At 66.1% G+C, this 84,495-nt stretch carries 87 protein-coding genes, 3 tRNA genes, 2 pseudogenes and 1 riboswitch (1 of these 93 running past the window's edge); of the genes and pseudogenes, 38 read left to right on the top strand and 54 right to left on the bottom strand.

The features are described from left to right. The 5 genes and pseudogenes from Q7V45_RS10180 to Q7V45_RS10160 form a co-directional block, all read right to left on the bottom strand. A pseudogene (locus tag Q7V45_RS10180) lies at window positions 1-504 on the bottom strand (hypothetical protein); the annotation flags it as partial. A 23-nt stretch (window positions 505-527) separates the two neighbouring features. Then, window positions 528-689, bottom strand: a complete 162-nt coding sequence (locus Q7V45_RS10175) for a hypothetical protein (protein ID WP_304851036.1) — start codon at window positions 687-689, stop codon at window positions 528-530. A gap of 70 nt (window positions 690-759) precedes the next feature. Continuing rightward, window positions 760-835 (bottom strand) — tRNA-Arg (locus tag Q7V45_RS10170). A gap of 33 nt (window positions 836-868) precedes the next feature. Continuing rightward, window positions 869-1,171 (bottom strand): ETC complex I subunit, encoded by a 303-nt coding sequence (locus Q7V45_RS10165; protein WP_230548892.1) that lies wholly within the window; start codon window positions 1,169-1,171, stop codon window positions 869-871. Between the two features lie 27 nt (window positions 1,172-1,198). After that, a tRNA-Pro gene (locus Q7V45_RS10160) sits at window positions 1,199-1,275 on the bottom strand. Between the two features lie 83 nt (window positions 1,276-1,358). Here Q7V45_RS10160 and Q7V45_RS10155 point away from each other — a divergent pair. Then, a complete protein-coding gene (locus Q7V45_RS10155) occupies window positions 1,359-1,769 on the top strand; it encodes a DUF2237 family protein (RefSeq protein WP_304851031.1) in 411 nt (136 codons plus the stop codon). Between the two features lies 1 nt (window position 1,770). Here Q7V45_RS10155 and Q7V45_RS10150 read toward each other — a convergent pair whose 3' ends face one another. The 3 genes from Q7V45_RS10150 to Q7V45_RS10140 form a co-directional block, all read right to left on the bottom strand. After that, window positions 1,771-2,661 (bottom strand): PhzF family phenazine biosynthesis protein, encoded by an 891-nt coding sequence (locus tag Q7V45_RS10150; RefSeq protein WP_304851028.1) that lies wholly within the window; start codon window positions 2,659-2,661, stop codon window positions 1,771-1,773. Window positions 2,662-2,664: 3 nt separating this feature from the next. Beyond that, window positions 2,665-4,332: a formate--tetrahydrofolate ligase gene (locus Q7V45_RS10145; RefSeq protein ID WP_304851025.1), complete on the bottom strand. Its 1,668-nt coding sequence runs from the start codon at window positions 4,330-4,332 to the stop codon at window positions 2,665-2,667. Between the two features lie 169 nt (window positions 4,333-4,501). Next, window positions 4,502-4,996 carry a DUF192 domain-containing protein gene (locus Q7V45_RS10140; protein ID WP_304851022.1) on the bottom strand — a complete coding sequence of 165 codons (495 nt, stop codon included), beginning with the start codon at window positions 4,994-4,996 and terminating at the stop codon, window positions 4,502-4,504. An 81-nt stretch (window positions 4,997-5,077) separates the two neighbouring features. Beyond that, window positions 5,078-5,179: riboswitch (TPP riboswitch) on the top strand. Window positions 5,180-5,196: 17 nt separating this feature from the next. Here Q7V45_RS10140 and Q7V45_RS10135 point away from each other — a divergent pair. Genes Q7V45_RS10135 through Q7V45_RS10125 form a run of 3 tightly spaced genes read left to right on the top strand, consistent with a single transcriptional unit; the run spans window position 5,197 to window position 7,561 of the window. Continuing rightward, complete coding sequence (locus Q7V45_RS10135; protein ID WP_304851019.1) at window positions 5,197-5,883, top strand: ABC transporter ATP-binding protein; 687 nt, start codon at window positions 5,197-5,199, stop codon at window positions 5,881-5,883. After that, the gene (locus Q7V45_RS10130; RefSeq protein ID WP_304851016.1) at window positions 5,880-6,617 is read left to right on the top strand and encodes an ABC transporter permease; all 738 of its coding nucleotides are present in this window, start codon (window positions 5,880-5,882) and stop codon (window positions 6,615-6,617) included. The genes Q7V45_RS10135 and Q7V45_RS10130 overlap by 4 nt, the downstream gene beginning before the upstream one ends. Before the next feature lie 2 nt (window positions 6,618-6,619). Beyond that, window positions 6,620-7,561, top strand: a complete 942-nt coding sequence (locus Q7V45_RS10125) for an ABC transporter substrate-binding protein (RefSeq protein WP_370692586.1) — start codon at window positions 6,620-6,622, stop codon at window positions 7,559-7,561. Window positions 7,562-7,568: 7 nt separating this feature from the next. Here the strand turns inward: Q7V45_RS10125 and Q7V45_RS10120 are convergent, their stop codons facing one another. Next, window positions 7,569-8,087, bottom strand: a complete 519-nt coding sequence (locus tag Q7V45_RS10120; RefSeq protein ID WP_304851013.1) for a cold-shock protein — start codon at window positions 8,085-8,087, stop codon at window positions 7,569-7,571. Window positions 8,088-8,211: 124 nt separating this feature from the next. On the opposite strand from Q7V45_RS10120, the gene Q7V45_RS10115 reads away from it, so the two are divergent. Then, window positions 8,212-9,090, top strand: coding sequence for an SDR family oxidoreductase (locus tag Q7V45_RS10115; RefSeq protein WP_304851009.1), 879 nt, complete (start codon window positions 8,212-8,214; stop codon window positions 9,088-9,090). A gap of 267 nt (window positions 9,091-9,357) precedes the next feature. After that, window positions 9,358-9,900 carry a hypothetical protein gene (locus tag Q7V45_RS10110; protein ID WP_304851005.1) on the top strand — a complete coding sequence of 181 codons (543 nt, stop codon included), beginning with the start codon at window positions 9,358-9,360 and terminating at the stop codon, window positions 9,898-9,900. 9 nt (window positions 9,901-9,909) lie between these two features. Here Q7V45_RS10110 and Q7V45_RS10105 read toward each other — a convergent pair whose 3' ends face one another. Further along, window positions 9,910-11,709, bottom strand: coding sequence for an IlvD/Edd family dehydratase (locus Q7V45_RS10105; protein WP_304851001.1), 1,800 nt, complete (start codon window positions 11,707-11,709; stop codon window positions 9,910-9,912). A 100-nt stretch (window positions 11,710-11,809) separates the two neighbouring features. Between Q7V45_RS10105 and Q7V45_RS10100 the strand changes: the two genes are divergently transcribed. Further along, window positions 11,810-12,742, top strand: a complete 933-nt coding sequence (locus tag Q7V45_RS10100; RefSeq protein WP_304850998.1) for a sugar kinase — start codon at window positions 11,810-11,812, stop codon at window positions 12,740-12,742. On the opposite strand, the gene Q7V45_RS10095 is transcribed toward Q7V45_RS10100, so the two are convergent. The 6 genes from Q7V45_RS10095 to Q7V45_RS10070 all read right to left on the bottom strand — a co-directional run bounded on the left by Q7V45_RS10095 (window position 12,717) and on the right by Q7V45_RS10070 (window position 18,009). Continuing rightward, complete coding sequence (locus Q7V45_RS10095) at window positions 12,717-13,694, bottom strand: sterol desaturase family protein (RefSeq protein ID WP_304850995.1); 978 nt, start codon at window positions 13,692-13,694, stop codon at window positions 12,717-12,719. The genes Q7V45_RS10100 and Q7V45_RS10095 overlap by 26 nt on opposite strands. A 7-nt stretch (window positions 13,695-13,701) precedes the next feature. Further along, entirely contained in the window at window positions 13,702-14,715 is a 1,014-nt protein-coding gene (locus Q7V45_RS10090) for a PQQ-binding-like beta-propeller repeat protein (protein WP_304850992.1), read from the bottom strand. A 55-nt stretch (window positions 14,716-14,770) separates the two neighbouring features. Further along, on the bottom strand, window positions 14,771-15,391 hold the full coding sequence (gene eda, locus Q7V45_RS10085) for a bifunctional 4-hydroxy-2-oxoglutarate aldolase/2-dehydro-3-deoxy-phosphogluconate aldolase (protein WP_304850989.1): 621 nt from the start codon (window positions 15,389-15,391) through the stop codon (window positions 14,771-14,773). Between the two features lie 44 nt (window positions 15,392-15,435). Further along, window positions 15,436-16,170, bottom strand: coding sequence for an SDR family oxidoreductase (locus tag Q7V45_RS10080; RefSeq protein WP_304850986.1), 735 nt, complete (start codon window positions 16,168-16,170; stop codon window positions 15,436-15,438). 22 nt (window positions 16,171-16,192) lie between these two features. Then, a complete protein-coding gene (locus tag Q7V45_RS10075) occupies window positions 16,193-17,200 on the bottom strand; it encodes a TAXI family TRAP transporter solute-binding subunit (RefSeq protein ID WP_304850983.1) in 1,008 nt (335 codons plus the stop codon). Window positions 17,201-17,262: 62 nt separating this feature from the next. Continuing rightward, window positions 17,263-18,009, bottom strand: a complete 747-nt coding sequence (locus tag Q7V45_RS10070; protein WP_304850980.1) for a Sir2 family NAD-dependent protein deacetylase — start codon at window positions 18,007-18,009, stop codon at window positions 17,263-17,265. Window positions 18,010-18,116: 107 nt separating this feature from the next. Between Q7V45_RS10070 and Q7V45_RS10065 the strand changes: the two genes are divergently transcribed. Next, window positions 18,117-18,974, top strand: coding sequence for a polysaccharide deacetylase (locus Q7V45_RS10065; RefSeq protein ID WP_304850977.1), 858 nt, complete (start codon window positions 18,117-18,119; stop codon window positions 18,972-18,974). Window positions 18,975-19,144: 170 nt separating this feature from the next. Here the strand turns inward: Q7V45_RS10065 and Q7V45_RS10060 are convergent, their stop codons facing one another. Genes Q7V45_RS10060 through Q7V45_RS10030 form a run of 7 tightly spaced genes read right to left on the bottom strand, consistent with a single transcriptional unit; the run spans window position 19,145 to window position 26,651 of the window. Beyond that, window positions 19,145-19,936, bottom strand: coding sequence for a hypothetical protein (locus tag Q7V45_RS10060; RefSeq protein ID WP_304850973.1), 792 nt, complete (start codon window positions 19,934-19,936; stop codon window positions 19,145-19,147). After that, window positions 19,933-20,814 (bottom strand): phytanoyl-CoA dioxygenase family protein, encoded by an 882-nt coding sequence (locus tag Q7V45_RS10055; protein ID WP_304850970.1) that lies wholly within the window; start codon window positions 20,812-20,814, stop codon window positions 19,933-19,935. The genes Q7V45_RS10060 and Q7V45_RS10055 overlap by 4 nt, the downstream gene beginning before the upstream one ends. An 11-nt stretch (window positions 20,815-20,825) precedes the next feature. Next, entirely contained in the window at window positions 20,826-21,620 is a 795-nt protein-coding gene (locus Q7V45_RS10050) for an enoyl-CoA hydratase (RefSeq protein ID WP_304850968.1), read from the bottom strand. Between the two features lie 2 nt (window positions 21,621-21,622). Beyond that, window positions 21,623-22,801 (bottom strand): CaiB/BaiF CoA-transferase family protein, encoded by a 1,179-nt coding sequence (locus Q7V45_RS10045; protein ID WP_304850965.1) that lies wholly within the window; start codon window positions 22,799-22,801, stop codon window positions 21,623-21,625. Window positions 22,802-22,823: 22 nt separating this feature from the next. Beyond that, a complete protein-coding gene (locus tag Q7V45_RS10040; protein ID WP_304850962.1) occupies window positions 22,824-23,885 on the bottom strand; it encodes an ABC transporter ATP-binding protein in 1,062 nt (353 codons plus the stop codon). Beyond that, a complete protein-coding gene (locus Q7V45_RS10035) occupies window positions 23,882-25,615 on the bottom strand; it encodes an iron ABC transporter permease (RefSeq protein ID WP_304850958.1) in 1,734 nt (577 codons plus the stop codon). The genes Q7V45_RS10040 and Q7V45_RS10035 overlap by 4 nt, the downstream gene beginning before the upstream one ends. A gap of 16 nt (window positions 25,616-25,631) precedes the next feature. Beyond that, window positions 25,632-26,651, bottom strand: coding sequence for an ABC transporter substrate-binding protein (locus Q7V45_RS10030; RefSeq protein ID WP_304850954.1), 1,020 nt, complete (start codon window positions 26,649-26,651; stop codon window positions 25,632-25,634). A 94-nt stretch (window positions 26,652-26,745) separates the two neighbouring features. Between Q7V45_RS10030 and Q7V45_RS10025 the strand changes: the two genes are divergently transcribed. From Q7V45_RS10025 to Q7V45_RS09990, 8 genes are all read left to right on the top strand, one after another. After that, window positions 26,746-27,351, top strand: coding sequence for a class I SAM-dependent methyltransferase (locus Q7V45_RS10025; protein ID WP_304850951.1), 606 nt, complete (start codon window positions 26,746-26,748; stop codon window positions 27,349-27,351). A gap of 284 nt (window positions 27,352-27,635) precedes the next feature. Then, window positions 27,636-28,988 (top strand): MmgE/PrpD family protein, encoded by a 1,353-nt coding sequence (locus Q7V45_RS10020; RefSeq protein ID WP_304850948.1) that lies wholly within the window; start codon window positions 27,636-27,638, stop codon window positions 28,986-28,988. Window positions 28,989-29,108: 120 nt separating this feature from the next. Beyond that, on the top strand, window positions 29,109-29,597 hold the full coding sequence (locus Q7V45_RS10015) for a MaoC family dehydratase (protein WP_304850945.1): 489 nt from the start codon (window positions 29,109-29,111) through the stop codon (window positions 29,595-29,597). Next, window positions 29,597-30,757: an acyl-CoA dehydrogenase family protein gene (locus Q7V45_RS10010; RefSeq protein WP_304850942.1), complete on the top strand. Its 1,161-nt coding sequence runs from the start codon at window positions 29,597-29,599 to the stop codon at window positions 30,755-30,757. The genes Q7V45_RS10015 and Q7V45_RS10010 overlap by 1 nt, the downstream gene beginning before the upstream one ends. Beyond that, a complete protein-coding gene (locus tag Q7V45_RS10005; protein WP_304850939.1) occupies window positions 30,757-31,236 on the top strand; it encodes a MaoC family dehydratase in 480 nt (159 codons plus the stop codon). Before Q7V45_RS10010 ends, Q7V45_RS10005 begins: the two co-directional genes overlap by 1 nt. After that, a complete protein-coding gene (locus Q7V45_RS10000; protein ID WP_304850936.1) occupies window positions 31,233-32,459 on the top strand; it encodes a CaiB/BaiF CoA-transferase family protein in 1,227 nt (408 codons plus the stop codon). The genes Q7V45_RS10005 and Q7V45_RS10000 overlap by 4 nt, the downstream gene beginning before the upstream one ends. Before the next feature lie 11 nt (window positions 32,460-32,470). Beyond that, window positions 32,471-33,385 carry a CoA ester lyase gene (locus Q7V45_RS09995; RefSeq protein WP_304850933.1) on the top strand — a complete coding sequence of 305 codons (915 nt, stop codon included), beginning with the start codon at window positions 32,471-32,473 and terminating at the stop codon, window positions 33,383-33,385. A gap of 1 nt (window position 33,386) precedes the next feature. After that, complete coding sequence (locus Q7V45_RS09990; RefSeq protein ID WP_304850930.1) at window positions 33,387-34,619, top strand: MFS transporter; 1,233 nt, start codon at window positions 33,387-33,389, stop codon at window positions 34,617-34,619. Window positions 34,620-34,626: 7 nt separating this feature from the next. On the opposite strand, the gene Q7V45_RS09985 is transcribed toward Q7V45_RS09990, so the two are convergent. Beyond that, window positions 34,627-35,577 carry a tripartite tricarboxylate transporter substrate binding protein gene (locus Q7V45_RS09985; RefSeq protein WP_304850927.1) on the bottom strand — a complete coding sequence of 317 codons (951 nt, stop codon included), beginning with the start codon at window positions 35,575-35,577 and terminating at the stop codon, window positions 34,627-34,629. Window positions 35,578-35,639: 62 nt separating this feature from the next. On the opposite strand from Q7V45_RS09985, the gene Q7V45_RS09980 reads away from it, so the two are divergent. Both Q7V45_RS09980 and Q7V45_RS09975 read left to right on the top strand, forming a co-directional pair. Then, entirely contained in the window at window positions 35,640-37,226 is a 1,587-nt protein-coding gene (locus Q7V45_RS09980) for an ABC transporter substrate-binding protein (protein WP_304850923.1), read from the top strand. 41 nt (window positions 37,227-37,267) lie between these two features. Next, window positions 37,268-37,771, top strand: coding sequence for a VOC family protein (locus Q7V45_RS09975; protein ID WP_304850920.1), 504 nt, complete (start codon window positions 37,268-37,270; stop codon window positions 37,769-37,771). Window positions 37,772-37,910: 139 nt separating this feature from the next. On the opposite strand, the gene Q7V45_RS09970 is transcribed toward Q7V45_RS09975, so the two are convergent. Both Q7V45_RS09970 and Q7V45_RS09965 read right to left on the bottom strand, forming a co-directional pair. Beyond that, the gene (locus Q7V45_RS09970) at window positions 37,911-38,798 is read right to left on the bottom strand and encodes a dienelactone hydrolase family protein (RefSeq protein ID WP_304850917.1); all 888 of its coding nucleotides are present in this window, start codon (window positions 38,796-38,798) and stop codon (window positions 37,911-37,913) included. Window positions 38,799-38,818: 20 nt separating this feature from the next. Continuing rightward, window positions 38,819-39,559, bottom strand: coding sequence for a dienelactone hydrolase family protein (locus tag Q7V45_RS09965; protein WP_304850914.1), 741 nt, complete (start codon window positions 39,557-39,559; stop codon window positions 38,819-38,821). A 77-nt stretch (window positions 39,560-39,636) separates the two neighbouring features. Between Q7V45_RS09965 and Q7V45_RS09960 the strand changes: the two genes are divergently transcribed. From Q7V45_RS09960 to Q7V45_RS09950, 3 genes are all read left to right on the top strand, one after another. Then, the gene (locus tag Q7V45_RS09960; RefSeq protein ID WP_304850911.1) at window positions 39,637-40,851 is read left to right on the top strand and encodes an ABC transporter substrate-binding protein; all 1,215 of its coding nucleotides are present in this window, start codon (window positions 39,637-39,639) and stop codon (window positions 40,849-40,851) included. A 72-nt stretch (window positions 40,852-40,923) separates the two neighbouring features. Continuing rightward, entirely contained in the window at window positions 40,924-41,712 is a 789-nt protein-coding gene (locus Q7V45_RS09955; protein ID WP_304850908.1) for a cobalamin-binding protein, read from the top strand. A 19-nt stretch (window positions 41,713-41,731) separates the two neighbouring features. Then, complete coding sequence (locus Q7V45_RS09950) at window positions 41,732-42,793, top strand: hypothetical protein (RefSeq protein WP_304850905.1); 1,062 nt, start codon at window positions 41,732-41,734, stop codon at window positions 42,791-42,793. Between the two features lie 173 nt (window positions 42,794-42,966). On the opposite strand, the gene Q7V45_RS09945 is transcribed toward Q7V45_RS09950, so the two are convergent. Both Q7V45_RS09945 and Q7V45_RS09940 read right to left on the bottom strand, forming a co-directional pair. Beyond that, complete coding sequence (locus Q7V45_RS09945; RefSeq protein ID WP_304850901.1) at window positions 42,967-44,067, bottom strand: HlyD family secretion protein; 1,101 nt, start codon at window positions 44,065-44,067, stop codon at window positions 42,967-42,969. After that, the gene (locus tag Q7V45_RS09940; RefSeq protein ID WP_304850898.1) at window positions 44,064-44,513 is read right to left on the bottom strand and encodes a MarR family winged helix-turn-helix transcriptional regulator; all 450 of its coding nucleotides are present in this window, start codon (window positions 44,511-44,513) and stop codon (window positions 44,064-44,066) included. The genes Q7V45_RS09945 and Q7V45_RS09940 overlap by 4 nt, the downstream gene beginning before the upstream one ends. 45 nt (window positions 44,514-44,558) lie before the next feature. On the opposite strand from Q7V45_RS09940, the gene Q7V45_RS09935 reads away from it, so the two are divergent. Further along, window positions 44,559-46,100, top strand: a complete 1,542-nt coding sequence (locus tag Q7V45_RS09935; protein ID WP_304850895.1) for a DHA2 family efflux MFS transporter permease subunit — start codon at window positions 44,559-44,561, stop codon at window positions 46,098-46,100. A 15-nt stretch (window positions 46,101-46,115) separates the two neighbouring features. After that, window positions 46,116-46,553, top strand: a complete 438-nt coding sequence (locus Q7V45_RS09930) for a VOC family protein (protein ID WP_304850892.1) — start codon at window positions 46,116-46,118, stop codon at window positions 46,551-46,553. Here Q7V45_RS09930 and Q7V45_RS09925 read toward each other — a convergent pair. Continuing rightward, window positions 46,550-46,879 carry a hypothetical protein gene (locus tag Q7V45_RS09925; RefSeq protein WP_304850889.1) on the bottom strand — a complete coding sequence of 110 codons (330 nt, stop codon included), beginning with the start codon at window positions 46,877-46,879 and terminating at the stop codon, window positions 46,550-46,552. The two genes, Q7V45_RS09930 and Q7V45_RS09925, sit on opposite strands and share 4 nt — an antisense overlap. Then, entirely contained in the window at window positions 46,869-48,146 is a 1,278-nt protein-coding gene (locus Q7V45_RS09920; protein ID WP_304850886.1) for an NAD(P)-binding protein, read from the bottom strand. Before Q7V45_RS09920 ends, Q7V45_RS09925 begins: the two co-directional genes overlap by 11 nt. Before the next feature lie 36 nt (window positions 48,147-48,182). On the opposite strand from Q7V45_RS09920, the gene Q7V45_RS09915 reads away from it, so the two are divergent. Further along, window positions 48,183-49,160: a tripartite tricarboxylate transporter substrate binding protein gene (locus Q7V45_RS09915; protein ID WP_304850883.1), complete on the top strand. Its 978-nt coding sequence runs from the start codon at window positions 48,183-48,185 to the stop codon at window positions 49,158-49,160. A gap of 3 nt (window positions 49,161-49,163) precedes the next feature. Here the strand turns inward: Q7V45_RS09915 and oxlT are convergent, their stop codons facing one another. Further along, on the bottom strand, window positions 49,164-50,399 hold the full coding sequence (gene oxlT, locus Q7V45_RS09910) for an oxalate/formate MFS antiporter (RefSeq protein ID WP_304850879.1): 1,236 nt from the start codon (window positions 50,397-50,399) through the stop codon (window positions 49,164-49,166). A 128-nt stretch (window positions 50,400-50,527) separates the two neighbouring features. On the opposite strand from oxlT, the gene Q7V45_RS09905 reads away from it, so the two are divergent. Continuing rightward, entirely contained in the window at window positions 50,528-50,938 is a 411-nt protein-coding gene (locus Q7V45_RS09905) for an avidin/streptavidin family protein (RefSeq protein ID WP_304850874.1), read from the top strand. Window positions 50,939-50,964: 26 nt separating this feature from the next. Here the strand turns inward: Q7V45_RS09905 and Q7V45_RS09900 are convergent, their stop codons facing one another. The 9 genes from Q7V45_RS09900 to Q7V45_RS09860 form a co-directional block, all read right to left on the bottom strand. Then, entirely contained in the window at window positions 50,965-51,297 is a 333-nt protein-coding gene (locus Q7V45_RS09900) for a hypothetical protein (protein ID WP_304850871.1), read from the bottom strand. 39 nt (window positions 51,298-51,336) lie between these two features. Continuing rightward, a complete protein-coding gene (locus Q7V45_RS09895) occupies window positions 51,337-51,774 on the bottom strand; it encodes a hypothetical protein (protein ID WP_304850868.1) in 438 nt (145 codons plus the stop codon). 36 nt (window positions 51,775-51,810) lie between these two features. After that, on the bottom strand, window positions 51,811-52,623 hold the full coding sequence (ppk2, locus tag Q7V45_RS09890) for a polyphosphate kinase 2 (RefSeq protein ID WP_304850865.1): 813 nt from the start codon (window positions 52,621-52,623) through the stop codon (window positions 51,811-51,813). A 169-nt stretch (window positions 52,624-52,792) separates the two neighbouring features. Continuing rightward, window positions 52,793-53,428, bottom strand: a complete 636-nt coding sequence (locus tag Q7V45_RS09885; protein WP_304850862.1) for a hypothetical protein — start codon at window positions 53,426-53,428, stop codon at window positions 52,793-52,795. A gap of 166 nt (window positions 53,429-53,594) precedes the next feature. Further along, window positions 53,595-54,206: a Crp/Fnr family transcriptional regulator gene (locus tag Q7V45_RS09880; RefSeq protein ID WP_304850859.1), complete on the bottom strand. Its 612-nt coding sequence runs from the start codon at window positions 54,204-54,206 to the stop codon at window positions 53,595-53,597. Between the two features lie 231 nt (window positions 54,207-54,437). Continuing rightward, window positions 54,438-54,887: a potassium channel family protein gene (locus Q7V45_RS09875; RefSeq protein WP_304850856.1), complete on the bottom strand. Its 450-nt coding sequence runs from the start codon at window positions 54,885-54,887 to the stop codon at window positions 54,438-54,440. A 7-nt stretch (window positions 54,888-54,894) separates the two neighbouring features. Then, a complete protein-coding gene (gene cax / locus Q7V45_RS09870) occupies window positions 54,895-55,989 on the bottom strand; it encodes a calcium/proton exchanger (protein ID WP_304850853.1) in 1,095 nt (364 codons plus the stop codon). Window positions 55,990-56,010: 21 nt separating this feature from the next. Further along, a complete protein-coding gene (locus Q7V45_RS09865; RefSeq protein WP_304850850.1) occupies window positions 56,011-56,349 on the bottom strand; it encodes a hypothetical protein in 339 nt (112 codons plus the stop codon). A gap of 16 nt (window positions 56,350-56,365) precedes the next feature. Then, window positions 56,366-56,587 (bottom strand): hypothetical protein, encoded by a 222-nt coding sequence (locus Q7V45_RS09860; RefSeq protein WP_304850847.1) that lies wholly within the window; start codon window positions 56,585-56,587, stop codon window positions 56,366-56,368. A gap of 202 nt (window positions 56,588-56,789) precedes the next feature. On the opposite strand from Q7V45_RS09860, the gene Q7V45_RS09855 reads away from it, so the two are divergent. The 4 genes and pseudogenes from Q7V45_RS09855 to Q7V45_RS09840 form a co-directional block, all read left to right on the top strand. Then, window positions 56,790-58,931, top strand: coding sequence for a DUF3141 domain-containing protein (locus tag Q7V45_RS09855; protein WP_304850844.1), 2,142 nt, complete (start codon window positions 56,790-56,792; stop codon window positions 58,929-58,931). Between the two features lie 25 nt (window positions 58,932-58,956). Then, window positions 58,957-59,910 carry a phosphate acetyltransferase gene (locus Q7V45_RS09850; protein ID WP_304850841.1) on the top strand — a complete coding sequence of 318 codons (954 nt, stop codon included), beginning with the start codon at window positions 58,957-58,959 and terminating at the stop codon, window positions 59,908-59,910. 6 nt (window positions 59,911-59,916) lie between these two features. Beyond that, complete coding sequence (gene fabI / locus Q7V45_RS09845) at window positions 59,917-60,696, top strand: enoyl-ACP reductase FabI (protein WP_304850838.1); 780 nt, start codon at window positions 59,917-59,919, stop codon at window positions 60,694-60,696. Then, a pseudogene (locus tag Q7V45_RS09840) lies at window positions 60,665-61,807 on the top strand (acetate/propionate family kinase); the annotation flags it as partial. The gene fabI and the pseudogene Q7V45_RS09840, both read left to right, overlap by 32 nt. 96 nt (window positions 61,808-61,903) lie before the next feature. Here the strand turns inward: Q7V45_RS09840 and Q7V45_RS09835 are convergent. The 6 genes from Q7V45_RS09835 to Q7V45_RS09810 form a co-directional block, all read right to left on the bottom strand. Then, window positions 61,904-61,979, bottom strand: a tRNA-Glu gene (locus Q7V45_RS09835). Between the two features lie 42 nt (window positions 61,980-62,021). Then, window positions 62,022-63,842 carry a single-stranded-DNA-specific exonuclease RecJ gene (gene recJ / locus Q7V45_RS09830; RefSeq protein ID WP_304850835.1) on the bottom strand — a complete coding sequence of 607 codons (1,821 nt, stop codon included), beginning with the start codon at window positions 63,840-63,842 and terminating at the stop codon, window positions 62,022-62,024. Between the two features lie 61 nt (window positions 63,843-63,903). Beyond that, complete coding sequence (gene glpX / locus Q7V45_RS09825) at window positions 63,904-64,902, bottom strand: class II fructose-bisphosphatase (protein WP_370692585.1); 999 nt, start codon at window positions 64,900-64,902, stop codon at window positions 63,904-63,906. A 27-nt stretch (window positions 64,903-64,929) separates the two neighbouring features. Next, entirely contained in the window at window positions 64,930-66,222 is a 1,293-nt protein-coding gene (locus tag Q7V45_RS09820; RefSeq protein WP_304850828.1) for a homoserine dehydrogenase, read from the bottom strand. A gap of 25 nt (window positions 66,223-66,247) precedes the next feature. Beyond that, window positions 66,248-67,504 (bottom strand): LL-diaminopimelate aminotransferase, encoded by a 1,257-nt coding sequence (locus tag Q7V45_RS09815; protein ID WP_304850825.1) that lies wholly within the window; start codon window positions 67,502-67,504, stop codon window positions 66,248-66,250. A 19-nt stretch (window positions 67,505-67,523) separates the two neighbouring features. Then, window positions 67,524-68,783, bottom strand: coding sequence for an OmpA family protein (locus tag Q7V45_RS09810; RefSeq protein ID WP_304850822.1), 1,260 nt, complete (start codon window positions 68,781-68,783; stop codon window positions 67,524-67,526). A 197-nt stretch (window positions 68,784-68,980) separates the two neighbouring features. Between Q7V45_RS09810 and Q7V45_RS09805 the strand changes: the two genes are divergently transcribed. Further along, on the top strand, window positions 68,981-70,795 hold the full coding sequence (locus Q7V45_RS09805) for an alpha/beta hydrolase (protein ID WP_304850820.1): 1,815 nt from the start codon (window positions 68,981-68,983) through the stop codon (window positions 70,793-70,795). Here the strand turns inward: Q7V45_RS09805 and Q7V45_RS09800 are convergent. From Q7V45_RS09800 to Q7V45_RS09780, 5 genes are all read right to left on the bottom strand, one after another. Beyond that, window positions 70,792-71,082, bottom strand: a complete 291-nt coding sequence (locus Q7V45_RS09800; protein ID WP_304850817.1) for a hypothetical protein — start codon at window positions 71,080-71,082, stop codon at window positions 70,792-70,794. The genes Q7V45_RS09805 and Q7V45_RS09800 overlap by 4 nt on opposite strands. A 56-nt stretch (window positions 71,083-71,138) precedes the next feature. Continuing rightward, on the bottom strand, window positions 71,139-71,675 hold the full coding sequence (locus tag Q7V45_RS09795; protein ID WP_304850814.1) for a gamma carbonic anhydrase family protein: 537 nt from the start codon (window positions 71,673-71,675) through the stop codon (window positions 71,139-71,141). 90 nt (window positions 71,676-71,765) lie between these two features. Continuing rightward, complete coding sequence (rpsI, locus tag Q7V45_RS09790) at window positions 71,766-72,248, bottom strand: 30S ribosomal protein S9 (RefSeq protein ID WP_304850811.1); 483 nt, start codon at window positions 72,246-72,248, stop codon at window positions 71,766-71,768. A gap of 1 nt (window position 72,249) precedes the next feature. Further along, window positions 72,250-72,729: a 50S ribosomal protein L13 gene (gene rplM, locus Q7V45_RS09785; protein WP_304850808.1), complete on the bottom strand. Its 480-nt coding sequence runs from the start codon at window positions 72,727-72,729 to the stop codon at window positions 72,250-72,252. Window positions 72,730-72,845: 116 nt separating this feature from the next. Then, the gene (locus Q7V45_RS09780) at window positions 72,846-73,265 is read right to left on the bottom strand and encodes a PaaI family thioesterase (protein ID WP_304850805.1); all 420 of its coding nucleotides are present in this window, start codon (window positions 73,263-73,265) and stop codon (window positions 72,846-72,848) included. 33 nt (window positions 73,266-73,298) lie between these two features. Between Q7V45_RS09780 and Q7V45_RS09775 the strand changes: the two genes are divergently transcribed. Together Q7V45_RS09775 and Q7V45_RS09770 are read left to right on the top strand one after the other, a co-directional pair. Next, on the top strand, window positions 73,299-74,096 hold the full coding sequence (locus Q7V45_RS09775) for an enoyl-CoA hydratase (RefSeq protein WP_304850802.1): 798 nt from the start codon (window positions 73,299-73,301) through the stop codon (window positions 74,094-74,096). Window positions 74,097-74,170: 74 nt separating this feature from the next. Then, window positions 74,171-75,148, top strand: a complete 978-nt coding sequence (locus Q7V45_RS09770; RefSeq protein ID WP_304850799.1) for a tripartite tricarboxylate transporter substrate binding protein — start codon at window positions 74,171-74,173, stop codon at window positions 75,146-75,148. 78 nt (window positions 75,149-75,226) lie between these two features. On the opposite strand, the gene Q7V45_RS09765 is transcribed toward Q7V45_RS09770, so the two are convergent. Further along, window positions 75,227-75,988, bottom strand: a complete 762-nt coding sequence (locus Q7V45_RS09765) for a class II aldolase/adducin family protein (RefSeq protein WP_304850796.1) — start codon at window positions 75,986-75,988, stop codon at window positions 75,227-75,229. Window positions 75,989-76,154: 166 nt separating this feature from the next. On the opposite strand from Q7V45_RS09765, the gene Q7V45_RS09760 reads away from it, so the two are divergent. The 5 genes from Q7V45_RS09760 to Q7V45_RS09740 are packed head-to-tail and all read left to right on the top strand — an operon-like array spanning window position 76,155 to window position 81,450. Beyond that, on the top strand, window positions 76,155-77,471 hold the full coding sequence (locus Q7V45_RS09760; RefSeq protein ID WP_304850792.1) for an NtaA/DmoA family FMN-dependent monooxygenase: 1,317 nt from the start codon (window positions 76,155-76,157) through the stop codon (window positions 77,469-77,471). A gap of 26 nt (window positions 77,472-77,497) precedes the next feature. Continuing rightward, window positions 77,498-78,601, top strand: a complete 1,104-nt coding sequence (locus tag Q7V45_RS09755) for an ABC transporter substrate-binding protein (RefSeq protein ID WP_304850789.1) — start codon at window positions 77,498-77,500, stop codon at window positions 78,599-78,601. A gap of 4 nt (window positions 78,602-78,605) precedes the next feature. Beyond that, complete coding sequence (locus Q7V45_RS09750; protein ID WP_370692584.1) at window positions 78,606-79,739, top strand: ABC transporter ATP-binding protein; 1,134 nt, start codon at window positions 78,606-78,608, stop codon at window positions 79,737-79,739. A gap of 17 nt (window positions 79,740-79,756) precedes the next feature. Beyond that, a complete protein-coding gene (locus Q7V45_RS09745) occupies window positions 79,757-80,644 on the top strand; it encodes an ABC transporter permease (protein WP_304851052.1) in 888 nt (295 codons plus the stop codon). Beyond that, window positions 80,641-81,450 (top strand): ABC transporter permease, encoded by an 810-nt coding sequence (locus tag Q7V45_RS09740; protein ID WP_304850784.1) that lies wholly within the window; start codon window positions 80,641-80,643, stop codon window positions 81,448-81,450. Before Q7V45_RS09745 ends, Q7V45_RS09740 begins: the two co-directional genes overlap by 4 nt. 63 nt (window positions 81,451-81,513) lie before the next feature. On the opposite strand, the gene Q7V45_RS09735 is transcribed toward Q7V45_RS09740, so the two are convergent. Beyond that, window positions 81,514-82,674, bottom strand: a complete 1,161-nt coding sequence (locus Q7V45_RS09735) for an NADH:flavin oxidoreductase/NADH oxidase (RefSeq protein WP_304850781.1) — start codon at window positions 82,672-82,674, stop codon at window positions 81,514-81,516. A 13-nt stretch (window positions 82,675-82,687) separates the two neighbouring features. Between Q7V45_RS09735 and Q7V45_RS09730 the strand changes: the two genes are divergently transcribed. Next, complete coding sequence (locus Q7V45_RS09730; RefSeq protein ID WP_304850778.1) at window positions 82,688-83,176, top strand: CoA-binding protein; 489 nt, start codon at window positions 82,688-82,690, stop codon at window positions 83,174-83,176. 357 nt (window positions 83,177-83,533) lie between these two features. On the opposite strand, the gene Q7V45_RS09725 is transcribed toward Q7V45_RS09730, so the two are convergent. Further along, on the bottom strand, window positions 83,534-84,495 hold the 3' portion of the coding sequence (locus Q7V45_RS09725; protein WP_304850776.1) for a Do family serine endopeptidase. It continues 553 nt past the right edge of the window; the window shows 962 of its 1,515 coding nt (coding positions 554-1,515); its start codon lies beyond the right edge, outside the window; its stop codon occupies window positions 83,534-83,536.

Genomic DNA, 84,495 nt, shown 5'->3' with positions numbered 1-84,495 from the left:
CTGCACCAGCCAGCCGAGTTGCGAGGCCTGCACCGTGCGCGGGGCCGCCGGGGCCGCCGGCGCGGCCTGTTGCGGCCCCGCCTCGACCGGTGCGGCCGGCCGTGCCGGCTGCGGCTTGCGCTGCACCGGCTTCGGCTCCGGCGGCCGGGGCTTGGGCTCGACCTTCTTCTCCGGCGGCGGAATCTCCGGCGGCGGCGGTACGTCCGGCGGCGGCAGCTCGATCTTGGCCAGCGGGAACTCCGGCGGCGGCAGGTCGGGCGGCGGCGGCGGTTCGGCGTTCTCGATCTCCGGCTGGCCCGGCTCCTCCGGCGCCACCATCCGCACCTCCATCGGCGCGATGTCGCCCACCACCAGCTTCACCGGCTCGACCTGCGTCAGTGCCCAGCCTCCGCCCACGTGGAAGAAGATCACCAGCGCCAGGATCCCCCGGCGCGCCGCGGTCGATAGCGGCTCGCGCGACGGTCCGGGCGGGCCTGGCTCGACGAAGGGCGGACTCGAGGACAAGGGTTCTACCACTGACATCGCGCCTATAACTGGAGCGGGCTGACGGCGAATGCCACCGTGGTGGCCACGGAGACGGCTGGACTCCTGATGCCGACCGCACGCGTGCGATGACGCTCCCACCACAGGATGACGTCGCTGATCGACGGGAAGATCATGCTGCCGGCCAGCCTGTCGATCAACAGCATCAGCGGAGCGGCAATCGCCAGATCCGGTTCACGTGCCGCTAGACCAACCTGAGGACCGTGGCCAGGAAATTGGCGCGCCCGGCTGGATTTGAACCAGCGGCCTACCGCTTAGAAGGCGGTTGCTCTATCCACTGAGCTACGGGCGCGTCGTTCCAATCCCCTGCATCAGACAGGGACGTTCAGTGCGTCCAGCGGCCGACGCGGTTATAGGCGAAGTTATCGGCGTAGGCCTTGGCCCTCACTGGACGGCTGTGCGGCTGTTCGACCGTATACTGCCAGCCGTTTTTCTCGGCATGGGCCTTGGCTTCCTCGAGCGTCGGGAAGAACAGGCGGACCTGCTGCATCGTGTTGCGCGAACTCGTCCAACCCATCAGCGGGTCGATCTCCTTGCGCGACGGCTCCGGCTCCAGCACCCACTCGTGGGTATTGCCCGTTCCCGACTGCATGGCCGTCTTGGCCGGCTTGAAGATGCGAACCTGCATGGCTTCCGCTAACTCCGTTTTCGGGCGTGGTCGGGGCGGCCGGATTCGAACCGACGACCTTCTGCGCCCAAGGCAGACGCGCTACCAGACTGCGCTACGCCCCGCCGATACACCTCTTTGACGCGAGGGTTTCTACCAGCGGCCCCGCCGCCTCGAAAGCTCAATTTCCAGATGCTACGATAGGTCCATGTTCGATCAGACGCCCGAGCAGGGCCGCCCCGACCGCCGCGCCCCATCCATAAACGTGCTGGGAGGCGTATTGGAGCCCTGCTCCACCCGCCCCGTGACCGGATTTTATCGCGACGGCTGCTGCAACACCGGCGCCGATGATATCGGCCTGCACACGGTTTGCGTCGTCCTGACCGCCGAATTCCTCCTGTTTTCGAAGTCTCGGGGTAACGATCTCAGCACGCCGATGCCGCAATACGGCTTCCCCGGCCTGAATCCCGGCGACCGCTGGTGTCTGTGCGCCAGCCGCTGGAAGGAAGCCTTCGACGCGAATGTCGCGCCCCAGGTCGTGCTGGAGGCCACCCACGCCGTCACCCTGCACGTCGTGCCGCTGGCCAACCTGAAGCAGCACGCCTTCCGGCCTCACTAGATCAGAGCTCGGCCTCGCCGCGCAGCACCGGCACGCACTGCCCGGCAATCGTGGCCCGAATGCCGTCGGCGCCACGCCGCGCCACCACGCGCAGCAGGCTCGGCCTTCCCATGGCGACACCCTGATGGATGTCGAGACGGAGCTCCGGGGCATCCGTCAGAGATAGGAGCAGCGCGCCGAGCGGGCCGGCGGCGCTGCCGGTCGCGGGGTCTTCGATCGTGCCGCCCAGGGGCGCGAACATGCGGGCCTGCACATTCCCCTGCCCGGCATGGGCATAGAGATACAATCCGAGCCGGCCGTTCAGCGCCGGCGTGTGTTCCACGGCCTGGCGGAAGGACGGGAAATCCGGTGTCGCGCGCGTCAGAGCCGACGGCTCGACTTCGGCGATGACGAACGGATTGCCGAGCGACGCGCCCACGGGCTTGTGCGCGCTCACGCGAATGTCCGCGGGCGCCAGCGACGCGCAGGCGGCAATGCTCTCGGCCGGCAACTCCGGTCCCAGCGAGAGAGGCTGCGGTGCGGCAATGGTCGCTCCGATCGGCGCCCCCGATCCATCACGCTCCACGTCGATTTCGACCAGGCCGGCCAGTTCCTCGAACAGGAGCTTTCCGTTCCTGTCCCTGCCCTGTTGCGCCAGCACATAGGCCGTGCCGACATTGGGATGACCCGCGAACGGCATCTCGCGCGTGCGCGTGAAGATGCGGACCCGCGCCGTATGCGCCGGATCCTCCGGCGGCAGCACGAAGGTCGTTTCGCTCAGGTTGAACTCGGCGGCGAGCGACTGCATCTCCGCATCGCTCATGCCTGTCGCGTCGGGGAAGACCGCAAGCGGATTGCCGCCGAACCGCGTGTTCGTGAACACGTCGACCGTGACGAAGGAATAGGTGCGCATGTCTCAGAAGATCCCGTCCACCTGACCATCCGCCGTCAGCCGGATGTTTTCCGCCGCCGGCACGCGCGGCAGGCCCGGCATGCTCATGATCTCCCCCGCCATCGCGACGACGAACCCGGCACCGGCCGACAGGCGAACCTCGCGGATTGGCAGCGTGTGGCCCGTCGGCGCGCCGCGCAGCTCGGGATCGGCGGCGAAGCTGTACTGCGTCTTGGCGATACAGACCGGCAGCTTGCCGTAGCCCGCCGCTTCCAGCGCCTTGAGGCGCCGCAGGGCCGGCCCGGCGATCGCCACGCCCGAGGCGCGGTAGATCTCGCGGGCGATGGTCTCGATCTTCTGCGCCAGCGGCAGGTCGTCGGGATAGAGCGGCTTGAAGGCTGCCTTGCCTTCGTCGAGCGTGGCGACGACGGCGCCCGCGAGGTCTTCCGCGCCGGCGCCGCCCTTGGCCCAATGCTCGCAGAGATAGGCCTTGGCGCCCGCAACGGCGCACTGCGCCTCGATCATTTCCAGTTCGGCGGCGGTATCGGTCAGGAAGCGGTTGATGCCGACCAAAACCGGCAGGCCGAACTTGCGCAGGTTCTCGACATGGCGCAGCAGGTTGGGCAGGCCCCGCTGCACGGCGGCGACGTCCTCCTTCTCCAGCGCCTTCTCGTCGGCCCCGCCGTGCAGCTTGAGGGCCCGCACGGTGGCGACGACCACGGCGAGACCCGGCTTCAGCCCGGCCTGCCGGCACTTGATGTCGAGGAATTTCTCGGCACCCAGGTCGGCCCCGAAGCCCGCTTCCGTGACGACATAGTCGCCGAGCGCCAGGGCCGCGCGCGTGGCGATCACCGAGTTGCAGCCATGCGCGATGTTAGCGAACGGGCCGCCGTGGATCAGCACCGGATTGTTCTCCAGCGTCTGCACGAGGTTCGGCTTGGCGGCGTCCTTCAGCACAGCGGCCATCGCGCCGGCCGCCTTGAGGTCGCCGGCCGTGATCGCCTTGCCCTCGCGTGTCTCGGCCACGACGATCCGTGCCAGCCGCCGCTCCAGATCCTCGAGATCGTCGGCCAGGCACAGGATCGCCATGACCTCCGATGCGGTGGTGATGTCGAAGCGCGTCTGCCGCGGAAAGCCGTTGGCGACGCCGCCCAGGCTGACGACCGCGTCGCGCAGCGCGCGGTCGTTCATGTCGAGCACGCGGGGCCAGAAGACCCGGCGGCTGTCGATGCCCAGTGCGTTGCCCCAGTAGATGTGATTGTCGAGCATCGCAGCGAGCAGGTTGTGCGCCGTCGTGATGGCGTGGAAGTCGCCGGTGAAATGCAGGTTGATGTCGGCCATCGGTACGATCTGTGCCTGGCCGCCGCCGGTGGCGCCGCCCTTCTGACCGAAGCAGGGTCCGAGGCTCGGCTCCCGGAGCGCGATGGCGGTCTTCTTGCCGAGGCGGCAGAGTGCATCGCCCAGGCCGATCGTCGTGGTGGTCTTGCCCTCGCCCGCCTTGGTGGGATTGATCGCAGTCACGAGGATCAGGTGGCCCGACTTGCGGCCAGTGAGCGACTTCACATAGTCGCCATCGAGCTTCGCCTTGTCGCGACCATAGGGCTCCAGCGCATCTTCCGGGATGCCGAGGCGGCCTGCGACTTCCTTCATTGGCTTCTTGATTGCGCGCCGCGCGATCTCGATATCCGACATACCCACTCCCAAACCCGCCATTTCAGGGTCGCGACCCTAGCGAGCCGGACGTACCGAGCCAACAGGAGAGAGGATGTAGAGCTGGCACAGGATCGACAGCGATGTCGGCACGCGATGCGCCGTCGGCGACGGGATGACCTGCGCGCTGAAACGCCAGGCCCTGATATCGCTAGGCGTTGCCGAAGATCGGGTGCAGGACCTTGTCTCCCGGCTTGATGCCGAGCAGCTTGGCGCTGCCACCGTTGATCTCGAGGACGGCGCGCACCGGGAATTGGCTGGGAATGGTCTCCGTCGAATGCGGCACGGCATTGGCATGGATGGACTTGATCGTGCCGTCGGCCGCAATGAACACCATGTCGAGCGGGATCAGCGTGTTCTTCATCCAGAAACTGACCGGCGCTTCCTTGTAGAAATCGAACAGCATGCCCTCGTAGGGGCCGAGCTTCTCGCGGAACATCAGGCCACGCGCGCGCTGAATGTCGTCCAGCGCCAGGTCGACGTCGAACTTGATCTCACGGCCGCCGGACACCACCACCAGCGACGAACGCTTGAATTGGACATCGTTGGGGCCCTGCTGCGCACAGGCGGCCCCGCCGGCCAACACGAGAGGCGCGGCGAGAAAGAGGCGCCGGCTGAGCGGCGATCTGGAAACTTCTTGAGCCATTGCCATGGCATAGAGCGTGGACGGCGATTTCGTCAAACCGATGACGCTTGCATGACGAGAGGCTCCTACCCATAGTGATGGCCGCTCATCGGGGGGAGCCGCCTGGCGGCTGAGAGGTCCGGAAGGACGACCCCGAACCTGATCCGGTTAATGCCGGCGTAGGGACTGGTGGCTCGTTGACGTCTTCGCCTGCTCTTTCGGTGCGTTCGGCACATATCGTCCTCGACGGCCATGTCGTGGCAGAGGACCTGTCCCTCGATTTTGCCGGTGGCCGCACGACCTGCCTGCTGGGCCGCAGCGGCGTCGGCAAGACTTCCCTCCTGCGCCACCTCGCGGGCCTTCTTCCGGGCACCGAATCCGCCGGACCCGTCGCCTACATGGCGCAGCGCGACCTGCTGCTGCCGTGGCTCAGCGTGCTGGACAATGTGCTGCTGGGGTACCGGCTGCGCCGCAACCGGGCGGAACACCGGGCCGCCGAGCCTCGTGCACGCGCCCTGCTGGCGGAAGTGGGACTGGGCGACCGGCTGCAGGACCTGCCACACACCCTGTCCGGTGGCATGCGCCAGCGGGCGGCCCTCGCGCGCACGCTTTGCGAGGATCGCCGGATCGTCCTGATGGACGAGCCGTTCGGGCATCTCGACGCGGTGACGCGCCTCGACCTTCAGGATCTGGCGGCGCACCTTCTCGAGGGCCGGACGGTCGTGATGGTCACCCACGATCCGCTGGAGGCATTGCGCCTTGGCCACGAAATCCGCGTCCTGTCGGGCAGGCCCTTCACCGTCGGCCCGGTCATCGCCCCGCCCGGCGCCGTACCCCGCGATCCCGGCGATGCCGCTCTTCTCGCGCTGCAGGCGCGGCTGATCGGCGAACTGCGGAGGCAAGCGTGAGGCCGCTCGCTACCGCGCTGGGCCTGGTCGCGGCCTGGGAGGCGCTGGTGTGGTTCACCGGACTGCCGCCCTACATCCTGCCGCCCCCTTCGCGCGTCGCCGTCGTGCTTGCGGAGCGGTTTGACCTCCTGCTCGAACAGGCCGTGTGGACCGCCAGCGAAATGCTCCTGGGTCTTGCGCTCGGACTCGTACTCGGCGCGACGCTTGCGGTGATCTTCGCCGCGTCGGCCGCCTGGCGCCGCTGGGCCTTGCCGCTGGTGATCGTCTCGCAGGCGATCCCGGTGATCGCGATCGCGCCCCTTCTCGTGCTCTGGCTCGGCTATGGCATGGCGTCCAAGGTCGCGATGGCGGCGCTGATCATCTTCTTCCCCGTCGTGAGCAGCCTCTACGACGGGCTCCGCCGGACCGACCCGGGGTGGCTCGAGCTTGCCCACACCATGAATGCCCCGCCGCGCGCCGTGCTGCTGCAGATCAGGCTGCCGGCGGCCCTGCCAGCCTTTGCCTCGGGCGTCCGCATCGCCGCAGCCGTCGCACCGATCGGCGCGGTAATCGGCGAATGGGTCGGCGCCAGTGCCGGGCTCGGCTTCCTGATGACCCAGTCGCTGGCCCGCGGCCAGACGCCCCTCGCCTTCGCGGCCCTCACCATCCTCTGCCTGCTCGGGCTCGCGCTCTATACCGCGGCGGACCGGCTCGCACGGCGCCTCGTGCCGTGGCAATCCCATCAAGGAGACTGACAATGCAAGTAATGACCCGGTTGATCGCCATTCTGGCACTCTGTTGCCTGGCCCTTCCCGCGGCTGCCCAAGACAAGATCCGCATCCTGCTCGACTGGTTCGTGAACCCCGACCATGCCGCGCTGGTGATCGCCAAGCAGCGCGGCCTGTTCGAAAAGCAGGGCCTCGACGTCGAGCTGATTGCGCCCGCCGATCCCAACGCCCCGCCCAAGCTGGTGGCGGCCGGACAGGCCGACTACGCAGTCTCCTACCAGCCGACCCTGCAGTTGCTGGTCGCCGAAGGCCTGCCGCTGGTGCGGGTCGGCGTGCTGGTGGCGCAGCCGCTCAATTCTCTGGTGGCGCTGGAAGACTCGCCCGTGAAGACCCTTGCCGACTTCAAGGGCCGCAAGATCGGCTTCTCCGTCTCGGGCTTCGAGGAAGCGGTGCTTGGCGCCATGTTGGAGAGCGCCGGCCTCACCCTGAAGGACGTGACGCTGGTAAACGTCAACTTCGCGCTGACGACCGCGCTGATGAGCAAGCAGGTCGACGGTGTGATCGGAGCCTTCCGCAACTTCGAGCTGAACGACCTCGAACTGAACAAGGCGAAGGGGCGGATCTGGCTGGTCGAGAAGCACGGCGTGCCGACCTACGACGAACTCATCATCCTGGCCAAGCGTGAGAGCGTAGACGCCGCGCGCACGAAGAAGCTGCTCTCCGCCCTCGCCGAGGCCACTGCATGGCTGAAGGCCAATCCGGCCGAGGCGTGGGCGAGCTTCTCCCGGTACGGCAAGGATCTCGACAACGAACTCAACCGGCTGGCCTGGAAAGACACCTTGCCTCTCCTCGCGTCCGATCCCTCGGCGCTCGACCGCGCGCGCTACACGACGTTTGCGGATTTCCTCGTGAGGCGCGGCCTGATCAAGCAGGCGCCGCCGCTCGACAGCTACGTGCGCGAGATCAAATAGAGGGGAATCACGCGCCGCGGATCTCGACGACCTGCAGGCCCTTCTGTCCTTCGGCGATCCGGATCATCACCTTCTGTCCCGGGGCGAGCGAATCCATGCCGTGCCGCCGCAGCACTGCGGCGTGCACGAAGATGTCGCCCTCGGCCGTCTCGCGCGTGACGAAGCCGTAGCCGCGTTCGTTATTGTACCATTTCACCAGTGCGGCGATGTACTCGCCCATGGCGATGCCTTCGGGAATCGGCGGAGGCTTCGCCGTCGTGGCAACGACCGTCGATTGATCGACGTCGATCACCCTCATGACCTGCCACCCTTTCGGGCCGCGGACACCTGCGCATACTACGGTCGCACCGGGCTTGAGATCCTCATGCCCGGCCTGTCGCAGTGTCGTCACATGCAGGAACGCGTCGCTATTGTCGCTGTCCAGAGCCAAGAACCCATAGCCTTTGACAGCGTTGAACCACTTGACTTTACCACGCAGCTCAATCGTACCGACGTCCCCGCTCGTCTCTCCCAGATGGGTCGTCATTCAACGATCCCGTGTTGTTATGCAGAAATCGTAATCATGCTTTGTTGAAGAAGCAACAGTCCTTGTACGGGGTTGCGGCTTCACGCTAGACGAATCACCCAGTTGTTCGCGGGAGGACCCACAAATGTTCAAGACCGACCTGTTCAAGGGCAAGCGCTTCCTCGTCACCGGCGGTGGCACCGGCCTCGGCCGCATGATGATGGAGAAGTTCGTCGAACTGGGGGCAGACTGTGTGATATGCGGCAGGCGCGGCGGCGTCCTCGAGGAGACCGCCAAGCAGGTCATGGAGAAGTACCCCGGCCGCCGCGTCGACTTCCATACCGTCGACATCCGCGTCGCTACGGCCGTCGAGGAGATGATCGAGCAGATCTGGGCCACCGGCCCGCTCGATGGGCTCGTGAACAACGCGGCCGGCAACTTCATCTCGCAGACCAAGGACCTGAGCCCCCGGGCCTTCGACGCGATCGCCAACATCGTGTTGCACGGCACGTTCTACATGACCAACGCCTGCGGCAAGCGCTGGATCGCCGAAAAGCGCAAGGCCAGCGTCCTGAGCATCCTCACGACCTGGGTGTGGACCGGCAGCCCCTTCGTCGTACCCTCGGCCATGTCGAAGGCCGGCGTCGCCGTGATGACCCAGAGCCTCGCCGTCGAATGGGCACGCCACGGCATCCGCCTCAATGCGATCGCGCCCGGTCCCTTCCCGACGGAGGGCGCCTGGGCCCGCCTCAACCCGCTGCAGGAAGGCGACGACAGGCGCTACAACACGCGGAACCCGATGGGACGCGTCGGCCGCCCCAGCGAACTTGCCAACATGGCGGCGTTCCTGATGAGCGAAGAGGTCGAGTACATCAACGGCGAGGTCATCGCGATCGACGGGGCCATGGGCATCATGGGCAACGGGACCTTCTCCAACATGATGTCCTACAGCGAGGAGGACTGGGCGCGCATCCGGGAGCAGATCCGGTCGACCAATGCCGCAGACAAGGCCAAGCGCAGCTAGCGGGAAAATGCGCGCGCCCCGCGGACCTGTGGCTTTCGTGCAACATGCCGGGACGATTGAGACGGAGCATACCGTGGAAGTGCTAGAGTGGCACTGGCCACGAGACTCCGGCCTCAATTGAGCCAAAGTGTCATGGTGTTTTGAGGCTTCCAAAAACAAGCAATCATCGGGTCCCCGAGAGATCCAATCGTGCAGTCCAGTAACAAGCCGGTCGCCCCTTTCGTGCAGCATTTGCCGCGTCGGCAAATGCTGTTCCTGGGTACAGTCATGACGGGCATGTTGATGGTCCCTGCCGTCTTCGCGCAAAGCGTGGATGCACGTCATTGGCAGGGCTCGACCGCCGCTACACGTCAGCCCGAGCACGTGGTCGCGACGACGATCGCCGAGTGGCGAAGCCTCTGGAGCCGTGTCGGCTCCCCGGCCCCCGACATGTTCGAGCCCGGCCGGATGAACGCCGTCGGCATCTTCCTTGGACGGCGCAGCGGTGAAGGCTATGCCGTCAACATCCTGTCGACGGCGCGCCGGCGTGATCGCATCGTCGTCGTCTTCGAGGAGCGCATGCCGGCTGAGATGATGATGGCCCAGCGCGGCGCGGGCCCGCGTCCGGTCGCTGGGGGAGGCATCGTCAACGCGCCCTCGGCCCTGCCTCCGGGTGCATCGGGCTTTGCCGCGCCCGGCGCTACCGCCTCGCTGGCCCCGCCTCCACCGCCCGCTGCCCGCCCCGTCGGCCCGCCGACCTCGCCCTGGGCGATCATCCTCATCAGCCGGGCCGACCTTCCCGTCTCGGTCGAGCAGCGCCTCTTCCGCTGATCGCGGATGTCAGTGCGAGTGCCTGGGCACTCCCTTGGTCTTGGCGATCTTCTGGTAGTTCACAGCGAAGTCGAGGCAGGCACCGCTGGCCAACTGGCCGACGAACTTGCGCTGAAGCTCCTGCCAAGGCGTCTGGCTGGGGATCACGTCGGGCTTCCAGGCCTTCTGGCGCCTCGCCAGCTCCTTCGCCGTGATCATGATGTTGGCGGTGCGCCTGCCGATATCGACCCGGACCCTGTCGCCGGTCTTGAGCAGCGCGAGGCCGCCGCCTACGGCTGCTTCCGGCGAGGCATTCAGGATCGACGGACTGGCCGAGGTGCCGCTCTGACGGCCGTCGCCGATGCAGGGCAGCAATAGCACGCCGCCCTTCACCAGCCGGTCCGGCGGCAGCATGTTCACCACCTCGGCGGCGCCGGGATAGCCGACCGGGCCTGCATTGCGGATCACCAGGATGCTGTTCTCGTCGATCGGCAGTTCGGGATCGTTGATCCGGTGGTGATAGTCCTCCGGCCCCTCGAAGACGATGGCCGTGCCTTCGAAGGCGTCTCGGTCGTCCTTACGTTCCAGATACTTCTCGCGGAACTCCGGCGAGATTACCGAAGTCTTCATGATTGCCGAGTCGAACAGGTTTCCGCCGAGCACGGCGAAGCCCGCCTGGTTCAGCATCGGCTTGTCGTAGGTCTTGATCACCTCATCATCGGCCTTAATCGCGTGGCGCAGGTTCTGGGCCATGGTCTTGCCCGAGACGGTCAGAGCATCGCCGTGGATCTTCTTCTTGTTCAGGAGCTCCTTCATCACGGTCGGCACGCCGCCGGCGCGATGGAAGGCTTCGCCCAGATACTTGCCGGCGGGCATGCAGTTCACCAGCAGCGGGATGTCGTAGCCGATCTCGTCCCAGTCCTTGTTCTCGAGTTTCACCCCGATATGACGTGCGATGGCGTTGACGTGCGGCGGGCAGTTCGTCGAGGCCCCCAGCGCACTCGCCGCCACGATGGCATTCTCGAAGGCCTTGCGCGTGAGGATGTCGGAGGGCTTCAGGTCCTCCCACACCATGTCGACGATTCGCCTGCCGGTCTCGTAGGCCATCTGGCCCCGTTCCTTGTAGGGACCGGGAATGGCTGCACAGCCGGGCAGCGACATGCCGAGCGCCTCGGCCATGCTGTTCATGGAGAGCGCCGTTCCCATCGTGTTGCAGTGGCCGACGCTGGGCGCGCTCGACGCCACCATCTCGATGAACTTTTCCATATCGATGCGGCCCGCCGCCAGCTCCTGCCGCGCGTACCACACGATGGTACCCGAGCCCGCGAGGCCGCCGGCGAAATGCCCGTCCAGCATCGGCCCGCCCGAGAGGACGATCGCGGGAATGTCGACGGTGGCCGCCCCCATGATCATCGCAGGGGTGGTCTTGTCGCAGCCCGTCGTCAGTACCACGCCGTCGAAGAAGTAGCCGTACAGGCATTCGACGAGACTGAGATAGGTCAGGTTGCGATCGAGCGCCGCTGTCGGACGCTTGCCGGTTTCCTGGATCGGATGGACCGGGAACTCGATCGGTATGCCGCCGGCGTCGCGGATGCCGTCGCGAACGCGGGTTGCGAGGTCGAGGTGATGGCGGTTGCAGGGCGACAGGTCGCTGCCGGTCTGGGCGATGCCGATGATCGGCCGGCCGCTCCTCAGCTCGGCCAGAGTCAGGCCGAAGTTCATGTAGCGCTCGAGGTAGAGGGCGGCCATCGTCGGGTCGCCCTTGGCGTCGAACCATTCGCGGCTGCGCAAGGGACGCCCGGTCCCCTTCCCGTTCTTCCTGCTCGCCATCCGTTCCCTCCAGATTTGTTGGCTCAACCCTGAGAGAAGGCATGGGGGAAGTCCAGCGCATCGCTTGAGGTCCGGGCGGGCTCGTGACAATTCTCACTGCATGACAAGTTCTCCCGACATCGTCTGCCTCGGCGAACCCCTGATCGAATTCAACCGGCCCAGGGGCGGCGACGGTCGCACATGGCTACAGGGCTTCGGCGGCGATTCCCAGAACGTGGCCATCGCAGCGGCCCGTCAGGGCGCCTCGACCGGCTACCTCACGAGCGTGGGCCAGGACTGGATGGGCGATGCCTTCCTCGACCTCTGGAAGAGCGAGGGCGTCGATGCGTCGAGGGTCACGCGGCATCCCATGGCACCGACCGGCGTCAGCTTCGTCACCCACTCCGCCGCGGGCCACAAGTTCGACTATCTGCGCAAGAACTCCGCGGCTTCCCTGATGACGCCCAAGACGCTCGCCGCGGACTACATCGCGAGCGCAAGGGTCTTCCACCTCTCGGCGATCGGCCAGGCGATCAGCGACAGTGCCCGCGAGACCTGCGACGCAGCCATCGACGCCGCCCACAAGGCCGGCGTGAAGGTCTCCTACGACACCAATCTGCGCCTGCGGCTCTGGGAACTCGACGTGGCGCGCGAGGTCATCGACGCCACCATCGCGCGCTGCGACATCGCCCTGCCCAGCCTCGACGATTCCCGTCAGCTCACCGGGCTGACGGAGCCCGAAGCGATCGCCACCTACTATCTCGGGCTCGGCGTGCCTCTGGTAGCCCTCAAGATGGGAGCCGAAGGATCTTTGATCGCGACGCGCGAACGCCAGACCCGCATCGCCCCGCACGAGATCGAGGCCGTCGACGCGACGGGCGCCGGCGATACCTTCGACGGCGCGTTCCTGACCCGCCTGCTGGCCGGCGACGCCCCGGAAACGGCGGCGCGCTATGCCAACGTGGCGGCGGCGCTCTCGACCACCGGCTACGGCGCCGTGACTCCCATGCCGCGCGCGGCGGACGTTCTCAGCGTGCTGGAGCGCGACGCCTGAGTCTCGGCATCACGGCCCGCGCGAAGCGGCCGAACACGGTCGCCTGCTGGACGATCCAGCCGCGTCCATTGTCGGCATCCGCGACGGCATCGTCGACGCCGGTCGGTCGGGTCTTGCCGTCGTAGATTGCCGTGCCGAAGAGGATGTCCCAGATCGGGAAAACCGGCGCGAAGTTATGGTCCTGGATATGGCGTTCGGCTGGCGTCGAAAGCGCGTGATGCAGGCGATGGAAGCGCGGGCCGACCAACAGCCGCTCGCCCAGCCAGCCGAAGGACATGTCGACGTTCGCGTGCGACCAGCTCTCGATCAGCCGTCCAACCATCAGGATGACGACATACTCGCCGGGCTGGACGCCGACGAACTGGGAGAACAGGACCAGCGCCAGGGTGACGATCAGGTCGTCGATCACGTGATTGCGGTCGTCCGTCCACACCGTCATGCGGCGCTGGCTGTGATGCAGGCTGTGCAGCGCCCACCACCATCCGAAGGCATGCTGTCCCCGATGCAGCCAGTAGGCGGCGAAGTCGTAGAGCACGAAGTAGACGAGGAACGAGGCGAGCGCATTGTCGCCGATCCACGGAAGCAGTCGCTCCAGCCGCGGCGGCGCGTATCCCCAGCTTCGCACCGCCAGCTCGATCTCCTGCACCAGCGGATAGGTCAGGATGAAGATGGCGAGCGGGATCACCCCGAGCTTGTTCAGCAAGGTATAGACGCGGTCGACCATGATCAGCCCGTCGTCCCTGCCCGCCTTCTCGAGCGGCCAGCGGCGCTCGAAGTAGCGCATGCCGATCGCGATCACCGCGATCTGGACGACGCCCAGCATGACGAATTCGACGGCGCTGTAGCCCGGCTCGTACCAGGCCATCAGCCCGAAATGGAACAGGACGGGGCTGACCAGGGTCTCGAACAGCCAAGCCTGGGCGCCGACCCAGATATCGAGCAGGTCGCGCATCGCGCGCCTACTTGCGGTCGCTCGCCGTCGACGCCGCGCGCACCGGCATGCCGGTGCCGGCGGTGACGGTCGCCGTGGACTTCATCATGAAGACGCCATGCGGGGACTTGCCCACCGGGACGCCTCCGACGACCTTCATCGTATCGATGTCGACGATGGCAACACGGCGCAGGAAACGCTGCGTCACCCAAAGCTCCCGTCCGTCGGGCGTGATGTCCATGCAGTCGGGCCCGCCCGGAACGCGGACACTGGCGACGACCTTGGGTTCGTCCCTGGTGTCGATCAGGGAGACCGTGCCCTCGACGCGATTGCTGAGGAAGTAATGACGGCCATCGCCTTTCGGCCAGAAATTGTGCGCCCCCTTGCCCGTCTGGAGGGTGCCCTGCACCGAACCGTCCTTCGGATCGACCGTCACGATCCGGTCCTCGCCGGTCAGCGCGACCAGCAGGCGCTTGTCGTCCGGCAGCATCACGATACCCGCCGGCGCATTGCCGACCGGCATGTTCCACTTGACCGTCTGCGTCGCCAGATCGAAGGCGGCGACCCGCCCGCTCTGCTGCAGGGTGACGAAGACCGTCTTGGACTCGGCATCGAAGGCCATGTGGCTCGGCAGCCCGTCGATGAAGATGCGGCCGGCGAGACGGAATCCGTCGGCATGATAGATGTCGACATGGTCGAGCCGGTAGGCCGCCGTGACGAACCACTTGCCGTCGGGGCTGAAGGCCAGATGGTAGGGATCGAGGATGTCCTTCACGACCCGCTTGCGTTCGCCGGTCTTGAAGTCGAGAACGAGGAGTTCGTTGGTCGCCGTCGATCCGATGAGCACATCCTTGCCGTCGGGCGACAGCACGAGGTGATGGGGTTCCCGCCCCACCGGCAGGCGGACCACCTCGGTGCGCGTACTACGGCTCAGAATGCTGTAGGACGCTTCGTCGGAATTGAGGATGATGACGGAATCGGCTCGTGCTGCCCCGCCCACCACAAGCGAAAACGCCAGCGCCGCGATCGACAACCTATTCATTTGGGTAGCCGGTGCTCCTTGAAGCCTTGCTTGAAGCACCTTTCCCGAGGTTCCGCTAGCGGCGTTTGAGGGCCGAGGCCGTGGCGGCCAGCCTTTCGACACTTTGCCAGTCACCTGTTGCCACGGCGACACGCGGGGCGACCCAGGAGCCGCCAACACAGGCCACATTCGGCAGCGCCAGATAAGCCGGCGCCGTCTCTGCCGTGATCCCGCCGGTGGGGCAGAATCGAACACCCGACAGCGGCGCCCCGACCGCCTTGATCCATGTCAAACCGCCCGCCGCATCGGCCGGAAAGAACTTGAGAATCTCGAAGCCAAGCCCCCCGAGCGCCATCGCCTCGGAGACCGTCTGGACGCCTGGCAGGAACGGCATGCCGGATGACCGTGCGGCCCTGGCGAGCGCCTCGGTGCACCCTGGGCTGACGGCAAAGCACGCACCCGCACGCTGTACTTGGTCGAGTTGGGCCGGATCGAGCACGGTCCCTGCGCCGACGAGTGCCTCGGGCACCTCGGCGGCAACCGCCCGAATGGCCTCGAGCGCCGCCGCCGTGCGCAATGTGATCTCGAGCACCGGGAGGCCGCCCCTCACGAGGGCCCGGGCGAGCGGAACGGCCGTCTCGAGCCTCTCGATGGTCAGGACCGGAATGACAGGCGCGCGCGCGGCGATGGCCGCCATATCCACAGCCCCGTCCCCTGGCCTGTCCCCCGGCCTGTCCATCGTCAAACGCTCCAGCCGCCGTCGATCACGTTCACCGTGCCGGTGGTGAACGCCGACTCATCGCTGGCGAGGTAGGTCGCGAGCGCCGCGATCTCCTCGGCCGCCCCGAACCGCCCGGTCGGCTGGCGCTGGAGGAAGAACTGCCGGGCGTCGGCGCCGCCGCCCAGCGCGGAAATGCGCTCATCGAGGGACGGCGTCTGGACCGTCCCCGGACAGATCGCGTTGCAACGGATGCCCTTGGAGACGTAGTCGACGGCGACCGACTTGGTGAGGCCGATGACGGCGGCTTTGGTCGTGCCATAGATGAATCGTTGTGCCGCACCCTTCACCGACGAGGCGGCAGACGACATATTGACGATCGAACCCGAGCCCTTGCCCAGCATGCCCGGCAGGAAGGCCTGGATCGTCCAGAACATGCTGCGGACGTTGAGGTCGAAGGCGAATCGCCACTGCTCGTCGGTGGCATCCAGAACCGTGCCGTGATGGACGAAGCCGGCGCAGTTGAACAGGACGTCGACGCCGCCGGTCTCCGCGGCGAGCCGGCCGATCGCTTCCTTGTCGAGCACGTCGAGCGTGCGCGCGGTGACGCCCTCAACACCGGCCAGTGCCTCGAGCTTGCCCGCATCGATGTCGGTAGCCCAGACCCTGGCCCCTTCGCGCGCGAATGCCCGCGCCGTGGCCGCACCGATCCCTTGCCCGGCCGCCGTGACGACGCAGGTCTTGCCCTTCAATCGCATTTCCGCTCTCCCCTGGCAGGCCTTACTTGATCAGGCCCTTTTCCCTGTAGAACTTCTCCGCACCCGGATGCAGCGGAATGCCCAGGGCGCGCTGCGACGTCTCGAGCCTGATCACCTTGCCCTTCGCGTGGCCCGAATCGAGCAGCTTGCGGGTGTTGGGATTCCATAGCGCCGCGGTAATCGCGTAGATCAGCGCCTCAGGCTGCTTGATCGAGGTCACCCAGATCGCGTTGACGCTCACCGTCTTCACACCGGTAACGTTCTTGTAGGCATCGTCCGGAATTTCGTCGATCGCGAAGAAGTTGTGCGTCTTCACCAGTCCCTCCGCTTCCGGACCGGCGATCGGGACCAGATCGATGCCCGAGGTCACCGCCAATTCGGAGATGGCGCCGTTCGGCCAGCCACTCACGCTGAAGAACGCGTCGAGTTGCCCGTCCTTGAGCTTGTCGGCAGCCTGTTGCGTCTTCAGGTACTCGGCCTTCAGGTCTTTTTCGGTGAGCCCGTAAGCGGACAGGATCAGCCGGGCATCGACCAGCGTTCCCGATCCTGGCTCGTCCAACGACAGCCGCTTGCCCTTGAGATCCGTCACCGACTTGATCCCGGAGCCCTTGCGGGCGACCAGCTGGAAGCTCTCGGGATAAAGGCTCGCGATGGCCCGCAGGCCCTCCGCCTTGGGACGCCCCTCGTAGATGCCGGTTCCGTTATAGGCCCAGTACGCCACATCCGACTGGACGAAGCCCGACTGCATGGTTCCGGCGGCGATCCCGTTGGCGTTGGCAACCGAGCCGTTCGAGGCGACCGAGGTGGCGACCAGTCCGGGCACGCCGCATGAGCCGCCGTCGGCGCAGGAGCGAGATCCCGGCGGGTTGGAGATGGCGTTGGCGATCAGGCCGCCGATCGGGAAATAGGTGCCGGCGGTGGCACCGGTGCCGATGCGGAAGAAGGTGATGTCCTGCGCCGCGGCAGGCATCGCACCCCATGCGGCGGTGCCGAGGCCGCCCAGCAGCGCTGTCCTGCGATTGATCCGCATTGGAGTCTCCTTGCTCTTCGGCGATTAAATCGCGTCCGACGTTGCGCCGCAACGACCGCCGTTCAGTTCACACCGATGGCGCGGCTCAATGTCGGCCCGATCTCCTTGTGAATGACCAGATCGGCATCGGCGTCCTGATCAGTGGGCTCGCGATTGACGATCACGAAGCTGGCACCATTGCGGCGGGCAAGCTGCGGAAATCCGGCCGCGGGATAGACGACCAGCGAGCTGCCCAGGACGATGAACAGGTCGCAGGCCAGCGTCTCCTCCTGGGCGCGCAACATCGGCACTTCGGGCATCGCCTGACCGAAGGAGATCGTCGCCGTCTTCACGATGCCTTCGCATTTTTCACACATCGGCAGCGTACCCCCTTCGAGGAAGGCCCTCCGGATCGGGGCAAGCTCGTGACGGTGTCCGCAGTCCAGGCAGGTGGCGTAGGTCGTGTTGCCGTGCAGCTCGATGAACTTCGAATCCGGGACGCCCGAGCGTTGATGGAGCCCGTCGACGTTCTGGGTGATGATGGCGCTCATGCGCCCCTGCTCGACCAGCTTGGCGAGCGCGCGATGGCCGGCATTCGGCTCGGCCTTCAGCATGGTCTCGTCGGTGGCGAACTTGCGATGCCAGGACTCGCGCCGCATCTCCTCGGAGGCCATGAAGTCGTCGAAGTAGATCGGCTTGTAGCGGGTCCAGATCCCGCCGGGCGACCGGAAATCCGGGATGCCGGACTCGGTCGAGATCCCCGCCCCCGTGAAGGCCACGATCCGCTGGGCCGCATCGACCATCTCGCGCAGGCGTTCGGCTTCATCCATCAGTCTCCTCCCTGGGCCGTCAGGATAGCATCCGGCGATGGGCGCGCACGACAATCCGGCCTAAGCTGACCCGAAACCCTCAGGGAACTCTCGCCGGAGCCGCCGCCATGCCGCGCCACATCGTCTGCCTCACCTTCGACCATGACCATCTCTCGGGCTTCATCGCCCGCGGCATGACCTCGCCGACGGCGATCTCGCGCGGCGAGTACGACATCGTCGTCATTCCGCGGCTGGTCGCCCTGCTGGAGCGCTATGGCATCAAGGGGACCTTCTTCACGCCCGGCCACACGATCGACAGCACGCCGCAGGCCGTGGCGCCCTATGTCGAGGCGGGCCACGAGCTCGCCCATCACGGCTGGACGCACCGTCTGCCCGTCACCCTCTCGCGCGAGGAGGAAGAGGAGGAGATCGTCCGCGGCAACGAATCGATCAAGCGCATCAGCGGCCGGCTGGCGCGCGGCTACCGTTCGCCCGCCTGGGATCTCTCGCCCCACTCGATCGAGCTGCTGCTGAAGCACGGCATCCAGTACGACAGCTCGATGATGGGCCACGACTACGACTGCTACTTCGCCCGCCAGGGCGACGTCGCCGAGCTGCTGAAGCCGTTCGTGCGCGGCCGCGAGACGCCGCTGCTGGAGATGCCGATCAGCTGGTCGCTCGACGACTTCCCGCACTTCGAATACATGCGCCTGCCCAACGGGTCGGTTCAGCAGGGGCTGATGAACGCCACGAACGTCCTCGACAACTTCGTCGACGACTTCACCTACATGACCCGCGTCCAGCCCGACTTCGGCATCCTCACCTACACCTTCCACCCGCACGTCATCGGCCGTGGACACCGCATGATGATGCTGGAACGGCTGATCCAGCGCCTGATCGAAGGCGGTGCGGTGTTCATGACGATGGAACAGGCGATGGGCGAATGGGTCATGCGCCACCAACCGTCGCGCAAGGCAGCGGAGTAGCTCATACAAATCTCCGTCGTCTCGACCGGAGCGCCGAAGGCGCGTAACGGAGAGACCTTCTATCGACCAGTAACCGGCTATTCGTGGAGATAAGGTCTCTCCGCTCCGCCTCGCTGCGCGAGGCTCCGGTCGAGACGACGGGAATCTTGAACAGATCCGAGCTAAGCGATCTACCGCAGCCCACCACGTGCCACGCGGATTGCGCGGCAGATCGTGACCATCTTGCCGATTGCATGGTCGACGAACAAGCCGACGGCCTTCTCGATCTCGACGGCCTGTGCGGGCCGCGCGGCCGAGATTGCCCGCGCGAGGTCGGACGAGAGAGCGGCGGCTGTCCTGCGATTGTCCACGATCGCCTTGCGCAGCGAGCCGTCGGCAGCGACCGGGGCCAGTGCCGTCTCGACACGCTGAAGGAACGACGGCGCATGCGCCAGGTGCCGGTACATGCTGGCCAGGATCAGGGGCTGCGGCTCGTCGCCGAACTTGTTGAGGCGCAGGACCAGCGCCCACGTCTCTGGGGCGACGTCTTCCTCGGAGGCCAGCTTGGGCAGAGCCAGATCGGGCGCCGCCTTGCGCGGGCCCGGCGCGATCGTCCCATCGCGACCCACTTCGCCGTTCAGCCAGGCGCGCAGGGCGCCCAGGGCAAACAGGTTGATCGTGTTGGAATGGTCGTAGCTCGCCAGCACCGCATCGACGCTGGCAGGCTCCTCGCCTTCCAGCGAGGTGAGCTTCGGGACTTCCATCGTCCGATGAAAGACCGCCATGGCGGCATCGGGCAGTCCGGCGAGATAGAGCGGCTTCACCGCCGCCCAGGCCCAGGGCAGCGCGCCGTCCATGGTGGCGAGATGGCGCCACACGAGATTGACCACACGCACGCCGACGGTCGTGCGGATGTCGGCAAAGAGGTCGGCGATCTCGCCGGTGGCCGCGGCCTCCGTGATCGCCGGCAGCGGATCGCTCACTCGGCCGCCTGCTTGGAATCCTGTCCCAGCACGGTGAAGAACGAGGCGGTCTTGGGTTGCTTGGGCAGTTCCACCAGCCCCTCCTTGAGCCGGGCGAAGCGGGCTTCCTGGCCGCGCACGATGCGGCCCTCGTTCAGGCTCGGCATCGGGTTGCGCGCGATCGGCACCGCGTCGGCGGCGGTGTAGACGCAGATGTAGAGGCCGCGCGACTTGTCGGCCCCGTTGGCCGCCGAGCCGTGGAGCAGCCGCGTGTGCATCAGGCAGACGCTGCCCGCCTTTCCGAGGCAGGGGATCGACTGGCCGAGCGCCTTCTTTTCCTCGTCGGGCGCGACCGCGCCGGTGAAGCGCTCGCCCTCGAACAGCGACAGGACCGGCCCCTTGTGCGAGCCCGGCACCACGGTGAGGCAGCCGTTGCTCTCGTCGACGTCGTCGAGGAACAGGAGCGCCGTCACGATGTCGTCGTTGGTATGCGGCGTATAGGCGAAATCCTGGTGGTAGTTGACCTCGGTCCGCGCGCCCGGAAGCTTGAGGTTGATCTTGCAGTGGTGGAACTTCACGTCCGGCCCGATCAGCTCGGCCACCATGTCGACCATGCGGGCGTCGAGCATGACCTCGCGATAGGCGTCGGAAATGTCGGACGGGTTGTTGATGCGCCGCAGCGCGGGCTTTTCCGCGCTGTGCTCGGCGCCCATGTCGAAACGCGGGCGGCCGTCGACGGTCGGCGGCCCGAAGGGCGTGGCGTGCGCCCTGCTCTGCTCGACCCACCCCGCGATCTCGCCCCTCAGGGCGGCGAGCTGCGCCGGCGTGACGGCGTCCTCCACCATGAGATACCCGTCGCGCCAGAATGCGTCGCGTTGCTCCTGAGTCAGCGCCGCCATGACCGTCTCCCTCAGCGTCCCTTGAATACCGGCTTACGCTTCTCCATGAAGGCCGTGCGGCCTTCGATGTAATCTTCTGAATCGAAGCACTGCTTGACCAGCCCGTTGAGGCGGGCGAAGTCCGGCTCGCCGTCGAGGCGCGTCAGCTCCTCGATCGTGCGCTTGGCGGCGTGCATGGTGAGAGGCGCATTCTCGCCGATCATCCGGCAGTAGTCGTCGACGTAGGAATCGAGCTCGGCATCGGGCACGACGCGCGTGACCAGCCCCATGCCGAAGGCCTCCTGCGCATTGAAGTGCCGGGCGGTGAAGAAGATCTCCTTGGCGTGGGACGGGCCCACGAGATCGGTCAGGATCTTCAGGCCGCTGGCGCGATAGCCCAGCCCGAGCCTCGCCGCCGGCACGCCGAACCGGCTGTTCTCCGAGGCGATGCGGATGTCGCACAGCAGCGACACCGCGAGCCCGCCGCCGATGCAGTAGCCGCGGATGCGCGCAATCGTCGGCTTGGAGCACTTGTTCAGCCGCCGGTTGGCCTCCTCGCCGATCTTGTCGTAGTAGGCAACCTGCTCCGGCGTATTGCGCGCCTTCTCGAACTCCGAGATGTCGGCGCCCGAGACAAAGGCCTTGTCGCCCGCGCCGGTGACGACCACGACGCGGATCGCCGGGTCCTTCTCGAAATCGTCGAGGATAACCGGGATCGCCTCCCACATGTCGGTCGAGGTGGCGTTGTGCTTCTGCGGCTTGTTGAAGACGAGCCGGCCGACCGGTCCCACCTTCTCCGCGATCATGTTCGGCGTCGGGCTGATCATGCTCAGATCACGCCCCGCTTGCGGAAGTCAGCGATCGCTGCCTCGTCGAAGCCGGCTTCCTTGAGCACGTCATCTGTATGCTCGCCCTGCTCCGGCGTCGCCGTCTTCATCTCGAAGGGCGTGCGGCTCATGTTGATGGCCTGGCCGATCAGCTCGATGTCGCCCAGCTTGGGCGAGTGCACGGGATGGGCCATCTTGAGGTGCTTGACCTGCGGATCGGCGAACATCTCGTCCATCTTGTAGATCGGCCCGGCGGGCACGCCGGCCTTGTTCAGCTTCTCGACCAGATCGGCGCTGCCGTACTTCACGACGCGCTTGTTGATCTCGTCGTTCAGGGCATCGCGGTTCTTGGCGCGTCCCTTGTCGGTGCTGAAGCGCTCGTCGGTCATCAGTTCGGGCGAAGCGATGGCCTCGCAGAACCGCTTGTAGATGTGCCCGCCCGACGCCGCGATGTTGATGTAACCGTCGCTGGTCTTGAAGACGCCGGTCGGAATCGAGGTGGGATGATTGTTGCCCGCCTGGCCGGGCACATCCTTGGCCAGGGTCCAGCGCGCGGCTTGGAAATCGCACATCGAAATCATGGCCTGCAGCAGCGAGCTGGACACCCACTGGCCCTGCCCCGAGGTCTCTCGCTCCAGAAGCGCGATCAGGATGCCGATGGCGCAGTGCAGGCCCGCGCCCACGTCGGCAACGGCAATGCCGGCGCGCATCGGGCCCTCGCCCGGATTGCCGGTCACCATCATCAGGCCACCCATGCCCTGGGCGATCTGGTCGAAGCCGGCGCGCTCGGCATAGGGCCCGTCCTGGCCGAAGCCGGAGATCGATCCGAGGACGATCCGCGGGTTCACCTTCTTCAGGCTCTCATAGTCGATGCCGAGGCGGAACTTCACGTCGGCGCGATAGTTCTCGACCACCACGTCGGCCTGCTCGACCAGCTTCATGAAGACGGCCTTGCCGTCCGGCTCCTTGAGATTGAGCGTGATCGACCGCTTGTTGCGATGCAGGTTCTGGAAGTCCGGCCCGTGCCGCGGGCCGCCCATGTCCATTTCGCCGGCCGACGGTGGCATCTCGACCTTGATGCAGTCGGCGCCCCAGTCGGCGAGGTAGCGGACGGCCGTGGGACCGGCGCGCACGCGCGTCAGGTCGAGGACTTTGAATCGGGCTAGCGGTCCTGCGGTCATGATCTCACTCTACGTTGGGAGGCTACTCTACCCGTACCATGGCGGACGGCGCGATCTCCAGCCAGACGCGGCTGCCGACCTCGAAAACGGCGGTCGGCGCGGTCGAGACGCGCAGCGGCTTGGACCCGCCCAGAGGACGGACCTGATAATCCCAGTATTCGCCGAGATAGGACCGGTCGACGATCTCGGCCTCGAACGACAGTCCGGCGCCCCCGGGCTTCTGGGCAGACAAGGCGACCGCCTGAGGGCGCAGCGAATAGAGGAGCTTGCCGCCGCCGGTCGCTCCCTCCACCGCGGCTGCAGACGCGCTGAAGCCGTCGAAGCGCACCTCGTTTCCCTGGAGCGTGCCCTCGATGAAGTTCGTTCGGCCGATGAAGCCGGCCACGAAGCGGCTCTTCGGGCGTCCGTACAGGACGTGCGGGGCATCGATCTGCTCGATCTTGCCCTTGTTCATCACGACGATCCGATCGGACGTCACCATCGCCTCGGACTGGTCGTGGGTGACGTAGACCGTCGTGATCTTGAATTCATCGTGCAGGCGGCGGATCTCGAACCGCATCTCCTCGCGCAGGTTGGCGTCGAGATTGGAGAGCGGCTCGTCGAGCAGCAGCACTTCGGGCTCCACGACGATGGCGCGGGCCAGGGCGACGCGCTGCTGCTGGCCGCCCGACAGCTCGGCAGGGTAGCGACCCTTGAGGTTGCGCATCTGGACGACGTCCAGGATCTTGTCGACCCGCCGGTCGATCTCGGCACGGGGCAGCTTCCGGACCTGCAGGCCGAAGCCGACATTCTCGCCCACCGTCATGTTGGGCCAGATCGCGTAGCTCTGGAAGATCATCGACATGCGGCGATGCTCGGGCGGCACGACGCCGGACGCCGAGGAGATCTGCTTGCCATCCATCTCAATGCTGCCGTCAGTCGGCGGCATGAAGCCCGCGATCATGCGCAAGGTCGTGGTCTTGCCGCAGCCCGAGGGGCCCAGCAGCGACACGAACTCGCCCTTGGCGAGCTCCAGCGAGAAATTGGCCACCGCCTCGAACGCGCCGTAGCGCTTGGCGACGTTCTTCAATACCAGCTTGCTCATGTCGCGGTACGCCTCAGCATGAAATCGCGGCCCAGGGCCTTCTGGCCCAGCCACAGGAGTGGCAGGGTCAGCACCTGCAAGACCAGCGCCAGCGCGGCAAGGCGTTCGAAGTTCCCCTCCTCGCTCATGTCGAAGATCATGACGGACGCCACCTTGGTATTGGGGCCATAGAGGAAGATCGCGGCCGACAGCTCGCGCGTCGCCGGAATGAAGATCAGCAGCCACGCCCCCAGCAGGTTGCGCTTGAGCAGCGGGGCCACCACGCGCCGCAGCGCCGTGAGCCGGCTGCCGCCCAGCACGCGGACCGCCTCCTCCATCTCGGGATTGAGGCTGTTGATGGCGGCGCTTGCGTTGACGTAGCCCACCGGCAGGAAGCGCGTGGTGAAGGCCAGGATCAGGATCAGCGCGGTGCCGTAGAGCGCGAGCGGCGGCGGCGCATAGGCGGCATAGAAGCCGATCGCCAGCACGACGCCCGGGATCACGAACGGCGCCACGCAGAGAAAGCCCAGCACGCCTCCGAATGGGATGAGCTTCCGTGCCACGATGTAGGCAACTCCCAAGGTCAGGAAGACCGCGATCGTGGCGCTGATTCCGGCATAGACGAAGCTGTTGATCACCGACTGCGCGGCCGTCGCGTGCTCGAACAGGATGAAGCGGAAGTTGGCGATGGTGATGTTGTCCAGCAGGAAGCCGCGCCCCCAGGCCTTGGCGAAGGCCGAGTGGATCAGGAAGATGTACGGCAGGAAGACCGCGAGGGCCGACACGAACATCGCGTAGCCGAACACCACCCAGCGCCAGTGGCCCAGCAGGATCGGCCGCCGCTCGCCCCCCTTGCCGGTCAGCGCCACGAAACCCTTGCGGCGCACGATCAGGCGCTGGACCAGTACCAGCAGCACGGTGACGCCGAGCAGCGGCATGGCATAGGCCGCCGCCACCTCGACCCGCACGGGATTGCCGAAGAACTGGAAGAGCTGCGTCGTCACGACGTTGAAGCGCGCCGGTATGGCGATCATGGCGGGCGAGCCGAACAGGGCGATCGCCTCGAGGAAGCAGATGATCAGGCCGCCCAGGATCGCCGGCAGCGCCAGCGGCAGGGTCACCTTGCGCATGGTCCGCCACGGTCCCGCGCCCAGGATGTTGGCGGCGTCCTCCATCTCCGACGACACCAGCTCGAGCGCCGCCGTGGTGAAGATGAAGATATAGGGGAAGGAATAGAGCGCGATGACGACCGCGAGGCCGGTGAAGCTGTAGATGTTGAACGGCCCGGCTTCTGCCCCCGTAACCATCATGAAGAAGCGGTTGAGCCAGCCGGCGTTGGGACCGGCCAGCAGGATCCAGGCCACGGCGCCGGTGTAGGGCGGCGTGATGAAGGTCGCCAGCACCAGCATGCGGGTGAGGCCGCGCCCGGGCATGTTCGTGCGTGCCACGGCCCAGGCCAGCGGCACCGCGAAAACGCCGGCCAGAGCTGCAGACGCGGCGCCGAGCTTCAACGAATTGAACAACGCGTCGATGTAGCGGGCCCGGCCGTAGGCCGTCGCGTAGTTCGAGAAGGTGAACTCGCCCGTACCCTCGGTCTGGAAGCTGGTGATGACCAGATAGACGAACGGGCTCACCACCAGGAACAGGAGGACCGCGATGATCGCGATCCACAGAAGCCAGGTCGAATCGAACCGGCTGGCGCGCACGGGGCGCACCGGCATCGTGTCGATCGCCGGAGCCGTTGCCGACATGTTCAGGCGTCGACGCTCAGTTGCCGAACGTGTCGCGCCACTGCTCGATCACCTCCGGAATGCCCTTTTCGACTTCCGCCACGGTCGGACGAATGACCTTGATCTCGCTGATCGGCTTGGCGCCCGGAGGCGACGGCACTTCCGGACGCAACGGGATGCCGAAGTGCTTGGCGTTGATCTTCGAGGCCTCGATTGTATAGAGGTACTCCATGAAGAGCTTCGCGGCGTTCGGATGCTTGGTGCCCTTCATGATCGCCGACGGCGCGATGATCAGCACCGAGCCGTCGCTGGGATAGGATACCGCCAGCGGATTGCCGCGCGCCGCGCTGAACAGCGTCGAGCCGTCCGCTCCCGCCGCCACCTGACGCTCGCCGGCGTTCAGCGCCGTGACCGTGTCGTTGATCGAACGACCGATCTGCGGCTTGTTCTTCTCCAGCCTGTCGAAATACTGCCAGCCGTAGAGCTTCTTCATCGACAGGACCCAGGTGCCGACATAGCCAGAAAAGCCCGGATGTCCGGTCGAGACCTTGCCCTTCCACTTGATGTCGAGCAGGTCCTCCCACTTCTTGGGCGCATCCTCGGGCTTCACCTTCGCGGTGTTGTAGGTGATCACGACCAGACCGGCGGAAGTCGGATGGAAGTAGCCGTCGGGATCGAAGTTCCGGAAGGCTTCCGAGATCTTGGCCGTGTTCTCCGGAACGTACTTCTCGAGGCGGCCTTGCGCCTTGAGGCGGGCGTAGTGGCCGAGGTCGGTCGACGAGAAGACGTCGCAGATCGTCTGGTTGTTCTTGAGATCCTGCAGCAGGCGCTGATAGGCGACCTGCGCCGTCGTACGCACGACGTTGACCTTGATGCCGTACATCTCGGTGAAGCCGCGCCCCAGATCCTCCGCCCCTTCGGACGTGTAGTGGGCGACGTACCAGGTGAGCTCGCCTTCCTTCTTGGCGGCTTCAGCCAGGGATTTCAGGTCGGCCCGCGCCGCGAGCGGCAAAAAAGCAAGAGCCAAGGCCAACGCAAGGCTTCCCAACCTCTTCATCAGTTCCTCCCGGATCGTTGATTCGTTACTTATTGGTTGCGATACGATCACACGACGCGCGCCACCACAAGCGCGGGAGAGCCAGAGAACGCGCATGACGGAAAGCGATCGATCGGCCGGCTGGGCCGCCTATTATCAGCAGCTTCGCGACCGCCCTCCCCGCAAGACGCTGCTCGCGGCGCTCGATGCGTTCGGCGAGGCACCGCCTGACGCACACGTCATCGATCTCGGGTGTGGCGACGGCCGCGACGTGATCGAGATGCTGCGTCGCGGCTGGAAGGTCGTCGCCGTCGATGCGGAGCCCGAAGCGCTGCGGCAATTGCAGGCGCGGCCCCTGCCCGAGGGCAGCGACGTCACCCCTGTCGTTGCGCAACTCGAGGAGGTGCCGATCCCGCTCGGCGTGCATCTCGTGAACTCGAGCTTCGCCATGCCCCTTTGCGAACCCGCGGCCTTTCATCGAACCTGGGAGCGCATCCGCGAGGCCCTCCCCCCGGGCGGTCGCTTCTCGGGCCAGTGGTACGGCCCGCGCGACAGCTGGTTCGGTCGTCCCGGCATGACCTTCGTCTCGCGCGAGGAAGCCCTGGCGCTGCTCGAGGGACTCGACGTGGAGATGTTCGACGAGGAGGAAGCCGACGGCGTCACGCCGCGCGGCAACGCCAAGCACTGGCACATCTTCCATATCGTCGCGAAGAAATCCTAGGCAGCCCGCTCTCGCCATGCGAGGCTCCACCTCCCATCAACATCGAAAGGAGGTGATCCTGTGAACTACACCATCACGACGCCGGCGATCTCTGCAGTTGCCGCCACCAGGATCGTTCCTGCAATGGCTTGGTGCTGCCGGTAACGGGGTCACCGATAGTCGGCACAAAGCCGCCTCCGGGCGGCTTTGTTGTGTCTGGGACGGTATCGATGCGCGAAAGCCCGAACGGTGGACAAGACGGCGGCTGGTGGCCGACACTTGCACCATAAATTCAGGAGGAAAACATGGCTGCCGTCGTTCCGGTCACGGCCGAAATCGCCAAGCGCGCCGCCGCCCTCGCCTGGCAGGATCTGCCGGACGATCTGGTCGAGCGTACCAAACAGTGCCTGCTCGACTGGTTCGCCGTCACCATAGCCGGTGCGCAGGAGGAGCTGACCAGCATCCTGGTCAGCGAGGCGCTGGAGGATGGCGCCCGCGGGCCGGCCACGCTGGTCGGGCGTTCCGAGACCGTGCTGCCGTCGACGGCCGCCCTGATCAATGGCGCCGCCAGCCATGCGCTGGACTATGACGACGTGAACTTCTCGATGGGCGGCCATCCCACGGTGACGGTCGTCCCGGCACTGCTGGCACTCGGCGAGCAGATGAAGGCTTCCGGCCGCCTGTTCATCGAAAGCTTCGTCGCGGGCTACGAGACGTCGGGCCGCGTCGGTCGGCTCGTGTCGCCCAGCCACTACCAGAAGGGCTTCCACGTCACCGGCACGGTCGGCTCCTTCTCGGCCGCGGCCGCCGCGGGTCGCATGCTGGGCCTCGACGACCGCCAGCTCGCCGTGGCCTTTGGCATCGCCGCCACGCAGGCCGCCGGCCTGAAATCCAACTTCGGCACCATGTGCAAGCCGCTGCACGCCGGCACCGCTTCCGAGCACGGCCTGCGGGCCGCACGGCTTGCCGCCAGGGGCTTCACGGCGCGCGGCGATTCCCTCGAGTGCGACCAGGGCTTCGCTTCGTCGCAGAGCGACCACCTGAACGCCGAGGCAGCGCTCGGCGAGCCGCCGTCGGGCTGGCACCTGCGCAACAACCTCTTCAAGTACCACGCGGCCTGCTACCTGACGCACGCGCCCATCGAGTGCGCCAAGGAGATCAGGCTGAAGAACAACTTCCCGCCGGAGCGCGTGCAGAAGATCCTGCTGCGCATCGACTCCGGCGCCGACAAGGTCTGCAACATCCCCAACCCGACGACCGGCCTCGAAGCCAAGTTCTCGCTGCGCCAGACCGTGGCGATGGCGCTGACCGGCGTCGATACCGCCAACCTCGAGTCCTACAACGAGGCGGTGACGCAGGAGCCGCGCATCCGGGGCCTGCGCGACAAGATGGCGATCGAGTTTCAGCCGCACTGGTCGCATTCTCTGGCCGAAATGGCGATCCAGCTCGACGACGGCACCACCATCGAGGTCACACATGACTCGGGCATCCCCTGGGCCGACCTCGAAAAGCAGCGCCACGCGATCGAGACCAAGTTCGACAGCCTGGTGACGCCGTTGCTTGGCGCCGCCGGCGCCCGTCGCCTGCACGATGCCATCGAACGTATCGACAGCCTCACCGACGTGGGCGAACTCGTCCGCGCCTCAGCCAGGAATTGATCAAGTTCCTCTCCCCCGCTAGGGGGGAGAGGTAAGGTGAGGGGGTTGCAGGAGGCGTGCGTTACCCCCTCACCCAGCCACTCCCCCTATCGGGGAAGAGGAGCAAGAGTAGGAGTAGGAATGACAGAGGATTTCAGGGCCCGCGCCCGGCTGGTGCCCAAGGGTAACCGCTATGAGGATTTCGAGGTCGGCCGCGTGTTCAGGCACCATTGGGGCCGCACGATCACCGAGTCGGAGAGCACGCTCTTCACGACGCTGACCTTGCACTTCAATCCTCACTACTACAACGCCGCCTACGCCCAGGCCCACGGCCATCCCGGCATCGTGGCCAATCCCCTGCTCGTCTTCACGACGGTCTTCGGCCTCACCGTCGAGGATCTGAGCGAGGGCGGCGGGCCGTTTCTCGGCGTCAACGAACTCACCTATCACCAGCCCGTCTATCCCAGCGATTCGCTTCGCGCGGAATCGGTCGTGCTCGACCGGCGCGTCTCCGACTCCCACAAGGGGTTCGGAATCGTCACGTGGCACAGCAAGGGCTTCAACCAGCGCGAAGAACTCGTCATCGACTTCAAGCGCACCAACCTCGTCCGTCTCAGGAATACCCAGTAATGCCTTTCCTTACCGAAGAACGCCGCATGATCCAGGAGCAGGCGCGCGAGTTCACGCTGAACGAAGTGCTGCCGGTCGCCAACAAGCTCGACCCCGAAAAGGGCGACATTCCGATGGACCTGCGCGACAAGATGGCCGAGCTCGGCTATTTCGGCATCCTGATCCCCGAGGAATATGGCGGCCTGGGCCTCGGCTGCTCGGAATACTGCCTGGTGACGGAAGAGCTGTCGCGCGGCTGGATGAGCGTCGCCTCGATCATTGCCCGTGGCAACCTGCTGATCGGCTCTCACAAGATGAGCGAGGAGCAGCGCCGGCGTTACCTGCCGCGCATGGCCAAGGGTGAATTCCTCGGCGCCTTCTCGATGTCGGAGCCGAACGCGGGGTCGGACATCTCCAACATCTCCTGCCGCGCCAAGAAGGATGGCGACAGCTATCTGATCAACGGCAACAAGTACTGGTGCACCTTCGCCGACGGCGCCGACTTCATGATCATCATCGCGCGCACGTCCGAAGCACCTCCGGGCAAGCGTCATCTCGGCCTGTCGATGTTCTTCGTCGAGAAGAAGCGGGGTGAACTGATGCCGGGCTGCAGCGGCTCGCCGATTCCCAAGATCGGCTATTTCGGCTGGAAGACCTGGGAGCTCGCGTTCGACAATTGCCGGGTCAAGGCCGAGGACATGATCGGCGACGAAGGCCAGGCCTTCTACTATGCGACGGCCGGGCTCGAGACCGCCCGTGCCCACACCGCGGCCCGCGCGATCGGCCTGGCCCAGGGTGCCCTCGACGATTCGATCCGCTACGCCGGCGAGCGACGCCAGTTCGGCCAATCGATCTCGGAGTTCCAGGCGATCCGCTTCAAGATCGCCGACATGGCGACGCAGATCGAGGCGGCCCGCCAGCTCAACTACTTCGTCTGCGAGCAGATCGACACCGGCCAGCGCTGCGACAAGGAAGCGTCGATGGCCAAGCTGTTCGCGTCGGAGATGGCCGAGCGGGTCTGCAGCGAGGGCCTCCAGATCCACGGCGGCGCCGGCTACACCACGCTCCATGCGGTCGAGCGCCACTGGCGCGACGCCCGCCTCACCAAGATCTTCGAGGGCACCTCGGAGATCCAGAAGCGCATCATCTCCGATCGCCTCCTCGGCCGCGGGAGGAACTGATGAAAGTCTCCGCGCTCACCGGCACCCACAACTACTTCGAGGACTTCACCGTCGGCGACGTGATGAAACACGCGCGCGGCAAGACGGTGGAGCCGATGGAGCAGGTCTGGATCACCAACGTGACCATGAACACGGCCGAGGCCCACTTCAACGAGCACCTCACCCATTCGACGCCCTACGGCAAGCGGCTGGGCTTCGGCGGCGTCACCATCTCCATGTGCATCGGCCTCGCCGCCGAGGACACGGCCGAGAACGCGCTGATGGAACTGGGCATGGACAAGATCCGGCTCAAGGGCCCGCTCCATCACGGCGACACGCTCTATTGCTACACCGAGGTGCTGGATAAGAAGGACGCGCAGCAGGAAGACGCCGGCATCGTCCGCTTCAAGCATTACGGCGTGAACCAGGACGACAAGCACATCTTCGAGGGCGAGCGCACGGTCCTGATCAAGCGGCGCAGTCATTGGGGAGACAAGTGAGCGACACCGAGGTCCTCGGCGCTCTCGACGGTGTCCGCATCGTCGACCTCACACAGATGCTGGCCGGCCCTTATTGCACGATGCTGCTGGCCGACCAGGGCGCGGAGGTCATCAAGGTCGAGCCGCTCGACGGCGATCACACCCGCATCATCGGGCCCTATCATGCCGACGACAGGCTGAAGGCGTTCGGCGGCTACTTCGCGTCGGTGAACCGCAACAAGAAGTCGATCGCCATCGACCTGAAGACAGAAGCCGGTCGCGATCTGGTCCTGAAGCTCTGCGACAATGCCGATGCGGTGGTCGAGAACTACCGCGGTGGCGTCATGGATCGCCTGGGTCTCAGTTACGAGACCCTGCACGCCCGCAACCCCAGGCTGGTCTATGCCACCATCCGCGGCTTCGGCGACGTGCGCACCGGCAAGAGCCCCTATTCGGATTTCCCGGCCTACGACGTCATCAGCCAGGCGATGGGCGGGATCATGGCCATCACCGGCCCCGACAAGGACACGCCGATGAAGGTCGGGCCGGGCGTCGGCGACATCGTGCCGGCCATCACCTGTGCCTTCGGCATCGTCTCGGCGATCCTGCGTGCCTACAAGACCGGCCGGGGCCAGTTCGTCGATGTCGGCATGGTCGACGCGATCCTCGCGGTCTGCGAGCGCATCATGCACCAGCACTCCTATGCGCAGACGCTGCCGCATCCCGAGGGCAACCATCATCCCCTGCTCTGCCCGTTCGGCATGTTCCCGGCGAAGGACGGCTTCGTGACAATCGCCGCGCATGCCGACGCGCATTTCCCGATCCTGTGCCGGCTGATCGACAGGCCCGAGTTCGCAACCGACCCGCGCTTCATCACCGTGCAGGATCGCCGCGCCAACCAGGACGTGCTCATTGCCACCGTCTCGGACTTCACCCGCCAGCGCACCAAGCAGGAGCTGCTGAAGCACTTCGGCGGCAAGGTGCCCTTCTCGCCCGTCTACAACGTGCGCGACATCGTGGCCGATCCGCACTTCAAGGCGCGGGACATGCTGCCCTGGGTCCCCCATCCCGGCCTCGACCATGAGGTCCAGATCGCGGGCGTCGCCGTGAAGATGACCGAGACGCCCGGCAAGGTGCGCCATCGCGCGCCGTTGCTGGGCGAACATACCGACGAGTATCTGAAGACCATCGGCCTCGGCGCGGGCGAGATCGCCCGCCTGCGCGCCGACAAGATCGTAGCTTAAGGAGAAGATTGATGACCGACCGTCCCAGGCGCGCCCGCCGCGTCCAGCTCTCGACCCCGGGGTCGAGCGAGAAGATGATCCAGAAGGCGTCGGAGTCGAAGGCCGATCACGTCTTCCTCGACCTTGAGGACGCCGTCGCCCCCAGCCAGAAGCGCGACGCCCGCAAGAAGATCATCGAGGGCCTGAAGACGCTCAACTGGAAGGGCAAGACGCGCTGCGTGCGCATCAACGACCTCACGACCGAATACGCCTACGAGGACATCATCGAGATCGTCGAGGGCGCGGGCGAGCATCTCGACACGATCATGATGACCAAGGTGCAGACCGCCGCCGACGTGCTGTTCGCCGACAAGCTGCTTCATCAGATCGAGAAGAAGCTGAAGATGAAGCGCAGGATCGGCCTCGAGGCGCTGATCGAGGAAGTCGAGGGCATGCAGAACGTCGATGCGATCGCCGCCTGCACGCCGCGCCTCGAATGCCTGGTGTTCGGCATGGGAGACTTCTCGGCCTCGATGGGCGTCACCAACAAGAATGTCGGCGAGACCGACGGCTACCCTGGTGACATCTGGCACTATGCCCGCTTCCGGCTGATCATGGCCTGCCGCGCTGCCGGCATCGATCCGGTCGACGGCCCGTTCGCCGACTTCAAGAACCCGGACGCCTATCGCGAGGAGTGCAAGCGCTCGATGATCCTGGGCTGTGTCGGCAAGTGGGCGATCCATCCGTCACAGATCGACATCGCGCTCGACGTCTATTCGCCCAAGGTCGAGGACATCGCCCGCGCCCGCAAGCTCGAGAAGGCCTATGCCGAAGCCGAGGCGGCGGGTCTGGGTGCGATCAACGTCGACGGCATCATGGTCGACGTCGCCTCGATCCGCATCCTGCGCAATACCATCCTGAACAAGGCCGACCTTTACGGTCTGTAGGATGCAACCGGGCGCGGCGCCGAACACGGAAGGCCCGCGCCCCGGTCTGCGGCCGGCACTCGTCCCCATAGGGGCGATGCTGGGCACGCAGATGCTCATCTCGCTGGCCGTCCTGTCGCTCAGCGTGCTGATGCCGGCCGTGGCCCGCGATCTCGGGATCGCACCGAAACTGGTCGGTGCCTTCACCGCCGTCACCTACGCCATCGCCTCGGGAGTTGCCCTGTGGAGCGCGGGGCCCATCTCCCGGCTGGGCGCCGTCCGTGTCTGCCAGTTCGCCATGCTGGCGGCCGCCATCGGCCTTGCCCTGAATGCCACGGCCTACGTTGCCGCGACCATCGTCGCGGTCGCCTTCATCGGTTTCGCCCAGGGCCCGATCAATCCCGCTTCGGCGCATATCCTGAGCCAGCGGGTGCCGCGCGCCTGGTTCAGTCTCGTGTTCTCGGTCAAGCAGACCGGCGTCCCCCTGGGTTTCGCCGCCGCCGGCATTTTCCTGCCCCTGCTGCTGCCGGCCCTCGGATGGCGCGGCGCCTCGCTCTGCGCCGCGGCCCTGATGGTGGCGGGCGCCGGCGTCCTCGAACTGCTGCGCGCCCGTATCGACGCGTCGGTCGCTCCGTCCGCGCCCTCGGACGGGATCTGGTCGTCGATCGTCCATGTGATGCGACACCCGGAGATGCGCGTCCTCGGCTGGTCGGCGCTGCTCTACGTCGTGGCGCAGCACACCTTCACCTTCTTCCTGGTGACCTATCTCTACGAGCATTGTCGCCTCAGCATCGCCGAGGCGGGCTTCCTGCTCTTCCTGGCGCAGATCGGCGGCACGGTGCAGCGCCTGATCCTGGGGGCGCTGGGCGACCGGTTTCCGCGCATGATGCTGCTGGGCTGGACCGGCATCGGAATCGCGCTCGGCGCCGTCGCCACCAGCCTGATCTCGGCCGAGACGCCCTATTGGCTGATCGGCCTGATCGTCTTCGCCTACGGCACGGTCGTCATCAGCTGGAACGGAGTTTCGATCGCAGAGTTCGCCGCACTCGCCCCGCCGGGTCAAGTCGCCGCCGTCGCGGCGGTGCAGACCGCCCTCGCCTTCTCGGGCGCCGTCATCGGCCCGCCGCTCTTCGGCCTGATCGCCGCGGTCGCCGACTATCGAAGCGCCTTCCTGCTGGTTGCCGCCTGCGTCCTCGCCGCCGCCGTCTGGCAGATCGTGACGTCGGCCCGGCTGCGCGGCCTGCGTCCCTCTTGAGGCTCCCTCAGGGCTCCTTCATGCCGGCCGTCGACACGATCTCCGCCCACTTCCTGGTCTCGGCGGCCTGGAAGGACGCCAGTTCCTCGGGCGATCCCACGAACGAAACGCCATGGCTCGTCTTCAGCAGGTTCAGATAGGCGGGCGACTTCGCCGCCTGCCGCACGAGAGCGTTGAGCTTGTCGATGATCGGCTTCGGCGTGCCGGCCGGCGCATACATCGCCGTCCAGGCCCACATCTCGAACCCGGGCACCCCGCTCTCATCGACCGTCGGGAATTGCTCGAGGCCGGAAATGCGCTGCTTGCTGGTGACGGCCAGACCGCGCGCACGTCCGTCGAGCACGGGCGGCAGGCCGACCGTAAAGTCCGAGAAGACGATGTCGATGCGGCCGCCCAACAGGTCGGCGATCGCCTGCGGTTGGGTCTTGTAGGGCACACCCAGGAGATCGATCCCGGTCCTGATGCGGAACAACTCCGCGCCGCCGCGGCTCGACCCGTTGCCACTGCCGAAGCTCAGTTTGCCGGGTTGTGCCTTCGCAAGTGCAACAAACTCCTGGATGGTCTTGGCCGGCAGGTCGTTGCGCACCATCACGATCTGCGCGCCCAGCGTGATGCCGGCAATCGGCGCAAAGCTCTTCACCGGATCATAGGCCAGCGACTTATAGACGTGCGGGTTGATCGCCTGCGTCGTCTGCGTGGTGAAGAACAGCGTGTAGCCGTCGGGTGCCGCCGCCGCCGCGGACTGTGCCGCGATCTGCCCTTCCGCACCCGGCTTGTTCTCGATGATTACCGTCTGCCCGGTCTGGGCGGCAATGTCCTGCCCGACCGCACGCGCCGCGATGTCGGTGGCCGTCCCGGGCCCGAAGGCCGTGATGATCCGGATGGGCTTGCTCGGATAGTCCTGGGCGACAGCCGGCATCGCGAGCAGCATTCCGACTAGCAAACTGAGGAGTTTCATGGACCGACTCTAGTCCGAGCGAAGTGCTAGCGTCATCCCAAGCAACAGGAGGAAACGAAAGGATGAAAAATCCATCGCTGCCGCTCGCCGCGGCACTCATGATCCTGGCCGTAGCTCCGGCCGCGTGGGCACAGAAATCCGGCGGCACGCTCAAGATCGCCCACATGGACAATCCGCCGAGCGCGTCGATCCACGAGGAAGCGACGATCTCGACCGTCATGCCGTTCATGTCGGTCTACAACAATCTGGTGATGTTCGATCCCAAGACGAAGCAGAACAAGCCGGACAGCATCATTCCCGACCTCGCCACCGAGTGGAAATGGAGCGATGACGGCAAGCAGCTCACCTTCAAGCTGCGCGACGGCGTGAAGTGGCACGACGGCAAGCCCTTCACCAGCGCCGACGTGAAGTGCACCTGGGACATGGTGATCTCCGACGAATCGAAGCTGCGCAAGAACCCTCGCAAGACCTGGTACTTCAATCTCGAGAAGGTGACGGTCAACGGCGACCGCGAAGCGACCTTCCATCTCAAGCGGCCGCAACCGTCCCTGCTGACCATGCTCGCCGCGGCCTTCTCGCCGGTCTATCCCTGCCACATCTCGACGGCGCAGATGCGGCAGAAGCCGATCGGCACCGGCCCGTTCAAGTTCGTCGAGATGAAGCAGAACGAGTCGGTCAAGCTCGCCCGCAACCCGGACTACTGGAAGCCGGGCCGCCCTTACCTCGACGCGATCGAATTCTCGATCATCCCCAACCGTGCGACCTCACTGCTGACCTTCGTCGCCGGCAAGCTCGACATGACCTTCACGTCCGTCGTCACGCCGTCCATGGTCAACGATCTCAAGGTCCAGGCGCCGACGGCGATCTGCGAGGCGCAGCCGACGAACACCCAGGCCAACCTGCTGGTCAACCGGGAGAGGCCACCGTTCGACGACGCAAAGATCCGCCGCGCCATGGCCTTGTCGCTCGACCGCAACGCCTTCAACGAGATCCTGGGCCAGGGCAACTACCGTATCGGCGGCGCGTTGCTGCCGCCGCCGGAAGGCCTCTGGGGCATGCCGACCGAGTTCCTGTCGACCGTGGCGGGTTACGGCCCCGACGTGGCCAAGGCGCGCGAGGAAGGCCGCAAGATCATGGCCGAGCTCGGCTATACGGCTGACAAGCCGCTGAAGATCAAGGTCTCGACCCGCAACATCCCGAGTTATAGGGACCCTGCGGTCATCCTGATCGACCATCTGAAGCAGGTGAACATCCAGGCCGAGCTGGAGCCGCTCGAAACCGCGGTCTGGTACAATCGGATGATGCGCCGCGACTTCGCCATCGGCATGAACGTCCAGGGTGTCGGCGTCGACGATCCGGACGTCGTCTTCTACGAGACCTTCCGCTGCGGCTCGGAGCGCAACTACACCAACTACTGCAATCCGGAGGTCGAGAAGCTGTTCGACCAACAATCGGTCTTGAGCGACGTCGAGGCGCGTCGGAAGATCGTGTGGGAGATCGACAAGAAGCTGCAGGAAGACGGCGCACGCCCGGTCATCCAGCACGGCTGGGGCGGCACCTGCTGGCGCCCCGAGGTCAAGGCCGTGAACCTGGCGGTCAACACCATCTACAACCACTGGCGCTTCGAGGATGTCTGGCTCGACCGCTAGGACGGCGTTAGGCTCGGGCGGGTGAATGATCGGAGGCTTCGATGATCAAGGGTCTGCACCACAACGCCTACCGCTGCCGCGACTCCGAGGAGACGAGGAAGTTCTACGAGGACTTCCTCGGCCTCCCCCTCGCCCATACGCTCAAGATCGAACAGACCAAGACGGGTCGCACGACCGGCGCCGGCGTGCTGCACACCTTCTTCCAGCTCGACGACGGCTCCTGCCTGGCCTTCTTCGAGGCGCCGGACATGCCGTTCGATTTCAAGGATCAGCACGACTTCGACCTCCACATCGCCCTGGAGGTCGAACCCGAGCATCTCGACCGGATGTTCGCCAGGGGCAAGGCGGAAGGCCGCGAGGTCCGCGGCGTGTCCGACCATCATTTCATCCGGTCGATCTATTTTCGCGATCCCAACGGCTACGTGATCGAACTCGCCGCCAAGGTCCCGGGACAGGACTCGGCACTCGACCCGACCAGGAACGGGGCACGCGCCAAGCTCGACGACTGGCAGGCCGGCAAGCCCAATGCTGCAACCGCGGCCTGATGATACCCGTCGTCCTGAGCGGAGCCGCCCGAAGGGCGGCGCAGTCGAAGGACCTCTTTTCCAGCGCACGATGTGTCGAGGCGAAAAGAGATCCTTCGACTGCGCGCCTTCGGCGCTTCGCTCAGGATGACGGAGCGCGTTAGGTCAGATTCTTCTTGAAGAACGCGATCGTGCGGTCCCAGGCGATCTTGGCCTGGGCCTCGTTGTAGCGCGGTGTCGAATTGTTGTGAAAGCCATGCTGCGTGCCGGGATAGATGTACATCTCGTAGGCCACGCCGTTGGCCTTCAGCGCCGTCTCGTAGGCTGGCCACATCGCGTTGATGCGCTCGTCGGACTCGGCGTACTGCACCAGCAACGGCGCCTTGATGTTCGGCACCGATGCGGTCTCTGCGGCCGGGCCGTAGAACGGCACCCCGGCATTCATGTCGGCGCCCAGGGTCGCGGCCAGGAAGTTGGTCGTCCCACCGCCCCAGCAAAAGCCCGTGACGCCGAGCTTGCCGGTCGACATTGCATGGGTCTTCAGGAAGCGCGCGCTGTTGACCATGTCGGTCCGCAGCTTGCCCTGGTCGAGCTTGGCCTGCAGCGTACGTCCGTCATCGTCGTTGCCGGGATATCCGCCGACGGGAAAGAGCCCGTCCGGCGCCAGCGCGAGGAAACCCTCGGTCGCCGCGCGGCGCGCCACATCCTCGATGTAGGGATTGAGGCCGCGATTCTCGTGGATGACCAGGACCACCGGGAACGGACCGGTGCCCTTCGGCTGCACGAGATAGCCGCGCATCGTTCCCGACGTGCCTCCCGGTGACGGATAGGTCACGTACGTCGCCTTGATACGATCGTCGGTGAACGAGATCGTCTGGGCCTGGACGTAGCGCGGCAGCAGGGCTTGCGCCATGGCGAGCCCGCCGACCGTGACCGCGGCGGCGCGCGACAGGAAGGTCCGGCGGTCCATGCCGCCATGGCAGTATTCGTCATAGAGATCGAAGACGCGCCGATCGATCTCGATCTGGGTGAGGTTACGTCCGTCCATCGTGAGCCCCGCTTTCCGTGTCAGCCGAGGTTTCGGCGGTAGAGTGCGATCAGGCGCTCCCAGTGCCGTTCGGCAGCAGGCTTGTCGTAGCACCAGCGTTGCGGGAAGGCGAAGCCGTGATGCACCGTCGGCTGGATCTCGAGTTCACCCTTCGCACCGGACCTGTCGAACAGGGCCTTCAGTTCCTTGACCATCTCGGGCGGCGCCAGCTCGTCATGTTCGGCGCAGGAGATGTAGATTTCGCCGCGAGCCTTGCCGAGCGTCAGGTGCGGGCTCTCGACCGCATCGCTCACCAGCCAGGTGCCATAGAAAGACGCTGCCGCCGCAATCCGGTCGGGGAAGCGCGCGGCAGCCGCCAGAGAATAGGGACCGCTCATGCAATAGCCATGGGTGCCGACCGGCCCCTTCTTCGATTCCTTCTGGGAATCCGCGTAGGCGATCATCGCCGCCACGTCGTCCATGACCGGCGGGATGGTCATCTTGGTGCGGACGGACCGCATGCGCGTGTGTTCGTCGCTGCCATGCTTCAGCACGTCCGGCCCGTACTTCGTATCGGTGCCGGCCCGGTAATAGAGGTTGGGGAGCATGACGTAGTAACCGACCGTCGCCAGCCGGCGCGCCATGTCATAGAGCTCCTCGCGGATCCCCGGCGCGTCCATCAGGAACAGGACCGGCGGGTAGGGCCCGCCCCTCTCCGGATGGCAGATGAAAGTCTCCATCGCCCCGTCCTTGGTCGGGATGTCCAGAATTTTCTCGATCATTCGGTGTCTCCTCTGCCTTGCAGAATGCCGGAGCCTTGATAGGCTTCGCCCAATAACAAAGCCTAGGGAGAGAAACGATGAGACGTAACCTGTTCAGCACGGCCGCATTCTGCCTTGCGGCCTGGGCCCTGCCGGCGGCCGCCCAGCTTTCCGACAACACCCTGAAGATCGGCGTCGCCACCGACCTGTCGAGCCTCTACGCCGATATCAATGGGCCCGGCGCGGTGCTCGCGGCCCAGATGGCGATCGAGGATTTCGGCGGCTCGGTGCTCGGCCAGAAGATCGAACTCGTGACCGGCGACATCCAGAACAAGGCCGATGTCGCGGCGACCACGGTCGGCCGCTGGTACGACAACGAGAAGGTCGACATGGTGATGGGCGCCGGCGCCTCCTCCTCGTCGATCGCCGCGGCCCGCGTGGCCGCTGACAAGAAGAGGATCTTCATCGCCCCCGACCCCGCCTCGTCGGATCTCACCGGCAAGCTCTGCAATCCCTACCTGATCCACTGGGTCTACGACACCGCCGCGCTGGCCAATGGCACCGGCTCGGCGGTGGTGAAGGCCGGCGGCAAGACCTGGTTCTTCCTCACCGCCGACTATGCCTTCGGCTATGCGCTGGAACGCGACGTGTCCGCCGTGGTGAAGGCCGCCGGCGGCACCGTGGTCGGCGGCGTCAAGCACCCGATCAACACCAACGACTTCTCGTCGTTCCTGCTGCAGGCGCAGGCCTCGAAGGCGCAGATCATAGGTCTCGCCAACGCCGGCGGCGACACGATCAACTCGATCCGGCAGGCTTCCGAATTCGGCATCGTCAAGGGCGGCCAGAAGCTTGCGGGCCTGCTGGTCTTCATCTCCGACATCCACTCGCTGGGCCTCGAGCGTGCACAGGGCCTGAACCTCACGGAGGCGTTCTACTGGGATCTCAACGACCGGACGCGTGCTTTCTCCAAGAAGTTCGCCGCCCGGTTCAACGGCAAGATGCCGACCAGCGTACAGGCCGGCTTCTATTCGGCGACGCTTGCCTACCTGAACGCGGTGAAGTCGACCGGAACGGATGATTCAGACAAGGTGATGGCCGCGATGAAGGCCGCCAAGTGGGACGATCCGATCTTCGGCCCGAGCTACGTCCGCCAGGACGGCCGCAAGATGCACGACATGTATCTCTTCGAGGTCAAGAAGCCCTCGGAGTCGAAGGGCCCGTGGGATTACTACAAGCTGCTCGCCAAGATCTCCGGCGAGGAGGCGTTCCGCCCCCTGGCCAACAGCGAGTGCCCGCTGGTCAAGAAGAACTGAACTGGAGTCCCGTCATGGCCGAACCTTCGCTCCCGGCCATGACGGGACGCCCGCCCACCATCGACGCGTAACATGTACCCGCCCGAGCGCATCGTCTGTCTGACCGAGGAAACCACCGAGACACTCTACCTGCTGGGCGAGCAGGACCGGATCGTCGGCGTCTCGGGCTACACCGTGCGGCCGCCGCAGGCGCGCCGGGAGAAGCCCCGGGTCTCGGCGTTCATTTCTGCTGACATTCCAAAGATCCTTGCGCTGCAGCCGGACCTGGTTCTTACCTTTTCGGACCTGCAAGCCGATATCGTCGCGTCGCTCATTCGGGCGGGCGTCGCCGTCCATGCCTTCAATCAAAGGACCGTCGCGGAAATTCTGGGCATGATCCGCACGCTCGGCGCATTGGTCGGCGCGCAGGATCGCGCGGATGGCCTCGCGAACCGGCTTTCCAGCAACCTCGAGGACACGCGCAAGCGCGCGGCGCAGAGGGGTAATCGCCCCAAGGTCTACTTCGAGGAGTGGGACGAGCCCATGATCTCGGGCATCGCCTGGGTGTCGGAACTGATCGATGCCGCAGGAGGTGCGGACGTTTTCCCCGAACTTGCAGCGTGCAAATCCGCCAGGGAGAGGATCGTAACGGCCGAAGAGGTGATCCGCCGGTCGCCCGACATCATCATCGGCTCCTGGTGCGGCAAGAAATTCAGGAGCGAGAAGGTCGTGGCGCGGCCGGGCTTCGGGAGCATCCCGGCCATCAAGCGCGGGCGACTTCACGAGATCAAGTCACCCCTGATCCTGCAGCCGGGACCGGCAGCGCTCACCGACGGACTCGCCGCTCTGGAAGCGATAATCTCATCTCCAAACGAGATATAAGGGAACCGGAGGAAAACCCATGAATACCGGACGGGATCAGTCGAACATCTATGTCGGTGTGGCTGGCTATTTCGGGAAGCCCGACCACAAGGGCCGCGTCGGCGTCTTCCGCCGCCCGACCGCGGGCGGTGACTGGCAGCACGTACTCGGGACCGTCCAGGCCTTCACCCTCTTCGTCCATCCGAAGAACCCGGAGATCGTATTCGCCGGAACCAACGACGGCGTGTGGCGCAGCACCGACCGCGGTGCCACCTTCCGCCGGACCGCCTTCCCCGATGCCGGCCGGGAAGTCTGGTCCTTCCTCGTCGACTCGCGCGATCCGGATCGTGTGTTCGCCGGTGCATCCCCCATCGCCGTCTATCGCAGCGATGATGGCGGTGCGTCGTGGCAGGCGCTTCCCACCCCAGCCATCGACACTCACTGCACGGGCCCCTTCGCGTCGCGGGTAATGCGGCTGGTGCAGCACCCGAGGCGCCACGACGAGCTCTACGCCGCGCTAGAGATCAACGGCGTGATGCGCAGCATCGATCTCGGCCAGACCTGGACCGATTGCAGCGCGGGCCTGCTGAAGCTCGCCGAGCAGGAGCATCTCAAGAGCCGGATCGTGAGCGACACGACGGCCGAAGGCATGCTCGACAGCCATGCCGTGACCATCAACCCCGCCGATCCCGAGGGACTGTGGCTTGCCGTACGCATGGGCCTGTTCCACAGCAGCGACCAGGGGCGGACCTGGAAGGACATGGAAGTCGGCCGCTTCTCGCCCACCACCTACGGCCGCGACATCCGCGTCTCGCCGGTCGAGCCCAACACGCTCTACTCGGCCCTCTCGGTCGCCGCAGCGAGCAAGGACGGCGGCCTTTACCGCAGCGAGGACGGCGGCGAGAGCTGGACGCGCTTCGACAAGGTCCAGGTGCATGGCACGATCATGTCGATCGGCCTGCATCCGACCGACGCCGGACAGGTCTATATCGGCGCCCGCTACGACGGCGAGGTTTTCGGTACTCGCGACGCCGGCAGGACATGGCAGGCGATGCCCCTCCCCGGCGAGGTCCAGCACATCTATTCGCTGGCGTGCGGGTGACCCTCTAAAGCCGTCGTCCTGAGCGGAGCCGTCCGCAGGACGGCGCAGTCGAAGGACCTCTTTCCCGACGCACGGTGTATCGAAACAAATAGAGGTCTTTCGACTGCGCGACGGAGCCTGCCCCGAGGCATCCGAGGGGGCGCTTCGCTCAAGACGACGGAGTTTCTGCTTCGCTACTTCGAATGTGCGGTGACGTCGTGCGGCGGTGACGTGGGTGCTGGCGGCGCGTCCTTCGTTCCGCCCAGCAGGCTCGTGAGATCGCGCTGGCGGCCGGTATCGATCTTCACCGTCGCGGTCATGCCGGCGCGTAGCGGCGGTTCCCCGACATGGGGCAGCAGCCGCAATTTGACCGGCAGGCGCTGCACGACCTTCACCCAGTTCCCGCTGGCATTCTGCGGCGGCAGGATCGCGAACTCTGCGCCCGTCGCCGGGCTCACGCTTTCGACCAGCGCCTCCCACGTCACGTCGGGATAGGTGTCGAGCACCACGGTGGCCTTCTGACCGACCTTCACATGGGTCAGCTCGGTTTCCTTGAAGTTCGCCTCGACCCAGGGCCGGCTCAGCACGACCAGCGAGAAGAGCGGCGTCGCCGCCTTGACCTGCTCGCCCTGCTGCAGGCGCATGTTGACCACCACGCCGTCGACCGGGGCCCGTACCGTCGTGCGGGCGAGATCGAGCGCGGCTCGCTCGCGCGCCGCCGTCTTCTCGCGCACCAGCGGATGCGCCTCGACGGCGAGCTGCGGATCGCCGTTCAGCGCCGCCAGTACGCGCCGCAGTTTTTCACGCGCCGTGGCCACGCGATCGGCCGCTGCGCGCGCGTCGTTCTGCGATTCGTCGCGCTTGCTGGCGGAGGCCACGCCCTTCGCCGCAAGCTCCTCCTGGCGCTGGGCCTGCCGTTGGAAGTAGTCGGCACGCGCTTCAGCGTCTGACAGTTCGGCCATCGCCTCACGCCAGATGCCGCGCAGGTTCTCGACATGGGCGCGCGCCGAGTCGAGTTCCGCCTCGGCGCTGTCGAGCGCCAGCCGGAAGGGCCTCGACTCGATGGTGAACAACTGAGCGCCGGCCGCGACCGAGGCATGGTCCCGGGCGAGGACCCGCCGGACCTGGCCGGACACTTCGGGCGCGATCTGGACGATATGGGCCTTCACATAGGCGTTGTCGGTCGAGACGTAGCGACCGCCGGACAGCCACCACCAGCCCGCCCCGCCGACCGCCAGCAGGGGCACAGCAAACAGCAGCACAAGTCGCAGCACGGGAACCGGGCGGCGGCTCATGTGCCGTGCGCTCCCGCCATCGATTGAAGTTGCCCCTTCACCCGTGCCGCCAGCCGCGTGAACTGCTCGCGTTCGGCGGTGGAGAGCGGCGCCAGCGCGTCGTCGACCGTGGCCTCGGCGACCGCCCACATGTCCTTGTGCGCGCGCCGGGCGTCGGCCGTGAGATACAGCCGATTGATCCGGCGGTCGTCGCTATCGGCGCGCCGCTCGACCCAGCCGTTCTTCTGCATGCGGTCAATCATGCGGCCGGCACTGGCTCGATCGATCTCCAGCATGTCGGCGAGTTCGGTCTGGCTGGCGCCGGGTCGACGATAGAGACGCGTGAGGACCAGCCACTGGGCGCGGGTCAGCCCGATGTCGCGCACGCGCCGGTCGAACACGGTGCGGATCAGGCGCGCAACGTCGGAGAGTACGTAGCCGATATATTCGTCGTCGTCGGGGCCCAAGGCTGCTCGCTCGAGATTGTTGCCTAGGCTATAATAGCCCAGGCCATGAGTTCAAGCGAAACAACCGCCGACGCCGCCCCGCCTGCCTCCGAGGAATTCGAAACCTCGCTGGGCAGGCGGATCCTGATTCTCGTCATGGTCGTCCTGGGCTCGACCCTCTACGCGACCACCTTGCTGATCGCCTCGACCCTGCTGCCGCAGATGCAGGGCACCATGTCGGCCACCCAGGACGAGATCGCCTGGGCCATGACCTTCAACATCCTGGCCACCGCCGTCGCGACGCCGATGACCGGCTGGCTGACGGCCCGCTTCGGCCGCCGCGAGACCATGATCTGGTCCGTCCTGGCCTTCACGCTCACCACCTTGATGTGCGGCCTGGCCGATTCGCTGGAGAGCCTGATCCTGTGGCGCGTCCTGCAGGGCGCGCTCGGCGCCCCGGTGATCCCGCTGTCCCAGACCATCCTGCTCGACACCTTTCCGAAGCGTCAGCAGGGCCTCGTGACCTCGATCTTCGGCATGGCCGTCGTCATCGGCCCGGTGATCGGCCCGACCGTCGGCAGCATGCTGTCGGAGATCTACAGCTGGCGCTGGGCCTTCTACATGATCGTGCCCGTTGGCGTGATTTCATTCATCGGGCTGCGCCTCACCCTGCCCTACGACCGGCCGACCGGCCAGGCCCGGCTCGACTGGACGGGATTCCTGTCGCTTTCGGTCGCCATCGCCTGCGTGCAGCTCGTGCTGTCGCGTGGCCAGCGGCTCGATTGGTACGATTCGGCCGAAATCCAGATCGAGACCTTCATCGCCGTCGTCTCGTTCTGGATATTCCTTGTACACAGCCTCACCGCAGAGCGGCCGTTCCTCAATCTGAAGCTTCTCCTCGACCGCAACTACTCGATCGGCCTCGTGCTGGTGCTGATCTACGGTATGCTGAACTTCACGCCGATGGTGCTGCTGCCGCCGCTCCTGCAGCAGCATGCCGGCTTCCCCGACGCGTTGATCGGCGAGGTCATCGCCGCGCGCGGTGTCGGCGCGACCATCGGATTCTTCCTCGCCATCTTCGTCGGCCGCATGGACGCTCGCATCGGCCTGATCGCGGGATTCGCCGTGCAGATCCTGTCAGGCGTCTGGCTGATGGCGATCGACCTCAACGTCGACATGACGACGCTGATGCTGAACAGCCTGCTGCAGGGCATTGCCGTCGGCGTCATCTGGGTACCGCTCACCCTGGTCACCTTCTCGAACATGAGCGGCGCCAACCTGGCCGAGGGCACGGCCGTCTATCATCTGCTGCGCAACATCGGCTCCAGCTTCTTCATTTCGATCTGCGTCGCCGAGATCGTGCGGGCGACCAGCACCAACTACAGCCGCATGGTCGAGCTGGTGAACCCCTACAACAAGTCGCTGGCCCTGCCCTGGGTCACGGGTGGCTGGGACTACGAAACCGTGTCGGGGCTCGCGAAACTGTCCAGGGAGATCAACCGGCAGGCGGCGATGATCGGCTACATCAATGCCTTCGGCCTCTATACTGCGGCCTCGGCGATGGCGATTCCCCTGATCCTGCTGATCGGCCGGCGCGCCAGAAGATAAAGGGAGGAAACGAGCATGGCGATCAAGGTCCTGGAAATCCATCACACGGGCTACCGGCTCGACACCGGCGCGGAGAAGCTGGAGGACACCGCCAGCTTCTACAGCGACGTGCTGGGCCTGCAGCGCGACAGAGGCCGGCCGACCATTCCCGGCATTCCCGGTCTCTGGATCAATGTCGGCGAGGTCGGCCAGATCCACTTGTTCGGCGGCAACCAGCCCTCGCCGGTTGCCAAGGGGCCTGGCCAGGACCCGACCTTGCCGCATATCGCGCTGGCCGTCGCCGACATCGTCGAGAGCCGCAAGGAGCTCGAACGCCTGGGCATGAAATACTGGGCGATCGAAGGTCTCACGAGTCCCGATTCGCTGCAGCTCTTCCTCAACGATCCGTGCGGCAACATGGTTGAGCTGCACCAGGTCGACAAATGCCGATGCACGGCCCGCAATCGTCTTTAGGCCAGCGGCGCTGACCGCGCTTCCTGGTAGGCCGCCCGCGCATTCCTCGCGGCCTCGAGCGCCGCTTCCCGCCGGTCGGCTGCTCGGTCGTCCAGCACGTAGAGCACGGCTGCGAAGAAGATGAAGGCGCCGCCCAGAACGTAGTAGTGCCAGGCCTCGAGGTAGAGGCGGAAGGTCACGACGACCAGCGGCACCGGGATGAACAAGGCGGAGAAGCGTATCCACGAAGCGCGATTGTAGGCCCGCACCGCTGCCCTGGCCTGCTTCCGCCGTGCCCACATTTCCCGCCGCAACGCGTCGAAATCGGGGTGTGGTTCAACGCTCACGCGGCCGTCCTCCGGCACGGGCCATCTCGCGGGCGACCAGACGCGCCGCCGGTCCGTTGCGGGCTGACGAGTCCGGCTTCACCAGATTGCCGATCTCGAAGCGGAGAAGCTGCACCTCGGGATGCAGCGCAGCCGCCCGCCGCATCGCTTCGGTGCCGGTCACGATCTTTCCGAAGTTCGGCGGCCGCTCGCCCTTCGTGCGTGGGTATTCGAGATCGACCATCGCGGCGAGCGACCAGGCCTGTCGGCTCACCTCGGCCGCCCGCGGCAGGTAGGCCGCCGCGACGCCGTCGAGATCTCCGCCGCAACTCGCCAGCACGTCGCGCAGGGCGACGGCGTGGCCGGCCGCGACCGACATGCCTTGTCCGAAGGTCGGGTTGAAACTCGATATGCAGTCGCCGATCGGCAACACGCGCGCCGGCAAATCCGCCCCGCGATCGAAATGCCGCCACCGTGCCTCGGCGATACGATAGCCGCGGACTGGCGTCAGCGGCACGGCCTCGCGCAGACGCTCGGCGATGTCGGGCATCGGCAGGGTCTCGGCATGGGCGCGGAAGCCATCGAGATCGTCCGGCACCCTCTCGCCGAAGCGGCTGCAGAGCGTGATCAGCCACTCGTCATTCTCGATGGGACAGACGAGGCCGTAGCGATCGTCAGGCGGCTGGGGGATGCAGGCAATGAAGCGTTCCTCGCCCCGGAAGCGTTCCGGTTTGGCGAAGCGCGCCGAGCTGTAGCTCACCTCGATTCCCAGCACCGTCTCAGGCGCCTCGACACCGGCCAGCAGCCGGTCCCCTCGCCCCGTCGCGATCACCGTCAGATCGCCGCCGGATGGGAGTCGCTCGACCGGTGTCCGATCGCTGATCACGACATTGCCGAGCCGCAGCACCTGCCGTCGCAGCACGCGCTCGAAAGCCGGCCGGCTCATCATCAGCTGGCTGTGACCCAGATCGCGTGTCGCGTGCCAGCCATCCCGCTCCCAAATGGAGGCGTCTTCGGTCTGGCGTACCTCGGTCGCTCCGGCAGTCAGCAACGCCGCGCGTGTGCCGGGGATCAGGCTCTCGAATGCCAGTTCGCCACCCTTCAACAGGATGTGGACCTGCAGATCCTGCGGAACGCCCTTTCGCGGACGGGGCGTGCGGGGCAGTTCATCCTTGTCGAGAAGCTCGACCGTTTCGAAGAACGATGCGAGCGCCGCCGCGGCCGCGAGCCCGGAAATGCCTGCTCCGACGATAACGGCGCGTGCGCCCAGCCTGCCCTCGGTTATCATGCGGCAACAATAGACGGCGACGGGAGGTTTCAGGAAATGAACTCATTGACACGACGCACGGCGATCACCGCCCTGCTGGCGGCCCTGCCGGCCAGCCGCGCCGTTGCGCAGGCCGCCTATCCCGACAAGCCGATCCGTCTCGTCGTGCCATTTGCGCCAGGCGGCAATGCCGACCTCACGGGCCGTCTCTTCGCCGAGGCGCTGGCCAAGCCGCTGGGGCAGCAGGTGATCGTCGAGAATCGCGGCGGCGCGGGCGGCGCGATCGGTGCCGAGGCCGTCGCGAAGTCACCGCCGGACGGCTACTCGCTCGTCCTGGGCTCCACCGGCACGTTTCTCGTGAGCCCACGCATGACCGGCGGCAAGCCGCCCTACACCCTGGCGAGCTTCGCGCCGGTGGCGCTTCTCAGCACCTCGCCCATGGACATCGTGGTCAACGTCAACGGTCCGATAAAGGACTGGCCGGCCATGCTCGCCTATCTGCGCGCCAATCCCGGCAAGCTCACGATCGGGCATCCCGGCAACGGCAGCACCAATCATCTCGCCCTGCTGCAGATGCAGAAGGCACTCGACGTGCGCTTCAACATCATCCCCTACAAGAGCAATGGACTGGCGCTGAACGATCTCCTGGCCGGTCAGATCGATGCGGTGATCGACCAGGTGCCGGCTTCGATCGGGCATATCCGCGGCGGGCGCCTGCGCGCCATCGTCGTGACGACGGCGCGCCGCGCCAGCCAGCTTCCCGACGTTCCGACGCTGCAGGAAACGGGCGTCAAGGATTTCGCCAGCACCACGCCGATCGTCCTCATGGCGCCGGCCGGCACACCGCCCGAGATCGTGAAGAAGCTGAATGAGGCCGTGGCGAACGCGCTTGCGGACCCCGCCGTGAAGGACAAGCTGAACGGTCTCGGCGCCGAGACCGAGGCGCTCACCCCGCAGCAGCTCACCGTCTTCCTGCAAAAGGAAGACGCGGTGATCGAGGAACTGCAGAAGAGCGGCCTGTTGAAGCCCGAATAGTCGCTACTCCCGCCGCAGCCACGACGCCCGCATCGGTCGCAGCACGGCGATACCCAGCACTGCCGCGACGGCGTTCGCGCCAACGGCCAGCGCGAAGACGATCTGCCAGTCGCCGGTCGCCCGGACCAGCGGATCCGCCAACGGCACCAGCATGGCGGCGAAACCCTTCGCCGTATGCAACATGCCGGCATTGGTCGTGGCATAACCCGAGCCGAAATAGTCGGTACAGGTTGCAGGAAACAGGCTGGCCACCTCGCCCCAGGCGAAGAACACCAGGCTGACCAGCAGCACGAACATCACCGGCTCGTCGCCCCAACGCACAAAGGCCAGGATGCTGAGCGCGCCCAGGGTGAAGGCAAAGAACATGGTGTTCTCGCGGCCGATATAGTCCGAGAGCCAGCCGCAGAGCGGCCGCGCGATGCCGTTGGTGACCCGATCGAAGGTCAGCGCGAAGGTCAGTGCCGGCAGGGTCAGGCCCAGCATGCTGACCGGCACGTCGGCCACCCCCAGGCTGCGGGCGATTCCGGCGAGATTGGCCGTGAAGGTCAGCCCGGCCGCCGTCACCAGCAGCGACATCACGAAGAGCACCCAGAAGAGCGGCGAGCGCAGCACCTCGCCCGGCGTGTGGTCGTGCAGCGCATGCGGCAGGCGCTCCGGGATCGCCAGGGTCTCCGCCTCCGGCTTGCGCAGCGCCAGGGCCGCGAGGCAGACCAGCAGGCCCTGCCCCAGGCCGAACCAGAGGAACGCGGCCTCGTAGCCGTGATGGGAGATCGTGTGGTGGATCGGGATGATGGTGAGCGCCGACCCGATGCCGTACCCCGCGACCGTCAAGCCGGCCGCCAGCCCGCGTCGGTCGGGAAACCATTTCAGCGCGTTGCCGATGCAGGTGCCATAGACGCACCCCGCGCCGATGCCGCCCAACGCCGCGCCGAGATAAAGCAGCGGCAGCGAATCGGCGACCGAGTTCAGGCTCCACGCAATTGCGACAAGTGCGCCACCTGCGAGCGCGACCGGCAGGGGCCCAAACCTGTCGACGAACCAGCCCTCGAAGGGAACCAGCCAAGTCTCACTCAGGATGAAGATCGTGAAGGCGATCTGAATGGCGGCGCGGCCCCACTCGTACTTGGCGTTGATCGGATGCACGAACAGGGTCCAGCCATGCTGGAGGCTGGAAATCATCACCATGCAGACGATGCCGGCCAGGAGCTGGATCCAGCGATTGCGAAGGATGGCCGTCATGTTCGTCCCTGCAGGGATCGGTTATCGCGGGATTGGCAGGAACTGGACATTGGCGCGGCTAGTTTTCACTGGAAAGACGGAACGACTTGGGATGCATTAGGGCCCTGCAACTATCCAACGGACCGTAAATGAGCCGGCCCCTCGCGTCGATCCTCGGACTCTCACTGGCAGCCCTTTGCGCCGCAGCACAGCCGGCAAGCGCCCAACCGCCTTCCATAACCGGAACCTGGGTGAACGATCACGGCTCGACGTTGGTCATTCAGTCGATCGGAGCGGATGGAAGCGTTACCGGGACCTATGCCAGCAGCACGCCCGGCTACAAATGTGCCGGTGTCGCCTTCCCTCTCGTCGGCTGGATGGACGGCTCGCGCATCTCCTACACCGTCCGCTGGAAGAATGCGTCAGTGGACTGCACGTCGATCACTTCCTGGACCGGCTACTTCAATGAAGGGCGCCTGGGCGTCGAATGGGTGCTGACCTACGATGAATATGGTGCCTCGAGGATACGAACCGGCTCCGATTCCTACACCCGCCGATAATCTGAGCGCGCCACCCACCCGGCTCGTCAGGATTTCCGTAGTGTCACGGGGACGTCCAAGGTCGTCCCTCGGGTATATCTGCCGCTGAGTTCGTTGCCCGAGCGCCGCAGGACGTAGCGTCCTCCCAAAGCCGCCTCGATGGTGAGTGTCCCGTCGGAAGCGGTGCCTTGATTTGTGCGCTTCACGGAATCGGGTTTGTCGGCGAACGTGGAGTCAAATCCCTTAAGCGCGAGTTCCATCCTGCCCTCGACGCGACCTTCCCCGTCGACGGCGACGATGATGAGGGTGGCTTCGCCGATTCCCGGGACATCGCCCTGCCAGGTGCCGACGAACGGACTACCAGTCTGCTGAGCGACCAATCCGGCGCGACTTCCCACCGATCCCCCGGCCTGGCAAGTTCAGCCCCAGCTCAGGGTGATCGCGACATCGCCCGGCATGCCGCCCGGATAATCAACGATGTGATAGCGGATGTGGTAGCCGAGCGGGCGCAGCTGGCGCTTCCAGTAGTCGTAGATCTCCTTGGGCAGGCCGGTGAGGGTCGTCTCCCATCCCTCCTCGACCTGATTGATCGCGCGGCCGCCGTCGGTGCAGATGTGGTTGGGAAAGCGGAGCACCTGGACCGATGTCAGGCCGTTCTCCATGGCGCGCCCGATGATGATCGAGGCCTTCTGCGCCGCTTGCTCGTCGGTCAGGCCCGACGGCGCAAGAAGATGATCGATGAAGGCCTTCTTTTCCGCCTCCGCCGCCTCGTGCGCCTTCAGCGCCGCCGAGGCCTTGGCACCCTCGACCTCGGCCATTTTCATGTGCAGTTCCTTGACACTCATCAGCTTGGACATTCTTCTCTCCTTGGATGGGGACAAAGGCGTTTGCGCCTAGAATTTCTCCGCCACGTAGCGGCGATCGGCGATCGAAGACTGGTCGTCGTACGCACGCTTGCTGGAGCGCGACGGCAGCTTCACCTTGGCGCGATCCACCGTCTTGTAGGGGATCTGTGACAGGATATGCGCGATGACGTTCAGCCGGGCGCGCTTCTTGTCGTCGGAACGGACGATGTGCCAGGGCGCGTGTTCGGTGTCCGTGTGCTTCAGCATCAGGTCACGCGCCCTGGAGTAGTCGTACCAGCGCGAGTAGGACTCGATGTCCATCGGGCTCAGTTTCCACTGTCGCACGGGATCTTCTATGCGCGCCTTGAAGCGCCGGTCCTGTTCCTCCTGCCCGACCTCGAGCCAGATCTTGATGAGTCGCAAGCCACCCTCGATCACGTATTTTTCGAAGAGCGGGCACATCTCAAGAAAGCGTTGATGCTGCTCGGGGGTACAGAAGCCCATCACGTACTCGACGCCGGCTCGGTTGTACCAGCTGCGATCGAAGATCACGATCTCGCCGCCGGCCGGAAACCTCTCGACGTAGCGCTGACTATACATCTGGGTCTTGTCGCGGTCGGACGGCGCAGGCAGCGCGACGACGCGGAACACGCGGGGGCTGACGCGCTCCGTCAGGGCCTTGATCGTGCCCCCCTTGCCCGCAGCGTCGCGACCCTCAAGCACGATGACCACGCGCTCGCCGGAGACTTTCATCCATTCCTGCAAGCGACACAGTTCGACCTGCAGCTCGCGAAGCTCCTTCTCGTAGATCTTGCGCTTGAGCTTGTCGGGAACAGCGCCGTGACCGCTCTTCTTTGGCATGTGCACCTCGGTGGGCGTGAGGTTGTACGCTACCCTCGATCGCCTGCTTGGCCCTTGATTTTGATCAATCGAGGCCTCGCCAATGTAGGCCGGACAAAAAAACCGGGCGTTGCATGACCTGCAACGCCCGGCTTCCCTGTCCCTGCCACCCGAACGGGCGGCTACCGTCCTAGCGGATGATCTTCACGGCGATCGCCGTCTGGTGCGTCCAAACGGTGTTGACGACGTCACCGGGCTTCACCATTCCCAAGGCCTGCTTGCCGGCCGCGGTCTGCACCTGCGGCATGGTGATGACTTCGCCACTGTTGGGCGACGGCTCTTCCGGCCTGCCGTTCGACGCATTGATGAGCCACAGGCCGCCATTCTCCGGGGTGACCTTGGTGACCATGCCGGACATGCTCCACATGCGGATCGGCTCGCGCGCGCCGGGAATACCGGTCAACTGAGCGCCCTTGTCGATCAATGCCTTGGCCTGGGCGTCTGTCTGCGGCGACTTCTTGGCGATCAGCACGTCGATATGGTCGAAATAGTTGCAATCGACGATCATGCCTTCGCGCAGCGACGGGTAGTTGGTCACCAGGTCGGCAGCCCGCATCTTGATGCGGCCCATGTCCTCCCAGGTGATGTTGAGGATACGGCGATCAGGATGCAGCCCGTCGATCTTGCCGCGCTTGAAGTTCTGGTAGTTGTTGGTGACCACGAACTCCTGCGCAGAAGCCGTCGTGGCGAACACGGAGACGCCGCCTGCGGCAAGCGCGCCACCGGCCAGCAGCTTCAAGGCCTCGCGGCGGGATGAATAGGTCATTGTCGGTCTCTCCCCTCGGGTTGAAATCTCAGTCCTCCCCGAGCCTGCCCCGGCCAGGGGGTTTCGCGCATCAGTACAGTGAGCCTTGCCCACCGGAAAGGACCTGTCCTTGATCATTATCAAACCATCAGGACGGGCCGGTTGTGAAGTCCTTTCGCCCACGGCCCTAGCCCGCCACCTTGCCAGCCTCGCGCAGCCGTTCGAAATCGAGGATTACGACTTCACCGGTTTCGACGACGGCTATGATGTTGCGCCGCTTGAGCTTACCGATGGAGCGGCTCACCGTCTCGATCGTCAGCCCGAGATAGTCGGCGATCTCATGCCGGCCAATATGCAACTTCAGCGGTTGTGCGGCCGATACATGCCGCTCGGTGTAGAGCGCACTGATCTCCGCCAGGAAGTAAGCCACCCGTTCTGTCGACCGAAGCTGCCCGAGCACCAGAGACAGCATGCCGGACTGCTTCAGCGTGCTCGACAGCGCCTCAACGAGAGCGGCTCCCAGGTCGGGATGCTGAGCGACGTAGGCGTCGAACTTTCGGCGATCGAAGGTGCATGCCTCCACGTCGGTCAGCGCTTGCCCCTCGAAGGCATATCGGCCGTCCCGGTCGAGATAGCCGACGCAATCGCCGGGCACGCGCAAGGCCATGATCTGCCGCCGGCCGTCATCGAGCGTCTGCGAAACCGCGACAATGCCCTTGCGGATCTTGAAGAGCGCGCCAATCCGATCTCCGGCGCGATAGAGGGTCTCATGCCTTTTCCACTGTCGGATTCCGCCCAACGAAAGCAGATGTTCGAGCCGGGCATCGTCCAGAGCTCCGCAAAGGTTCAGAGTCCGCCCGACGCACGAGTCACATGGCAGGGGGGACGAAATCTTGAGCGGTTGCGGCACTACGAACCTGAGAGGCCGACCGGGAACTGCACCGTTACGCACTATTCACACATAGCATGCCAGTCATTACTCCGCCATCTAACGAACCCAGCAGCCTTACGTGCCACCGGAGGAGGCGGATCAGCGTGCCGGAACGGTCGGTGGAGGTATCGCCGAGACGGTCGCAAGGGCCCGGCGCAGCACCTCGAAGATGACCGCGGTCGACCAGCCGAACATCAGGACACCGCACATCGCCGTCGTCGGCCCGATCAGCCGCCACCGCTCAACGGGAACGACGTCGCCGTATCCCAGCGTCGTATAGTTCACGAAGGCGAAGTAGAGAACGTCGGCGCCTGCAGGCACGGCCCCCACCATCTCGTAGGTCAATGCCCAGACAAGAACCTCGAGGCCGTGAGCCATCATCAGGACCGAGACCGTCGCCACCATGATCGTGATCAGCAGGAGCGAGGGTCCCAGCCGGGTGCTTCCGGCGGCGCCCCGCGCCACGCGCACCACGACCAGCATGACCAGAGCGTGAATCGCAATGTTGCAGATGCAGGCGGCTGCTCCCACGACGAACTGCAGCAGCATGGTCCGACTACACCGGAATCGCGAACACGGTGATCGCCATGACCAGGTAGACGGCAATGAGCTGGACGCCGGTGAACCAGGTCGACTTGCCGTCGAGGAGCAGGATCGAGGCGACGAAGGTCGCGGCCATGACCAGGAACACCTCGACGCCGGAAAAGGCCAGGGTGAGCGGCTCCGGCGCCACGAAGAGACTGAGCAGGACCAGCAGCGGCGCGACGAACAGGGCGATCTGCGTGCTGCTGCCGATGGCGATGCCGATCGCCATCTCCGTGCGGTTGCGCATCGCGACCAGCACCGCGGTGCTGTGCTCGGCTGCGTTGCCGACCACCGCCACCACCACGACACCGACGAACAGTTGAGAGAGGCCCAGGGCCGCGGAGGCATGCTCGACGGTGCCGACCAGGATCTCGCTCATCCAGACGATCAGCAGCGTGACGCCGCCCATGACACCGACCGTCAGCGAGACCGGCCAGGTCGTTCCGTGAGGCTCCCCCTCGCCGGCCTGCTCCTCGCCGCGGAAGAGATCGGCATGGGTGCGCAGCAGGAACAGGAGGCTGAGCGCATACACGACCAGCAGTACCGCCGAGACCACGACGCTGAAAGCGACGGAGCGGCTCGCCATTTCACCTGAACCTGTCGCGGCGAAGACCGACGGCACCAGGATCGCTATGGCGGCCAGCGCCATCATGCCGATCTGCGTTCGCACGCCGATTGTGGCGAAGGTCTGGATCTTGTAGCGCAGGCCGCCCGCCAGGAACGCCGCTCCCAGGACCAGCAGCAGATTGCCGATGATCGAGCCGGTGAGCGACGCCTTGACGACATCGAGCATGCCGGCCCGCAGCGCCACCAGGGCGATGATCAGCTCGGCGGCATTGCCCAGGGTGGCGTTGAGAAAGCCGCCGATCCCCTCCCCGAGACGTGTCGCCAGCTTCTCCGTCGCCACGCCCAGCAGGCCGGCCAGCGGCACGATCGCGACACAGGCCAGCCCGAAGACCAGGAGGGGCGACTCAGGCCGCGCATGGTGCATCCAGGCAGCGATCGGCACGGCGAACAGCAGCCAGGACAGCGGCGCTTCGGCCAGCACGCGGCGTACCGTATTCATGGCTTTGCTCCGGTTCAGTCGTCAGCGCTTCGGAACCCGGCGCCACTCAACGGCGATCGCCCGATCGATCACCGTGAAGAGATAGGCATCGGGGGAAAGCGTGCAGCCACCGCGGACGAGGCTGGCGAGTTGAACGCCCATTTCGCCATCGGGAATCGTGACACCGCGATGCCGGGCGACATGGTCGGCCAGGAAGATGGTCAGGGCGATGCGCTGGTCCGGCGGCAGAATATGGGCCTCGCGGCAGGTGACGTAGGCGACCCTCTCGAAGCTGAGGCTCGCGGTCTGCGCAAATGCGACTAAAGAGCCGGTGGCCAGAATGCCGAGCACGGCCAGTGCGGCAGGCGTACTGCTTGTCATGCGGTGTCCTCCGGGCTCAGTTCTTGTTGCCGATGACCGTGCCACCGATGTAGCCCGCAGCACCGCCGATCAGGCCGGCTCCCACCACCTGTCCGAAGCTGCCGCCGGAAACCATGCCGATGCCGGTGCCGAGGGCAGCTCCCGTGACCGCCCCCTTCTGCCCGGGCGACATGCTCTCGAACTGGTCGCAGCCGCCGGTCATGCCTGCCACGGCCATCAACAAAACGATCGACCGCATCACGATGTCTCCCCTTCAGCCAAGCCATTGTGAAGCCACTCGGCGCGCCTCGTATTGACTAAAATCAAAACCCGCCCAGCGACATGCAAGGGCTTCCCTTCGAGTCCGTTCGACATCGTCTGTTCACTTGATCAAGGTCAATGACGCGGTGCAGCATAAAGGGGATCAAGGGCGGACCTTCCGGAACCTGGAGATCGCCGAAATGGCAGACCAGCCCAATCTCAACATCTTCCAGGAATACTGGCTCGATGCCTGGCAGAGGTCGATCCTGACGCTCGATGTCCTGCGCGAGCGCGGCAACACCTTCGTCACACGGGCAGCCCAGAATGCGCCCCATGTGCTGGGCTTCGCCTTCGAAGTGGTGCTCGACGGGCGCACCCTGCCCCGGCCGGTGAACTACGCTCTCGTCAGCGTGACCCCTCCCGAGGGCACGGTCATCGACCCGGCCAAGCCGCCCTATGTGGTGGTCGACCCGCGCGCGGGGCACGGCCCCGGCATCGGTGGCATGAAACAGGAGAGCGAGATCGGCGTCGCCCTTGCCGCCGGCCACGCCTGCTATTTCGTGGGCTTCCTGCCCAGGCCGATGCCGGAGCAGACGATCGCCGATGTCTGCGTCGCCGAGGCCGCGTTCCTCGAAGCCGTCGCCGCGCGCCATCCCGACGCGGAAAGCAAGCCGGTGGTGGTCGGCAACTGCCAGGCGGGCTGGCAGATCATGATGACCGCCGCCATCCGGCCCGACCTGTTCGGCCCCATCCTGCTGGCGGGCTCGCCCCTCTCCTACTGGGCGGGCGTACGGGGCCGCAATCCGATGCGCTACCTCGGCGGCACGCTGGGCGGCACATGGCTCACCGCGCTCGCCGGCGATCTCGGCAACGGCACGTTCGACGGCGCCAACCTCGTTGCCAATTTCGAGTCGCTCAACCCGGCGAACACCTATTGGGAGAAGCCCTACAATCTCTATTCGAAGGCCGATACCGAAGCGGCGCGCTTCCTCGACTTCGAGACCTGGTGGGGAAACCCGGTGACGCTGAACGCCGGCGAGATGCAGTGGATCGCCGACAATCTCTTCGTCGGCAACAAGCTCACCTCGGGCGAGATTCTCACGGCCGACGGAACTCGGGTCGACCTGCGCAACATCCGCTCGCCGATCATCGTTCTGTGTTCCTGGGGTGACAACATCACGCCGCCGCAGCAGGCGTTGGGCTGGGTGACCGACCTCTACGATCACGAGGAAGAGATCGTGGTCAACGGCCAGACCATCGTCTACACGCTGCACCAGACGATCGGCCATCTCGGTATTTTCGTATCGAGCAAGGTGGCGACAAGGGAGCATGCCGAGTTCGCCTCCTGCATGGAGATGATCGACCTGCTGCCGCCCGGCCTGTACGAGGCCGTCATCACAGAGATCGACGACAAGACCGCCAACCCCGGTCTGATCAGCGGCAAGTACCTGTTCCGGCTGGAAGCGCGCACGCTCGACGACATCCGTGCCCTCGGCGCGAACAGCGAAGAGGACGAGCGCCGGTTCGCCACCGTGGCGCGCGTTTCCGAGATCAACACCGGCCTGTACCGGACCTTCGCCCAGCCGGCCGTCCGGGCGATGGTCAGCGCGCCGTCGGCCGAGCTGCTGGCCGAGACCCATCCGCACCGCATGCGGTTCGCCGCCTTTTCCGATCGCAATCCGTTCATGGCGCCGGTCAAGCCGCTGGCCGATTCGATCCGCGCCGACCGCAGGCCCGTCTCGCCCGACAATCCGCTGCTGACGATGGAGAAGGTCGCCTCGACCTGGATTTCCACCTGCTGGGAGAGCTACCGCCTGACCCGCGATGCCATGACCGAGGCGATGTTCCTCGGGACCTACGGCTCGCCCGCTCTCCAGGCGATGGTGGGACTGGCGCCCCCGGAGGCACCGGAGCCGCGCCATCCGGATCGCGCCCATGAGGCCATTGCCGTGGCCTGGCGCGCGGAGCTGGAGAAGAAGTTCGAGGTCGGGGGCCTGGTCGAGGCCGTCATCCGTTCCATCATGTATGTGCGCCGGCCCCAACGAAGTGCCGACGAGCGTGGCTTTGCGGTACTGCAGGCCGTGCGGCGCATGCAGCCGGTGAACCGGCGCCTGAGCTTCGACGAGCTGAAGACGCTGTTCCGCGAACAGTATTTGCTGCTGTATCTCGACGACGAACGGGCGGCTCGGGCCATCCCACGCCTGTTGCCTGACGATCCGCACTTGCGGTCGCAGGGATGGCAGGTCGTCGAGCAGGTGCTCGGGGCATCCGGTGACCTGCCGCCGGAAGGCACCGAGCGCATCGCCCGCCTTCGCCAGCTTTTCGCTGCGACCCGACCCTAGCGCGGACTTGAGAGAGGATCTTTACGTGACAGCACCCACGGCGCGGCCGCATGACAAATACGACCGGCTGATCGCCGTCGCCCGCAGGCATCCACCGATGGTCACCGCCATCGTCCATCCCTGCGATGCGGTTTCCCTAGAGAGCGCCGTGCTGGCCGCAAGCAATGGTCTCCTGAAGCCCATTCTCGTCGGACCGTCGGCGCGCATCCTCGATGTCGCGCACACGGCTTCCCTCGATATCGGCGCGTTCGAGATCGTGAACTCGAAGCACAGTCACGATTCGGCCGCCAAGGCGGTCGAGCTCGTGCGCTGCGGGCGCGCCGACGCGCTCATGAAAGGCAGCCTGCATACCGACGAGCTGATGGGCGCCGTCGTCTCGCGGACGGACGGGATCCGGACCGCACGCCGCATCAGCCACTGCTTCGTCATGGACGTCCCCGGCCACGACCAGGCGCTCATCATCTCCGACGCCGCCGTGAACATCGCGCCGACGCTGGACGACAAGGTCGACATCGTCCAGAACGCCATCGACCTCGCCCAGGCGCTCGACATCGCCGAACCGCGGGTCGCGATCCTGAGCGCGATGGAGACCGTCAACGCGAAGGTCGCCTCGACGATCGACGCCGCAGCACTGTGCAAGATGGCGGAGCGCGGCCAGATCAAGGGCGGAATCCTCGACGGGCCGCTGGCGCTCGACAATGCGATCAACGTCGAGGCCGCCGCGATCAAGAACATCGTCTCGCCCGTGGCCGGCCGGGCCGACGTGCTGATCGTGCCGGATCTCGAGGCCGGCAACATGCTGGCCAAGAGCCTCACCTTCCTGGCCGGCGCCGATGCTGCCGGCATCGTCCTCGGCGCTCGCGTGCCGATCATCCTGACGAGCCGGGCCGACTCGGTGACGACGCGCCTGGCCTCCTGCGCGGTGGCCTGCCTGGTCGCCGCGGCGCGGCGCGCGAACGCGGCAACCGCAATCCCCTGAGGGCCCATGACCGAACAGACTCGCCCCATCCTCGCCGGCAAGAAGGCGCTGGTCGTCGGCATCGCCAACGACCAATCCATCGCCTACGGCTGCGCCAGGGCCTTCCGCGAAGCCGGCGCCGACATCGCCGTCACCTGGCTCAATGAAAAGGCGCGCCCCCATGTCGAACCCCTCGCCCGCGAACTCGAGGCGCCGATCACGGCCGCGCTGAACGTCGCCGAACCCGGCCAGCTCGAAGCCGTGTTCGAGCAGATCGAGCGGAAATGGGGCCAGCTCGACATCCTGGTCCATTCGATCGCCTTCGCCCCGATGAACGATCTGCAGGGCGGCCTGCTCGACTGTTCGGCCGAGGGATTTGCCCGAGCCATGGACATCTCCTGCCACTCGTTCATCCGCATGGCGCGCCTGGCCGTCCCGCTGATGAAGGACGGCGGCACGATGTTCGCCATGAGCTACTACGGTGCCAACCGGGTTGTGCCGAACTACAACGTCATGGGACCGGTGAAGGCCGCGCTCGAAGCCTCCTGCCGCTATCTCGCCTACGAGCTGGGCCCGCAACGCATTCGTGTCCACGCGATCTCGCCCGGGCCGCTGAAGACCCGCGCCGCCTCGGGCCTCAAGGATTTCGAGCTGCTGCTCAACGAAGCGGCCCGCAAGGCGCCGCTGGGCGAGCTCGTGGACATCATGGACGTGGGCTACACCTGCGCCTATCTCGCCACGCCCTACGCGCACCGCGTGACCGGAGGCACCGTCTATGTCGACGGCGGCGCAAACATCGTCGCCTGAGCGAGAGAGACGGGACATGGACAAGACCGGGTGCATTGCCGTGCTCAACGCCGGCTCCTCGAGCATCAAGTTCGCCCTCTACGACGCCCACGACGACGGCACGGAACTCTTCCACGGCCAGGTCGAAGGCCTCGGCACCCGCCCTCGCCTGCGGATGCACACGGCGGACAGCACCGTCGTCGCCGCGCGGGATTGGCCGGACAGCAGGCTCGATCATCGCGCGGCCACCGCCGAGATCATGGCGATGGGACGCGACCTGCTGGCGGGCCGGCCTGTGCTGGCATTCGGCCATCGCGTCGTGCACGGCGGCACCGACTATGCCGCGCCGACCCGCGTCGACGTACCCGTGCTGACGGAACTCGCGAAGCTCGTGCCGCTGGCACCGCTGCACCAGCCGCACAATCTCGCGCCCATCGCGGCGATCCTGGAAGCTGCCCCGGACCTGCCGCAGATCGCCTGCTTCGACACCGCCTTCCATCGCAGCCAGCCGGCGCTGGCCCAGCAATTCGCCCTGCCGCGCGCGCTGACCGCCGAGGGCGTGAAGCGCTACGGGTTCCACGGCCTGTCCTACGACTATGTCGTGGGCCGCCTGCGGGAGATCGAGCCGGCTCTGGCCGGATCCCGGCTGATCGTGGCACATCTCGGCAACGGCGCCAGCCTGTGCGCCGTCCGCGACGGACGGAGCGTCGCCAGCACCATGGGCTTCACGGCGGTCGACGGGCTGATGATGGGGACCCGCACCGGCGCCCTCGATCCGGGCGTCTTGCTGTACCTGCTGGAGGAGCGCGGTTTCGACGCGAAGGCCATCGAGGACCTGCTCTACCGCAAGTCCGGCCTGCTGGGCGTCTCGGGCATCTCGTCCGACATGCGCACGCTCCGCGCCTCGGCCGCGCCGGAGGCGCGCGAGGCCATCGACCTGTTCGTCTACCGCATCGTCCGCGAGATCGGATCGTTGGCGGCCGCGCTGGGCGGCGTCGACGGCATCGTCTTCACGGCCGGTATCGGCGAGCACGATCCCGCCACACGGGCCGAAATCGCCGCCGGTTGCGGCTGGCTGGGACTGACGCTCGATCCCGCCCTCAACGCGGGCGGCCTGGGTCGCATCAGTGCGGAAGGATCGGCCGTCTCGGCCTGGGTCGTGCCGACCGACGAACAACGCATGATCGCCCGCTACACGCGAGCCGCTTTGCGAGACAGAACTTCGGAGTGGCGTTCCCTACGGGATTCGAACCCGTGTCGCCGCCGTGAAAGGGCAGTGTCCTAGGCCTCTAGACGAAGGGAACGAAGCCGAAGAGCGGCTGAGATAACGGCTTGGACGCCGGAAATCAAGCGAGCACAGAGCCTGCGGTGGTGGCGGCGTCGTCGATCTGCAGGCGAACCGTCTCGCGGCCACCGAAACGGTCGATTTTGAGCGATCCGGCGACATGCAGCACGGGCCGCGCGGAATCCATCAGGGCAGGCCCCAGGGCGCTCTGGTCGGCCCGGAAGGCGATGGCCTCGACCCGGCCGCGCTCGGTCCCCACCAGGGTGCAGCGGACATGGCCCTCGCCCACCGGCTTGGCATAGCTCACGCGGACGCCGGTGAGGGCGAAGCGGGGCTGCGCATTGCCGGCCCCGAAGGGCCCGGCACGCTCGATCATCGACACCAGCTCCGCGGTGGCGGCCGCCGGCCCCAGGGCAGCGTCGATCCCCAGTTCGCGGACCGGTGGCGCGGCACCCAACTGGGGCGCGATCCGCTCGTCGAGGAAGCGCGTCAGTTCAGGCAGCGAATCACGCGCCACGGTGAGGCCAGCCGCCATGGCGTGGCCGCCGCCATTGACCAGCAACCCGGCCTGTCGCGCCGCGATCACGGCCGCGCCCAGATCGACGCCGCGCACCGACCGGCCCGACCCCTTGCCCAGCGCACCGTCCATGCCGATGACGAAGACCGGCCGCGCGTAGCGCTCGACCAGGCGGCTGGCCACGATGCCGATCACGCCGACATGCCAGCCCTCGCTCTCGACCAGCAGCGCCGACGGCAGGCTCCTGGCGTCCGGCCCGTACAGGCCTTCGATCCGCGTGATCGCCTGGTCGAGGACCTCGCGTTCGATGGCGCGGCGCTCGGCGTTGAACTCGTCGAGCCGGACGGCCAGCGCGCCGACCTCGTGCGGATCGTCGCTGGAGAGGAGTCGCGCGCCGAGATCGGCCTGGCCGACGCGGCCACCGGCATTGACCCGCGGTCCCAGCAGGAACCCCAGGTGATAGGCCTCCGGGGCCTCCTTGAGACGCGCCACGTCGGCGAGCGCCGTGAGCCCGGCATTGCGGCGCTGCGCCATCACCTGGAGGCCGGCCTTCACCAGGGCACGATTGACGCCCAGCAACGGGACGACGTCGCACACGGTCCCCAGCGCCACGAGATCCAGCCACTGCCGCAGGTCGGGCTCCGGCCGCGACGCGCCGTACCAGCCGGCCTCGCGCAGCGCGCGGTTGACGCCGACGGCGAGGAGAAACGCGACGCCGACGGCGGCGAGATGCTTGTGCGGGCTCTCGTCGTCCAGCCGGTTGGGATCGACCACGGCGACCGCCTCGGGCAGCGCGATCTCGGCCATGTGGTGGTCGATCACGATCAGGTCGAGGCCGGCGCGCTTGGCCTCGGCCAGCGGCTCGAAGGCCGTGATGCCGCAATCGACCGTGACGACGACCCGGGCGCCCTCCTCCCGGATCTTCAGCAGCGCCGGGGCATTCGGGCCATAGCCCTCCTTGCGGCGGTCCGGGATGTAGACGCCGATATCGCCGCCGACGGCGCGGAAGAACCGCAGCAGCAGCGCCGACGAGGTGGCGCCGTCGACGTCATAGTCGCCGAACACGACGATGCGCTCGCCCGTCTGCACGGCGTGCACCAGGCGGTCGACCGCCGCGTCCATGTCCTTGAGGTGCGACGGGTCGGGCAGGAACCGGCGCAAGGTCGGCTCGAGGAAATCGCCGACCGCGTCGAGGGCGACGTCGCGCGCCGCCAGCAGGCGGCAGATCGCGTCGGGCAGCCCGTGACGCTGCGCGATGGCCAGAGCCTGGCGCTCATCGCCGAGCCGCGTGGCCCAGCGCTTTCCCGTCAGCGAGCGCTCGACGCCCAGAAAGGCCGGGCGCTCGATTCTTGAAACGTCGGACATGCGGCCACCCTAACCCAAGGCGCGGTGGACACGCGCCGGTCGTCGGCCGACGGAGCCGGGCTTACGCCCAGCTCGGCAGGCCGGATTTCACCGAGTAATTGTGGCGCGCCGAAACCCAGCGCACGGTGCCGGTCTTGGAGCGCATGACGATCGAGTGCGTCTCGGCGCCGTCGTGGAAGCGGCGCACGCCCTTCAGCATCGACCCCGAGGTGACGCCCGTGGCCGCGAACATCACGTCGCCCTTGGCCATGTCGGTCATCGAGTACTTGCGGTTGAGGTCGGTGATGCCCCACTTCTTGGCGCGGGCCTTCTCGTCGTCGTTGCGGAACAACAGCCGGCCCTGGATCTGGCCGCCGATGGCGCGCAGCGCCGCCGCCGCCAGCACGCCTTCCGGCGCGCCGCCCGAGCCCATGTAGATGTCGATACCGGAATCGCCGGTCGAGGTGGCGATCACGCCCGATACGTCGCCGTCGCCGATCAGCATGATGCGGGCGCCCGCCTCGCGGACCTTGGCAATGAGTTCGGAATGGCGCGGCCGGTCGAGGATGCAGACCACGAGGTCGTTGACGTCGACCTGCTTGACCTTGGCGAGGTCGTTCAGATTTTGCGACACGCTCTTGTCGAGATCGACGATGCCCTCGGGCAGGCCGCCGCCGACGGCGATCTTGTCCATGTAGACGTCGGGCGCGTTGAGGAACCCGCCATGCTCGGCCATCGCCATGACGGCGAGCGAATTGGGCAGGCCCTTGGCGGTGATGGTCGTGCCTTCGAGCGGATCCAGGGCGATGTCGATCTTCGGACCGCCACTGCCCACCTTCTCGCCGATGTAGAGCATGGGTGCCTCGTCGCGCTCGCCTTCGCCGATCACCACCGTGCCTTCGATGGCCAGCGAGTTGAGCGTGGTGCGCATGGCATCGACGGCGGCCTGGTCGGCCATCTTCTCGTCGCCCCGGCCCATCAGCTTCGAGGCCGCGAGCGCCGCCGCTTCGGTTACCCGCACTGCTTCCAGGGCGAGGTTGCGGTCCATATTACCGGTCTGTTCTTTCTTATCGGCCATCATTCCCTCCGTGGCGCCTCCCGGCACCCTCTAGAACGCCTCGATCCTGATTACGCACGGCTCCTCGGCGACGGCGCCGAGCCTGGCGATGCGCGCCAGAGCACGCCGCATCGCAGCCTCCTCGGTCTCGTGGGTGGTCAGCACCACCGGCACCTCGCCCGACTCCGAGCGTCCGCGCTGCAGCATCGATTCGAGAGAGATACGTTCCTTGGCCAGCGCCCCGGACACGGCGGCGATCACGCCCGGCCGGTCCTGCACCATCAGGCGGATGTAATAGGCGCCGACATGGCGATCCATCGGCGAGGCCTTCTTGGTCGCAAGCTTTTCGGCCGGCACCACGAAGGCCGGCATGTGCCGTCCGCGCGCCACGTCGACCAGGTCGGCGACGACCGCCGAGGCGGTCGGCCCCTGCCCCGCGCCACGCCCCTGGAACATCGTCGTGCCGACGAAATCGCCCTCGACGACGACGGCGTTGAACACGCCCTCGATGTGGGCGATCGGCGTGTCGAGCGACACCATGCAGGGGTGCACGCGCTGCTCGATGCCATGGCGCGTCTCGCGCGCCAGGCCCAGCAGCTTGATGCGATAGCCAAGTTCCTGGGCGAACTGGATGTCCATCGAGGTCACGCGGCGGATGCCCTCCACGTGCACGCCCGCGAAATCGACCCGTGTGCCGAATGCCGCGCCGGTCAGCACCGCGAGCTTGTGGGCGGCATCGATGCCGTCGACATCGAACGTGGGATCGGCCTCGGCGTATCCCGCCGCCTGCGCCTCGGCCAGCACGACGTCGAAGTCGCGGCCGGTCTCGCGCATGGTCGTGAGGATGTAATTGCAGGTGCCGTTGAGGATGCCGTAGAGCCGCTTCACGCGATTGCCGACGAGGCCCTCGCGCAGCGCCTTGATGATCGGGATGCCGCCAGCCACCGCCGCCTCGAAGGCGAGGATGCGCTGCTTCTTTTCAGCCGCCGCGGCGAGCTCCGCGCCGTGAAGCGCCAGCAGGGCCTTGTTGGCGGTCACGACGTGCTTGCCCGAGGCCAGGGCCTTCTGGACCAGCCGGCGCGCCACGCCGCCCGAACCGCCGATCAGCTCCACGACGACGTCGATGTCGGGTGCGGTCGCCAGCGCCATCGGATCCTTCTCCCAGCGCAAGCCAGTGAGGTCGATATCGCGTTTCTTTGCCTTGCTGCGGGCGCTGACGGCGACGACCTTGAGGGGCCGTCCGCCGCGCAACGCGAGAAGCCGGCCATGTTCGGCCAGCAGCTTCACCACGCCTGCACCCACGGTGCCGAGGCCAGCGATGCCGATCCTGAGAGGAGAATTCATGGGCGCCTGATACGACAGGATGGGGTCAGGCGCGAGCCTTGATCGGTGTGATATTGTCCCCAACGCCCCGCAGGTAGAGGTCGATGGAGCGACCGGGATCGGCCAGCACCTGCCGGATGTTGCGGACGGCCTGACGGATGCGGTGCTTGTTCTCCACGAGCGCGATGCGGACATGTGCATCGCCGTGCTCGCCGAAGCCGATGCCCGGCGACAGCGCCACGTTGGCCTGGGTCAGCAGCAACTTCGAAAAAGCCAGCGAACCCAGCTCGACGAAATCCTTGGGCAGCGGCGCCCAGGCAAACATGCTGGCCGACGGAGACGGCAGGTCCCAGCCCGCGCCTTTCAGCCCCTCGATCAGAACGTCGCGGCGTTCCTTGTAGGTATTCCGTGCCTCGACGATGCAGTCCTGCGGGCCGTTCAGCGCCGCCGTCGCCGCCACCTGGATCGGTGTGAAGGCGCCGTAGTCGAGGTAGGACTTGATGCGGGTCAGGGCCTGGATCAGCGTCTTGTTGCCCGCCGCGAAGCCCATGCGCCAGCCGGCCATCGAGTAGGTCTTGCTCATCGAGGTGAACTCGATGGCGATGTCGCGCGCGCCCGGCACCTGCAGCACCGACGGCGGCGGCACGCCGTCGAAGTAGATCTCGGCATAGGCGAGGTCGGACAGGATCCAGATGCCCTGACGTTTGCAGAAATCGACGATGGCCGCATAGAAGTCGAGATCGACGACCTGGGCCGTCGGGTTCGACGGATAGTTCAGCACCAGCGCCAGCGGCTTCGGCACCGCATGGCGCACCGCCCGCTCGAGCGCCGGCAGGAACTCCTCGATCGAGGTCGAGCCCGGCACCGGAATGTGCCGCACGGAGCCGCCGGCGATGATGAAGCCGTAGGGATGGATCGGATAGCTGGGATTGGGAACCAGCACCGTGTCCCCGGGCGAGGTGATCGCCTGCGCGAGGTTGGCCAGTCCTTCCTTTGAGCCCAGCGTGACGATGATCTCGCTCTCGGGATCGAGTTCGACGCCGAAGCGGCGCTCATAATAGGCAGCCTGCGCCTTGCGGAGCCCCGGGATGCCGCGCGAGGCGGAGTAGCCGTGGGCGCGCGGGTTGGCTGCCGCTTCGGCGAGCTTGGCAACGATGTGCGGTGCGGTCGGCAGGTCGGGGTTGCCCATGCCGAGGTCGATGACGTCCTGGCCGGCGGCGCGGGCACGCGCCTTCATCGCGTTCACTTCGGCGAACACGTAGGGCGGCAGGCGCTTCAGGCGGTGGAATTCAGAGTCGTCCATGTCGTTCTTCCTTCGACGCCTAGAAGTCCATGAAGACTTCGACGCGCCGGTTGGCGGCGAGGCCGCGGGCGGTACTGGTCTGGTAGATCGGCTCCCCGTCGGAAGCCGTTTCCGCGACCATCTGGCTGGTCGGCACGCCGAGCCGGCGCAATTCCTGGGCGATCGCCAGTGCGCGACGGCGCGAGACATCGAGGTTGTCCCGGTCCTGCGCGGCGTGGGCCACGATGCGGACGATGCCGCCATTGTCGCGCTGGATCTCCGCCACGCGCGCAAGCACCGCAGAGTCCACGCCGTCCAGGCCTGTCGAGGACGGTCCGAACTGGATCACCGCGACCTGCAGCGACCCGTCGAACGGCGGCGACTTCAGGGCGCTGAAGGGCACTTCTCCAGACTGCGCCTTGGCGATGTTGCCCTTGACCGGCGTCGGATCCGCGCATGCATCGTCGGCGGGTTCCGTGAACGCGACCGTCAACGGCGCAAGCGTCATGACTGAGCCGACGTCGAGACCCGGCGGTGCCCAGCCCGGCTGCGGCGCGAAGGCCTTGTTGGGGTCCGCCGGCGGCGCAGGCTGCGGAGCCGTTGCAGGAGGCGCGGACTCAGGATTTGCCGGCGGTGCCCCGGTCGTTACGGAACCCTCCGGTGCCCCTGGCGGGGTCCAACCCGACGGCGGCGTGAAAGCCCTGTTCGGATCGCCTGAAGGTGTGGGTGTGGCCGGCACCGGGACGGGTGCCGGCGCCGCTGCCGGGTCAGGTGCCGCAGACGGCGGCGCCACGGGGGCGCTGGTCACGGGAGCCGGTGGCGGGACCGGAGCGGACACCGGCGTCTGATCAGACGTGATCGTTCCGGCACCCGGCGGCGGCGCACCGACGGGGGCGACCGCGGGAGTCGTCCCCTCCTGGTTTTCCCTCGCCTTCTCTTCCTTTTCGGCGGCTTCCCGCTCGAGGCGTGCTTCGCGATCCTTGCGGTCGCGCTCCGCCTGTTCCTTCTCGATGGCCTCGCGCTGCGCCTTCTGGCCACCCTTGGGAGGGATGACGGACCCGATGGCCGGCGCGGCGCGGTCGTCGCCGCCGATCACACCGGCATCATACTGCGGATTGACGGGCCCCGGCGGAATACTGGCGGACGGCTGGATGCCCTTCTCCGCGCCGGGCCGCGGCGGCGGGCCGATGGGCGCCGAACTGCCATCGATCCAGTCGCAGCCGACCAGAAGGGCGAGCGCAGACACGCCGAGCAGGCCGAGCCAGCGGCCGCTGCCATTCGTGTCCTGGTGTCGCTGCATCGTCATCACCCGCTGTGTACGCTTGAAACACGATTTCCGCCTGTTTAGCGGAGACCGAGAGGAAATTTGACCCGTCAGTTGTCGCAGCCTACCTATGAAAGGCAGGTGGCGGCCCGGGTCGTCACTAGCTATGGTACCGGGGCGTTGAATTTACCGCAAGAAACGCCACAAAGGCAATGATTCGGAAGGGGAAACGCATGTCCGATAGTCCTGCCCCCGCAGCCCTTGGCGGTCTCTCTCCGGAGGAGTCCGAGAAGCTCCAGGAGGCCTTCAAGGACATCGCGACGCGCAGCCAGAAGCTGCTGCAGGACTTTTCCCAACGCTATCAGGCCGATGGTCAGCAGTCGGCCGACCCGCTTCACCTCACCCAGACCTTCATGGACTTCACGGCCAAGATGCTGGCCGATCCGAACCGGCTGGTGCAGGCCCAGGTCGAGTTGTGGCAGCAGTACATGAAGCTCTGGCAGGTCACGGCCCAGCGCATGATGGGCCAGACGGTCGAGCCCGTGGCCGAGCCCGCCCGCGGCGACAAGCGCTTCAACGACCCGGCCTGGAAGGACGAGGTCGTCTTCGACTATCTGAAGCAGTCCTACCTGCTGACGGCGCGGTGGCTGCAGGGCACCATCAAGGAGGTCGAAGGCGTCGACGACAAGACCGCCCGCAAGGTCGACTTCTATACGCGCCAGTTCATCGACGCGGTGTCGCCGTCCAACTTCGCCATGACCAACCCGCAGGTGGTGAAAGCCACTGTCGAGTCCAAGGGCGAGAACCTGCTGAAGGGCCTTCAGAACCTCCTGGGAGACCTGGAGCGTGGCAAAGGCAACCTCCTCATCCGCCAGACCGACATGGATGCCTTCAAGGTCGGCGGAAACGTCGCCACGACGCCCGGCAAGGTCGTCTACCAGAACGACATCATGCAGCTCATCCAGTACGCGCCGTCGACCGAAGAGGTCTACGAGGTTCCGCTTCTGATCGTGCCGCCGTGGATCAACAAGTTCTACATCCTCGATCTCAAGCCCGAGAACTCGTTCATCAAGTGGGCGACCGAGCAGGGCTACACGGTGTTCGTCGTCTCCTGGGTCAACCCCGACGAGCGTCTCTCGAAGATGGTGTTCGAGGATTACATGAACCAGGGTCCGCTTGCTGCGCTCGACGCCATCGAGAAGGCGACCGGGCAGCGCAAGGCGTCGGCGATCGGCTATTGCATCGGCGGCACGCTGATGGCCGCGACGCTGGCCTACATGGCCGCCCGCAACGATGACCGCATCGTGGCCTGCACCTTCTTCACCGCGCAGGTCGACTTCAGCGAGCCCGGCGAACTGGGCGTGTTCATCGACGAGGACCAGCTCGCCAGCGTCGAGGAGATGATGGGCAAGAAGGGCTATCTCGAAGGCAGCGAGATGGCGACGACCTTCAACATGCTGCGCGCCAACGATCTCATCTGGTCGTTCGTCGTGAACAACTACCTGATGGGCAAGGACCCCTTCCCCTTCGATCTCCTGTTCTGGAACGCCGACGCCACGCGCATGCCGGCGGCCATGCACAGCTATTACCTGCGCAACATGTACCAGAAGAACCTGCTCAGTCAGCCGGGCGGCATCGTTCTCGACAATGTGCCGATCGACCTGCGCAACATCCGGATTCCGGTCTACATCCAGGCCGGCAAGGAAGACCACATCGCGCCGGTCCGTTCGGTCTACAAGGCAACCCAGCTGTTCAGCGGGCCGGTGCGCTTCATGCTCGCGGGCTCCGGCCACATCGCCGGCGTCGTCAATCCGCCGCGTAACAAGAAGTACCAGCACTGGCTGAACGAGACCGACAAGAACCCGCCGACGCTCGCCGAATGGCAGGCCGGCGCCAAGGAGTTCCCCGGCTCATGGTGGAACGACTGGGACAAGTGGCTGTCGGCCCTCTCGGGTCCGAAGGTTCCTGCCCGCGTGCCCGGCACCGCCGGGCTGCCGGCGATCGAGGACGCGCCCGGCAGCTATGTGAAGGTGCGGTCGGGAGCCTAGCCGTCCTGCTCCGGCTCCGGAAGACCCATCCTCTTGCAGATCAGCAGGGCCACCATCGTCGCGATCCCGGCCTCATAGTTGCCCTCGTCGCAATCGATGCGGGCGCCGATGCGGGTCATGTTTCGGGCCCCATCGGTCACGCCTTCGCCTCGGCTCTGACCATAGTAGTCGAAATACTCGATCAACTGGTCGCAGCGGGCCTCGGCCGGGAGTTCTTCGGCAATGGCGACCGGCGTCGTGAACACGGCTGCAGCGACGGCGATCGATCGTAAGACAAGGTTGTGCATGCGGGTGAAACGCCGGGAGGCACGTCGAGTTGCCCGGCGCGCGCCCGTGCCGCGCCCTACTCGGCCGCTTTCGGACGATCGGCCAGGTATCGCTGCCCGAGCCGCACATAGGCGGCGGCCGAGCGCCGGAAGGACTCGATATCCTTCTCGTTGATGTCGCGCATCTTCACCGCGGGATTGCCCGCCCACAGCTCGCCCTTGCGCACGATCTTCCGCGGCGTCACCACCGCTCCCGCCGCAACCATCGCGCCGGTCTCGATCACCGCCTCGTCGAGCACGGTGGAATGCATGCCGATGAAGGCGTCGTCCTGCACCTCGCAGGCGTGCAGCAGCGCGAGGTGACCGACGGTCACGTTGCGGCCGACCACGGTACAGACGCCGCGCGCGGCGATGTGGATCACGGTGCCGTCCTGGATGTTGGAATTCTCGCCGATCCGGATGCCCGGCCCGTCGCCGCGCAGCACGGCGCCGAACCAGATGCTGCAGTTCGCGGCGATCTCGACCTCGCCGATCAGCGTCGCGTTGGGGGCGATGAACGCCGTGCTGTGGACCTGGGGCACGAAGCCGTTGAAAGGCACGATGAGACCGGACATCGAGTCGCTACTCCACAAAAAACCAGGATCCCAAAAAGACAAAAAGAAGGGCGCCCTGAGGCGCCCTTCGAGGATATCGGAAACGCGGGTTCAGCGCTTCGAGAACTGGAAGCGGCGACGCGCACCGGCGCGGCCGTACTTCTTGCGCTCGACCACGCGGCTGTCGCGGGTGAGGAAGCCGGCAGCCTTGACGCTGCCGCGCAGGCCGGGCTCGAACTTGGTGAGCGCCTGCGAGATGCCGTGGCGCACGGCGCCTGCCTGGCCCGACAGGCCGCCGCCGGAAACCGTGGCGACGACGTCGAACTGGCCGTTGCGCTGGGTCACGTCGAACGGCTGCTGGATCATCATGCGCTGCGTGGGACGCGCGAAGTAGATCGTCTGGTCGCGGCCGTTGATGGTGATCTTGCCGGTACCGGGCTTGACCCAGACGCGAGCGACCGCGTTCTTGCGGCGACCCGTGGCATAGGCACGACCCTGCGCGTCGATTTCCTTCTCACGGGGCGCGCCGGCAATCTGCGCACCGGCGGTCGGAGCCTTCTTCAGTTCGGCAAACGACGAAAGTTCGGTAGCCATGTTAGCCGATCCTCGAGTTCTTGCGGTTCATTGCGGCGATGTCGAGCTTCTCGGGCTGCTGGGCCTCCTGCTCGTGGTTCGGTCCGGTATAGACGCGCAGGTTCTTCATCTGCGCCCGGCCGAGCGGGCCGCGGGTGATCATGCGCTCGACGGCCTTGACCAGGACGCGCTCCGGGAAGCGGCCTTCGAGGCGCTTGCCCAGGGTCTCGCCCTTGATGCCGCCGGGGTGACCGGTGTGCCAGTAGAAGACTTCGCGCTCGGCCTTGCGGCCCGTGAGGCGCACCTTCTCGGCGTTGATCACGACGATGTTGTCGCCGCAATCGATGTGCGGCGTGAACATCGGCTTGTGCTTGCCACGCAGGCGCATGGCAATGATCGAGGCGAGCCGGCCGAGAACGAGGCCGTCGGCGTCGATCAGAAACCACTTCTTCTTGACGTCGGCGGTCTTGATGCTGGGAGTGGAGTGCGTGAGGGCGTGCATGGGTCTTTCTTCCAATGAGCGCGCGCTTATGGGCAGCACGGAGCGACTTGTCAAATCGCCACAAAAAACGACGTCGAATCAATAACTTAAAACTGAGGTATTATATTACCTCTCATTTAAGGCTTGCGTGGTATGGCATATGTCACCGTGGCATGCGCGACGGGTTCGGGCTTGCCATCGCTCCAGATCGTGAAGTCCCCAACCGCCAAGGTCTTGCCGAGCTTCAACAATCGCCCCTCCCCGATCAGGTCGGCGGGCTCGGGCTTGCGCATGAAATTGATGTTGAGGTTGGTCGTCACCGCCAGGGCCACCGGTCCGAGCTGTCCCAGGATCAGCAGGTAGAAACCGCAATCGACCAGCCACATGAGGGTCGGGCCCGAGATCGTGCCGCCCGGTCGCAGATGCCGCTCGTGCGTCGGCAGGCGCAGGCGGATGATCCGGTCGTCGAGATGCTCGATGGCGAGTCCGAGATGGGCGGCCTGCGGGAAATGCTCGCCGAGGAACGTCATCAACTCGGCTGGCGACATCACCGGCATGACGCACCTGCCCTCTTCCCATAGACTGCCGCCATGACCGCCGCCTCCAACGAACCCGTCCTGCTGCGCCGCGACGAGGGCCGCGTCGCCTTCCTCACGCTCAACCGCCCGCGCGCCATGAACGCCCTCTCCGGCGACCTTATAGACGCGCTGCAGGCGGAACTCGACAGGCTGGCCGGGGACACCGGCATCCGCTGCGTCGTGATCGAGGCGAGCGGCGACCGTGCCTTCTCGACCGGCCACGACCTGCGCGAGGTCGCCGCGACCCGCGACTATGCCGTCCATCACGACCTGATGAGACGCTGTTCGGCGATGATGATGTCGATCGGCCGCCTGCCCCAGCCGGTGATCGCCAAGGTGAAATCGGTCGCGACTGCGGCCGGCTGCCAGCTCGTCGCCGCCTGCGACCTCGCGGTCGCGTCGAGCACGGCGACCTTCGCGACCTCCGGCATCATCAACGGCCTGTTCTGCGGCACGCCCTCGGTGGCGGTCGGCCGCACCATTGGACCGAAGCGCGCGCTCGACATGCTGCTCACCGGCCAGTTCGTCGATGCCGCGACGGCGGTGCGCGACGGTCTGGTGAGCCGCGTTGTGGCGCCCGCCGACCTTGATCGCGAAACCAAGGCGCTGGCCGACCATATCGCCGCCCAGCCGCCGCAGCAGATCGCGTCGGGCAAGGCGATGTTCCGAAAGCACATGGAGATGACCGTCGAGCAGGCCTACGCCTACGCGACCGACTTCATGGCCGGCGCGCTCCAGCGCGAGGATCCACAGGCTGGCATCGATGCATTCGTGAACAAGAAGCCCAAGCCGGAGTGGAAGGGCAAATAGCGGGCCGAGTTGACGGCCCGCGACGTAGAGCCGTTAACTCCCGCTGAGAAGAAGAAATCAGTGGGAGGAGACACATGCGGGTTATGAAACTGTCCCGGCGTGCGGCCGTCGCGTCGGCAATGGCGAGTGTGGTGGCCGCGGCGGCTCCGGCAGTCGCGCAGGATCTTCAGCCGGGCAAACCCATCGTCATCGTCGCGCCGTTCGGGCCCGGCACCACCAACGACATCATCGCCCGCCTGCTCGCCCAGGACATGACGGCCACCCTGGGCCAGAGCGTCATCGTCGAGAACAGGCCCGGCGCCACCGGCAACATCGGCGCCGACTACACGGCGAAGGCGCGGCCAGACGGCCATACGGTGGTGATCGCCTCGCTGAGCAACATCATCAACCAGGCCACCGGCAACAACACGGTCAATCTGCTGAACGACCTGACGCCCGTCAGCTTCACGGGCGGCGTGTACTATTCGATGTTCGTGCCCAACGAGCTGCCGGCGAAGAGCGTCGCGGAACTGGTCGAACTCGCCCGCAAGCAGCCGGGCAAGATCAACTTCTCTGGCTTCGCCGGCGGCGTGCCGCAGTTCCTGGGCGAGATGCTCAATCGCGCGGCAAAGATCGACATGGTGATGGTCCCTTACAAGAGCACCACCGATGCGCTGAACGACCTGCTCACCAACCGCATCCAGGTCTGGTTCACGCCCGTCGCGTCGGGCGTACCGGTCCATAACGCGAAGCAGGCCCGGCTGCTCGCCGTCACCGGCGAAAAGCGCGCCGCGGCGCTTCCCGACATCCCGACCTTCAAGGAACTCGGCTATCCCGACATCGTGGCGGACGTGTCGTTCTACATGATGGCGCCCAAGGGAACGCCGCAGCCAATCGTCGACAAGCTCTATCGCGCCGCCGACAAGGCGATGGATAGCCCCAAGGTCAAGGAGTCCTTCCGCGTGCAGGGGATCGAGGACCGACGGGGCGGCCCCGCCGATCTGAGCGCCTACCTCACGAACGAACTTCGTCGCTGGGGTGAGATCATCAAGCTCTCGGCACCGGCGAAGTAGCGTCCCCCTCCGAATCGGAAGAGCGCGCCTCGCGGCGCGCTCTTTTCGCGTGCAGAACCGATCGTCGGTCCGGCGGAACTACTGCCGCCAGTCGATGCCCTTGCCCTCGATCTGGCGCAGCGCGGCCTTCCAGTAGGTCAGGCCGTACTCCGGATTGGCGCGCTGCTGCTTGGCGCGCTCGCCGTACTGGCGGATCACGTCTTCCTCGATCGGCGCGGCTTCCTCGTCGAGGCTGCGGGCGATGACCTCGACCTCGCAGGCACGCTCCAGCATGTACATGCGCCGCAGGGCGCCGGGGATCGTGGAACCGACGGTCAGCAGACCGTGGTTGCGCAGCACGACGGAATTGCCGCTCTGGCACGACACGCCAAGTGCGTCGCACTCTTCCTGGGACGTCGGCATGCCATACTCATGATAGACGAGGTCGTCATAGACCGAGAGCGCATCCTGGCTGATCGGGCGGATGCCCTTCTTCAGGACGGAGACGCCGGTGCCGGCGCGGGTGTGCGTATGCATCACGCAGTTTGCATCCGGCCGTGCCTTGTAGACGCCCGAATGGATGGTGAAGCCGGCGGCGTTGAACTTGCCATCCTTGGCGTAGACGTTGCCGTCGATGTCCATCTTCACGAGGCTCGAGGCGGTGATCTCGTCGAACAGATCGCCGTAGTTGTTGATCAGGAAGCACTTGGGCTCGCCCGGGATGCGCACTGTCATGTGCGTGTCGATCGTGTCGGTCCAGCCGAAAAGGTCGGTGATCCGGTAGAGCGCCGCGAGATCGCAACGCGCCTGCCATTCGGCTTCGGTCATCTCGAGCTTGTCGGGTTGCACCACCGTATCCATTTCGCGCTCCTGCTTTTGTTTCGGCCGATGCCGCAGCGTTTATCGTAACGCAACTCGCCCCGACGGGCGATGCGCTCTTGCCCCTGCGGCACGCAGAGCCGCCCTGCGAACTCCCGGCACAGTATTTGCGTCACGTATGCCGAGCAGGCGGCATCGGAGGGCGTTCGTGGCGACCAACCCATTTCATCTCGCGTGGTTCTTGCAGGGCTCCAGTGTGCAGGCCTGGGGGGAGCCCTGGACAGGTCACATCGGGACGACCTGGGAGCAGCCGGAGCTTTTCCTCGACATGGCGCGCAGCCTGGAACGTGCCTGCTTCGACTACATCCTCCTCGAAGATTCCTCCTATGTGGGCGAGAGCTTCGGTGGCTCGACCGAGATCTACCTGAAGAAGGCCATCGCGGTGCCGCGGCAGGATCCGTCGGTGGTCGCTGCGCTGATGACCCAGGTGACTTCGCGTATCGGCATCGTGCCCACCTTCGGCACCTACGCCTACCACCCCTATTTGCTGGCCCGCCTCATGGCGACGCTCGACCAGGTGTCGGCCGGGCGTGCCGGCTGGAATGCCGTCACCGGCAGCTCCGACTTCGCGGCGATGAACTTCGGCATGCCCGGCATGCCCGAGCACGATCTGCGCTACGACATGGCCGACGAATACATGGAGGTGGTGCGTGGCCTGTGGGGCTCGTGGGAGCCGGGCGCGATGATCGCCGACCGCAAGAGCGGCAACCTGATCGACCACACCAAGGTCCACGGCGTGAACTACGAGGGCAAGTACTTCAGGACGCGCGGCCCCCTCAACTCCGGTCCCAGCCCGCAAGGCCGGCCGGTGATCGCCCAGGCCGGCGGCTCGCCGCGCGGCCGGCGCTTCGCCGCCGCCCACGCCGATACGATCGTGGTCAACGCCAAGGGCATCGACGCCATGCGCGCCTACCGCGACGACGTGCACAAACACATGATCGCGCAGGGCCGTAAGCCGAGCGATTGCAAGGTGCTCTACCTGATCAACCCGATTCTCGGCGAGACCATGGAAGAGGCACTGGAGCGCAAGAAGAAGCGCGAGTGCATGGCGCAGGCCAACATCCAGGAACGCCTCGCCCACTTCGGCAAGGTCACCAACATCGACTTCGGCAGGTTCGACCTCGACAAGCCTCTGCCCGACGACGTGACCACCAACGGTCACCAGCTCAACCTCGAACAGTTCCGGACCCTGGCCGCCGGCCGCTCGATCCGACAGACCATGGCCTCGTTCAACGCCGTCGACCTGTCGATCGATCTCTGCGGCACCTGCGATTCGGTGGCCGCGCGCATGGGCGAGGTCATGCAGGAGGTCGGCGGCGACGGGTTCCTGTTCTCCATGCCCAACGTTAACCGCCGCACCCTGGCCGAGATCGAGGACGGGCTGGTCCCGGCCCTCCAGGATCGCGGCCTGGTGCGCAAGGCCTACGAGCACAAGCAGTTCAGGGAAAATCTCCTCGCTTACTGATCCAGCCGAACGGGAAGGACGACACCATGAGCAAGAAGACCATCGGCAGGCGTACGACCCTGGGCCTCATTGGCGCAGGTCTCGTGGCAGCCCCCTTCATCCGTCCGAGCTACGGCCAGGCCGCCTGGCCCGAGCAGACGACCGTGCCCGATATCCTCAAAGGCAGCGGCGAGGTCCGTATCGCCACCTTCGGCGGCTTGATGCAGGAGGTTCAACAGAAGGCCTATTTCGAGCCGTTCGAGAAGATTACCGGCATCAAGGTGCGCGCCTTCCCGGGCTCCGACGCGACCAAGATCAAGGCCATGGTCGACACCGGCAACGTCGAATGGGACATGGCGCAGCTCAGCCGCGGATCGATCATGAACCTCCAGAAGCGCGGCGATTACTTCGAGAAGATCGACTACGACATCGTCGATCCCGGCGTCGAGGCCCAGTACCGCTTCGAGTACGGCCTCGAGATGCTGGTCTGGGCGCAGGTCCTCGCCTATCGCACCGATGCCTTCAAGGGCGCCGTCCCGTCGGGCTGGGCCGACTTCTGGGACACCAAGAAGTTTCCCGGCGACCGCGCCATGTTTGGCACCAACAGCGGCGGCTGGCCCGAGATGGAATTCGCGCTGATGGCGGCCGGTGTCCCGGCCGACAAGCTCTACCCGATCGACATCGACAAGGCGCTGGCCAGCTACAGCAAGATCAAGAAGGATGTCTTCAAGTGGTGGGACACCGGCGCGGTGCCCATCCAGCTCCTGACCGATCGCGAAGTCACGATGACCACGGTGTGGAACGGCCGCATGGCCGCGCTGCAAGCCGCCGGCGTGCCCGCGGCGGTCAGCTGGAACCAGGGCCTGCTGAAGCGCGATGCCTGGGGCATTCCCAAGGGCGCCAAGAACAAGGTCAACGCCATGAAGTTCGCGGCCTACTCGACCATGGCCATCCCGCAGGCCCGGGTCTGCCTTGGAATTCCCTATGGTTCGGTGAACGCCAAGTCGAACGAGTACATCCCGGCGGAACGCCTGGCCGTCCTGCCCAGCGCCCCGGACATCAAGAAGCAGCTCGTCAACTACAACTACGATTGGTGGATCGACAATCGCGAGGCGGTGATTCCGAAGTTCAACAAGTGGCTGTTGAGCTGACGCCATGACAAGCGCTGGCACGAACGGAGCCGGCTCGGGTCCCATCGGCCGGGGCGCGTCGGTGACGCTCTCTGACCTGGAGAAGACCTACGACCGCGCCAACGCCGTCGCCAAGGCCGTGGACGGCGTGTCGCTCGACATCCGCTCGGGCGAGTTCCTCACGCTGCTTGGCCCCAGCGGCTCGGGCAAGACCACGACCCTGATGATGATCGCGGGCTTCGAGACGCCGACCGCCGGCGATATCGCGATCGACGGCAAGTCGGTCGTCGCCATGCCGCCCTACCGGCGCAACATCGGCATGGTGTTCCAGAACTACGCGCTCTTCCCTCACCTCACCGTCGAGGAGAATGTCGGTTTTCCCCTGAAGCAGCGCGGCGTTTCCAAGGCCGAACGCGCGAAGCTGGTGGCGGAGGCGCTGGAACTGGTGCACCTGCCGGGCTACGGCGCGCGCTATCCGCGCCAACTTTCGGGCGGCCAGCAGCAGCGCGTCGCGGTCGCGCGGGCCGTCGTCTTCAAACCGCGTCTCCTGTTGATGGACGAGCCGCTGGGGGCGCTCGACAAGCAGCTGCGCGAAAACCTTCAGCTCGAGATGCGCCGCCTGCACGCCGACCTCGGCATCACCTTCATCTACGTGACGCACGACCAGGAAGAGGCGCTCACCATGTCCGACCGCATCGCCGTCATGAACGACGGCAAGGTGGCGCAGGTCGGAAGCCCCGAGGATCTCTACGACCGGCCCGACAACCGCTTCGTTGCAGGCTTCATCGGCGAATCGAACTTCCTGCCGGCCATCGTGCGCGACCTCGAGGACGACGTGGTCGTGGCGGAATGCGAAGGCACGCTGATTCGCGCGCTTTGCCCCGGACGGCCGGCGAGCGGCGAAAAAGTGACGCTCACGACGCGGCCTGAACGGCTGCGCTTCGCCGACGCAAACCAGGCCGGGACACATCCGCAGAACCGGCTGAGCGTCACCGTGACCGAGGCGGTGTTCGCGGGCGAGCGCTGCCGCTACATGCTGCAGGCCGGTGACGGCACGTCGATCGTGCTCAAGGAACCGTCCAGTGCCGCCATCCGCCGCCGCGCCGTCGGCGAGCGCGCGGAGATCGCCTGGTCCGTCGCGGATACGATTCTTGTCTGAGGTGGGTCTTGTCTGAGGTGGTGCAGCCCGCTTCCCTTGCCCTCGCGGTCAGTCGGCCGAAGACGGTGCCGTTCGACTGGCGTCGAGCGGTGCCCTTGCTGCTCGCGGCGCCGCTGCTGATCTACATGCTGGTCTTCTACGCGCTGCCGGTCGTGGCGATGCTGTTGCGCAGCGTGAACGATCCGACTTGGACCCTCTCGCACTACGCCACCTTGTTCGATGATGTCGTGTTCCAGAAGACCTTCTGGATCACGATCAATACTTCCGTGACGGTCACCCTGGGATGCCTGATCCTGGGTTATCCGGTGGCCATGGGGCTGGTGCGCTCCAGGTCGATGGCGCCCTTCATCCTGGTGATCATCCTGCTGCCCTTCTGGACCAGCGTCCTGGTGCGCAGCTACGCCTGGATGGTGCTGCTCGGCCGGCACGGACTGGTCAACGAGGCATTGCTGGCGCTCGGCATGATCGAGCGGCCGATCCGAATTCTCAACACGCCGCTCGCGACACAGATCGCGATGATCCACATCCTCCTGCCCTACATGATCCTGCCCATCGCCAATGCGCTTCGGCAGATCGATCCCTCGCTGATCCGGGCCGCCTCCGGCCTCGGCGCGACACCGTTCATGACCTTCCGTCAGGTCATCCTGCCGCTATCCATGTCGGGGGTGGCGGCGGGCACCCTTCTCACCTTCGTCCTCGCGCTCGGCTTCTACATCACGCCGGCCATGGTCGGCGGGCCGCGCGACATCACCCTGTCGATGCTGATCGCCCAGCAGGTCGACCAGCTCAACTGGGCCTATGCCGCGACCCTCTCGGCGGTCCTGCTGGCGACGGCGCTCGCCCTCCTCGCCGTGGCGCGCAAGCTTCCCGGCGTCGGCAATGCCTTCAAGACGAGCATGCGATGAAGCTGGTGCACATCCTTCCGGCGAGCGTCGTCGGCCTGATCCTGTTCTTCCTGGCGTTCCCGATCGTCGTGGTGGCGATCGTGTCCTTCTCCTCGGCGACCTACCTCTCCTTCCCACCGCCCGCCTTCGGGTTGCGCTGGTACGAAGCCTATTTCAGCAATCCCGACTGGCTGAAGCCGACCTGGGTCAGCATCTGGGTGGCCTGCGCCGTCGTCGTGCTGGCGACCTTCCTCGGCACGCTCGCGGCGCTCGGCATTGCGCGCCTGCCCAAGGGACTGCGCGTCGTCGCGGCCGGCCTGATCCTGTCGCCGCTGATCGTGCCCGGCATCGTCGTGGCAATCGGCATCTACTATGCCTACTCGCGCTACGGCCTGGTCGGCACGCCGATCGCGATGGTGCTGGCGCACACCTGTCTCGCGGTGCCCTTCGTCGTCACCAGCGTGACGGCGAGCCTCTCGGGCATCGACCCGCGGCTGGAACAGGCCGCCCTCAGCCTCGGCGCGACGCCCGGCGCCACCTTCTTCCAGGTAACCTTGCCGCTGATCCAGCCCGGCGTGCTGGTGGGTGCGCTGTTCGCGTTCATCACCTCGTTCGACGAGCTGATCGTGGCCCTGTTCATTTCCGGAACCGGCGCAGTCACCCTGCCGCGCCGCATGTGGGACGATCTGCGGTTCCAGATCGATCCGACCATTGCGGCCGTCTCCACCCTCACGATCGTGCTGACGGCCGCGCTGATGGGCGCCGCGCATCTCCTGCGCAAGCGCGCCGAGCAGAACCGGATGGCTACCTCTTCTGCTGCGCCTTGAGCGCCGGCGCCGCCCAGGCAGGTACGGCGCCTCCCGGTGTCACGTCCGGGTGACAGGCCGCGGTCACCCTGCGTTGAGGCCCTTCATGTAGGTCGATGGCACGACCGACTTCACGGACTGTGCGCGCTTGGCCAGCCAGTAGGCCTGCGCCGGCGGCACGGACGCGAACTTCGGGTCGACGCCCAGCTTCTGCGCGGCATCCATCGGCCAATTCGGATTGTACAGAAGCTCGCGCGCCAGCGCGATCAGGTCGGCGCGACCTTCCTGCAGGATCTTCTCCGCCTGGTCGGCATGGACGATCAGGCCGACCGCCATGCTCAGAATGCCGGCATCGTTCTTCAGCCGGTCGGCATAGGGCACCTGGTATCCGTAGGTCACGGGTCCCGCGCTCACCACCGGCGAGCCGCGCATGCCGCCCGAGCTGCAGTCGATCACGTCGACGCCCTTGGGCTTCAGGATCTTCGCCAGCGCGACGCTCTGGTCCGGCCCCCAGCCGGAATCGTCCTCGACCGAGAGGCGCACGAACAGCGGCTTCGAGGCCGGCCAGTGCGCGCGCACGCTCTCCACGACCTCGATGGCGAAGCGCATGCGATTGAGCTCGCTGCCGCCATACTGGTCGTTGCGCACATTGGAGAACGGCGAGAGGAACTGGTGGATCAGGTAGCCATGCGCCATGTGGATATCGAGCACGTCGAACCCGGCCTCGTGCGCGCGCCGCGCCGCCTGTCCCCAGCGCTCGACCGCCTCCGGAATCTCCGCCAGGGTCAGCGCCCGCGGCGTCGGATCGGTGTCGGGTGAGTTGATGCCGCTCGAGGAGACGAGCTCCCACTGATCCCAGTCGTCGATCTCCGGGGTTTGCTTCAACGGCGCCCCGCCCTCCCACGGCCGAGCGCGCCGCGCCTTGCGACCGGAATGGCCGAGCTGGATGCCCGGCACGGAATTGTGCAGCCGGATGAAATCGACGCAGCGCTTGAGGCCGGGGATGAACGCATCGTCCCACAGGCCGAGATCGCCGACCGTGCCGCATCCCCGCCGCTCGACCTTGGTCGATTCCATGATGACGAGCCCGGCGCCGCCGGCGGCATAACGGCCGGCATTCACCAGGTGCCAGTCGGTCGCGAAGCCCTTCTCGGCCGCGTACTGGTGCATCGGCGCCACGACGACCCGGTTCTTCAGGGTGACGTCGCGGATCGAAATCGGCTCGAACAGCATCGGACCGGCCATGTATACTCCCCCCATGCAAGCCGCCTTCAGCGACCGTTACGACGATCTGTACCTGCGCAAGATCCTGCGCGATACCCGGACCATCGCCATGGTTGGCGCCTCGGCCAACTGGAATCGTCCCAGCTATTTCGCCATGAAATATCTGCTGGATCGTGGCTACAAGGTTATTCCGGTGAATCCCGCCGCCAAGGGTCAGGAAATCCTCGGCCAGAAGGTCTACGGCTCGCTCGACGAGCTGCCGGTGAAGGTCGACATGGTCGACATCTTCCGCAATTCCGAGGCCGCCGGCCCGATCACCGACGAGGCCATCAAGCACGGCGCCAAGGTCGTCTGGATGCAGCTCGGCGTGGTGAACATGGACGCCGCTGTGCGCGCCGAGAAAGCCGGCCTCAAGGTGGTGATGAACCGCTGCCCCAAGATCGAGCATTCCCGCCTCGCCGGCACCATCGAATGGCACGGCATCGCCAGCGGCGTCATCTCCTCGAAGAAGCGCGCGCTGTGACGTTATCGCTGAGGGCGCGACACTCCAGCAAAATAAAAGCCGGTCTGAGGCCGGCAGCTGAACGGGGTTTGGGAGGTCCGCGGCACCGCCACACCAGGCCGCAGACCTCCCGCTCCCCCTCATGATCGCGTCCTCCCGGTCTTCGCCGGGAATGACACGGCCCCCCTGAGAGATATCGTCAGGTGAGGAAAACCGGCGGTGGTGGGGCCACCGCCGGCTCCTTACTGAGGTTCTGCTCGGCCACCCGGGGAGAGATAGCGGCTCCGCTTCGACCTCGAAGTCTGAAAGCAACGCCTGCAACGCCAGGCTGGAAGGCTTCGGCCGGAGCCCGAAGGCTCCGGCCGATCGAGAGGTTTGCTAGGCCGCCCGGGGAGAGATAGCGACAAAGCGCGTCATCCCCTCTCGAAACACCTTCATCAGCACCGGCTTGCCGGTGGTCTTCGCTTCCTTGAGCTTCTCGGCAGCCATCTTCGGGCTGTCGACGGCGTCCTTGCCGACCTGCTGGAGCACGTCGCCGGCCTTGAGGCCCTGGTCGTCGGCCGGGCTGCCCGGCTCGACCGTGGCGACGACCACACCCTTCACGTCACCGTCGAGGCCGAGCTTCTTGCGCGCCTCCGGGGAGAGCGGCGCCAGCGAGACACCGTAGGAGAGCGGCGCCGGCTTCGCGGCTCCGTCCTTGCCGTCGGCGCTGGCCTTGACGATCGCGTCGTCCTTCTGGCCGCCGACCTTGGCGGTGAGCGTCATCTCCTTGCCGTCGCGCCACACACCCAGCTTGACCGAAGTGCCCGGCTTGACCGCGGAGATCGAGCGGGTCAGCTCCTTGATGCCGTCGACCTTCTTGCCGTCGACGCTGACGATCACGTCACCCGACTGGACACCGGCTGCGAGCGCCGCACTGTCCGGCTGGACCACCGCCACCAGGGCGCCCTTTTCGCTCTTCAGCGACAGGCTTTCCGCGATCTCCTTCGAGACCGGCTGGATCTGGACACCGAGCAGGCCACGTTCGACCCGGCCGCTGTCCTTCAGCTCCGCCACCACCGGCTGCGCCAGCGAGGACGGGATGGCAAAGCCCAGCCCGATGCTGCCGCCGGTCGGCGAGTAGATGGCCGTGTTGATGCCGATCACGTTGCCGTCCATGTCGAACAGCGGGCCGCCCGAGTTGCCGCGATTGATGGCGGCGTCGGTCTGGATGTAGTCGTCGAACGGGCCGGACTGGATGTCACGGCCGCGCGCCGACACGATGCCCGTGGTCACGGTGCCACCGAGGCCGAACGGGTTGCCGACCGCCATAACCGGCTGGCCGACGCGCACCTTGCCGG

It is taken from the genome of Reyranella sp., from assembly GCF_030651995.1.
Lineage (GTDB): Bacteria > Pseudomonadota > Alphaproteobacteria > Reyranellales > Reyranellaceae > Reyranella.
This window is presented reverse-complemented; position numbering and strand designations above follow the sequence as displayed.

Coding starts and splice junctions, on each gene's coding strand:
- Q7V45_RS10030 (WP_304850954.1), bottom strand. CDS start 26,651: ATGAAGAGGTTGGGAAGCCTTGCGTTGGCCTTGGCTCTTGCTTTTTTG.
- Q7V45_RS09965 (WP_304850914.1), bottom strand. CDS start 39,559: ATGATCGAGAAAATTCTGGACATCCCGACCAAGGACGGGGCGATGGAG.
- Q7V45_RS10005 (WP_304850939.1), top strand. CDS start 30,757: ATGAAAGTCTCCGCGCTCACCGGCACCCACAACTACTTCGAGGACTTC.
- Q7V45_RS10155 (WP_304851031.1), top strand. CDS start 1,359: ATGTTCGATCAGACGCCCGAGCAGGGCCGCCCCGACCGCCGCGCCCCA.
- Q7V45_RS10065 (WP_304850977.1), top strand. CDS start 18,117: ATGCCGCGCCACATCGTCTGCCTCACCTTCGACCATGACCATCTCTCG.
- Q7V45_RS09950 (WP_304850905.1), top strand. CDS start 41,732: ATGAATACCGGACGGGATCAGTCGAACATCTATGTCGGTGTGGCTGGC.
- Q7V45_RS09750 (WP_370692584.1), top strand. CDS start 78,606: ATGACAAGCGCTGGCACGAACGGAGCCGGCTCGGGTCCCATCGGCCGG.
- Q7V45_RS09935 (WP_304850895.1), top strand. CDS start 44,559: ATGAGTTCAAGCGAAACAACCGCCGACGCCGCCCCGCCTGCCTCCGAG.
- Q7V45_RS10175 (WP_304851036.1), bottom strand. CDS start 689: ATGCTGTTGATCGACAGGCTGGCCGGCAGCATGATCTTCCCGTCGATC.
- Q7V45_RS09895 (WP_304850868.1), bottom strand. CDS start 51,774: ATGTCCAAGCTGATGAGTGTCAAGGAACTGCACATGAAAATGGCCGAG.
- Q7V45_RS10070 (WP_304850980.1), bottom strand. CDS start 18,009: ATGGATGAAGCCGAACGCCTGCGCGAGATGGTCGATGCGGCCCAGCGG.
- eda (WP_304850989.1), bottom strand. CDS start 15,391: ATGGCGGCCATCGCCGCGCGCGCGCCTGTCATTCCGGTCCTGACCATC.
- Q7V45_RS10050 (WP_304850968.1), bottom strand. CDS start 21,620: ATGATCAGCCCGACGCCGAACATGATCGCGGAGAAGGTGGGACCGGTC.
- Q7V45_RS09945 (WP_304850901.1), bottom strand. CDS start 44,067: ATGAGCCGCCGCCCGGTTCCCGTGCTGCGACTTGTGCTGCTGTTTGCT.
- Q7V45_RS10090 (WP_304850992.1), bottom strand. CDS start 14,715: ATGAATAGGTTGTCGATCGCGGCGCTGGCGTTTTCGCTTGTGGTGGGC.
- Q7V45_RS10025 (WP_304850951.1), top strand. CDS start 26,746: ATGACGGAAAGCGATCGATCGGCCGGCTGGGCCGCCTATTATCAGCAG.
- Q7V45_RS10150 (WP_304851028.1), bottom strand. CDS start 2,661: ATGCGCACCTATTCCTTCGTCACGGTCGACGTGTTCACGAACACGCGG.
- oxlT (WP_304850879.1), bottom strand. CDS start 50,399: ATGACGGCCATCCTTCGCAATCGCTGGATCCAGCTCCTGGCCGGCATC.
- Q7V45_RS10020 (WP_304850948.1), top strand. CDS start 27,636: ATGGCTGCCGTCGTTCCGGTCACGGCCGAAATCGCCAAGCGCGCCGCC.
- ppk2 (WP_304850865.1), bottom strand. CDS start 52,623: ATGCCAAAGAAGAGCGGTCACGGCGCTGTTCCCGACAAGCTCAAGCGC.
- Q7V45_RS09775 (WP_304850802.1), top strand. CDS start 73,299: ATGACCGCCGCCTCCAACGAACCCGTCCTGCTGCGCCGCGACGAGGGC.
- Q7V45_RS09780 (WP_304850805.1), bottom strand. CDS start 73,265: ATGCCGGTGATGTCGCCAGCCGAGTTGATGACGTTCCTCGGCGAGCAT.
- Q7V45_RS10100 (WP_304850998.1), top strand. CDS start 11,810: ATGACAAGTTCTCCCGACATCGTCTGCCTCGGCGAACCCCTGATCGAA.
- Q7V45_RS09975 (WP_304850920.1), top strand. CDS start 37,268: ATGATCAAGGGTCTGCACCACAACGCCTACCGCTGCCGCGACTCCGAG.
- Q7V45_RS09955 (WP_304850908.1), top strand. CDS start 40,924: ATGTACCCGCCCGAGCGCATCGTCTGTCTGACCGAGGAAACCACCGAG.
- Q7V45_RS09855 (WP_304850844.1), top strand. CDS start 56,790: ATGGCAGACCAGCCCAATCTCAACATCTTCCAGGAATACTGGCTCGAT.
- Q7V45_RS09800 (WP_304850817.1), bottom strand. CDS start 71,082: ATGCACAACCTTGTCTTACGATCGATCGCCGTCGCTGCAGCCGTGTTC.
- Q7V45_RS09905 (WP_304850874.1), top strand. CDS start 50,528: ATGAGCCGGCCCCTCGCGTCGATCCTCGGACTCTCACTGGCAGCCCTT.
- Q7V45_RS09875 (WP_304850856.1), bottom strand. CDS start 54,887: ATGCTGCTGCAGTTCGTCGTGGGAGCAGCCGCCTGCATCTGCAACATT.
- Q7V45_RS09810 (WP_304850822.1), bottom strand. CDS start 68,783: ATGCAGCGACACCAGGACACGAATGGCAGCGGCCGCTGGCTCGGCCTG.
- Q7V45_RS09740 (WP_304850784.1), top strand. CDS start 80,641: ATGAAGCTGGTGCACATCCTTCCGGCGAGCGTCGTCGGCCTGATCCTG.
- Q7V45_RS09990 (WP_304850930.1), top strand. CDS start 33,387: ATGCAACCGGGCGCGGCGCCGAACACGGAAGGCCCGCGCCCCGGTCTG.
- Q7V45_RS09860 (WP_304850847.1), bottom strand. CDS start 56,587: ATGCGGTCGATCGTTTTGTTGATGGCCGTGGCAGGCATGACCGGCGGC.
- Q7V45_RS09805 (WP_304850820.1), top strand. CDS start 68,981: ATGTCCGATAGTCCTGCCCCCGCAGCCCTTGGCGGTCTCTCTCCGGAG.
- Q7V45_RS09960 (WP_304850911.1), top strand. CDS start 39,637: ATGAGACGTAACCTGTTCAGCACGGCCGCATTCTGCCTTGCGGCCTGG.
- Q7V45_RS10055 (WP_304850970.1), bottom strand. CDS start 20,814: ATGGCGGCGCTGACTCAGGAGCAACGCGACGCATTCTGGCGCGACGGG.
- Q7V45_RS09765 (WP_304850796.1), bottom strand. CDS start 75,988: ATGGATACGGTGGTGCAACCCGACAAGCTCGAGATGACCGAAGCCGAA.
- Q7V45_RS10075 (WP_304850983.1), bottom strand. CDS start 17,200: ATGCGGATCAATCGCAGGACAGCGCTGCTGGGCGGCCTCGGCACCGCC.
- Q7V45_RS09755 (WP_304850789.1), top strand. CDS start 77,498: ATGAGCAAGAAGACCATCGGCAGGCGTACGACCCTGGGCCTCATTGGC.
- Q7V45_RS10105 (WP_304851001.1), bottom strand. CDS start 11,709: ATGGCGAGCAGGAAGAACGGGAAGGGGACCGGGCGTCCCTTGCGCAGC.
- Q7V45_RS09970 (WP_304850917.1), bottom strand. CDS start 38,798: ATGGACGGACGTAACCTCACCCAGATCGAGATCGATCGGCGCGTCTTC.
- Q7V45_RS10040 (WP_304850962.1), bottom strand. CDS start 23,885: ATGAGCAAGCTGGTATTGAAGAACGTCGCCAAGCGCTACGGCGCGTTC.
- Q7V45_RS09815 (WP_304850825.1), bottom strand. CDS start 67,504: ATGGACGACTCTGAATTCCACCGCCTGAAGCGCCTGCCGCCCTACGTG.
- Q7V45_RS09980 (WP_304850923.1), top strand. CDS start 35,640: ATGAAAAATCCATCGCTGCCGCTCGCCGCGGCACTCATGATCCTGGCC.
- Q7V45_RS09735 (WP_304850781.1), bottom strand. CDS start 82,674: ATGGCCGGTCCGATGCTGTTCGAGCCGATTTCGATCCGCGACGTCACC.
- Q7V45_RS09930 (WP_304850892.1), top strand. CDS start 46,116: ATGGCGATCAAGGTCCTGGAAATCCATCACACGGGCTACCGGCTCGAC.
- Q7V45_RS10115 (WP_304851009.1), top strand. CDS start 8,212: ATGTTCAAGACCGACCTGTTCAAGGGCAAGCGCTTCCTCGTCACCGGC.
- Q7V45_RS09995 (WP_304850933.1), top strand. CDS start 32,471: ATGACCGACCGTCCCAGGCGCGCCCGCCGCGTCCAGCTCTCGACCCCG.
- Q7V45_RS10015 (WP_304850945.1), top strand. CDS start 29,109: ATGACAGAGGATTTCAGGGCCCGCGCCCGGCTGGTGCCCAAGGGTAAC.
- Q7V45_RS10035 (WP_304850958.1), bottom strand. CDS start 25,615: ATGTCGGCAACGGCTCCGGCGATCGACACGATGCCGGTGCGCCCCGTG.
- Q7V45_RS10010 (WP_304850942.1), top strand. CDS start 29,597: ATGCCTTTCCTTACCGAAGAACGCCGCATGATCCAGGAGCAGGCGCGC.
- Q7V45_RS10125 (WP_370692586.1), top strand. CDS start 6,620: ATGCAAGTAATGACCCGGTTGATCGCCATTCTGGCACTCTGTTGCCTG.
- Q7V45_RS10095 (WP_304850995.1), bottom strand. CDS start 13,694: ATGCGCGACCTGCTCGATATCTGGGTCGGCGCCCAGGCTTGGCTGTTC.
- glpX (WP_370692585.1), bottom strand. CDS start 64,902: ATGATGGCCGATAAGAAAGAACAGACCGGTAATATGGACCGCAACCTC.
- Q7V45_RS09770 (WP_304850799.1), top strand. CDS start 74,171: ATGCGGGTTATGAAACTGTCCCGGCGTGCGGCCGTCGCGTCGGCAATG.
- Q7V45_RS10120 (WP_304851013.1), bottom strand. CDS start 8,087: ATGACGACCCATCTGGGAGAGACGAGCGGGGACGTCGGTACGATTGAG.
- Q7V45_RS09730 (WP_304850778.1), top strand. CDS start 82,688: ATGCAAGCCGCCTTCAGCGACCGTTACGACGATCTGTACCTGCGCAAG.
- Q7V45_RS09865 (WP_304850850.1), bottom strand. CDS start 56,349: ATGACAAGCAGTACGCCTGCCGCACTGGCCGTGCTCGGCATTCTGGCC.
- Q7V45_RS09795 (WP_304850814.1), bottom strand. CDS start 71,675: ATGTCCGGTCTCATCGTGCCTTTCAACGGCTTCGTGCCCCAGGTCCAC.
- Q7V45_RS10080 (WP_304850986.1), bottom strand. CDS start 16,170: ATGCGATTGAAGGGCAAGACCTGCGTCGTCACGGCGGCCGGGCAAGGG.
- Q7V45_RS10145 (WP_304851025.1), bottom strand. CDS start 4,332: ATGTCGGATATCGAGATCGCGCGGCGCGCAATCAAGAAGCCAATGAAG.
- Q7V45_RS09985 (WP_304850927.1), bottom strand. CDS start 35,577: ATGAAACTCCTCAGTTTGCTAGTCGGAATGCTGCTCGCGATGCCGGCT.
- Q7V45_RS10165 (WP_230548892.1), bottom strand. CDS start 1,171: ATGCAGGTTCGCATCTTCAAGCCGGCCAAGACGGCCATGCAGTCGGGA.
- rpsI (WP_304850811.1), bottom strand. CDS start 72,248: ATGGCTACCGAACTTTCGTCGTTTGCCGAACTGAAGAAGGCTCCGACC.
- Q7V45_RS09920 (WP_304850886.1), bottom strand. CDS start 48,146: ATGATAACCGAGGGCAGGCTGGGCGCACGCGCCGTTATCGTCGGAGCA.
- cax (WP_304850853.1), bottom strand. CDS start 55,989: ATGAATACGGTACGCCGCGTGCTGGCCGAAGCGCCGCTGTCCTGGCTG.
- Q7V45_RS09915 (WP_304850883.1), top strand. CDS start 48,183: ATGAACTCATTGACACGACGCACGGCGATCACCGCCCTGCTGGCGGCC.
- recJ (WP_304850835.1), bottom strand. CDS start 63,842: ATGTCCGACGTTTCAAGAATCGAGCGCCCGGCCTTTCTGGGCGTCGAG.
- Q7V45_RS10110 (WP_304851005.1), top strand. CDS start 9,358: ATGACGGGCATGTTGATGGTCCCTGCCGTCTTCGCGCAAAGCGTGGAT.
- Q7V45_RS10140 (WP_304851022.1), bottom strand. CDS start 4,996: ATGGCTCAAGAAGTTTCCAGATCGCCGCTCAGCCGGCGCCTCTTTCTC.
- fabI (WP_304850838.1), top strand. CDS start 59,917: ATGACCGAACAGACTCGCCCCATCCTCGCCGGCAAGAAGGCGCTGGTC.
- Q7V45_RS09885 (WP_304850862.1), bottom strand. CDS start 53,428: ATGACCTATTCATCCCGCCGCGAGGCCTTGAAGCTGCTGGCCGGTGGC.
- Q7V45_RS10045 (WP_304850965.1), bottom strand. CDS start 22,801: ATGACCGCAGGACCGCTAGCCCGATTCAAAGTCCTCGACCTGACGCGC.
- rplM (WP_304850808.1), bottom strand. CDS start 72,729: ATGCACGCCCTCACGCACTCCACTCCCAGCATCAAGACCGCCGACGTC.
- Q7V45_RS09820 (WP_304850828.1), bottom strand. CDS start 66,222: ATGAATTCTCCTCTCAGGATCGGCATCGCTGGCCTCGGCACCGTGGGT.